Source organism: Kitasatospora terrestris, assembly GCF_039542905.1.
In the GTDB taxonomy this organism is placed as follows: Bacteria; Actinomycetota; Actinomycetes; order Streptomycetales; family Streptomycetaceae; genus Kitasatospora; species Kitasatospora terrestris.
In genome coordinates this window covers 2,253,647-2,367,790 of record NZ_BAABIS010000001.1, presented here as the reverse complement: position 1 = coordinate 2,367,790, position 114,144 = coordinate 2,253,647, and the positions used below count along the sequence as shown (strand labels likewise).

Annotated in this window: 104 protein-coding genes, 1 tRNA gene and 1 pseudogene (2 of these 106 only partly in view); 76 read left to right on the top strand and 30 right to left on the bottom strand. The window is 73.2% G+C overall.

Annotated elements, in window-relative coordinates; all coding sequences use genetic code 11:
* Positions 1-205 carry the end of a methyltransferase domain-containing protein gene (locus ABEB06_RS10900; protein ID WP_345696629.1) on the top strand. 548 nt of this gene lie to the left of the window's left edge, so only the last 205 of its 753 coding nucleotides appear in the window; its start codon lies beyond the left edge, outside the window; its stop codon occupies positions 203-205.
* 222 nt (positions 206-427) lie between these two features.
* Positions 428-811, top strand: a complete 384-nt coding sequence (locus ABEB06_RS10895; protein WP_345696628.1) for a DUF3040 domain-containing protein — start codon at positions 428-430, stop codon at positions 809-811.
* An 80-nt stretch (positions 812-891) separates the two neighbouring features.
* Here ABEB06_RS10895 and ABEB06_RS10890 read toward each other — a convergent pair whose 3' ends face one another.
* The 4 genes from ABEB06_RS10890 to ABEB06_RS10875 form a co-directional block, all read right to left on the bottom strand.
* On the bottom strand, positions 892-3,327 hold the full coding sequence (locus ABEB06_RS10890; RefSeq protein ID WP_345696627.1) for a transglutaminase TgpA family protein: 2,436 nt from the start codon (positions 3,325-3,327) through the stop codon (positions 892-894).
* Positions 3,324-4,646: a DUF58 domain-containing protein gene (locus ABEB06_RS10885; RefSeq protein ID WP_345696626.1), complete on the bottom strand. Its 1,323-nt coding sequence runs from the start codon at positions 4,644-4,646 to the stop codon at positions 3,324-3,326. Before ABEB06_RS10885 ends, ABEB06_RS10890 begins: the two co-directional genes overlap by 4 nt.
* A 1-nt stretch (position 4,647) precedes the next feature.
* Positions 4,648-5,655: an AAA family ATPase gene (locus tag ABEB06_RS10880; protein ID WP_425559606.1), complete on the bottom strand. Its 1,008-nt coding sequence runs from the start codon at positions 5,653-5,655 to the stop codon at positions 4,648-4,650.
* Positions 5,656-5,808: 153 nt separating this feature from the next.
* On the bottom strand, positions 5,809-6,348 hold the full coding sequence (locus ABEB06_RS10875) for a beta-class carbonic anhydrase (RefSeq protein WP_345696625.1): 540 nt from the start codon (positions 6,346-6,348) through the stop codon (positions 5,809-5,811).
* 364 nt (positions 6,349-6,712) lie between these two features.
* Here ABEB06_RS10875 and rsmH point away from each other — a divergent pair, with 364 nt between their 5' ends.
* The 16 genes from rsmH to ABEB06_RS10795 all read left to right on the top strand — a co-directional run bounded on the left by rsmH (position 6,713) and on the right by ABEB06_RS10795 (position 24,698).
* On the top strand, positions 6,713-7,681 hold the full coding sequence (gene rsmH, locus ABEB06_RS10870; protein ID WP_345696624.1) for a 16S rRNA (cytosine(1402)-N(4))-methyltransferase RsmH: 969 nt from the start codon (positions 6,713-6,715) through the stop codon (positions 7,679-7,681).
* Between the two features lie 38 nt (positions 7,682-7,719).
* Entirely contained in the window at positions 7,720-8,310 is a 591-nt protein-coding gene (gene ftsL / locus ABEB06_RS10865; RefSeq protein WP_345696623.1) for a cell division protein FtsL, read from the top strand.
* Positions 8,307-10,424 carry a peptidoglycan D,D-transpeptidase FtsI family protein gene (locus tag ABEB06_RS10860; protein ID WP_345696622.1) on the top strand — a complete coding sequence of 706 codons (2,118 nt, stop codon included), beginning with the start codon at positions 8,307-8,309 and terminating at the stop codon, positions 10,422-10,424. The genes ftsL and ABEB06_RS10860 overlap by 4 nt, the downstream gene beginning before the upstream one ends.
* 11 nt (positions 10,425-10,435) lie before the next feature.
* Positions 10,436-12,106, top strand: coding sequence for a UDP-N-acetylmuramoyl-L-alanyl-D-glutamate--2,6-diaminopimelate ligase (locus tag ABEB06_RS10855; protein ID WP_345696621.1), 1,671 nt, complete (start codon positions 10,436-10,438; stop codon positions 12,104-12,106).
* A complete protein-coding gene (locus ABEB06_RS10850) occupies positions 12,103-13,506 on the top strand; it encodes a UDP-N-acetylmuramoyl-tripeptide--D-alanyl-D-alanine ligase (RefSeq protein ID WP_345696620.1) in 1,404 nt (467 codons plus the stop codon). Before ABEB06_RS10855 ends, ABEB06_RS10850 begins: the two co-directional genes overlap by 4 nt.
* A complete protein-coding gene (mraY, locus tag ABEB06_RS10845; protein WP_345696619.1) occupies positions 13,503-14,564 on the top strand; it encodes a phospho-N-acetylmuramoyl-pentapeptide-transferase in 1,062 nt (353 codons plus the stop codon). Before ABEB06_RS10850 ends, mraY begins: the two co-directional genes overlap by 4 nt.
* Entirely contained in the window at positions 14,561-15,991 is a 1,431-nt protein-coding gene (murD, locus tag ABEB06_RS10840; protein WP_345696618.1) for a UDP-N-acetylmuramoyl-L-alanine--D-glutamate ligase, read from the top strand. The genes mraY and murD overlap by 4 nt, the downstream gene beginning before the upstream one ends.
* 55 nt (positions 15,992-16,046) lie before the next feature.
* Complete coding sequence (gene ftsW / locus ABEB06_RS10835) at positions 16,047-17,384, top strand: putative lipid II flippase FtsW (protein WP_425559605.1); 1,338 nt, start codon at positions 16,047-16,049, stop codon at positions 17,382-17,384.
* A 5-nt stretch (positions 17,385-17,389) separates the two neighbouring features.
* Complete coding sequence (gene murG, locus ABEB06_RS10830; RefSeq protein ID WP_345696617.1) at positions 17,390-18,496, top strand: undecaprenyldiphospho-muramoylpentapeptide beta-N-acetylglucosaminyltransferase; 1,107 nt, start codon at positions 17,390-17,392, stop codon at positions 18,494-18,496.
* The gene (locus ABEB06_RS10825) at positions 18,489-19,259 is read left to right on the top strand and encodes a cell division protein FtsQ/DivIB (RefSeq protein WP_345696616.1); all 771 of its coding nucleotides are present in this window, start codon (positions 18,489-18,491) and stop codon (positions 19,257-19,259) included. Before murG ends, ABEB06_RS10825 begins: the two co-directional genes overlap by 8 nt.
* Positions 19,260-19,493: 234 nt before the next feature.
* Positions 19,494-20,702 (top strand): cell division protein FtsZ, encoded by a 1,209-nt coding sequence (gene ftsZ / locus ABEB06_RS10820; protein WP_345696615.1) that lies wholly within the window; start codon positions 19,494-19,496, stop codon positions 20,700-20,702.
* A 12-nt stretch (positions 20,703-20,714) separates the two neighbouring features.
* On the top strand, positions 20,715-21,449 hold the full coding sequence (gene pgeF, locus ABEB06_RS10815) for a peptidoglycan editing factor PgeF (RefSeq protein WP_345696614.1): 735 nt from the start codon (positions 20,715-20,717) through the stop codon (positions 21,447-21,449).
* Positions 21,446-22,234, top strand: coding sequence for a YggS family pyridoxal phosphate-dependent enzyme (locus ABEB06_RS10810; protein ID WP_345696613.1), 789 nt, complete (start codon positions 21,446-21,448; stop codon positions 22,232-22,234). Before pgeF ends, ABEB06_RS10810 begins: the two co-directional genes overlap by 4 nt.
* A gap of 142 nt (positions 22,235-22,376) precedes the next feature.
* Positions 22,377-22,997 carry a cell division protein SepF gene (locus ABEB06_RS10805; RefSeq protein ID WP_345696612.1) on the top strand — a complete coding sequence of 207 codons (621 nt, stop codon included), beginning with the start codon at positions 22,377-22,379 and terminating at the stop codon, positions 22,995-22,997.
* Between the two features lie 76 nt (positions 22,998-23,073).
* A complete protein-coding gene (locus tag ABEB06_RS10800) occupies positions 23,074-23,364 on the top strand; it encodes a YggT family protein (RefSeq protein ID WP_253799182.1) in 291 nt (96 codons plus the stop codon).
* Positions 23,365-23,414: 50 nt separating this feature from the next.
* Positions 23,415-24,698 carry a DivIVA domain-containing protein gene (locus ABEB06_RS10795; RefSeq protein ID WP_345696611.1) on the top strand — a complete coding sequence of 428 codons (1,284 nt, stop codon included), beginning with the start codon at positions 23,415-23,417 and terminating at the stop codon, positions 24,696-24,698.
* A gap of 113 nt (positions 24,699-24,811) precedes the next feature.
* On the opposite strand, the gene ileS is transcribed toward ABEB06_RS10795, so the two are convergent.
* Positions 24,812-27,940 (bottom strand): isoleucine--tRNA ligase, encoded by a 3,129-nt coding sequence (gene ileS, locus ABEB06_RS10790; protein ID WP_345696610.1) that lies wholly within the window; start codon positions 27,938-27,940, stop codon positions 24,812-24,814.
* A 551-nt stretch (positions 27,941-28,491) separates the two neighbouring features.
* On the opposite strand from ileS, the gene ABEB06_RS10785 reads away from it, so the two are divergent.
* From ABEB06_RS10785 to ABEB06_RS10770, 4 genes are all read left to right on the top strand, one after another.
* Entirely contained in the window at positions 28,492-28,998 is a 507-nt protein-coding gene (locus tag ABEB06_RS10785) for a TraR/DksA family transcriptional regulator (RefSeq protein ID WP_345696609.1), read from the top strand.
* 95 nt (positions 28,999-29,093) lie between these two features.
* Positions 29,094-29,810, top strand: coding sequence for a signal peptidase II (gene lspA / locus ABEB06_RS10780; RefSeq protein ID WP_345696608.1), 717 nt, complete (start codon positions 29,094-29,096; stop codon positions 29,808-29,810).
* A gap of 35 nt (positions 29,811-29,845) precedes the next feature.
* Complete coding sequence (locus ABEB06_RS10775; protein ID WP_345696607.1) at positions 29,846-30,784, top strand: RluA family pseudouridine synthase; 939 nt, start codon at positions 29,846-29,848, stop codon at positions 30,782-30,784.
* A gap of 3 nt (positions 30,785-30,787) precedes the next feature.
* A complete protein-coding gene (locus tag ABEB06_RS10770) occupies positions 30,788-31,249 on the top strand; it encodes a GNAT family N-acetyltransferase (protein ID WP_345696606.1) in 462 nt (153 codons plus the stop codon).
* A 60-nt stretch (positions 31,250-31,309) separates the two neighbouring features.
* Here ABEB06_RS10770 and ABEB06_RS10765 read toward each other — a convergent pair whose 3' ends face one another.
* Entirely contained in the window at positions 31,310-32,326 is a 1,017-nt protein-coding gene (locus ABEB06_RS10765) for a mechanosensitive ion channel family protein (protein WP_345696605.1), read from the bottom strand.
* Positions 32,327-32,483: 157 nt separating this feature from the next.
* Between ABEB06_RS10765 and ABEB06_RS10760 the strand changes: the two genes are divergently transcribed.
* The 5 genes from ABEB06_RS10760 (at position 32,484) to ABEB06_RS10740 (ending at position 37,450) form a co-directional block, all read left to right on the top strand.
* Positions 32,484-32,861, top strand: a complete 378-nt coding sequence (locus ABEB06_RS10760; RefSeq protein ID WP_345696604.1) for a hypothetical protein — start codon at positions 32,484-32,486, stop codon at positions 32,859-32,861.
* Between the two features lie 83 nt (positions 32,862-32,944).
* Positions 32,945-35,737, top strand: coding sequence for an alpha/beta fold hydrolase (locus ABEB06_RS10755; RefSeq protein WP_345696603.1), 2,793 nt, complete (start codon positions 32,945-32,947; stop codon positions 35,735-35,737).
* Positions 35,734-36,600 (top strand): ABC transporter permease, encoded by an 867-nt coding sequence (locus ABEB06_RS10750; RefSeq protein WP_345696602.1) that lies wholly within the window; start codon positions 35,734-35,736, stop codon positions 36,598-36,600. Before ABEB06_RS10755 ends, ABEB06_RS10750 begins: the two co-directional genes overlap by 4 nt.
* Positions 36,601-36,665: 65 nt before the next feature.
* Positions 36,666-37,082: a helix-turn-helix domain-containing protein gene (locus ABEB06_RS10745; protein ID WP_345696601.1), complete on the top strand. Its 417-nt coding sequence runs from the start codon at positions 36,666-36,668 to the stop codon at positions 37,080-37,082.
* Positions 37,079-37,450: a DUF4180 domain-containing protein gene (locus ABEB06_RS10740; RefSeq protein WP_345696600.1), complete on the top strand. Its 372-nt coding sequence runs from the start codon at positions 37,079-37,081 to the stop codon at positions 37,448-37,450. Before ABEB06_RS10745 ends, ABEB06_RS10740 begins: the two co-directional genes overlap by 4 nt.
* A 105-nt stretch (positions 37,451-37,555) precedes the next feature.
* On the opposite strand, the pseudogene ABEB06_RS10735 reads toward ABEB06_RS10740, so the two are convergent.
* Positions 37,556-39,215: pseudogene (locus ABEB06_RS10735) on the bottom strand (alkaline phosphatase D family protein).
* A gap of 209 nt (positions 39,216-39,424) precedes the next feature.
* Here ABEB06_RS10735 and ABEB06_RS10730 point away from each other — a divergent pair.
* Both ABEB06_RS10730 and ABEB06_RS10725 read left to right on the top strand, forming a co-directional pair.
* Positions 39,425-41,641, top strand: coding sequence for a M9 family metallopeptidase (locus tag ABEB06_RS10730; protein WP_345696599.1), 2,217 nt, complete (start codon positions 39,425-39,427; stop codon positions 41,639-41,641).
* Positions 41,642-41,759: 118 nt separating this feature from the next.
* Complete coding sequence (locus tag ABEB06_RS10725) at positions 41,760-42,386, top strand: dienelactone hydrolase family protein (RefSeq protein WP_345696598.1); 627 nt, start codon at positions 41,760-41,762, stop codon at positions 42,384-42,386.
* A gap of 99 nt (positions 42,387-42,485) precedes the next feature.
* Here ABEB06_RS10725 and ABEB06_RS10720 read toward each other — a convergent pair whose 3' ends face one another.
* The 4 genes from ABEB06_RS10720 to ABEB06_RS10705 form a co-directional block, all read right to left on the bottom strand.
* Positions 42,486-43,067 carry a phosphatase PAP2 family protein gene (locus ABEB06_RS10720; RefSeq protein ID WP_345701802.1) on the bottom strand — a complete coding sequence of 194 codons (582 nt, stop codon included), beginning with the start codon at positions 43,065-43,067 and terminating at the stop codon, positions 42,486-42,488.
* Positions 43,060-44,370 carry a diacylglycerol/lipid kinase family protein gene (locus ABEB06_RS10715; protein ID WP_345696597.1) on the bottom strand — a complete coding sequence of 437 codons (1,311 nt, stop codon included), beginning with the start codon at positions 44,368-44,370 and terminating at the stop codon, positions 43,060-43,062. The genes ABEB06_RS10720 and ABEB06_RS10715 overlap by 8 nt, the downstream gene beginning before the upstream one ends.
* Positions 44,371-44,454: 84 nt before the next feature.
* Positions 44,455-45,771, bottom strand: a complete 1,317-nt coding sequence (locus tag ABEB06_RS10710; protein WP_345696596.1) for a DUF2252 domain-containing protein — start codon at positions 45,769-45,771, stop codon at positions 44,455-44,457.
* A 72-nt stretch (positions 45,772-45,843) separates the two neighbouring features.
* On the bottom strand, positions 45,844-46,470 hold the full coding sequence (locus ABEB06_RS10705) for a hypothetical protein (protein ID WP_345696595.1): 627 nt from the start codon (positions 46,468-46,470) through the stop codon (positions 45,844-45,846).
* A 190-nt stretch (positions 46,471-46,660) separates the two neighbouring features.
* Between ABEB06_RS10705 and dnaE the strand changes: the two genes are divergently transcribed.
* The 3 genes from dnaE to ABEB06_RS10690 all read left to right on the top strand — a co-directional run bounded on the left by dnaE (position 46,661) and on the right by ABEB06_RS10690 (position 53,222).
* Entirely contained in the window at positions 46,661-50,194 is a 3,534-nt protein-coding gene (dnaE, locus tag ABEB06_RS10700) for a DNA polymerase III subunit alpha (RefSeq protein WP_345696594.1), read from the top strand.
* Positions 50,195-50,389: 195 nt separating this feature from the next.
* A complete protein-coding gene (locus tag ABEB06_RS10695; RefSeq protein WP_345696593.1) occupies positions 50,390-52,531 on the top strand; it encodes an RICIN domain-containing protein in 2,142 nt (713 codons plus the stop codon).
* A gap of 88 nt (positions 52,532-52,619) precedes the next feature.
* A complete protein-coding gene (locus tag ABEB06_RS10690) occupies positions 52,620-53,222 on the top strand; it encodes a hypothetical protein (protein ID WP_345696592.1) in 603 nt (200 codons plus the stop codon).
* On the opposite strand, the gene ABEB06_RS10685 is transcribed toward ABEB06_RS10690, so the two are convergent.
* Positions 53,207-53,650 (bottom strand): type II toxin-antitoxin system PemK/MazF family toxin, encoded by a 444-nt coding sequence (locus ABEB06_RS10685; RefSeq protein ID WP_425559768.1) that lies wholly within the window; start codon positions 53,648-53,650, stop codon positions 53,207-53,209. The two genes, ABEB06_RS10690 and ABEB06_RS10685, sit on opposite strands and share 16 nt — an antisense overlap.
* A 119-nt stretch (positions 53,651-53,769) precedes the next feature.
* On the opposite strand from ABEB06_RS10685, the gene ABEB06_RS10680 reads away from it, so the two are divergent.
* Complete coding sequence (locus ABEB06_RS10680) at positions 53,770-54,447, top strand: hypothetical protein (RefSeq protein ID WP_345696590.1); 678 nt, start codon at positions 53,770-53,772, stop codon at positions 54,445-54,447.
* Between the two features lie 7 nt (positions 54,448-54,454).
* Here the strand turns inward: ABEB06_RS10680 and ABEB06_RS10675 are convergent, their stop codons facing one another.
* Complete coding sequence (locus ABEB06_RS10675; RefSeq protein WP_345696589.1) at positions 54,455-55,342, bottom strand: LysR family transcriptional regulator; 888 nt, start codon at positions 55,340-55,342, stop codon at positions 54,455-54,457.
* A 72-nt stretch (positions 55,343-55,414) separates the two neighbouring features.
* Between ABEB06_RS10675 and ABEB06_RS10670 the strand changes: the two genes are divergently transcribed.
* On the top strand, positions 55,415-56,278 hold the full coding sequence (locus tag ABEB06_RS10670) for a dihydrodipicolinate synthase family protein (protein ID WP_345696588.1): 864 nt from the start codon (positions 55,415-55,417) through the stop codon (positions 56,276-56,278).
* Positions 56,279-56,421: 143 nt separating this feature from the next.
* Complete coding sequence (locus tag ABEB06_RS10665; protein WP_345696587.1) at positions 56,422-57,450, top strand: aspartate-semialdehyde dehydrogenase; 1,029 nt, start codon at positions 56,422-56,424, stop codon at positions 57,448-57,450.
* A 41-nt stretch (positions 57,451-57,491) separates the two neighbouring features.
* On the opposite strand, the gene ABEB06_RS10660 is transcribed toward ABEB06_RS10665, so the two are convergent.
* On the bottom strand, positions 57,492-58,292 hold the full coding sequence (locus tag ABEB06_RS10660) for a hypothetical protein (RefSeq protein ID WP_345696586.1): 801 nt from the start codon (positions 58,290-58,292) through the stop codon (positions 57,492-57,494).
* Between the two features lie 167 nt (positions 58,293-58,459).
* On the opposite strand from ABEB06_RS10660, the gene ABEB06_RS10655 reads away from it, so the two are divergent.
* The 4 genes from ABEB06_RS10655 (at position 58,460) to ABEB06_RS10640 (ending at position 62,668) form a co-directional block, all read left to right on the top strand.
* Positions 58,460-59,698: an NYN domain-containing protein gene (locus tag ABEB06_RS10655; protein WP_345696585.1), complete on the top strand. Its 1,239-nt coding sequence runs from the start codon at positions 58,460-58,462 to the stop codon at positions 59,696-59,698.
* A gap of 344 nt (positions 59,699-60,042) precedes the next feature.
* Positions 60,043-61,020: an ABC transporter ATP-binding protein gene (locus tag ABEB06_RS10650; protein ID WP_345696584.1), complete on the top strand. Its 978-nt coding sequence runs from the start codon at positions 60,043-60,045 to the stop codon at positions 61,018-61,020.
* Positions 61,017-61,814, top strand: coding sequence for an ABC transporter permease (locus ABEB06_RS10645; RefSeq protein ID WP_345696583.1), 798 nt, complete (start codon positions 61,017-61,019; stop codon positions 61,812-61,814). Before ABEB06_RS10650 ends, ABEB06_RS10645 begins: the two co-directional genes overlap by 4 nt.
* A 116-nt stretch (positions 61,815-61,930) precedes the next feature.
* The gene (locus ABEB06_RS10640; protein WP_345696582.1) at positions 61,931-62,668 is read left to right on the top strand and encodes a hypothetical protein; all 738 of its coding nucleotides are present in this window, start codon (positions 61,931-61,933) and stop codon (positions 62,666-62,668) included.
* A gap of 9 nt (positions 62,669-62,677) precedes the next feature.
* On the opposite strand, the gene ybaK is transcribed toward ABEB06_RS10640, so the two are convergent.
* The 3 genes from ybaK to ABEB06_RS10625 form a co-directional block, all read right to left on the bottom strand.
* Positions 62,678-63,172, bottom strand: a complete 495-nt coding sequence (ybaK, locus tag ABEB06_RS10635) for a Cys-tRNA(Pro) deacylase (RefSeq protein WP_345696581.1) — start codon at positions 63,170-63,172, stop codon at positions 62,678-62,680.
* A 41-nt stretch (positions 63,173-63,213) separates the two neighbouring features.
* The gene (locus ABEB06_RS10630) at positions 63,214-63,942 is read right to left on the bottom strand and encodes an LON peptidase substrate-binding domain-containing protein (protein WP_345696580.1); all 729 of its coding nucleotides are present in this window, start codon (positions 63,940-63,942) and stop codon (positions 63,214-63,216) included.
* Between the two features lie 65 nt (positions 63,943-64,007).
* Entirely contained in the window at positions 64,008-65,585 is a 1,578-nt protein-coding gene (locus ABEB06_RS10625; RefSeq protein ID WP_345696579.1) for an oxidoreductase, read from the bottom strand.
* Between the two features lie 98 nt (positions 65,586-65,683).
* Between ABEB06_RS10625 and hisD the strand changes: the two genes are divergently transcribed.
* Genes hisD through hisF form a run of 8 tightly spaced genes read left to right on the top strand, consistent with a single transcriptional unit; the run spans position 65,684 to position 71,476 of the window.
* Positions 65,684-66,991, top strand: a complete 1,308-nt coding sequence (gene hisD / locus ABEB06_RS10620) for a histidinol dehydrogenase (RefSeq protein ID WP_345696578.1) — start codon at positions 65,684-65,686, stop codon at positions 66,989-66,991.
* Positions 66,988-68,088 (top strand): histidinol-phosphate transaminase, encoded by a 1,101-nt coding sequence (locus ABEB06_RS10615; RefSeq protein ID WP_345696577.1) that lies wholly within the window; start codon positions 66,988-66,990, stop codon positions 68,086-68,088. The genes hisD and ABEB06_RS10615 overlap by 4 nt, the downstream gene beginning before the upstream one ends.
* Before the next feature lie 6 nt (positions 68,089-68,094).
* Complete coding sequence (gene hisB / locus ABEB06_RS10610) at positions 68,095-68,688, top strand: imidazoleglycerol-phosphate dehydratase HisB (RefSeq protein ID WP_345696576.1); 594 nt, start codon at positions 68,095-68,097, stop codon at positions 68,686-68,688.
* Positions 68,685-68,837 (top strand): hypothetical protein, encoded by a 153-nt coding sequence (locus tag ABEB06_RS10605; protein WP_345696575.1) that lies wholly within the window; start codon positions 68,685-68,687, stop codon positions 68,835-68,837. The genes hisB and ABEB06_RS10605 overlap by 4 nt, the downstream gene beginning before the upstream one ends.
* A 23-nt stretch (positions 68,838-68,860) precedes the next feature.
* A complete protein-coding gene (hisH, locus tag ABEB06_RS10600) occupies positions 68,861-69,496 on the top strand; it encodes an imidazole glycerol phosphate synthase subunit HisH (protein WP_345696574.1) in 636 nt (211 codons plus the stop codon).
* 18 nt (positions 69,497-69,514) lie between these two features.
* Positions 69,515-70,255 (top strand): bifunctional 1-(5-phosphoribosyl)-5-((5-phosphoribosylamino)methylideneamino)imidazole-4-carboxamide isomerase/phosphoribosylanthranilate isomerase PriA, encoded by a 741-nt coding sequence (gene priA, locus ABEB06_RS10595; protein ID WP_345696573.1) that lies wholly within the window; start codon positions 69,515-69,517, stop codon positions 70,253-70,255.
* A complete protein-coding gene (locus tag ABEB06_RS10590; RefSeq protein WP_345696572.1) occupies positions 70,236-70,709 on the top strand; it encodes a RidA family protein in 474 nt (157 codons plus the stop codon). Before priA ends, ABEB06_RS10590 begins: the two co-directional genes overlap by 20 nt.
* Complete coding sequence (gene hisF, locus ABEB06_RS10585) at positions 70,706-71,476, top strand: imidazole glycerol phosphate synthase subunit HisF (protein WP_345696571.1); 771 nt, start codon at positions 70,706-70,708, stop codon at positions 71,474-71,476. The genes ABEB06_RS10590 and hisF overlap by 4 nt, the downstream gene beginning before the upstream one ends.
* A 68-nt stretch (positions 71,477-71,544) precedes the next feature.
* Here hisF and ABEB06_RS10580 read toward each other — a convergent pair whose 3' ends face one another.
* Positions 71,545-71,856, bottom strand: a complete 312-nt coding sequence (locus ABEB06_RS10580; RefSeq protein WP_345696570.1) for a VOC family protein — start codon at positions 71,854-71,856, stop codon at positions 71,545-71,547.
* Between the two features lie 59 nt (positions 71,857-71,915).
* Complete coding sequence (locus ABEB06_RS10575; protein WP_345696569.1) at positions 71,916-72,551, bottom strand: TIGR03085 family metal-binding protein; 636 nt, start codon at positions 72,549-72,551, stop codon at positions 71,916-71,918.
* Positions 72,552-72,677: 126 nt separating this feature from the next.
* Between ABEB06_RS10575 and ABEB06_RS10570 the strand changes: the two genes are divergently transcribed.
* On the top strand, positions 72,678-73,370 hold the full coding sequence (locus ABEB06_RS10570; RefSeq protein WP_345696568.1) for an ester cyclase: 693 nt from the start codon (positions 72,678-72,680) through the stop codon (positions 73,368-73,370).
* 3 nt (positions 73,371-73,373) lie between these two features.
* On the opposite strand, the gene ABEB06_RS10565 is transcribed toward ABEB06_RS10570, so the two are convergent.
* On the bottom strand, positions 73,374-73,880 hold the full coding sequence (locus ABEB06_RS10565; protein ID WP_345696567.1) for a hypothetical protein: 507 nt from the start codon (positions 73,878-73,880) through the stop codon (positions 73,374-73,376).
* A gap of 69 nt (positions 73,881-73,949) precedes the next feature.
* Positions 73,950-74,258 carry an MTH1187 family thiamine-binding protein gene (locus ABEB06_RS10560; protein ID WP_345696566.1) on the bottom strand — a complete coding sequence of 103 codons (309 nt, stop codon included), beginning with the start codon at positions 74,256-74,258 and terminating at the stop codon, positions 73,950-73,952.
* Positions 74,259-74,356: 98 nt separating this feature from the next.
* Here ABEB06_RS10560 and ABEB06_RS10555 point away from each other — a divergent pair, with 98 nt between their 5' ends.
* From ABEB06_RS10555 to ABEB06_RS10460, 21 genes are all read left to right on the top strand, one after another.
* Positions 74,357-74,839: a hypothetical protein gene (locus ABEB06_RS10555; protein ID WP_345696565.1), complete on the top strand. Its 483-nt coding sequence runs from the start codon at positions 74,357-74,359 to the stop codon at positions 74,837-74,839.
* Positions 74,840-74,899: 60 nt separating this feature from the next.
* The gene (gene hisI / locus ABEB06_RS10550) at positions 74,900-75,274 is read left to right on the top strand and encodes a phosphoribosyl-AMP cyclohydrolase (protein ID WP_345696564.1); all 375 of its coding nucleotides are present in this window, start codon (positions 74,900-74,902) and stop codon (positions 75,272-75,274) included.
* A 56-nt stretch (positions 75,275-75,330) separates the two neighbouring features.
* A complete protein-coding gene (locus ABEB06_RS10545; protein ID WP_345696563.1) occupies positions 75,331-76,836 on the top strand; it encodes an anthranilate synthase component I in 1,506 nt (501 codons plus the stop codon).
* 63 nt (positions 76,837-76,899) lie between these two features.
* Positions 76,900-77,814, top strand: a complete 915-nt coding sequence (locus ABEB06_RS10540) for an IS982 family transposase (protein ID WP_345694694.1) — start codon at positions 76,900-76,902, stop codon at positions 77,812-77,814.
* A 68-nt stretch (positions 77,815-77,882) separates the two neighbouring features.
* On the top strand, positions 77,883-78,458 hold the full coding sequence (locus ABEB06_RS10535) for a TIGR02234 family membrane protein (protein ID WP_345696562.1): 576 nt from the start codon (positions 77,883-77,885) through the stop codon (positions 78,456-78,458).
* Positions 78,459-78,614: 156 nt separating this feature from the next.
* Positions 78,615-78,860: an HGxxPAAW family protein gene (locus ABEB06_RS10530; protein WP_345696561.1), complete on the top strand. Its 246-nt coding sequence runs from the start codon at positions 78,615-78,617 to the stop codon at positions 78,858-78,860.
* Between the two features lie 89 nt (positions 78,861-78,949).
* Complete coding sequence (locus ABEB06_RS10525) at positions 78,950-79,396, top strand: DUF2752 domain-containing protein (protein ID WP_345696560.1); 447 nt, start codon at positions 78,950-78,952, stop codon at positions 79,394-79,396.
* Between the two features lie 215 nt (positions 79,397-79,611).
* A complete protein-coding gene (gene trpC / locus ABEB06_RS10520) occupies positions 79,612-80,424 on the top strand; it encodes an indole-3-glycerol phosphate synthase TrpC (RefSeq protein ID WP_345696559.1) in 813 nt (270 codons plus the stop codon).
* A 9-nt stretch (positions 80,425-80,433) separates the two neighbouring features.
* On the top strand, positions 80,434-80,583 hold the full coding sequence (gene trpM, locus ABEB06_RS39345; RefSeq protein WP_393075025.1) for a tryptophan biosynthesis modulator TrpM: 150 nt from the start codon (positions 80,434-80,436) through the stop codon (positions 80,581-80,583).
* A 52-nt stretch (positions 80,584-80,635) separates the two neighbouring features.
* Positions 80,636-81,868, top strand: coding sequence for a tryptophan synthase subunit beta (gene trpB / locus ABEB06_RS10515; RefSeq protein WP_345696558.1), 1,233 nt, complete (start codon positions 80,636-80,638; stop codon positions 81,866-81,868).
* A gap of 2 nt (positions 81,869-81,870) precedes the next feature.
* Entirely contained in the window at positions 81,871-82,680 is an 810-nt protein-coding gene (trpA, locus tag ABEB06_RS10510; protein WP_345696557.1) for a tryptophan synthase subunit alpha, read from the top strand.
* Between the two features lie 156 nt (positions 82,681-82,836).
* On the top strand, positions 82,837-83,958 hold the full coding sequence (locus tag ABEB06_RS10505; RefSeq protein WP_345696556.1) for a baeRF3 domain-containing protein: 1,122 nt from the start codon (positions 82,837-82,839) through the stop codon (positions 83,956-83,958).
* 75 nt (positions 83,959-84,033) lie between these two features.
* Entirely contained in the window at positions 84,034-84,327 is a 294-nt protein-coding gene (locus ABEB06_RS10500) for a hypothetical protein (protein WP_345696555.1), read from the top strand.
* 126 nt (positions 84,328-84,453) lie between these two features.
* Positions 84,454-84,969: a MauE/DoxX family redox-associated membrane protein gene (locus tag ABEB06_RS10495; protein ID WP_345696554.1), complete on the top strand. Its 516-nt coding sequence runs from the start codon at positions 84,454-84,456 to the stop codon at positions 84,967-84,969.
* A gap of 39 nt (positions 84,970-85,008) precedes the next feature.
* Positions 85,009-85,866, top strand: a complete 858-nt coding sequence (locus tag ABEB06_RS10490) for a DsbA family protein (RefSeq protein WP_345696553.1) — start codon at positions 85,009-85,011, stop codon at positions 85,864-85,866.
* Between the two features lie 78 nt (positions 85,867-85,944).
* Entirely contained in the window at positions 85,945-86,832 is an 888-nt protein-coding gene (gene lgt, locus ABEB06_RS10485; RefSeq protein WP_345696552.1) for a prolipoprotein diacylglyceryl transferase, read from the top strand.
* Positions 86,833-87,008: 176 nt separating this feature from the next.
* The gene (locus tag ABEB06_RS10480) at positions 87,009-87,749 is read left to right on the top strand and encodes a VIT1/CCC1 transporter family protein (protein WP_345696551.1); all 741 of its coding nucleotides are present in this window, start codon (positions 87,009-87,011) and stop codon (positions 87,747-87,749) included.
* Positions 87,750-88,165: 416 nt separating this feature from the next.
* Positions 88,166-92,761: a glutamate synthase large subunit gene (gltB, locus tag ABEB06_RS10475; protein ID WP_345696550.1), complete on the top strand. Its 4,596-nt coding sequence runs from the start codon at positions 88,166-88,168 to the stop codon at positions 92,759-92,761.
* Positions 92,754-94,214, top strand: coding sequence for a glutamate synthase subunit beta (locus ABEB06_RS10470; protein ID WP_345696549.1), 1,461 nt, complete (start codon positions 92,754-92,756; stop codon positions 94,212-94,214). The genes gltB and ABEB06_RS10470 overlap by 8 nt, the downstream gene beginning before the upstream one ends.
* A gap of 316 nt (positions 94,215-94,530) precedes the next feature.
* Positions 94,531-95,400 carry a helix-turn-helix domain-containing protein gene (locus ABEB06_RS10465; protein ID WP_345696548.1) on the top strand — a complete coding sequence of 290 codons (870 nt, stop codon included), beginning with the start codon at positions 94,531-94,533 and terminating at the stop codon, positions 95,398-95,400.
* Between the two features lie 59 nt (positions 95,401-95,459).
* A complete protein-coding gene (locus tag ABEB06_RS10460) occupies positions 95,460-96,917 on the top strand; it encodes an aldehyde dehydrogenase family protein (protein WP_345696547.1) in 1,458 nt (485 codons plus the stop codon).
* Positions 96,918-97,473: 556 nt separating this feature from the next.
* Here ABEB06_RS10460 and ABEB06_RS10455 read toward each other — a convergent pair.
* On the bottom strand, positions 97,474-98,175 hold the full coding sequence (locus tag ABEB06_RS10455; RefSeq protein ID WP_345696546.1) for a TetR/AcrR family transcriptional regulator: 702 nt from the start codon (positions 98,173-98,175) through the stop codon (positions 97,474-97,476).
* Positions 98,176-98,270: 95 nt separating this feature from the next.
* Between ABEB06_RS10455 and ABEB06_RS10450 the strand changes: the two genes are divergently transcribed.
* Entirely contained in the window at positions 98,271-99,194 is a 924-nt protein-coding gene (locus ABEB06_RS10450) for an NAD-dependent epimerase/dehydratase family protein (RefSeq protein WP_345696545.1), read from the top strand.
* Here the strand turns inward: ABEB06_RS10450 and ABEB06_RS10445 are convergent.
* The gene (locus ABEB06_RS10445; RefSeq protein WP_345696544.1) at positions 99,187-100,149 is read right to left on the bottom strand and encodes a DUF5937 family protein; all 963 of its coding nucleotides are present in this window, start codon (positions 100,147-100,149) and stop codon (positions 99,187-99,189) included. The two genes, ABEB06_RS10450 and ABEB06_RS10445, sit on opposite strands and share 8 nt — an antisense overlap.
* A gap of 73 nt (positions 100,150-100,222) precedes the next feature.
* On the opposite strand from ABEB06_RS10445, the gene ABEB06_RS10440 reads away from it, so the two are divergent.
* Complete coding sequence (locus ABEB06_RS10440; protein WP_345696543.1) at positions 100,223-101,440, top strand: MFS transporter; 1,218 nt, start codon at positions 100,223-100,225, stop codon at positions 101,438-101,440.
* Here the strand turns inward: ABEB06_RS10440 and ABEB06_RS10435 are convergent.
* Positions 101,424-101,933 carry a GNAT family N-acetyltransferase gene (locus ABEB06_RS10435; protein WP_345696542.1) on the bottom strand — a complete coding sequence of 170 codons (510 nt, stop codon included), beginning with the start codon at positions 101,931-101,933 and terminating at the stop codon, positions 101,424-101,426. The genes ABEB06_RS10440 and ABEB06_RS10435 overlap by 17 nt on opposite strands.
* A gap of 136 nt (positions 101,934-102,069) precedes the next feature.
* Positions 102,070-103,896 carry a bifunctional metallophosphatase/5'-nucleotidase gene (locus ABEB06_RS10430; RefSeq protein ID WP_345696541.1) on the bottom strand — a complete coding sequence of 609 codons (1,827 nt, stop codon included), beginning with the start codon at positions 103,894-103,896 and terminating at the stop codon, positions 102,070-102,072.
* Between the two features lie 301 nt (positions 103,897-104,197).
* Between ABEB06_RS10430 and pyk the strand changes: the two genes are divergently transcribed.
* Together pyk and ABEB06_RS10420 are read left to right on the top strand one after the other, a co-directional pair.
* A complete protein-coding gene (gene pyk, locus ABEB06_RS10425; protein WP_345696540.1) occupies positions 104,198-105,625 on the top strand; it encodes a pyruvate kinase in 1,428 nt (475 codons plus the stop codon).
* Positions 105,626-105,773: 148 nt separating this feature from the next.
* Positions 105,774-106,742 carry a hypothetical protein gene (locus ABEB06_RS10420; protein WP_345696539.1) on the top strand — a complete coding sequence of 323 codons (969 nt, stop codon included), beginning with the start codon at positions 105,774-105,776 and terminating at the stop codon, positions 106,740-106,742.
* Positions 106,743-106,765: 23 nt separating this feature from the next.
* Here the strand turns inward: ABEB06_RS10420 and ABEB06_RS10415 are convergent, their stop codons facing one another.
* Both ABEB06_RS10415 and ABEB06_RS10410 read right to left on the bottom strand, forming a co-directional pair.
* On the bottom strand, positions 106,766-107,461 hold the full coding sequence (locus ABEB06_RS10415) for a response regulator (RefSeq protein WP_345696538.1): 696 nt from the start codon (positions 107,459-107,461) through the stop codon (positions 106,766-106,768).
* Positions 107,458-108,738 (bottom strand): sensor histidine kinase, encoded by a 1,281-nt coding sequence (locus ABEB06_RS10410; RefSeq protein ID WP_345696537.1) that lies wholly within the window; start codon positions 108,736-108,738, stop codon positions 107,458-107,460. The genes ABEB06_RS10415 and ABEB06_RS10410 overlap by 4 nt, the downstream gene beginning before the upstream one ends.
* 265 nt (positions 108,739-109,003) lie before the next feature.
* Between ABEB06_RS10410 and ABEB06_RS10405 the strand changes: the two genes are divergently transcribed.
* The gene (locus ABEB06_RS10405) at positions 109,004-111,205 is read left to right on the top strand and encodes an MMPL family transporter (protein WP_345696536.1); all 2,202 of its coding nucleotides are present in this window, start codon (positions 109,004-109,006) and stop codon (positions 111,203-111,205) included.
* On the opposite strand, the gene ABEB06_RS10400 is transcribed toward ABEB06_RS10405, so the two are convergent.
* Both ABEB06_RS10400 and ABEB06_RS10395 read right to left on the bottom strand, forming a co-directional pair.
* On the bottom strand, positions 111,173-111,946 hold the full coding sequence (locus tag ABEB06_RS10400; protein WP_345696535.1) for a transcriptional regulator: 774 nt from the start codon (positions 111,944-111,946) through the stop codon (positions 111,173-111,175). The genes ABEB06_RS10405 and ABEB06_RS10400 overlap by 33 nt on opposite strands.
* A 108-nt stretch (positions 111,947-112,054) precedes the next feature.
* Positions 112,055-112,127 (bottom strand) — tRNA-Leu (locus ABEB06_RS10395).
* Positions 112,128-112,227: 100 nt separating this feature from the next.
* Here ABEB06_RS10395 and ABEB06_RS10390 point away from each other — a divergent pair.
* Complete coding sequence (locus ABEB06_RS10390) at positions 112,228-112,878, top strand: ANTAR domain-containing response regulator (protein WP_345696534.1); 651 nt, start codon at positions 112,228-112,230, stop codon at positions 112,876-112,878.
* Positions 112,879-113,036: 158 nt separating this feature from the next.
* Entirely contained in the window at positions 113,037-114,005 is a 969-nt protein-coding gene (locus ABEB06_RS10385) for a hypothetical protein (RefSeq protein ID WP_345696533.1), read from the top strand.
* 84 nt (positions 114,006-114,089) lie between these two features.
* Here ABEB06_RS10385 and ABEB06_RS10380 read toward each other — a convergent pair whose 3' ends face one another.
* Positions 114,090-114,144, bottom strand: the final stretch of a protein-coding gene (locus tag ABEB06_RS10380; RefSeq protein ID WP_345696532.1) for an ABC transporter ATP-binding protein. It continues 662 nt past the right edge of the window; 55 of the gene's 717 nt are visible here — the last part of the coding sequence; its start codon lies off the right edge, out of view; it ends in the stop codon at positions 114,090-114,092.

The window sequence follows — 114,144 nt, the reverse complement described above, 5'->3', positions numbered from 1 at the left end:
GCTCGCCGAGCTGGCCTCCGGCGCCGGACTGCGGGTGGTCTCGGTGCACGGCGTGCGGGTCTTCGCCGACCTGGTGCCCGGGGTGCTGGTGGACACCGAGCCGGGCGCGACCGACGCGCTGCTGCGGCTGGAACTGGCGGCGGCCGAGCTGCCCGCGTTCCACGCGGTCGCGACGCAGCTGCACGTGCTCGCGGAACTCGCGTAGTCGGGCACTAGTTCCGCTCCTGCGGCGTTGGGATGCGTGCGGGCCGCGGTGGACGCGGCCCGAGCCACGCTGGATTGACCACGCCGAACTCGCGCGCTGGACCGTATGATCTGGGTAAAGCCGGTAAGCATGACACCCAGACCCATGGGGCATATGGACCACACAGGGCCGAGCCAGGGGTGGCGGACCGGTCGCCCCGCGACCGACGAGTAGGAGGACTCCGTGCCGCTCTCGGAGCACGAGCAGCGACTGCTCGAGCAGATGGAGCGAGCGCTGTACGCCGAAGATCCCAAGTTCGCGTCAGCGCTTGAGGGAACCGGCCTGCGCACCTACACCCGTCGGCGGGTCTACCTGGCCGTCGCGGGGTTCGTCGCGGGCATCGCTCTCCTGATGGGGGGCATGGTCGCCCAGATCATCTGGGTGAGCGTGGTCGGGTTCCTGGTGATGCTGGGTTGCGCGGTCCTCGCCGTCGCCTCGTGGCGGCGCGGCCCGGCCGGGTCGGGAGCGGGTCCGAGGCCAGCCTCGGCACCGCGCCGCAAGGCCGGAGTGATGGACCGAATGGAACAGCGGTGGCAGCGCCGTCGCGACGAGCACGACGGTCTCTAGGAGCCGCGGAGGCAAGGCGCAGAGCAAGAGGAAGACGCGAGAGGGCGGGCAGTCGGTCGACTGCCCGCCCTCTCGCTGCGCTACGCGTCCTTCCTCCGGCGGCGCAGGCGCCGCAGCGGCCGGGCGACCGTGCCGGTCACCGCGGCGAGGACCCGGCCGAGGGCGCCGGTGACCCGGTCGCGGACGGCGGCGACCCGGTCGGTGATCGTCCACCGGAGGCGGACGGCGGAGGCCGGCAGCAGCACGGCGCGGATCCGCCCGGCCCGGCCGACCCGGGCCCGCAGACCGTCCCGGGCGGTGCGGACGTCGGTGGCGAGCTGCGTCGGGGCCTCGGCCGAGCGGGCGTACATCACCCGTTCGGTCGCAAGGGCCACGCGTCCTGCCGCGGCGGCGGCCTCGGGGCCGAGCTCGGCCTGCTCGGTGAGCCGGCGGACGGTGTGCCGCGGGGTGCGGGCGTCGTCCGGCGGGATGCCGAGGTCCCAGGCGGAGTCGATCAGCTCGGCCCAGGCGGCGAGCACCTGTGCGTCGCTGAGCTCGCTCCGTCCGCCGCCGGGTCCGTGCCGGCCGGCGCCCAGCCGGCGTCTGCGCTGCCGGGCCCGCCACAGCATCGGCGTGGCGAGCAGGGCGAGCACCACCAGGCCGCCCAGGACGGCGACCAGCACCGTCCAGTTCTGCCACCAGGCCGGGGCGGTCTTCTTCTCCTCGGCGACCTGGCCCGGGTCCTCGCAGCCGCCGGCCTTGCGCTGCTCGGCCGTGCACTTGCTGCTGGCGGACGGCGCGGGGGCGGCGGAGTCAGTGGGCGCGGCGGTGGGCTGCTGGGTGGTGGCGCTGGGCGCCGGGGCGACCTGCTCGCGGGTGTAGTCCGGCAGCACGCCCCGGTTCGGGGTGGGCTCGAAGCGCAGCCAGCCGATGCCCTGGAAGTACAGCTCGGGCCAGGCATGGAAGTTCGAGCTGCGGACGATCCGGCTGGTGTCGTTGCCGGTGCCGGCGGTGAAGCCGATCGCGACCCGGGCCGGGATCTTCAGCGAGCGGGCCATCGCCGCCATGGTGGCGGCGTAGTGCACGCAGAAGCCGTCCTTCTCCTGGAGGAACTTGGCGATCGCCTCCGGGCCGGTGCGCGGCTCCACCTTGGTGCTGTACGTGAAGGCGCCGCTGGTGAAGTACTGCTGCAGCGCCACGGCCTGGTCGTACGCCGTGCGCTTGCCGCGGGTGACCTCGGCGGCGGTGGCGGCGACCACCGGCGGGAGGTTGGGCGGCAGCGACAGGTACCGGTTGGTGATCGCGGTCGGGGCCGTTCCGGCGGCGCGCAGCTGGGCGGCGGTCGGCTGGACGGAGGTCGAGCCGACCGCGTACTGCAGGTTGTTGAGCTTCTGGCTGCCGACCGTGGACAGCGTCCGGGCGCCCCGGTCGAAGCGCCAGTTGGTGGTCGGGCCGACCTCGACCCAGGCGGCCGGGTACGGCATCGGCAGCCAGGTGGTGGAGAGCTTGTCGGAGATCTTCACGGTGGTGCGCACCGAGCCGGTGGCGATGGACGAGGAGAGGCCCTCCGGCGCCGGGAGGGCGCCGGGAGGCACGTTCTCCAGGTTCTGGTCGCCGATCTTCCACTCCTCGCCGTTGAAGTCGCCGAGTGCGGCGACCCGCAGGTACATCTGCTCGGCGGCGCCCGGGTCGGTGATGTACCGCAGCAGCTCGGTGTCGTCGGAGCTGCGCAGGTTGGCGGTGAGCGCGACCACCAGGTTGAGCGAGCGCTCGCCGCCGGTGCCGGGGCCCGTGCCGGTGCCGGTGCCGTTGCCGAAGCCGCCGATCAGGCCGGTGCCGGCGTTCGGCAGGAAGGCGGGCAGCAGCATCGCGGCGAGCAGCGCGATCACGCCGACCCGCTGGCCGCTGTGCGACAGGCCGCCGCCGGTGCGGCCGGCGCCGGTGAAGACCCGGCCCCAGCGGGAGAGCCGGTCCTGGCCCTCGACGAAGAGCAGCACCAGGTAGCCGATCGAGGCGGTGGTGAACCACAGCCAGGCGGCGCCGGCGCTGCCGGCCAGGCCGGTGCCGACCGAGTACAGGGCGAGCAGCGGCAGGCCGGCGGCCGCGGCCCGGCGGTAGGTCACCGCGAGGCCGTCCACCGCGACGGCGACCAGCGACACCGCGCCGATCACGATCAGCCGCAGGCCGTCGGTGGCGGGTGCCGGGATGGCGTACTCGCGGATGTCGTTGCCGCCGGAGTTCAGCAGCGCGCCGACCGCGTCCAGGGCCTTCGGGCCGGGCAGCACGCCGTAGGCCATCGAGGGCTGCACGAAGGTCAGCAGCAGCAGGTACAGCACGGCGAGCAGCTGGAGCGGGACCACCAGCATCCGCGGCAGCGGCAGCACCCGCAGGGCCGCGCCGACGCCGGCGGTGGCGACGATCATCAGCAGCCCGTGCGGGATCAGCCGGATCGACTCGTTGAAGAGCGGCATCAGGCTGAGCGCGGCCAGCGCCGTGGCCAGCGCCGCGCAGAAGGTCAGCTTGGCCCTGGTCGTCACGCCCCCACCTCGTTTCCGTAGGCCGTCGAGTTCTGGGTGCGGTCGGCGGCCCGCCACAGCCGGGGCAGCGAGTCGCCGGCCTTGACCGGGAGCACCGTCCAGCCGGCCTGGCGCAGCCGGGCCACGTTGTCCTCGTGGGCGGTGTCCTCGCCGAAGCCGGGCAGCAGCGTGCCGAGGCCGGTCCAGCTGGCGGTGTCCAGCAGCAGGGCGACCGCGCCGCCGGCCCGGCGGCGCAGCCGGCCGAGACGGACCGCCTGCTCCTCGTCGAGCGAGCCGAGGACCGCCACCAGCAGGCCCTCGCCGTGCGCCCGGAGCGCGTCCTCGGCGCGGGCCAGGCCGCCGCCGTCGGAGTGCTCGACCACCGCGAGGGTGTCCAGCAGCAGGCCGGCGGCCTCGGCGATGCTCGGGGCACCGGTGCCCGGCTCGGGCACCGAGACGCCGGTGTCGGTGAGCAGCCGGGTCTGGTAGCCGCGCTCGACCAGGTGGACGCCGATCGAGGCGGCGCAGGAGACCGCCCACTCGAAGGAGGAGGCCGGTCCGCTGCCGCGGTGGGCGATCTCCCGGGTGTCCAGCAGCACGGTGGCGCGGGCCTTCAGCGGCTGCTCCTCGCGGCGCACCATCAGCTCGCCGTACCGCGCGGTGGACTTCCAGTGCACCCGGCGCAGGTCGTCGCCGTGCCGGTACTCGCGCGGGATCACGTCGTCGTCGCCGGCCAGGGCCAGCGCGTGGGTGTTGGAGTCGCCCTGGCCGCCCCACTCGCCGGGCAGGGCGACCGCCGGCAGGTCCTGGACCTGCGGCACCACGGTGAGCAGGTCGGAGGCGGCGAAGGAACGGGTCAGCTCGCACATCCCGAACGGGTCGGAGAGCCGCAGCTGCAGCGGGCCGAGCTGGTAGCGGCCGCGCAGGTCGGAGCGGACCCGGTAGGAGACCTCGCGGTAGCCGTGCTGCTCGACCCGGTCCAGCACGAAGCGCGGGCGCGGACCGAGCACGTACGGCACCCGGTCCTCCAGCAGCAGCAGGCCGGTGGGCACCCGGGAGACGTTGTCCAGGCGCAGGTGGACCCGGGCCTCCTGGCCGGCCGCCGCGCGGTGCGGGGAGAGCCGGCGCCCGCCGGCCACCCGGTAGCGGGTGCGCATCAGCAGCAGCGAGGAGGCCAGCGGCAGGGTGGCCAGCAGCACGCCGACCCGGAACAGCGCGTCCTGGCCGAAGACGTACGCGCAGAGCGCCGCGGTCAGGCCGGCGGCCAGGAAGGAACGGCCCCGGGTGGTCAGCCCGCGCAGCCCCGCCCGGAAACCGGCGGGGTTGTCGGAGCGCGCCATGTCAGCGGCCCTGCGGACGCGGGATCGGCAGTCGGGCCACCAGGTCGAGCACCACCTGCTCGGAGGTGCGGCGGCTCAGTTGGGTCTCGGAGGTCGGCAGCAGGCGGTGCGCGAGGACCGGCACGGCCAGCGCCTGGATGTCGTCCGGCAGCACGTAGTCGCGGCCGTCCAGGGCGGCGTGCGCTCTCGCGGCGCGGACCAGGTGCAGGGTGGCGCGCGGCGAGGCGCCCAGGCGCAGCTCCGGCGAGGTGCGGGTGGCGCCCACCAGGTCGACCGCGTAGCGGCGCACCGGGTCGGACACGTACACCGTCTTGACCAGGTCGATCAGCTTCAGCAGGTCGTGCGCGTGGGCGACCGGCTGGAGGTCCTCCAGCGGGTTGGCCGCCGAGTGCAGGTCGAGCATCGCGTACTCGGCCTCGGGGCTGGGGTAGCCGATCGAGACCCGGGCCATGAAGCGGTCCCGCTGGGCCTCCGGGAGGGAGTAGGTGCCCTCCATCTCGACCGGGTTCTGGGTGGCGATCACCATGAACGGCGACGGCAGCTCGTAGCTGGTGCCGTCGATGGTGACCTGGCGCTCCTCCATCGACTCCAGGAGGGCGGACTGGGTCTTCGGCGAGGCCCGGTTGATCTCGTCGCCGACCACGATCTGCGCGAAGATCGCGCCCGGCCGGAACTCGAAGTCGCGCTGGTGCTGGTCGAAGACGTTGGTGCCGGTCACGTCGGACGGCAGCAGGTCCGGGGTGAACTGGATCCGGCGGACGCTGCAGTCCAGCGAGCGGGCCAGGGCCTTGGCGAGCATCGTCTTGCCGACGCCGGGGACGTCCTCCAGCAGCAGGTGGCCCTCGGCCAGCAGCACGGTCAGCGCGATCCGCACCGCCTCGGGCTTGCCCTCGATGACGCTCTCGACCGAAGCCCGGACCCGGTCGACGACCGCCGCCAGCTCCGCCAGATCGACCGGCTCCCGCTGCGCGGCCCCCGCCGTTGCGCCCTGCCCGTTGTAGGTCGTCACCCGTCCGCTCCCAATGCGTGTTTCCCCGAAGAACCAGGCGCATTCTTCCCTGTCAGGAGGCCAGAAGTCACTCAGGTGGGCGACAATGCGTGCACTGTCCCAATTTGGGCGGCTCCGGGGGCGCGACAGCGGGCTCCCCGGAGCCGCCGGGGGTCAGACGATCTCGCGGAGCAGCCCGGTGTGGACGTCGAAGACGAAGCCGCGGACGTCGTCCTTGTGGAGCAGGAACGGCGAGGTGCGCACGCGCGTCATGGACTGGCGGACGTCGCCGTCCAGGTCCACGAAGGACTCCACCGCCCACTGCGGGCGCTGGCCGACCTCGAGCTCCAGCTCGCGGCGGAAGTCCTCGGTCAGACCGAGCAGGCCGCAGCCGGTGTGGTGGATCAGCACGACCGAGCGGGTGCCCAGGGCGCGCTGGCTGATGGTGAGCGAGCGGATCGTGTCGTCGGTGACGACACCGCCCGCGTTGCGGATGATGTGGGCGTCGCCGAGGTCCAGGCCGAGTGCGGCGAACAGGTCGAGCCGGGCGTCCATGCAGGCCACCACGGTGACCTTCTGCACCGGGCGGGCGTCCATGCCGCCGTCGCGGAAGGTCTGCGCGTAGACCCGGTTGGCTTCGACGAACCGGTCGGTGATCGTGGGCTCGGAGCTGGCAGCGGCGGACGGCGCGGGCCGGTCGGGGGTCACTGTCATGGGGACGACGGTAATCGGATTTCCGCTGCCGTGAAGGGGGCGCCGCCGCCTGGCCGCCGGCGGTGAGCGGGCCCGTGGCGAGGCTCCGGCGTACTGACCGGTTTGCCCCGGTACCTCCGCCCGGGTGGTGCGCCGACGAGGTGCGTTGACTGGTCCGGGGTGCGCGATAGGCTGGCCGCCCCGGTCCGTACGCGGCCCGCGGCCTCCTCCCGCTCCAGTGCCCACCTGGCGCACCTTCCCCGGTGCCGGGCGGTCACCCCTTCCCCAGGCGAGCGGGCGGGGACCACGGGAGGCGTCCGGACCTGCGGGCCCGGTGCGGGAGAATGGGCCCGCCACAACTGCACCGAGGAAGGGCCGACAACCCATGAGCAGCGACATTCCGGCCCCCAAGCACGTCCCGGTGATGCTGCAGCGCTGTATGGACGCGCTCGCCCCGGCGCTCGCGGAGCCCGGCGCGGTGGTCGTCGACGCCACCCTCGGCCTCGGCGGGCACAGCGAGGCGATCCTCACCCAGTTCCCCGGAGCCCGGCTGGTCGCCGTCGACCGCGACCCGGCCGCCCTGAAGCTCTCCGGCGAGCGGCTGGCCCGCTTCGGCGACCGGGCCACCCTGGTGCACGCCGTCTACGACGAGATCCCGCAGGTGCTGGACGACCTGGGCATCGCCCGGGTCCAGGGCGTGCTCTTCGACCTCGGCGTCTCCTCGATGCAGCTGGACGAGGCCGACCGCGGCTTCGCCTACGCCCAGGACGCGCCGCTGGACATGCGGATGGACCAGACCCGCGGCCTGAGCGCCGCCGAGGTGCTGAACACCTACAGCCACGGCGACCTGGCCCGGATCCTCAAGGTCTACGGCGAGGAGCGGTTCGCCGGCAAGATCGCCTCGGTGATCCTGCGGGAACGCGAGAAGGAACCGTTCACCAACAGCGCGCGTCTGGTCGAGTTGGTACGCAACGCCATCCCGGCCGCCACCCGGCGCACCGGAGGGAACCCGGCCAAGCGCACCTTCCAGGCGCTGCGGATCGAGGTCAACGGCGAGCTGGAGGTGCTCGACCGGGCCATCCCCGGGGCACTGGAGCGGCTCGCGCTCGGCGGGCGGATCGTGGTGATGTCCTACCAGTCGCTGGAGGACCGCCTGGTCAAGCAGTACTTCCAGGCCGGTGCCACCAACACCGCCCCGCCCGGGCTGCCGATCGTCCCGGAGGAGCACCAGCCCTGGTTGAAGCTGCTCACCCGAGGTGCCGAGCTGGCCACCGAGGAGGAGATCGAGGAGAACCGGCGCGCCGCGCCCGTGCGGTTGCGTGTGGCGGAGAGGATCAGGGAGACCCGGGGCTGAACCGGCCTGGGGGAGGGCGAGCCAGAGGGAGAAGCGCGGTGGCGGGCGGGGTGCGGGGCAGCGGAGTGCTCCCCGGGCAGGCGGGCAGGGCACGCATCACGGTACGGCCGGGCGCCCGGCAGGCGCGGGGGCGGACGCCCTTCGCGGTCCTGGTGGTGGTGCTGCTCTCGGCCGGACTGCTCGGCCTGCTGATGCTCAACACCGCGATCAACGAAGGCTCCTTCACCCTCTCCAAGCTGCGCAAGCAGACCACCGAGGCGACCGACCAGCTGCAGACCCTGCAGCACCAGATCGACCAGCAGTCCGCGCCGGACGCGCTGGAGCGCCGGGCCCGCGAGCTCGGCATGGTGCCGGGCGGCGACCCGGCCTTCCTGAAGGACGACGGCAGCGTGCTCGGCACCCCCAAGGAGGCGCAGGACAGCCCGCCGGTCAAGCGCACCGGCAACGACCTGTGGCAGTCCGGGGCGAGCCCCTCGCCCACCCCCTCCTCCGGCGACCTCGGGGTGGAGCTGGCCCCGCTCCCGCCCGCCACCCCCTCCCCGGCGCCGGGCAGCCCGGCCGCCGCGAACCCCGCGGGCCGCAGCCCCGGCGCGGCCGACCCGGCGGCCCCGGCGGGAGGCGGCCGATGAGCACCCCGCGCCGACCCGCGGGCGGCTCCGGCGACCGCCGCCCGCCCCGGCCCGCCCGCCCGCGGGGCGAGGAGCCGAGGCCCCGCGCCCCGCGTCCGCGCACGCCCGACCCGCGCCGTGCGGCCGAGGCCCGGCGCGCCGCCGAGCCGCGCCGCACCGCCGACCCCCGCCGCCCGGCCGCCCGCCGCCCGCAGCGCCCGGCGGCCCGTCCGCAGCAGCGCGCCATCCGGCTGGCCGACCCGCGCCGCCGGCTGCGGCTGGTCACCGGCTCGCTGGCGCTGGTCTTCGCGGTCTTCGCCGGCCGGCTGGTCCAGCTCCAGCTGCTGGACTCCGACGCGCTGGCCGCCGCGGCCGGGGCCAACAAGTACGTCCAGGCGGTGCTCCCCGCCGAGCGCGGCTCGATAACGGCCGCCGACGGCACCGTGCTGGCCACCAGCGTGGACGCCTACGACGTCACCGCCGACCCGACCATGCTCACCCCCGAGGCGGCCCACCTGCCGGACGCCCCCGAGCAGGCGGCGGCGCTGCTCGCGCCCATCCTCGGCCAGCCCAAGGAGAAGCTCGCCGCCGCGCTGCACCTCAACCCGAAGAACCCGAAGAGCCAGTACGCGCTGCTCGCCCCCCGGCAGACCCCGGAGGTCAAGGGGCAGATCGCCGACCTGCGCTCCACGCTGACCAAGCAGGCCGACTCCGCGGCCTGCCGCGGGCAGAAGGCGATGCTCGGCAAGCCCGCCGAGCAGGGCGGCCGGCAGTTCCTCGACGGCACCTGCGCCAATCCGCTGGCCGGGATCTTCTGGGACGAGTCCACCCGGCGCAGCTACCCGGCCGGCGGGCTGGCCGCCAACCTGGTCGGCTTCGTCAACTCCGAGGGCGTCGGCACCGGCGGCCTTGAGCTGCAGTACCAGCAGCAGCTGGCCGGCGTGGCGGGCAAGTCCACCTACGCCTCGGCCGGCGGGCGCCGGGTGGCCACCGCCGGCGGCAGCCGGCAGGACCCGGTGCCCGGAACCGACCTGCGGCTGACCATCGATCCGGACATCCAGTGGGCGGCCCAACGGGCCATCACCGACCAGGTCTCCAACGCCGGGGCGGAGAAGGGGTACGTGATCGTCCAGGACGTGAGGACCGGTCAGGTCCTGGCGATGGCCACCTCGCCCGGCTTCAACCCCAACCAGCTCTCCTCGGCCCGGCCCGAGCAGCTCGGCAACGCCGCTCTGCAGGACGCCTACGAGCCGGGCTCCACCGCCAAGCTGATGACCATGGCCGCGGTGCTGGACACCGGCAAGGCCACCTGGGACACCCACGTCACGGTGCCGAACACGCTGCAGCGCTCGGACCGGGTCTTCCACGACGACGTCGACCACGAGACCTGGTACCTGACCCTGGCGGGCGTGCTCGCCAAGTCCTCCAACATCGGCACCATCGAGGCCGCCGAGACCCTGGGCAACACCCAGGCGGAGTCCAACCAGGTGCTCGGCGGCTACCTGCAGAAGTTCGGCATCGGCCAGCCGACCGGCCTCGGCTTCCCCGGCGAGACCCGGGGCATCCTGGCCAAGCCGGAGAGCTGGAGCGGCTCGCAGCAGTTCACCATCCCGTTCGGCCAGGGCCTGTCGGTCAACGCCCTGCAGGCCACCTCGGTCTTCTCCACCATCGCCAACGGCGGGGTGCGGGTGGCGCCCGGCCTGCTGGCCGGCACCACCGGCCCGGACGGGAAGTACACCCCGGCGCCGGCCGGCGCGCAGACCCGGGTGGTGACGGAAGCGACCGCGAAGACGCTGACCGAGATGCTGGAGTCCGTCGTCACCGACGAGCAGGGCACCGGCACCAAGGCGCAGATCCCCGGCTACCGGGTGGCCGGAAAGACCGGCACCGCCAACCGGGTGGACCCGAAGACCGGCAAGTACTCCGGGTACACCGCCTCCTTCATCGGCTTCGCCCCGGCGGACCAGCCCCGGGTGACGGTCTCGTGCGTCATCCAGGACCCGGTCAACGGGCACTTCGGCGGCCAGCTGTGCGGCCCCGTGTTCAAGCAGGTGATGGAGTTCGCCCTGAAGTCCCTGCGGGTCCAGCCGAGCGGCAGCGAGGCGCCCAACCTGCCCGTCGAGTGGAAACCCTGAAAGAAGCGGCCATGAGCACGTCCCCCGAACACCCCGAGCAGGCCGGAACGCCGTCCGGTGTGAGCAGCGTCACGTCCGCTTCCGGTCGGTTTGGCTCTGGGGGGCCCGGGGCCGATAGCCTTCCGGCCGTGCCGAAACCCGATCAAATCTCCGCGAGTCCGCCCCGCCCCGAGCGGGCGCCGGCGCTGCCGTTCGCCGAGGTGGTGCGCCTGCTGGGGCTGCCCGCCGCGGAGGGCCCGCAGGTCACCGGTGTCACCCACGACTCCCGGGCGGTCCGCCCGGGCGACGTCTACGTGGCCTTCCCCGGTGCCAACGTGCACGGCGCCAGGTTCGCCGCCCAGGCCGCCGCGGCCGGGGCGGTCGCCGTGCTGACCGACGCGGCCGGCGCCGAGCAGGCCGCCGACTGCGGCGCCCCGCTGCTGGTGGTGCCCAGCCCGCGCGCCGTGATGGGCACCCTCGCCGCCGCCGTGTACGGAGCGCCGAGCGAGCAGCTGCTGATGATCGGCCTGACCGGCACCAACGGCAAGACCACCACCTCGTACCTGGTCGAGGGCGGCCTGCGCGGCCACGACCTGGTGCCCGGGGTGATCGGCACGGTCGAGATGCGGGTCGGCGACGAGCGGATCAAGAGCGAGCGGACCACCCCCGAGTCCACCGACCTGCACGGCGTCCTCGCGGTGATGCGCGAGCGCGGCGCGGACGCGGTGGTCATGGAAGTCTCCAGCCACGCCCTGGTCTACGGCCGGGTCGACGGCGTGGTGTACGACGTGGCGCTGTTCAACAACCTGACGCCCGAGCACCTGGACTTCCACCCGGACATGGAGGACTACTTCCGGGCCAAGGCCAGGCTCTTCCAGACCGACAAGGCCCGCCGGGGCGTCACCAACCGGGACGACGCGTACGGCCGGCGCCTCGCCGCCGAGGCGCCGATCCCGATGACCACCTTCTCGGCGGCCGGCGACCCGGAGGCCGACTGGCGCGCGGTGGACGTGCAGCTCGGCCCGGCCGGCTCGACCTTCCGCGTGGTCGGCCCGGACGGCGCCGAGGCCGACGCCGCGGTGCCGCTGCCCGGCCCGTTCAACGTCTCCAACGCGCTCGGCGCGATCACCGCGCTGGTCACCGCGGGCGTCCCGCTGGCGGCCGCGGTCGCCGGGGTCGCCTCGGTGCCGGGCGTCCCGGGCCGGCTGGAGAAGGTCGACGCCGGGCAGCCGTACGTCGCCGTGGTCGACTACGCGCACAAGCCGGACGCGCTGGCCGCGGTCTGCGAGTCGCTGCGCGAGGTCACCAAGGGCCGGCTGCACGTGGTGGTCGGCTGCGGCGGCGACCGCGACCCGTACAAGCGCGGGCCGATGGGCGCCATCGCCGCCCGGCTCGCCGACACCGCGGTGCTGACCAGCGACAACCCGCGCTCGGAGGACCCGCTGGCGATCCTCGCCACCATGCTGGCCGGCGCCGCCGGGGTGCCCGAGGAGGAGCGCGGCGAGGTGCTCGCGGTGCCCGACCGGGCCGAGGCGATCGCCCTGGCGGTGGCCCGCGCGCACGCCGGGGACACCGTGCTGGTGGCCGGCAAGGGCCACGAGCTGGGCCAGTACGTGAAGGGCGAGGTCCGCCCGTTCGACGACCGCGAGGTCCTGCGCGAGGCGATCGCGCACGCGCCGAGCACCGGAGAGGTGGAACAGTGATCGCACTGACCCTGGCCGAGGCCGCCGCCGCCGTCGGCGGCACGCTGGACGGCGCCGAGCCGGACGCGGTGATCACCGGCGCGGTCGTCGCCGACAACCGGCAGCTGGAACCCGGCGGCCTGTTCGTGTGCATCCGCGGCGAGCGGGTGGACGGGCACGACTTCGCCGCCGCCGCGGTCGCCGCCGGTGCCGTCGCGGTGCTCGCCACCCGGCCGGTCGGCGTGCCCGCGGTCCTGGTCGACGACGTGGTCGTCGCGCTCGGCCGGCTCGCCCGCGCGGTGGTCGCCAGGGCCGAGGGCGTCGAGGTGGTCGCGATGACCGGCTCGGCCGGCAAGACCTCCACCAAGGACCTGGTCGCCCAGCTGCTGACGCGCCGCGGCGAGACCGTCTTCCCGCCCGGCTCGCTCAACAACGAGATCGGCCACCCGCTGACCGCGCTCAAGGTCGCCCCGACCACCCGTCACCTGGTGATGGAGATGGGCGCCCGGCACAAGGGCGACATCGAGTACCTCAGCGGCATCACCCCGCCCACCGTCGGCCTGGTGCTGAACGTCGGCACCGCGCACGTCGGCGAGTTCGGCTCCAAGGAGGCGATTGCCGAGGCCAAGGGCGAACTGGTCGAGGCGCTGCCCGCCGACGGCATCGCCGTGCTCAACGCCGACGACCCGCTGGTGCGGGCGATGGCGTCCCGCACCAAGGCCCGCGTGGTGCTGTTCGGGGAGAGCCCGGACGCCCGGATCCGGGCCACCGGAGTTCGCCTGGACGACACCGGACGGCCATCGTTCACGCTCACCACCCCAGCCGGTTCCGCGACCGTACAGCTGCGCCTGTACGGTGAGCACCACGTCTCGAACGCCCTCGCCGCCGCCGCGGTGGCGGTGGAGCTCGGGATGCCCGTCGACGACGTCGCCGAAGCCCTCAGCGAGGCGGGTGCGCTGTCCCGCTGGCGCATGGAGGTCGTCGAACGGGCCGACGGTGTCACCGTCGTCAACGACGCCTACAACGCGAACCCGGACTCGATGCGGGCCGCGCTGCGGGCGCTCGCGACGATGGCCGGCCGCGGCCCGGAGCGCCGCCGCACCTGGGCGGTGCTCGGCGAGATGCGGGAGCTCGGCGAGGACAGCTTCGACGAGCACGACGCCATCGGGCGGCTCGCGGTGCGGCTGGACGTCACCAAGCTGGTGGCGGTCGGCGGACGCGAGGCGGCCTGCATGGAACTGGGCGCGAGGAACGAAGGTTCGTGGGGTGAGGAGTCGGTGCTGGTGTCCGACGCGGACGCGGCGATCGAGCTGCTGCGCAGTCAGGTGCGGCCGGGGGACGTGGTGCTGGTGAAGGCCTCCCGTTCGGTGGGTCTCGAGAGGGTCGCCGAGGCCCTGCTCGCGGACGGTGCTGCCTCGTGAAGCAGATCCTGTTCGCCGGCATGATCGGCCTGGTGCTCTCCCTCCTGGGCACCCCCGCGCTCATCAAGCTGCTCGCCCGGCACGGCTACGGCCAGTACATCCGGGACGACGGCCCCAAGGCGCACCACAGCAAGAAGGGCACGCCCACCATGGGCGGCATCGCCTTCATCCTGGCGACGCTGATCGCCTACTTCACCACCAAGGCGATAACGGGCGAGTCGCCCACGGCCTCGGGCCTGCTCGTGCTCTTCCTGACGGTGGGCCTGGGCCTGGTCGGCTTCCTGGACGACTACATCAAGGTGGTCAAGCGGCGCTCCCTCGGCCTGCGGGCCAAGGCCAAGCTGTTCGGCCAGTCCTTCGTGGCGCTCGCCTTCGCGGTGCTCGCCCTGCAGTTCGAGGACAGCCGGGGCCGCACCCCGGCCTCCGACCACCTGTCCTTCGTCCGCGACTTCAAGTGGGCGATCGGGCCGGTGCTGTTCGTCCTCTTCGCGTACTTCATGATCGCCGCGATGTCGAACGGCGTGAACCTCACGGACGGCCTGGACGGCCTCGCCACCGGCGCCTCGGTGATGGTCTTCGGCGCCTACACCTTCATCGGCGTGTGGGAGTACGGCCAGTCCTGCGCCTACACCATCAGCGCCACCGCCGGCTGCTACGACGTCCGGGACCCATTGGACCTGGCCGTGGTGGCCGCCGCCCTGATGGGCTCCTGCTTCGGCTTCCTGTGGTGGAACACCTCGCCCGCCAAGATCTTCATGGGTGACACCGGTTCGCTCGCCCTCGGCGGCGCCCTGGCCGGTCTCGCCATCTGCTCCCAGACCGAGCTGCTGCTGGCCCTGCTCGGCGGCCTGTACGTGATCATCACCCTTTCGGTGATCATCCAGGTCGGATCGTTCCGGATGACCGGCAAGCGCGTTTTCAAGATGGCGCCGCTGCAGCACCACTTCGAGCTCAAGGGCTGGACCGAGGTACTGATCGTGGTCCGCTTCTGGATCATCCAGGGCCTGTGCGTCGCCGTCGGACTCGGACTCTTCTACGCGGGATGGGTGACCGGATGACCGAGAACCCCGACTGGACCGGCCTGCCGGTCGTGGTGGCCGGCCTCGGCCTGTCGGGCGTCAGCGCCGCGCGCGTGCTGCGCGACCTCGGCGCCGAGGTGACCGTGGTCGACGGCGGCGACGGCCCCGGGCTGCGCGCCAAGGCCGCCGAACTGGAGGCAGTCGGGGTGCGGGTGCGGCTCGGCGACGGCGAGACCCTCCCCGAGGGCACCCGACTGGTCGTCACCTCGCCCGGCTGGGCGCCCGAGAGCCCGCTCTTCACCGAGGCCTCGCTCGCCGACGTGCCGATCTGGGGCGACGTCGAGCTCGCCTGGCGGCTGCGCCGGCCGCTCGCCGCCACCGGCGAACCGGCGCCCTGGCTGGCGGTGACCGGCACCAACGGCAAGACCACCACCGTGCGGATGCTGGCGTCGATCCTCACCGCGGCGGGCAAGCGCACCGCCGCCGTCGGCAACGTCGGCGTCTCCGTGCTCGACGCGGTGCTCGCCGAGGAGCCGTACGACGTCCTCGCGGTGGAGCTCTCCAGCTACCAGCTGCACTGGGCGCCCTCGCTGCGGCCGCACTCCGGCGCGGTCCTCAACCTGGCGCCCGACCACCTGGACTGGCACGGCTCGATGGAGGCGTACGCCGCCGACAAGGGCCGGATCTTCCAGGGCAACCAGGTCGCCTGCGTCTACAACCTCGCCGACCCGATGACCGAGGAACTGGTCCGCGGCGCGGACGTCGAGGAGGGCTGCCGGGCGATCGGCTTCGGGCTCGGCGCGCCCAGCGTCTCCAACCTCGGCGTGGTCGACGGGATCCTGGTCGACCGGGCGTTCGTCGCCGACCGGGCCAAGAACGCCGCCGAGATCGGCGCGGTCGCCGACGTCGACCCGCCCGCCCCGCACAACATCGCCAACGCGCTGGCCGCGGCCGCCCTCGCCCGGGCGTACGGCGTCGACGCCAAGGCCGTCCGGGACGGTCTGCGGGCCTTCCGGCCGGACGCCCACCGGATCGCCGAGGTCGCCGTCGTCGACGGCGTCACCTGGATCGACGACTCCAAGGCCACCAACACGCACGCCGCGGCCGCCTCGCTGGCCGCGTACGAACCGGTGGTGTGGATCGCGGGCGGGCTGGCGAAGGGCGCGACCTTCGACGAGCTGGTCGCCGGGGCGGCCGGGCGGTTGCGCGCCGCCGTGCTGATCGGGCAGGACCGGGAGCTGATCAAGGACGCGCTGGCACGACACGCGCCGGATGTGCCGGTGGTCGAGGCCGCCACCGGCCAGACTGGCGCGGTGGCGATGGCCGAGGTGGTCCGCGAGGCCGCCGCGCTGGCGGAGCCCGGCGACACGGTGCTGCTGGCACCGGCCTGCGCGTCGATGGACATGTTCACCAACTACGGCGAGCGCGGAGACCTCTTCGCCGCCGCGGTGAACGAGCTGAAGTAGGCGCACCACCGCGCAGTTCCTCGCGCCCCTGGTGGTTGACGTTCAGGGAGGAAAGGTGCCGGCTCCGCCGGGGGAGAAGTTGCGGCTGATCTCCGCGACCACGACCACGTTCAAGTCGGCGGGGCCGGTCGCGCGGGTCCGGGCGTTCCGGGAGCGGGTCGGCTTCCTGCTGGACCGGCCGCTGACCCCGTACTACCTGATCCTCGGCTCCACCCTGCTGCTGGTGGTGCTGGGCCTGGTGATGGTGTTCTCGGCCTCGCAGAGCGTGGTGAACGACTTCGGGCTGTCGATCACGTTCTTCTTCCGCAAGCAGCTGGTGGCGTTCCTGCTCGGCGCGGCGATCGCCGTGGTGCTGGCCCGGATGCCGGTGAGAGTGCTGCGCACCGCCGTCTACCCGCTGCTCTTCGGCGTGGTGGCGGCGCTGGTGCTGGTGGCGATCCCGGGGATCGGGCACAAGGTCAACGGCAACCGGAACTGGCTGAGCCTGGGCTTCTTCCAACTGCAGCCGTCCGAGTTCGCCAAGCTCGCGCTGCTGCTGTGGGGCGCCGACCTGCTGGCCCGCAAGCAGAAGAACCACATGCTCGACCAGTGGAAGCACCTGCTGGTGCCGCTGGTGCCGGGCACGGTGGTGCTGATGATGCTGATCATGGTCGGCGGCGACATGGGCACCACCATGGTGCTGATCGCGATGCTGTTCGCCCTGCTCTGGATGGTCGGCGCACCGCTGCGGCTGTTCGGCGCGACGCTGGGCATCGCGGTGGTGGCGTGCACCGCGCTGATCATCACCGTGCCGCACCGGCTCGACCGGCTGGGCTGCGTCGGCGTCACCAAACCCGATCCGAACCTGAACTGCTTCCAGGCGCTGCACGGCCTGTACGCCTTCGCCGCGGGCGGCCCGTTCGGCTCCGGCCTGGGCGCCGGGGTGGAGAAGTGGGGCCAGCTGCCGGAGGCGCACACCGACTTCATCTTCGCCGCGACGGGCGAGGAACTCGGTCTGGTGGGGACGCTGTCGGTGCTCGGCCTCTTCGCGGCACTAGGCTACGCGGGTATCCGTGTGGCCCTCGGTACGAAGGACCCCTTCGTCAGGTACGCAGCGGGCGCCGCCACCGCGTGGATCATGGCCCAGGCCGTGGTCAACCTGGGGTCGGCGCTCGGGCTCCTCCCCATCGCGGGGGTGCCCCTGCCGCTGTTCTCCTACGGCGGGTCCGCCATGCTGTCGGCCATGTGCGCCGTCGGTGTGCTGCTCTGCTTCGCGCGCAGTTCCCCGGGGGCCAAGGCAGCGCTCGCTGCCCGGAGCTCGACCTCCCGGCTCAGGCCCGTCCTGGCCCGGGTGCTGCCACGACGTAAAACCACAGTGCGCAAGGCCGCCCGGCCGACGCGCAGGGAGCGGTGAATTCGGTGCATGTCGTACTCGCCGGCGGCGGGACCGCCGGTCACATCGAGCCGGCCATGGCCCTCGCGGACGCGCTCCGCAGGCACGATCCGACCTGCGGGATCACCGCCCTCGGTACCGAGCGCGGCCTGGAGACCCGGCTGGTGCCCGAGCGCGGCTACGAACTGGCCCTGATCCCGGCCGTTCCGCTGCCCCGCAAGCCGACCCCCGAGCTGATCACCGTTCCGGGCCGGCTGCGCGGCACGGTCCGCGCGGCGCAGGACATCATCGAGCGGGTCAAGGCCGACGTGGTGGTCGGCTTCGGCGGCTACGTGGCGATGCCGGCCTACCTGGCGGCCAAGCGGGCCGGCGTCCCGATCGTGGTGCACGAGGCGAACGCCCGCCCGGGCCTGGCCAACAAGATCGGCGCCCGCTACACCGACTTCGTCGCGGTCTCCACGCCCGACTCCAAGCTGCGCGACTCGCAGTACATCGGCATCCCGCTGCGGCGCACCATCGCGACCCTGGACCGCGGCGGCGTCCGCCCGGAGGCCCGGCACTACTTCGGCCTCGACCAGCGGCTGCCCACCCTGCTGGTGTCCGGTGGCTCGCAGGGCGCCCGGCGGCTGAACGAGACCGTGCAGGCGATCGCGCCGCGGCTGCAGCAGTACGGCGTGCAGATCCTGCACGCGGTCGGCCCGAAGAACGAGCTGCCGCAGATCGACGACATCCCGGGGATGCCGCCGTACCGCGCGCTGCCGTACCTGGACCGGATGGACCTGGCGTACGCCGCCGCCGACATGATGCTCTGCCGGGCCGGCGCGATGACCGTCGCCGAGCTGGCGGCGGTCGGCCTGCCGGCCGCGTTCGTGCCGCTGCCGATCGGCAACGGCGAGCAGCGGCTGAACGCCCAGCCGATGGTGAAGGCGGGCGGCGGCCTGCTGGTGGACGATGCCGAGCTGACCCCGGACTGGGTGCTGAAGAACGTCCTCCCGGTGCTGACCGACCCGGCCCGGCTGTGGGAGATGTCCCGCGCGGCCGCCGAGTTCGGCCGCCGGGACGCCGACGACCTGCTGGTGCGGATGGTGTACCAGGCCGTGGAGCAGTCCCGGGGCGGCCGCCGGCGTGACTGAGGCCCGGATGCCGGAGGACCGGCTGGAGGAGGAGTACGGGGAGGCCCCCCGGCTCCGCCTCTCCCGGCGCGGGGTGCTGGTGCTCGGCGGGTTCGCCGCGCTGGTGGTCGGCGTGCTCGGCTGGCTGGTCTTCTTCTCCTCGGCGCTCGACGTCCGCGGCGTCGCCGTCCAGGGCCTGGACAGCGGGCGGCTCGGGAAGGACGAGGTGAGCGCCGCACTCGGCGGCCTGCGCGAGGGGCCGCTCGCCCGGGTCGACCTGGAGGAGGCCGAGAAGCGGATCGCCGCCGTCCCCCGGGTCGCCGAGGTGGAGGTGTGGCGCGGCTGGCCGCACACCCTGCGGGTGAAGGTGGTCGAGCGCAAGCCGGTCGCGGCGATCCGCGGCGCCGACGGGAAATTCGTCCAGGTCGACGCCGGCGGGGTGGAGTTCGCCAATGAGGCGGAGCCGCCGCAGGGGGTTCCGGTGGTGGAACTGCAGCTCGGTCAGCCTGCGAACGACGCGCTGGCGGTGATCGACCGGCCGGTCCTGGTGCGGGCGGCGATCACGGTGGCGGCGGGCCTCCCGCCGGAGGTCGCCAAGCAGGCGGGATCGCTCAAGGTCCTGTCGTACGACGACATCCGGCTGCAGCTGGCGAACGGCGCGACGGTGCGCTGGGGGAGTGCCGACCGGACCGGGCGCAAGGCGGTGGTGCTGACCGCCCTGTTGGGGCGGAAGGCCGCCAATTATGACGTGAGTGCGCCGGATGCACCGGCTGTGTCGGGATGATCCGGTAAGTTCTGTGTGGTCGTCACCCCGGTTTTCCCGCGGGGGCGATGATCACATAGGCTCAAAAGAAAAAGGGAAGCTCGGCGTTGTTCATTGAACGCGCGCCGTTTGCGACCTACTGTCCTGTGTCACCAGGCTGTGTCCGACAGTGAAGTGACACACGTACAGCCCAAACCCTAAAGGTCAAGTTTAGGGTTCGGGTTTTCCGGAAATCCGAGGCGAGAGGCCTTCGACGTGGCAGCACCCCAGAACTACCTCGCGGTCATCAAGGTCGTCGGCATCGGCGGCGGTGGTGTCAACGCCATCAACCGGATGATCGAGGTCGGGCTCAAGGGCGTCGAGTTCATCGCGATCAACACCGATGCGCAGGCCCTCCTGATGAGCGACGCCGACGTGAAGCTGGACGTCGGCCGTGAGCTCACCCGCGGCCTCGGCGCCGGAGCCAACCCCGAGGTCGGCCGGAAGGCCGCCGAGGACCACCGCGAGGAGATCGAGGAGGTCCTCAAGGGGGCCGACATGGTCTTCGTCACCGCCGGCGAGGGCGGCGGCACCGGCACCGGCGGCGCGCCCGTCGTGGCCAACATCGCCCGTTCGCTCGGCGCGCTGACCATCGGCGTGGTCACCCGCCCGTTCACCTTCGAGGGCCGCCGCCGCGCCAACCAGGCCGAGGACGGCATCGCCGCGCTGCGCGAGCAGGTCGACACCCTGATCGTGATCCCCAACGACCGGCTGCTCTCCATCTCGGACCGCCAGGTCTCGGTGCTGGACGCGTTCCGCTCCGCCGACCAGGTGCTGCTCTCCGGTGTCCAGGGCATCACCGACCTGATCACCACCCCCGGCCTGATCAACCTGGACTTCGCCGACGTGAAGTCGGTCATGTCGGACGCCGGTTCCGCGCTGATGGGCATCGGCTCCGCGCGCGGCGAGGACCGCGCCAAGGCCGCGGCCGTGATGGCGATCTCCTCCCCGCTGCTGGAGGCGTCCATCGACGGCGCCCGCGGCGTGCTGCTCTCCATCTCCGGCGGCTCGGACCTCGGCCTGTTCGAGATCAACGAGGCGGCCCAGCTGGTCTCCGAGGCGGCCCACCCCGAGGCGAACATCATCTTCGGCGCGGTCATCGACGACGCCCTCGGCGACGAGGTCCGGGTCACCGTGATCGCGGCCGGCTTCGACGGCGGGCAGCCGCCGGCCATCGTCCGCGAGCCGGTGGTGAAGGCCAGCAGCACCCCGGCCGCCACCACCCCGGAGCGCCCGGCCGCCCGGCCCTCGTACGGCTCGATCGGCTCGGTGACCTCCCGCTCGGAGGAGCCGGCCCGCGCCTCCGACGCCCCGGCCCCGGTCGCCACCACCGCGCCGCCGGTGCCGCCGCAGGTGCAGCCGGTGCGCCAGCCGTTCGTGGAGAGCCCCGCCGAGGAGCTCGACGTCCCGGATTTCTTGAAGTAAGCACAGCCTGAAGTGACTGATCGCTTTTCTTCCCACGGTGCTCACTTCGCCTTCACCGACCGGTGGGGCGGGGTGAGCACCGTGCCGTACGGGGAACTCAACCTCGGCGGCGCCGTCGGCGACGACCCGGCGCACGTCCGGGAGAACCGGGCCCGCGCCGCCCGCTCGCTCGGGCTCGACCCGGCCGACGTGGTCTGGATGAACCAGGTGCACGGCGCGGACGTCGCGGTGGTGACGGCGCGGCAGCCCGACGGCGAGGCGCCGACCGTGGACGCCGCGGTCACCGACCGCCCGCTGGCGCTGGCCGTGCTGACCGCCGACTGCACCCCGGTGCTGCTGGCCGACCCGGTCGCCGGCGTCGTCGGCGCCGCGCACGCCGGCAGGCCCGGCCTCGCCGCCGGGGTCGTCCCGGCCGTGGTCCGGGCGATGGTCGGGCTCGGCGCCGAGCCGGGCCGGATCACCGCCGCCACCGGTCCCGCCGTCTGCGGCCGCTGCTACGAGGTGCCGGCCGAACTGCGCGCCGAGGTCGCCGCCGTCGTCCCGGCCGCGTACGCCGAGACCTCGTGGGGCACCCCCGCACTGGACGTGGCCGCCGGCGTCGCCGCGCAGCTCGCCGAAGCGGGCGTCACCGAGCTGGTGCGATCATCTGTCTGCACCCTTGAGTCGACCGACCACTTCTCCTATCGCCGCGAGCAGCGGACCGGGCGGCTCGCGAGCTACGTCTGGTTGGGCTCCGATAACTCATGACGAACGACATCTACGGTCCGTTCCCGGGCGGCCCCGACTGGCTGGCCGCCCTGACGGACCGGCAGCGCTCCCGGTACGAACAGCTCGGCACCAACCTGGAGGTGGTCGAGCGCCGGATCGCCGACGCCTGCGCCGCCGCCGGGCGGAAGCGGGAGGACGTGACCCTGGTCGTGGTCACCAAGACCTACCCGGCCGAGGACACCGCGCTGCTGGCCGGCCTCGGCGTCACCGACGTCGCCGAGAACCGCGACCAGGACGCCGCCCCCAAGGCCGAGACCTGCCTTGAACTCCCCTTGACCTGGCACTTCGTCGGTCAACTGCAGACCAACAAGGTGCGCTCGGTGGTCCGCTACGCCGACCTGGTGCACTCGGTGGACCGCGCGCGGCTGGTCGAGTCGCTCGCCGCCGCCGTCGCGAAGGCCGAACGCGCCCCGCTGGGCTGCCTGGTGCAGGTCGCGCTCGACAAGGCGGACGGGGAGGGCGAGCACCGCGCGGGCGTGGCGCCGTCCGGGGTCGCCGCGCTCACCGACCTGATCGCCGACACGCCCGGGCTGCGACTGGAGGGCGTGATGACGGTCGCTCCGCTGGCCGGCCCGCTGGCCGGCGACCCGGCCGCCGCCTTCGCCCGCCTCGCGGAAATCGCAAGCGCCGTACGCGCGTCGCATCCGGCTGCCACGATGGTCTCGGCAGGCATGAGCGGGGATCTGGAGCAGGCGATCGCCGCCGGAGCGACACACGTACGCGTCGGTACGGCGGTGCTCGGTGTGCGGTCACCGCTCGGGTAACGTCACCGAGTAGGTAGATCAGACTGCAAGACAAAATAGGACAGAACCTAGCAGCTTTCAGCTGACCGGTAAACCACCCTTCCGGCCTGACGGGCCGTCGGCCGATCGGCCGTGAGGGCGGCGGCGCAACGGAGGAGAAGGCATGGCCGGCGCAATGCGCAAGATGGCGGTCTACCTCGGCCTCGTGGAGGACGAGACGTACGACGGCCAGGGGTACGACCCCGACGACGACTACGACGCGGACCCCGAGCCGATCCGGACCGGTCGGACCGAGGACCTGCGAGGCGCCGCCGCGGCAGCCGCCCCCGCCCCGGCCCAGCCGGCGCCCGTCGCGCACATCGCGCCCCAGCCGGTGCCCGCCGCCGTGCCGATCCGGCAGGAGGCTCCGCGGATGGCCCCAGTGTCGTCCATCACACCCGACCGCCGTCACAACGTGGAGAAGAGCGCCCCGGTGATCATGCCCAAGGTAGTGAACGAACGAGAGCCCTACCGCATCACCACGCTGCACCCCAGGACCTACAACGAGGCCCGTACCATCGGGGAACAGTTCCGCGGCGGGACTCCCGTGATCATGAATTTGACCGAGATGGACGACACGGACGCCAAGCGGCTCGTAGACTTCGCCGCTGGACTCGTCTTCGGTCTGCACGGCAGTATCGAGCGCGTGACACAGAAGGTGTTCCTGCTGTCGCCTGCTAACGTCGATGTCACGGCGGAGGACAAGGCTCGGATCGCCGAGGGTGGGTTCTTCAACCAGAGCTGACCCGGCCACGACTTTACGTGTGGATCCATTGACAGCGTGTCACTGACGGGGCGTCGGCCAGGGAGAGGGAGACGGAATGGGGATCGTCGGATCGGTGCTCTACTGGGTGCTGACCGTGTTCCTGTTGATCCTGCTCTTCAGGCTCGTCATGGACTGGGTCTTCCAGTTCGCCCGCTCGTGGCGGCCCGGCAAGGCCATGGTCGTGGTGCTGGAGGCCACGTACACTGTCACGGATCCGCCGCTCAAGCTTCTTCGGCGTTTCATTCCGCCGTTGCGTCTCGGGGGCGTGGCGCTCGACCTGTCCTTTTTCGTCCTGATGATCATTGTGTATGTCCTGATCTCGCTCGTGCGGTCCCTGTCGTTCTGAGCGATACGACAGGATCCCCGGTGTGCCGACGATCACGTTGAGGTGAAGAGATGCCATTGACCCCCGAGGACGTTCGGAACAAGCAGTTCACGACCGTCCGGCTTCGCGAAGGCTATGACGAGGACGAGGTCGATGCCTTCCTCGACGAGGTCGAAGCCGAGCTGACCCGCCTGCTGCGCGAGAACGAGGACCTGCGGGCCAAGCTGGCCGCCGCCACCCGTGCCGCCGCGCAGAACCAGGCCAACATGCGCAAGGAGCAGCAGGCTCCGCAGGACCAGCAGCGCCCTGGCGCGCCGGTGCCCGCCGCCATATCCGGCCCCCCGGTGCCCGGCCAGCAGCAGGGCCCCGGTCCGCAGCAGATGGTCGGCCCGCAGCAGGGCATGGGCAACCAGCCGCTCGGCCTCCCGTCCGGTGCCCCGCAGCTCCCGGCCGGCCCGATGGGCCAGCCGCAGCAGATGGGCCAGCCGCAGCAGATGGGTCAGACCATGGGCGGCCAGCAGCAGCTGGTGCAGCCGATGGGCGGCCAGATGCTGCAGCCGATGGGCGGTCCGATGGGCCAGCCGCAGATGGGCCAGACCATGGGCGGCCAGCAGCAGCTGGCGCCGATGGGCGCCCCGATGCAGCAGATGGGCGGCCCGCTCGGCGGCCCGATGGGCCAGCCGCAGCAGCAGCCCGGCGGCGACAGCGCCGCCCGCGTGCTCGCGCTCGCCCAGCAGACCGCCGACCAGGCGATCTCCGAGGCCCGTTCCGAGGCCAACAAGATCGTCGGCGAGGCCCGCAGCCGCGCCGAGGGCCTGGAGCGCGACGCCCGTGCCAAGGCCGACGCCCTGGAGCGGGACGCGCAGGAGAAGCACCGCGTCGCGATGGGCTCCCTGGAGTCCGCCCGCGCCACGCTGGAGCGCAAGGTCGAGGACCTGCGCGCCTTCGAGCGCGAGTACCGCACGCGCCTGAAGTCGTACCTGGAGACCCAGCTGCGCCAGCTGGAGTCGCAGGCCGACGACTCGCTCGCCCCGCCGCGGATCCCCGCCACCGCTTCGCTGCCGCCGGCCGCGTCGTCGATGGCGCCCGCCGGTGCCGGCGCGATGTCGTCCGCGACCCCGAGCTTCGGCGGCCAGAACTCCTTCGGTTCCGGCGCCCCGAGCTTCGGCGGCCAGAACAACTTCGGTGGGGCGACCCCGAGCTTCGGCGGCCAGCCCGGCAACGGTGCCCCGCAGATGGCTCCGGCCGGGATGACCCAGCCGATGGCTGCGGTCCGTCCGCAGCCGCCGCAGCCGATGCAGCAGGCGCCCGCGCCGATGCGGGGCTTCCTCATCGACGAGGACGGCGACAACTAGGCTCCGCCAACGGCAGCGCCCCCGTCGTGACTTCGGTCACACGACGGGGGCGCTGCCGTTGGCGCGGAGGTCCGGGGGAAGGGGTCCGGGGCGCAGCCCCGGACCCCTTCCTGTCAGGCCTTCTTGAGCTGGAAGACGAGGCCGAGGGACTCGTCGGTGAAGGACTCCGACTCCCAGTCGGCGGCGCCGGCGGCGAAGTCGGTGGCGAGGACCTCGTCGGCGACGAGCCGGCCGTGCTCGGCGATGGCCTCGGCGGTCTCCTCGTTGGCGGCCCGCCAGCGCAGGACGATCCGGTCGGCGACGTCCAGGCCGGAGTTCTTCCGGGCCTCCTGGATGCCGCGGATCGCGTCACGGGCGATGCCGAGCCGCTTGAGCTCCGGGGTGATCGTCAGGTCGAGGGCGACGGTGGCACCGGACTCGTTGGCGACGGCCCAGCCCTCGCGCGGGGTCTCGGTGATGATCACCTCGTCCGGGGAGAGCTCCACGGTCTCGCCGTCCAGCTCGACCGAGGTGGTGCCGGTGGCCCGCAGCTCGGCGGCGAGCCGGGCGGCGTCCGCGGCGGCGACCACCTTGGCGACGTCCTGCACGCCCTTGCCGAACCGCTTGCCGAGCGCGCGGAAGTTGGCCTTGGCGGAGGTGTCGACCAGGGAGGCGCCGACCTCGGCGAGCGACTCCAGGGCGACGACGTTCAGCTCCTCGGCGATCTGCGCCCGCAGGTCGGTCGGCAGCTCCTCCCAGCCCTGGGCGGCGACCAGTGCGCGGAGCAGCGGCTGACGGGTCTTCACCCCGGACTCGGCCCGGGTGGCGCGGCCGAGCTCGACCAGCCGACGGACCAGCGCCATGTTGCGCGACAGCTCCGGGTCGACCAGCGCCTCGTCGGCGACCGGCCAGGAGGCGAGGTGCACGGAGACCGGCGCGTCCGGGGCGACCGGGACGACCAGGTCCTGCCAGACCCGCTCGGTGATGAACGGGGTGAGCGGGGCCATCAGGCGGGTGACGGTCTCCAGCGCCTCGTGCAGGGTGGCGAGCGCCGCGGCGTCGCCCTGCCAGAAGCGGCGGCGGCCGCGCCGCACGTACCAGTTGGAGAGGTCGTCGACGAAGGCGGAGAGCAGCTTGCCGGCCCGCTGGGTGTCGTAGGCCTCCAGTGAGAGGTCGACCTCGCGGACCAGGGCGTTGAGCTCGGAGAGCACCCAGCGGTCCAGCAGCGGTCGGTCGGCGGGCGCCGGGTCGGCCGCCGAGGGCGCCCAGCCGGCGGTGCGGGCGTAGAGGGCCTGGAAGGCGACGGTGTTCCAGTAGGTCAGCAGCGTCTTGCGGACGACCTCCTGGATGGTGCCGTGGCCGACGCGCCGCGCGGACCAGGGCGAGCCACCGGCGGCCATGAACCAGCGCACGGCGTCGGCGCCGTGCTGGTCCATCAGCGGGATCGGCTGCAGGATGTTGCCCAGGTGCTTGGACATCTTGCGGCCGTCCTCGGCGAGGATGTGGCCGAGGCAGACCACGTTCTCGTACGAGTTCCTGTCGAACACCAGCGTGCCGACGGCCATCAGCGTGTAGAACCAGCCGCGGGTCTGGTCGATCGCCTCGGAGATGAACTGCGCCGGGTAGCGCTTCTCGAACAGCTCCTTGTTCTGGTACGGGTAGCCGTACTGGGCGAACGGCATGGAGCCCGAGTCGTACCAGGCGTCGATCACCTCGGGGACGCGCACCGCGGTGCCGGCGCAGGTGGGGCAGGCGAAGGTGACGTCGTCGATGAACGGGCGGTGCGGGTCCAGCCCGGACTGGTCGGTGCCGGTGAGCTCGGAGAGCTCGGCGAGCGAGCCGACGCAGGTGAGGTGGTCGTCCTCGCAGCGCCAGATCGGCAGCGGGGTGCCCCAGTAGCGGTTGCGGCTGAGCGCCCAGTCGATGTTGTTGTTCAGCCAGTCGCCGAAGCGGCCGTGCTTGACGTTCTCCGGGTACCAGTTGGTGGCCTCGTTCTCCCGGATCAGGGCGTCCTTGACCGCGGTGGTGCGGATGTACCAGGACGGCTGCGCGTAGTAGAGCAGCGCGGTGTGGCAGCGCCAGCAGTGCGGGTAGCTGTGCTCGTACGGCAGGTGGCGGAAGAGCAGGCCGCGGGCCTGGAGGTCGGCGACCAGCGCCTCGTCGGCCTTCTTGAAGAAGACGCCGCCGACCAGCGGGACCTCCTCCTCGAAGGTGCCGTCGGCGCGGACCGGGTTGACCACCGGCAGGCCGTACTTGCGGCAGGTCGCGAGGTCGTCGGCGCCGAAGGCGGGCGACTGGTGGACGATGCCGGTGCCGTCCTCGGTGGTGACGTACTCGGCGTTGAGGACGTAGTGCGCGTCCTCGATCTCGACCAGGTCGAACGGGCGGCGGTAGACCCAGCGCTCCATCTCGGCGCCGGTGAAGGACTCGCCGGTGGTCTCCCAGCCCTCGCCGAGCGCCTTGCCGACCAGCGGCTCGGCGACGACCAGGCGCTCGGTGCCGTCGGTGGCGACCACGTAGGTGACGTCCGGGTGGACGGCGGCGGCGGTGTTGGAGACCAGGGTCCACGGGGTGGTCGTCCAGACCAGCAGCGCGGCGGTGCCGGCCAGCGGGCCGGAGGTCAGCGGGAAGCGGACGTAGACCGAGGGGTCGACCACGGTCTCGTAGCCCTGGGCCAGCTCGTGGTCGGACAGGCCGGTGCCGCAGCGCGGGCACCAGGGGGCGACCCGGTGGTCCTGGACCAGCAGGCCCTTGTCGAAGATCTGCTTGAGCGACCACCAGACCGACTGGATGTACGACGGGTCCATGGTCCGGTACGCCTCGTCGAGGTCGACCCAGTAGCCCATCCGCTCGGTGAGCTTCACGAACTCGTCGGTGTGGCGGGTCACCGACTCGCGGCACTTGGCGTTGAACTCGGCGATGCCGTACGCCTCGATGTCCTGCTTGCCGGAGAAGCCGAGCTCCTTCTCGACGGCGAGCTCGACCGGCAGGCCGTGGCAGTCCCAGCCGGCCTTGCGGGCGACGTGGTAGCCCTTCATGGTCCGGTAGCGCGGGAAGACGTCCTTGAAGACGCGGGCCTCGATGTGGTGGGCGCCCGGCATGCCGTTGGCGGTCGGCGGACCCTCGTAGAACACCCACTCGGGGCGGCCCTCGGACTGCTCCAGCGTGCGCTGGAAGACCTTGTTGTCCTGCCAGAAGCTGAGGATCTGGTGCTCGACCGCGGGCAGGTCGACCTGGGCGGGGACGGAGTTGTAGGTGGTCACTGGGCCTCCGACGGATGCGTGGACTGGCTTCCGACGGAGGGACGAGACGGCGTGCCGTCCCGCGGTACCACCCTCCTTGGCCGCGGACTGCTTCCCGCGACCCTCTCCTTGGGTTTTGCTGCCGGTTCTACTGGGCCCTGACCTGGGCCGTTCTTCCGGCGGCTCCGGGGTGATCTTCCCGCCGCGCACACCCCCGGGCTCACACCGTCCCCGGGTCGCTCCTGGCTGCGTACGTCGGTACTCGTCCCATCTGCGCCTCGCAGGCTCAGTGTATCGGGCATCGCAACCCGGATTAGCCGATGACGATCTGGGCACAACTTGGGAAGCACTCGTGCGGCGGCGGCTGCCCGGGTGGGTTCGACGAGCTGCATCGGTATGTCCCGTTGTGACCGGATTCGATGGGGATTATCGTTCCGGCACTGGCAAGATCGTCGGGAACCGACGGTTCGAATTATTCGTAAATGAGGTCGAAAGCCATGGCTGAGAAGGCAACAGGGACCGTGACCAAGAGGTCGCGAAAGGCTGTGGCGGGCGACCCAGGGGAGGGGACCGTGAGCACTGCACGGCGTAAGACCAGCACCGGCACCGGCCACGCGGCGGCGACCAGCCGCACCCACGTGGCGGCGGGCAGCGGCGCCCGGGGCGGCGCCGAGTCGGTCGACCCGGCCGAGCTGCCGGTCCGCCCTGGTGAGGAGCCCTGGACCTCCGCCGAGGTCGCCGAGCTGCACGCCGAGCTGGAGACCGACCTGCACCGGCTGCGGGCCGAGATCGAGGCCGCCGAGGCCGCCATCGCCGGCCTGATGCGCGACTCCAACGACGGCGCCGGGGACGACCAGGTCGACGCCGGCACCAAGAACATCAACCGGGAGAGCGAGCTCTCGCTCGCCAACAACGCCCGGGACAGCCTCGCCCAGACCGAGCGCGCCCTGAGCCGCCTGGAGGGCGTCGGCTTCGGCCTGTGCGAGTCCTGCGGCCAGCCGGTCGGCAAGGCCAGGCTCCAGGCCTTCCCGCGCGCCACGCTCTGCGTCAGCTGCAAGGCCAAGCAGGAGCGCCGGTAGCCGGGCGGCTCCGCGGACTCCGCCAACGGCGGGGTTCGGAGGGAGGCCACGGGGGCGGGCGGTGCCGTAGGCTCGTCCCCAGTACCTCGTCCACCTTGCACACGGCAGCGGAGCGGATCATCAGCACTCCAGGTTCCCCCCAGACCCAGGACGACGCCGTCCCCACCGCGCGCACCCCGCAGGACGGCCCGGAGGCCGGCGTGGACGAGACCGCGGGCGTTTCCCAGGACCCGCAGCCGGTCGGAGCCACCGCCGCCGGGGGCCGTGACCTGGCCCGCCGCAAGCGGGTCGGCGTGCTGCTGGTCGTCGCGCTGCTCGCCTACCTGATCGACCTCGGCTCCAAGCTGCTGGTGGTCGCCAGGCTGGAGGGCCACGCGGCCATCCGGGTCATCGGCGACCTGATGAACTTCCAGGTCATCCGCAACCCCGGCGCCGCGTTCGGGATGGGCCAGGCGATGACCGTGGTGTTCACCGCCATCGCCGCCGCCGTGATCGTGGTCATCTGGCGGATCGCCCGCAAGCTGTACAGCCTGCCCTGGGCAATCGCGCTGGGCCTGCTGCTGGGCGGCGCGCTCGGCAACCTCACCGACCGCCTCTTCCGCTCGCCCGGGGTGTTCCGCGGCCACGTGGTCGACTTCATCTCGGTGCAGCACTTCGCGGTCTTCAACCTCGCCGACTCGGCGATCGTCTGCGGCGGCATCCTGGTGGTGCTGCTGTCCTTCCGCGGCTCCAACCCGGACGGGACCACCCACCACGGCGCCAAGAAGGCCCCCGCCGAGGCCCCCGCGGCCTCCCCGGACGACCGGGCGTAGAACCCGGGTGTGCCGCTTGCGGCATACTCGTACGGATGAGTACCGCAGCGCAGACCCGCAGCCTCCCCGTTCCCGACGGCCTGGAGGGCGAGCGCCTCGACGCCGCCCTCGCCCGGATGTTCGGCTTCTCCCGCACCAAGGCGGCCGAGCTGGCCGCCGACGGCAAGGTGATGCTGGACGGCGCCGTCGCCGGCAAGTCCGACCGGGTCACCGCCGGCGCCTGGCTCGAGGTCGAGATCCCGGCGCCCGCCGCCCCCGTGCAGGTGGTCGCCGAGCACGTCGAGGGCATGCGGATCATCCACGACGACGAGCACGTCGTGGTCATCGACAAGCCGGTCGGCGTCGCCGCCCACCCCAGCCCCGGCTGGACCGGCCCGACCGTGATCGGCGGCCTCGCCGCCGCCGGCTACCGGATCTCCACCTCCGGCGCCGCCGAGCGCCAGGGCGTCGTCCACCGGCTCGACGTCGGCACCTCCGGGATCATGGTCGTGGCCAAGTCCGAGATCGCGTACACCGACCTCAAGCGGCAGTTCCACGACCGGGTCACCGAGAAGAAGTACAACGCCCTCGTCCAGGGCCACCCCGACCCGTTGTCCGGCACCGTCGACGCGCCGATCGGCCGCCACCCCTCCTCCGACTGGAAGTGGGCGGTCACCCGCGACGGGAAGCCGTCCGTCACCCACTACGACCTGATCGAGGCGTACCGGGCCGCGTCGCTGCTCGACATCAAGCTGGAGACCGGCCGCACCCACCAGATCCGGGTGCACATGTCCGCGCTGCGCCACCCCTGCGTCGGCGACCTCACCTACGGCGCCGACCCGACGCTCGCCAAGCGGCTCGGCCTCACCCGGCAGTGGCTGCACGCGGTGTCGCTCGGCTTCGAGCACCCCGGCGACGGGCAGTGGGTGCAGTTCAGCAGCGAGTACCCGGCCGACCTGCAGAAGGCGCTCGACGTGATCTCCTCGGAGAGCTGAGCCGTGGCCGAGACGATCCTGGTCGCGGACGGCGACGAGCGGCTGGAGCAGGTCCGGGCGGTCCGCCGCGAGGTGTTCGTCGAGGAGCAGGCCGTCCCCGAGGAGCTGGAGTACGACGCGTACGACGCCACCTCGGTGCACCTGCTGGCACTCGGCGAGGACGGCGCGCCGCTCGGCACCGGCCGGCTGATCCACGGTCCGCAGGCGCTGGAGCTGACCGGCGGCAAGGGCGGCCGGGTGCTGCTCGGCCGGCTCGCCGTGGTCAAGGCGGCCCGCGGGACCGGGCTCGGCGCGCGGCTGGTCCGGGCGATCGAGCAGGCCGGCCGCGAGCACGGCGGCACCGAGCTGGAGCTGCACGCCCAGGTCCAGGCGCTCGGCTTCTACGAACGCCTCGGCTACACCGCGGAGGGTCCGGTCTACGACGACGCCGGGATCCCGCACCGCACGATGACCCGGACGCTGTAGCGCGATCCCGGTGCCCTCGTGGGGCGCCCTCGTGAAGACCACCAGGGGCCCGTCGACCGCTCAGGGGTCGGAGCGGGCCCGGGGCAGCGCCTGCGGGTGGTGGTCGCGCAGGTGGGCGATCAGGTGCTCGCGGACGGCGAGGCGCAGGTCCGCGGTGTCGTCGGGGGAGCGGGCGGTCATGGCGGCGCGGACCACGATGGTGCTCGGCGTGGTGTCGGTGACCTGCAGCGACCACTCCTTGCCGTCCCAGAGCCCGCTGCCGCTCAGGTAGGCGTGGAGGGCGGTGCGCAGCTCCTCGACCGGGGCGGTGTGGTCGAGGTGGAGCAGCACCCAGCCGAGCAGCCCGGGGTCGCGGCGGGTCCAGTTCTCGAAGGGCTTGGAGACGAAGTACGAGGTCGGCACGGTCATCCGCCGGTAGTCCCAGAGCCGGAGCACCAGGTAGGAGAGGGTGATCTCCTCGACGGTGCCCTGCTGGCCGTCGACCACCACGGTGTCGCCGATCCGGACGGTGTCGCTGAAGGCGATCTGCAGGCCCGCGAAGAAGTTGCCGAGGGTGGACTGGGCGGCGATGCCGGCCACGATGCCGAGGACGCCGGCCGAGGCGAGCAGGCCGGCGCCGACGGTGCGCATGGTCTCGAAGGTGAGCAGCATCGACCCGGCGGTGACCACCCAGACCAGTGCGCCGGCGACCCGGCGCAGCAGGGAGAGCTGGGTCTGCACGCGCTGCACCCGGGAGGCGTCCTCGGTGACCGTCTCGTACCGGGTGCGGACGGCCTCCAGGGCGGCGGCGACCACCCGGACGGCGAGCCAGCCGCAGGCGGCGATCAGGACCAGCAGCAGCAGGTGGCGCAGGTCCTCGTCGTCCTCGATGCCGGAGATCCGCTGCAGCGGCTCGGCGGCGAGCAGGATCGAGGTGAGGACCACCAGCTGGAGCGGGGCCCGGCAGCGGCGCAGCTGCTCCCAGACGGGGGCCTCCGGGTGCCGGGCGGCGAGGCGTTGCAGGAGTCGGTCGACGACCCGGCCGATCAGCAGGGTCGCGAGGACGGCGGCGAGCAGGCTGACGAGTGGCCAGAGCACGGAACACCTCGCGGAGGACTTTTCCGTACCATATATTCCGTTTCGTCCGCCGGTGACGGTGTGTCGGTCGGACGGTGTGTCAGCGCGGTCGGGCCTGCGGCGTACGTGTCAGGCATATGATCGGACGGAGAGCGGATCGAGCCCGGGGGGTGGCGCGGTGGCGTCGGAGTACGAGGTCACGGACGGCGAGCTGATGGAGGTCGCCGCGGATCCGCAGCAGGCCGCCTCGCTGCACAAGGCACTGCGCACGCTGGCCGGGAACTCCTCGGTCGGCGAGGAGCTGCAGGCGCTGGCCCGGGACGCGCTCTCCGGGCGGATCGGCATCCGGGAGATGATCGAGTCCCCGCGCTACCTGGCGGCGGTCGGCGCCAAGCTGGACGAGATGCGCGAGGCCGCCGAGCGGATGTCCCCCGAGGAGCGGAAGGCCTCCGAGCAGCGCGCCGAGAAGATGCGCGAGGAGCTGCCGGAGGACCAGCGCGACAGCCTGGACGAGAGCCGTGAGGAGCGCCTGGAGGCGGAGCGCGACCGGTACTGAACCGGCCCCGACCCCTGGCGTTCGAGCCGTCTTCAAGTGGGCTTACGGGTTCCCTACTTCGGCCCCGCTTAGGATCGTGGTCCATGAGCTTCGGTGGGGCGTGGCGCGGACGGTTCAGGTGGCGCGGACGCCGGGTGGGCCGCGGGACGCTGGTGGTGGCGCTGGTCGCCGTGCTGGCACTGGCGGGGTTCGGGGCGGTCGCCGCCTCGGGCTCCTCGCAGCCGTCCGTCCGGCAGGAGGACCGGTTCCTGGAGCTTCCGGAGACCCCCGGCAGCGCCGAGCGGGTCCGGATCGACACCTCCTTCTTCACCACCGGCGACGGACGCCGCCCGGCGGTGCTGCTGGCGCACGGCTTCGGCGGCTCCAAGGAGGGCGAACGGGACCGGGCCCAGCAGCTGGCCCGCTCCGGGTACGCGGTGCTGACCTGGTCGGCGCGCGGCTTCGGGCACTCGGGCGGCCGGATCGGCCTGAACGCCCCCGACCGCGAGGTGCAGGACGTCAAGGCCCTGGTCGACTGGCTGGCCCAGCGCCCCGAGGTGCAGCTGGACGGCCCGGGAGACCCGCGGGTGGGCATCACCGGCGCCTCGTACGGCGGCGCGATCTCGCTGCTCGGCGCCGCGTACGACTCCCGGATCGACGCCGCCGCGCCCGGCATCACCTGGTGGAACCTCGGCGACGCGCTCTTCCCGCAGGGTGTGCGGGGCGGCGGCGCGGCGGACGGCGTGTTCAAGAAGCTGTGGGCCGGGCTGTTCTTCACCACCGGTTCGGCGAGCGGGCTGACCGACGGCCGGGGCCCCGGCGGTGCCCCGCAGGGCGGCGCGGGCGAGCAGCAGGGCCCGGTCGGCTGCGGCCGGTTCCTGGACGAGCTGTGCGCGATGTACGACCGGGTCGCGGTGAACGGGCGGGCGGACGCCGAGGCGCTGGCCGTGCTCGACCGCTCCAGCCCGTCCTCGGTCGGCGACCGGATCAAGGTCCCCACCCTGGTGGTGCAGGGCCAGGTCGACTCGCTCTTCCCGCTCGACCAGGGCGACCGGATCGCCCGGGCGGTCGCCGCCAACGGCGCGCCGGTCGCGGTGGACTGGTTCGCCGGCGGCCACGACGGCGGCCTGGAGACCAGCGACCGGGTGGACGCCCGGGTCACCGCCTGGTTCGACCACTACCTGGCCGGGAAGTCCACCGACACCGGCCCGCCCTTCCGGCTGACCCGCACCGGCGGCCTGGACTCCACCGGCTTCCAGGCCGTGCTGCGCGGCGCCGAGGCGCCGAGCTACCCCGGCCTGGACGGCACCGGCCGGCGGACCGTGGAGCTGGCCGGCCGGGAGCAGACCGCGGCCAACCCGCCCGGCGGCGCCCCGCCGAACCTCTCCACCCTGCCCGGCATCGGCGCGCTCGCCCAGCTCTCCTCGGCGGGCGCCGGCCTGGCCGTCGACTTCCCCGGCCAGTACGCCGCCTTCGACTCCGCCCCGCTGGACGGCCCGCTGCACCTGACCGGCGCCCCGAGCGTCCCCGTCCGCGTGCGGGCCGACCGGCCGGAGGCGGTGCTCTTCGCCAAGCTGTACGACGTCGGCCCGGACGGGCGGCAGAGCCTGCCGCAGCAGCTGGTCGCCCCGCTGCGGGTCACCGGCGCGGACGCGCCCGGCGGCCGGACCGTCGAGGTGGTCCTGCCCACCGTCGACCACGCCTTCGAGGCCGGGCACCGGCTGCGGCTGGTGCTCGCCGCCACCGACCTGGCGTACTGGTCGCCCACCGAGCCGGCGACCTACCGGATCGCCGCGGCCGGCCCGCTGACCGTGCCCACCGTCGACGGCCTGCACACCGAGGCCGCACCGCTGCCCGCCCGGACCTGGCTGCTGCCGCTGGTCGCGCTCGCCGTCGCCGCGCTGCTGCTCTTCGGTCACCGGCTGCGCGGCCGCCGCTTCCGCACCCCGGCGCCGGACCCGGCGCTGGCCGGGGTGCCGCTGCAGATCACCGGCCTGTCCAAGCGCTACAAGGGCTCGACCGACCGGTACGCGGTCCGCGAGCTGGGCTTCCGGGTGGAGCAGGGCCAGGTGCTCGGCCTGCTCGGCCCCAACGGCGCCGGCAAGACCACCACGCTGCGGATGCTGATGGGCCTGATCCGGCCCGACGAGGGCGAGATCCGGATCTTCGGCCACGCGATCCGGCCCGGCGCGCCGGTGCTCTCCCGGGTCGGCGCCTTCGTCGAGGGCGCCGGCTTCCTGCCGCACCTCACCGGCCGGGCCAACCTGCACCTGTACTGGCAGGCCACCGGCCGGCCCGAGGGCGACGCGCACTTCGAGGAGGCGCTGGAGATCGCCGGACTCGGCGAGGCGCTGGACCGCGCGGTGCGCACCTACTCGCAGGGCATGCGGCAGCGCCTGGCGATCGCCCAGGCCATGCTCGGCCTGCCGGACCTGCTGATCCTCGACGAACCCACCAACGGGCTCGACCCGCCGCAGATCCGCGAGATGCGCGAGGTGATGATCCGGTATGCCGCCGCCGGGCGCACCGTGATCGTCTCCAGCCACCTGCTGGCCGAGGTCGAGCAGTCCTGCACCCACCTGGTGGTGATGGACCGCGGCCGCCTGGTCACCGCCGGGCCGGTCGCCGAGATCGTCGGCGCGGGCGAGCTGCTGCTGGTCACGGTGGCGCGCGAGTACGAGGCGGACGAGCTGGCGGTGGCCGCCGACAAGCTGGCCGCGCTCGGCGGGGTCGGCGAGGTGCAGCCGGTCGACGGCGGGCTGCTGGTCCGGCTGGACGGGCTGCCCGCGAGCCGGCTGACCGCGGAGCTGGTGCGGCTGGGGGTGCCCGTCGAGGGCGTCGGGCCGCACCGGCGGCTGGAGGACGCGTTCCTGTCCCTGATCGGAGGTGCGGCATGAGTGCCACGGGTGTTGCGGACGGCCGGGTCGCGGCGGAGGGCTACCGGCCCGGGCGCACCCTGCCGCTGCGGGTGGAGGCGCTGCGCCAACTGCGGCGCCGGCGCACCATGGTGGTCGGCGGGGTGCTGTTCGCGATGCCGTTCGTGGTGCTCGGCGCGATCTGGATCGGTGGCTCGCCCGGCCGGGAGAACCGCACCTCGTTCATCGAGCTGGCCACCTCCTCGGGGCTGAACTTCGCCACCACCATGCTGTTCATGGGCACCGGGTTCCTGCTGGTGATCCCGGTCGCGCTGTTCTGCGGCGACACGGTCGCCTCCGAGGCCAGCTGGTCCTCGCTGCGCTACCTGCTGGCCGCCCCGGTGCCGCGGGCCCGGCTGCTGGCCCGCAAGCTGACCGTGGCGCTGGCCTTCTCGGCGGCCGCGGTGGTGCTGCTCCCGCTGGTCGGACTGGCGGTGGGCACCGCCGCGTACGGCTGGGGCGACCTGAAGCTGCCCACCGGGGTCAGCCTCCCCGCCGGGGAGGCGCTGCCGCGCCTGGCGGTCGCGGTGGCCTTCGTCTTCCTCAGCGAACTCGTGGTCGGGGCGCTGGCGTTCTGGCTCTCCACGGCCACCGACGCGCCGCTCGGCGCGGTCGGCGGCGCGGTCTTCGCCTCGATCGTCACCGGCGTGCTGGACGCGGTCACCGCGCTCGGCTCGCTGCGCGAGTGGCTGCCCGCGCACTGGCAGTACTCCTGGGCCGACGCGCTCCAGCCACAGGTGGAGTGGGGCGGCATGCTGCAGGGCGTCTCGCTGTCGGTGTCGTACGCGATCGTGCTGGTCGCACTGGCCTTCCGCGGCTTCGCCCGCAAGGACGTGGTCTCCTAGCCTTCCCTTTCCTTACTCATCACTCCCTTTCCGCTGCTATGGTTGATGCGGAAAGGGAGTGAAGCGTGCAGTACTACTCGGTGGAGCAGGTCGCGGAGCTGCTCGGTCTGCACGTCCGGACCGTGCGCGGATACATCCGCGAGGAGCGGCTGCGGGCCACCCGGATCGGCAAGCAGTACCGGATCGCCCGGGAGGACCTGGAGGCGTTCACCGGCGCCCCGGCCGAGGCGGCACCGGCCCACCGGCACGTCGAGGTCTCCTCGATCGTCCGGATCGAGGGCATCGACGCGGTCGCGGCCGGGCGGCTGAGCACCGCCGCGCTGGCCGGTGCCACCGGCCGGCGGCCGGACGGCACGCAGCTGCGGGTGCAGACCGTGCACGACGCGGAGCGCGCCACGCTGCAGGTGGTGGTGCTCGGGTCGCCGGGGGCGACCGCCGAACTCCTGCGCATCGTCGAGGTGCTGGCCGAGGAGATGGAATGACGCGACGGACGGACGAGCTGGAGCAGGTCGGCGCGGTGCCCGTGCTGTTCTGCGCGGCGGGCGGCGCGCCGATCGACGGCGACCGGGCGGCCGGCGACCTGGTCGGCGCCGCCTTCTCGCACGGCGCGCAGTGGATCGCGGTGCCGGTCGGGCGGCTGCCGGAGGAGTTCTTCCGGCTGCGCACCCGGCTGGCCGGTGACGTCGTCCAGAAGTTCGCCACTTACCGCCTGGGCCTGGCGGTCCTCGGCGACATCTCCGGCCACCTGGAGTCCGGTACGGCGCTGCGCGACTTCGTCCGCGAGTCCAACCGCGGCACCCAGCTCTGGTTCCTCCCCGACGAGGACGCGCTGCGCGCGAAGCTGCTCTAGCGGGCCGGTGCGCTTCGTCCCGATCTCCCCCGTGCCGTGGAACGGGCGTTCGGCCCGGACGCCGGGCGCGGGGGTGACGGGGCGTCAGTGGTACGGACCGGTTCCTCAGCGGATCGGGGACCAGGCGCGCTCGATCTGCTGGGTGCCGGAGCGGGTCCGGTAGGAGCGGGCCCACTTGGTGGTGGCGTCCTGGCGGGTGCGGTCGGAGAGCACGTAGTAGTCCATCTGCACCTGGTCGGGGGTGATGTCGAGGACGCCGTAGCCGTGCGAGTCGAGGTCGACCCACTTCACGTGGCGGTTGGCGGCCTGGATCGCCGCGGCGGCGACCAGCGACAGGGTCTGCGGGGCCACCTTGAGGAAGTCGTCGATGTTGTCCGAGGTCACCGACGTGACCACGAACTCGGTCGCGGCGCTGCCGGAGAACGGGTAGGTGGCCGCCTCGTACGGGACGTCGCCGGCCCAGGCGGAGTGGATGTCGCCGGTCAGGAAGACGGTGTTGCGGATGCCGTGGGACTTGAGGTGGCCGAGCAGTTCGCGCCGGTCGTGGGTGTAGCCGTCCCACTGGTCCGGGTTGACCGCGAGGCCCTCCGCGGGCAGGCCGAGCAGCTGGGCGAGTGGGCGCAGCAGGTAGTCGGGCAGCGAGAGGAAGGCGACCGGGGAGATCATCACCTCGTTGCCGATCAGCCGCCAGGTGGTGTCGGAGGAGGCCAGTCCGGCCTTCAGCCAGTCGAGTTGGGCGCGGCCGGTGATGCTGCGGTCGGCCGAGTCGACGCTGCCGCTGCCGGCGGCGGCCTGCTGGGAGCGGTAGGAGCGCAGGTCGAGCAGGTGCAGGTCGGCCAGCTTGCCGTAGCGCAGCCGGCGGTAGGTGGTGCCGGCGACCGAGGGCCGGACCGGCATCCACTCGAAGTAGGCCTGCTTGGCGGCGGCGACCCGGTCGGCCCAGGCGCCCTCGGTGCCGGGGGTGTGGTTCTGGGCGCCGCCGGACCAGGCGTCGTTGGCGAACTCGTGGTCGTCCCAGATCGCGATGGTGGGGACGGCGGCGTGCAGCGCCTGCAGGTCCGGGTCGGTCTTGTAACGGCCGTGCCGGGTGCGGTAGTCGGCGAGGCTCAGGATCTCGTGGGCGGGTGCGTGCGGGCGCACCACGCTGCCGCGGGCGCAGAACTCGCCGGACTTGTACTCGTAGATGTAGTCGCCGAGGAAGAGGAAGGCGTCCAGGTCGCCGCGGGCGGCCAGGTGGCGGTAGGCGGAGAAGTAGCCGGCCTCCCAGTTGGCGCACGAGGCGACGCCGAGGCGCAGGTGACCGAGGGCGGCGTCGGCGGCCGGGGTGGTGCGGGCGCGGCCGGTGGGCGAGGTGGTGCCGCCGGCGGTGAAGCGGTACCAGTACGCGGTGTCCGGGCGCAGGCCGCGGACGTCGGCCTTGACGGTGTGGTCGGTGGCGGCGGTGGTGGTGACGCTGCCGGTGGCGACGATCGTGGTGAAGGTGCGGTCGGCGGAGAGCTGCCAGGTGACCGGGGTGTCGGGGCCGAGGCCCGAGCCGGGGACGGCCTCCGGGACGGGGGGTGACCCGGGTCCACAGCAGGATGCCGTCGGGCAGCGGGTCGCCGCAGGCGACGCCGTGCAGGAACTGCGGGGCGGACGCGGCGGTGGCCGTGCCGCCCGCGGCGGTCAGGGGGAGGGCGGCCGCGCCGGCGGTGAGCGCGGCGGCCTGGATGACCCGGCGGCGGCGCGGCCGGGCGGGGGACAGGGAGTCGGTGGGCTCAGTCACAGGATCCGAGACTTACTGATCGGTAATCAGATGTCCAGAGTGTGGACAGATTGTTCGTCGGCTTTTCATCTCTCGACCAACTGTGCGATCAGTGGCCGGAATTGACCGTGCGTGGAGGGTTCCCGAAGCCATGTGACGTATGCAATTGTACATGTCACCCAAGCACGTTCCTCTCCCCACGGAGGCCCCACACCGTGCGCTCCTTCCGCATGTCCCGAACCCTGTTCACCCTGTTGCTGGCGTGCTGCCTGGCCGTCGGCGCCTTCTCCGCACGCGGCCACGCGGCCCCCCGGCCCGCCCCGCAGGCGGACCGCCAGGCTCCGCGGCCTGCCGCCGGCTCCGCCCCCACGGACGCCGTCGACGGCCGCACCGCGCTCAGCGAGCGGGCCCCGCGCACCACCGACTCGCTCCGGCCGCAGCCGTCGAAGCCGGCCCCGCGCGCCCTCGCCGCGGCGGCGGCCTGCAACGTCTCCGACTTCACCACCCGCACCGGCGGCGCCCTGGTCACGGCGGTCAAGGGGGCGAGCGTCGACTGCGTCAACTCGCTCTTCCCGCTGACCGGTTCGGACGCCTACGGCGCGTTCCGCGAGGCCCAGATGGTGGCCGTGGCCGGCGCCCTGCGGGACGTCTCCGCGAGCTACCCCGGCGACAACTCCGGCTCCGCCACCCAGCTGGTGCTCTACCTGCGGGCCGGCTACTTCGCGCAGTGGTACCACCCCGCCGACGTCGGCCCGTACGGCAGCGCGCTGCAGACCGCGATCCGCGGCGCGCTGGACGCCTTCTTCGGCTCCGCGCACTCCCGCGACGTGACCGACGCCAACGGGCAGACCCTCTCCGAGGCGGTCACCCTGATCGACAGCGCCGCCGAGAACGCCCGCTACCTGTCGGTCGTCAAGCGCCTGCTGAGCGGCTACAACTCCTCCTACAACGCGTCCTGGTACATGCTCGCCGCGGTCAACAACACCTACACCGTGCTGTGGCGCGGCCACCAGAACGCCGACTTCGTCACCGCGGTGCAGAACGACGGCAGCGTGCTCACCACCCTGGACGCCTTCGCCACCGCCAACAACGCGCTGCTCGGCGGCGGCCAGGGCTACCTGGTCTCCAACGCCGGCCGCGAACTCGCCCGCTTCCTGCAGCACCCGGCGCTCCAGCCGACCGTGCGGCCGCTGGTCAAGCACCTGCTCGACCAGTCCACGATGACCGGCCGCACCGCCGCGCTGTGGGTCGGCGCGGCCGAGATGACCGCCGAGTACGACGCCGCGAACTGCGCCTACTACGGCACCTGCGACCTGGCGAACCGGCTCAAGGCGGCCGTGCTCACCACCAGCTACACCTGCAGCCCGAGCATCCGGATCGTCGCCCAGCAGATGAGCGCCACCGAACTCGCCGACAGCTGCACCAGCCTGCTGGGCCAGGACGCGTACTTCCACGGCGTGGTCCGCGACGGCGGCCCGGTCGCCGGCGACACCAACACCACCATCGAGGTCGACGTCTTCGACTCCAGCGCCGACTACCAGACCTACGCCGGCGCGATCTTCGGCATCGACACCGACAACGGCGGCATGTACCTGGAGGGCAACCCGGCCGCCGCCGGCAACCAGCCGCGCTTCGTCGCCTACGAGGCGGAGTGGGTCCGGCCCGCCTTCCAGATCTGGAACCTCAACCACGAGTACACCCACTACCTCGACGGCCGCTTCGACATGTACGGCGACTTCAACGCCGGCCAGGCCCAGCCCGCCGTCTGGTGGATCGAGGGCTTCGCCGAGTACGTCTCCTACTCCTACCGGGGCGTCACCTACACCGACGCGCAGACCCAGGCCGGCCGGCACACCTACGCGCTGTCCACGCTCTTCGACACCACCTACGACAACGCCGACTCCACCCGGATCTACAACTGGGGCTACCTGGCGGTCCGCTACATGCTCCAGTCGCACCGGGCCGACGTCGACGCGGTGCTCGCCAAGTACCGCGCCGGTGACTGGACCGGCGCCCGCACCTACCTGAAGTCCACCGTCGGCACCCGCTACGACGCCGACTTCAACAGCTGGCTCACCGCCTGCTCGGCCGGCAACTGCGACTCCGCGCCGCAGGCCCCCGAGTGCACCGGCGCCGACACCCGGCAGCTCGGCAAGGACTGCCGCCGCTCCGGCCTGGCCGCCACCACCGGGAACTACAGCTACCTGTACCTCTACGTCCCGGCCGGCACCGCCCGGCTCACCGTCACCTCCGCCGGCGGCACCGGCAACGCCGACCTGTACTACAGCGGCTCCACCTGGGCCACCACCGGCGCCTACACCGCCCGGTCCACCGGCTCCGGCAACGGCGAGACGCTGACGATCACCAACCCGCCCGCGGGCTACCACTACATCAGCCTGTACGCCCAGGCCGGCTTCAGCGGGGTGTCGGTGACGACCTCCTTCTGACCGCCCTTTCCCGGGGCCCGGTCCGCCACGGCGGGCCGGGCCCCCCGGCGTCCGGCGGCCCGGGGCGGGCGATGGGGGAAAATGGGAGGAGCCCGCCGCCGACACGAAGGAACACCTCGTGGCCCAGATCGTCCTCTTCCACTCCGCGTACGGCCTGCGCCCGGCCGTCCACGCCGCCGCCGACCGGCTGCGCGCCGCGGGCCACCGGGTGCACACCCCCGACCTGTACGACGGACGCACCTTCGACGACGTCGAGGAGGGCATGGCGTACCGCGACGAGGTCACCAACGACGAGCTGCTGCGCCGCGCCGTCTCCGCCGCCGCCCCGCTGCTCACCGACCCCGCCGCACCGGGCCTGGTGTACGCCGGGCTCTCGCTCGGCGGCTCGCTCGCCCAGAACCTCGCGCTCGCCGACGAGCGCGCCCGCGGCCTGCTGCTCCTGCACGGCACCTCCGACATCCGCGAGGACGCCGCCACCGGGATCCCGGTGCAGCTGCACGTCGCCGAGCCCGACCCGTTCGAGTCCGAGGACTGGCTGAACGCCTGGTACCTCAACCTCACCAAGGCCGGCGCGGACGTCGAGGTGCACCGCTACCACGGCGCCGGGCACCTCTACACCGACCCCGAGCTGCCCGACTTCGACGCCGAGGCCGCCGAGCAGACCTGGCGGACCGCGCTCGCCTTCCTGGCCGAGATCGACGGGGCCGACGGCACCGGGACGGGCGACGGGGACGGCGAGGGCTGACGGCCGCCTCCGCCGGGTGCTCCGGGACGCCGCCGGAGCACCCGGCACCCGCCCGAAGAGCGGCCGCCGCCGGTGCTCCGGCGCGGGCCGCCCGTCCGGTCAGCCCGGCGGGTGCAGCAGCGGCCGGGCGAGGCCGGTGACCGCGGCGGCGCTGGCCATGCCGAGCAGGGCGCCGGCCGCCACGTCCCCCGGGTAGTGCACCCCGGTGTGGACCCGGGAGTACCCGACCGTCGCGGCCAGCAGGCCGAGCGGAACGGACGTCCACGGCAGGCAGGTGCCGACGGCGGTGGCGAAGGCGAACGCCGACGCCGTGTGCCCGGACGGGAAGGACGCCGAGACCGGCATCGGGACGTGCCGCACGAACGGCACCTGCGCCGCGTCCCGGTCCGGCCGGGGCCGGCGGGCCAGCTGCTTGCCGAGCAGGTTGGCACTGACCGAGGCGACCGCGACCGCCGCCACCCCGGCCGCCGCCGCCCGGCGGGCCGCACCCGGGCGGACGGCCAGCAGCGCGGCGATCGAGAACGAGATCTTGGAGTGGTTGGCGGCGGTCGACAGCTCCCGCAGCCAGGTGTCCAGGGTCGGGGTGGGGGTGGCGGCCACGGCGGCGTACACCGCCTGGTCGACGACGGTCAGTTCGCGGACCGTCTCGCGCAGGCGGACGGCGAGCGGGGAGCTAGTCAGCGTTCTCTCCGAGGGCGAGGTGGTAGAGCCGGCGCCAGTCGAGCGGCCCGGCGACCGGTGGTGCGCCGGGCCGGTCGCGCGGCACCCGGACGCGCAGCGCGCCCGGGCGGATCCGGCAGCGGACCGGGGTGGGGAAGTTCAGGGCCTCGCCGTCCACCGCGACCGGGATCGAGTCGGAGTCCGCGGAGACGGTGACCTCGGCGGCGGTCACCGAGGTGACCGCCTCGGCCCGCCCGCCGCGCAGCGCGACGTCCGCGGCCTGCGCGGCGCCGGTCACCTTGATGCCGAGCACGCCGAGCAGCCCGGAGTCCAGGCGGGGCCGGCGGCCGGCCTCCAACAGGTCGGCCGTGGTGTACGGGTTGTTGCTGACCAGGATCGCCTGCGGGGCGTCCATCCGGTGCCGGCCGGCCTGCGCGGTCAGCCGGGGGCCGGTGGCGCCGACCAGCAGGTCGGGCAGGTTGGCCAGCGCGGTGGCGGTCTTGGCGTCGCGGTACTCGGGGCTCTGCACGATCTCGGCGTAGGTGCCGAAGGAGACCGTGTTGACGAACGCGCGGCCGTCGATGTCGCCGAGGTCGACGCGCAGCTCCTCGCCCGCGTCGGTCAGCGCGTCCAGGCAGCGGGACGGGTCGGTGCGGTCCAGGCCGAGGTCCATCGCGAAGTGGTTGCGGGTGCCGGCCGAGACCACCAGGAACGGCAGGTCGTGCTCGGCGGCGACGGCCGCGACCAGCGCCTGGGTGCCGTCGCCGCCGGCGACGCCGAGCAGGTCGGCGCCGTCCTCGACGGCCTGCCGGGCGAGCGCGGCGACGTCCTGCTCGGCGGAGGGGTCGAGCAGGATCACCCGGGCGCCGAGCGCCTCGGCCCGCCGCAGCAGGTCGAACTTCTCGACCTTCCCGCCGCCGGACTTCGGGTTCATGATCAGGACGGCGCGGCGGGGCGGGGGAGTGGCGACGGCGGCGGACGTGTGGGTGTGCCGGTCACGGTGCAGCGCCTGGCGGGCGCAGCCGAGCGACAGGCCCCACAGCAGCAGCGCGGCGAGGACGTCGGGCCAGAGGTCGCCGCTGGCGTAGATCGCGATCACGGCGGCGGGCGCGCCGAGCGCGAGCAGCCCGCCGAGCAGCCGGACCGGGCCGCGGTGGGCCACCAGCCACCAGACGCCGGCCGCGGTGAGCAGCAGCCCGGCCAGGCCGGTGACGATCACCAGCGGGCTCCACAGCCCGGCGGCGAGCACCAGCACCACCACGGCCGCGGCCGCGCACAGCAGGGCGGCGCGGGCGTAGCGTCGGGTGCGCAGGGGACCGCTCACGGTGCTGCTCCTCTCTTGTGGGTGAACTGATGCCCCGGGTCGCCGGGGGCAATCCCTGGGGTCACTCGAACGGCTGAGCGATGGCTACAGGCCCGGGATCCGCGCGTTGCGGTACAGGTCGACGAAGAGCTGGTGGTCGGTGCGGGTGCGGGCCCCGTAGGTGTGGGCGAAGTCGACCAGCATCGCGGTGAATCCGGCCTCGTCCCGGCCGATCGCCTCGTCGATGGCGTGCTCGGTGGAGAACGGCACCAGGCTGTGGCCGCTGGAGGACTCGTCGGCGGCCGCGTGCATGGTGGCGGTGGCGCGGCCCAGGTACTCGGTGACGGCGAGCAGGTCGGCGGGCTCGTGCAGGTCGGTCCAGTCCAGGTCGGTGGCGTACGGCGAGACCTCGGCGACCAGCTGGCCGCGCCCGTGCAGGACGGTATGGCCGAGCCAGGGGTCGCTGTGGGCCTGCAGGGCGCGCTGGGAGATGACGGTGCGGTGGCCCTCGTGCCGGAAGTAGGAGCGGATCGCGGGATCGGTCACGTGCCGGGAGACGGCGGGCGTCTGACCCTGCTTCAGGTAGATGATCACGTCGTTCTCGAGGGCGTCGGTGGGCCCTTCGAGCAGCAGGTTGTACGAGGGCAGGCCGGCGCTGCCGATGCCGATGCCGCGGCGGCCGACCACGTCCTTGACCCGCAGGGCGTCGGGACGGGCGCGGGAGGCGGGCGGCAGGGTGTCCCGGTAGGCGTCGAAGGCGGCGAGCACCTCGGCGCGGGTCTCGGGGTCGAGCTCGATCGCGCCGTTGCCGAGCAGGAAGCGGCGGTCGTGGCCCTCGACCACGGTGTCGGTGTCGAGCATCGAGACCCGGGTCCGCACCCGGGCCCGGCGCAGCACTTCCAGGACCGGACCGGTGGAGGTGTCCAGGGTGTACGCCTCGGCGCGGCCGGTGGCGACGAGCCGGGAGATCTGGGCGCGGTAGGCCTCGGCGAAGCACCGGACCAGCTCGGTGATCGTCCCGTCGGAGAGCGCCTTGGCGTAGCCGATCAGGGCGAGCGAGGCGGCCAGGCGCTGGACGTCCCAGGTGAAGGCGCCGACGTAGGCCTCGTCGAAGTCGTTGACGTTGAAGACCAGCCGGCCCTCGGCGTTGAGGTAGGTGCCGAAGTTCTCGGCGTGCAGGTCGCCGTGGATCCACACCCGGCCGGTCCGCCCGTCCAGGAAGTCGCCGCCGTGCCCGGCGTACGCGCCGCCGTCGGCGACGTCCGCGTAGAAGAGGCAGGCGGTGCCGCGGTAGAAGGCGAAGGCGGAGGCGGCCATCTTGCGGAACTTCACCCGGAACGCCGCCGGGTCCTGGGCCAGCAGGTCACCGAAGGCCGTGTCGAAGACCCGCAGGACGGTCTCGGATCGCTCGGCGGTGGACATGGCGGCTCCTTCGGGGCGGTGCGGGGAGGTACACCTGAGCGACGAAGGAATCCCCGCCGTGGTTCCGGCCCGTCACACGGTCGGCGGGGTGCTCGGCGGCTGCGGCAGGACCGGGGGCGGCGGCAGCGGGTGCTGCTGCGGCTGCTGGTGCTGGTGGGGGAAGGCGGCCGGCTGCGGGTAGGGGGCGTAGCCGGCGTACGGGGGCGGGAAGTACCCGGGCTGCGCCGGGCCCACGGCCCGGGTGACGCCGGTGACCACGCCGACCGCGACGGCCAGCAGCAGGGTGAGCGCCGGGACGGCGAGCAGCGCGAGCTGCCCCGGGGTCTCGGCGGCCGCGGGGGTGCCGCCCCCGGTGAGCAGGCTGATCAGCGCGGTCGACGAGGCGTAGGCGTTGACCGCCAGCAGGACGGTGGCGGCGGGCTTGGCCCAGGCGCTGCCGCGGAAGGCGGCGACGGCCAGCACCACCAGCGCGACGCACAGCGCGGCGTCGTAGCCGAAGAAGCTCGTCGGGGCGACCACGTAGTGCTCGTAGCTGAAGCCCGCGGCGTCCAGCAGGTACGCCGGTCCGGCCTGGGTCACGTCGTACGCCAGCACGACCAGCTCCAGCAGCAGCTGGGCCAGCAGCAGCACGCCGACGGCGACCGCCCCGCCCTTGCCGGGCTGCCGCGGGCCGGGCGGTGGTACCTGTCCGTACACCATGGGTCCCCCTCCGTGTCGATGGTCGCGCCGAGGGTAGCGCGGGCCCGGGACGCGGGGCGAGTCCCGCGTCGGGAGCGGCCGGTGGGGGACTAGACTCGGTGCCGCGAACCCGGAAGCCGTGGTCCGAGCCCTGGTGGTGGCTCGGGCCTTACGTGTTTCAGCCCTCACCCAGGACCCCGGAGGCCCCGCCTTGAGCGACCAGCCGTACGCGCACCTGCACGTCCACACCGAGTACTCGATGCTGGACGGCGCCGCCCGGCTGAAGCAGCTGTTCAAGGAGGTCGAACGGCTCGGGCAGACCCACGTCGCGATGACCGACCACGGCAACATGTACGGCGCGGCGGAGTTCCACAAGCAGGCGACCGCGGCCGGCATCACCCCGGTGATCGGCATCGAGGCGTACGTGGCGCCGGAGAAGCGGTCCAACACCAAGCGCATCCTGTGGGGCCAGCCGCACCAGAAGAAGGACGACGTCTCGGCGTCCGGCGCCTACACCCACAAGACCATCTGGGCCCGGAACAAGGAGGGCCTGCACAACCTCTTCAAGCTGACCTCGCGCTCCTACGCCGAGGGCTGGCTGGTCAAGTGGCCCCGGATGGACAAGGAGATCATCGCCGAGCACGCGGCCGGCCTGATGGCCACCACCGGCTGCCCGTCCGGCGAGGTGCAGACCCGGCTGCGGCTGGGCCACTTCGACGAGGCGCTGAAGTCCGCCGCCGACTACCGGGACATCTTCGGCGCCGAGAACTACTTCCTCGAGCTGATGGACCACGGCCTCGACATCGAGAAGCGGGTCCGCGACGGCCTGCTGGAGATCAGCAAGAAGCTGAACATCCCTCCGGTGGTCACCAACGACTCGCACTACACCACCGAGGCCGACGCCGGCGCCCACGACCTGCTGCTCTGCGTGCAGACCGGCAAGAACCTCTCCGACCCGGACCGCTTCCGCTTTGACGGCACCGGTTACTACATCAAGTCGGCCGCCGAGATGTACGGCCTCGACTCCTCCGACGCCTGGCAGGAGGGCTGCCGCAACAGCCAGCTGCTGGTCGCCTCCCGCGTCGACACCGCCGGCATGTTCGAGTTCAAGAACCTGATGCCGCGCTTCCCCATCCCGGAGGGCTACGAGTCCGAGGCGGACTTCTTCAAGGCCCAGGTGTGGAAGGGCATGGACTGGCGCTTCCCGGGCGGCTACGACGAGGAGCACAAGAAGCTCGCCGAGTACGAGATGGACACCATCATCCAGATGGGGTTCCCGGCGTACTTCCTCGTGGTCGCCGACTTCATCATGTGGGCCAAGGAGCAGGGCATCGCGGTCGGCCCCGGCCGCGGCTCGGCGGCCGGCTCGCTGGTCGCGTACGCCATGGGCATCACCGACCTCGACCCGATCCCGCACGGCCTGATCTTCGAGCGCTTCCTCAACCCCGAGCGCATCTCCATGCCCGACGTCGACATCGACTTCGACGAGCGCCGGCGCGGTGACGTGATCCGGTACGTGACGGAGAAGTGGGGCTCCGACAAGGTCGCCATGATCGTCACGTACGGCACCATCAAGGCGAAGGCCGCCATCAAGGACTCCTCCCGGGTCCTCGGCTACCCGTACGCGATGGGCGACCGGATCACCAAGGCGATGCCGCCGGACGTGATGGGCAAGGGCATCCCGCTCTCCGGCATCACCGACCCCTCGCACCCGCGCTACAGCGAGGCGGGCGAGATCCGCGGCCTGTACGAGACCGACCCGGACGTCAAGAAGGTCATCGACACCGCGCGCGGCATCGAGGGCCTGATCCGCCAGCCCGGTGTGCACGCGGCCGGCGTCATCATGTCCGCCGAGCCGCTGACCGACCACATCCCGGTCTGGACCCGGCACACCGACGGCGTCACCATCACGCAGTTCGACTACCCCACCTGTGAAGGCCTCGGCCTGCTCAAGATGGACTTCCTCGGCCTGCGCAACCTGACGATCATGGACGACGCCGTCAAGGCGATCGAGAAGAACAAGGGCATCAAGATCAACCTGCTTGATCTGCCCCTGGACGACAAGCCCACCTACGAACTCCTCGCCCGCGGCGACACGCTCGGCGTCTTCCAGCTCGACGGCGGCCCGATGCGCTCGCTGCTGCGCCTGATGAAGCCCGACAACTTCGAGGACATCTCCGCCGTCCTCGCGCTGTACCGACCGGGCCCGATGGGCGTCAACTCGCACACCAACTACGCGCTGCGCAAGAACGGCCAGCAGGAGATCATCCCGATCCACCCGGAGCTGGAGGCCCCGCTCAAGGAGATCCTGGAGCCCACCTACGGCCTGATCGTCTACCAGGAGCAGGTGCAGAAGGCGGCGCAGATCCTGGCCGGCTACTCGCTCGGCCAGGCCGACCTGCTGCGCCGCGCGATGGGCAAGAAGAAGAAGGAGATCCTGGAGGCGGAGTTCGTCCCCTTCCAGAAGGGCTGCCGCGAGCACGGCTACTCCGACGCCGCGATCCAGGCGGTGTGGGACGTCCTGGTCCCCTTCTCCGGCTACGCCTTCAACAAGGCCCACACCGCCGGATACGGACTGGTCTCCTACTGGACCGCGTACCTCAAGGCCAACTACCCGGCCGAGTACATGTCCGGCCTGCTCACCTCGGTCAAGGACGACAAGGACAAGTCCGCGGTCTACCTCAACGAGGCCCGCAAGATGGGCATCAACGTCCTGCCACCGGACGTCAACGAGTCCGACGCCGACTTCACCCCGCACGGCAACGACACCGTCCGGTTCGGCCTCACCGCCATCCGCAACGTCGGCGGGCCGGTGGTCGAGTCGATGATCCGCACCCGCAAGGCCAAGGGGAAGTTCGCCTCCTTCCCGGACTTCCTGGAGAAGGTCGAGTCGGTGGTGTGCAACAAGCGCACCGTCGAATCCCTGATCAAGGCGGGCGCGTTCGACTCGCTCGGGCACACCCGCAAGGGCCTGACCGCGCAGTTCGAGCCGATGATCGACAACGTGGTCGGGGTCAAGCGCAAGGAGGCCGAGGGCCAGTTCGACCTGTTCGGCGGCGACGCCACCAGCGACGAGCCGAGCTTCGGCCTGGACGTGGTCTTCTCCGAGGAGGAGTGGGACAAGGCCTTCCTGCTCACCCAGGAGCGGGAGATGCTCGGCCTCTACGTCTCCTCGCACCCGCTGCACGGCATCGAGCACGTCCTCGCCGACAAGGCCGACTGCGCGGTGGCCGACCTGGCCGAACGGCCCGACGGCGCCATCGTCACCATCGGCGGCATCATCTCGGGCCTGCAGCGCAAGATGACCAAGCAGGGCAACGCCTGGGCGATCGCCACCGTCGAGGACCTGGCCGGCTCCATCGACTGCATGTTCTTCCCCGCCAGCTACCAGCTGGTCTCCTCCCAACTGGTCGAGGACGCCGTGGTGTTCGTCCGCGGCAAGCTCGACAAGCGGGAGGACGTGCCGCGCCTGATGGGCATGGAGCTGTCCGTCCCGGACCTCTCCAACGTCGGCGCGCAGCTGCCGATCGTGATCACCGTGCCCGACAACAAGCTGACCCCGCCGCTGGTCGCCCGGCTCGGCGAGGTGCTGGCCCACCACAAGGGCACCACCGAGGTCCACGTCCACCTGCGCGGGCGCACCAAGACCACGGTGCTGCGGCTGGACCGGCACCGGGTGAAGTCGGACCCGGCGCTGTTCGGCGACCTCAAGCAACTCCTCGGCCCGAGCTGCCTGGCGGGCTGATCAGGCCTTCTCCCGCGGTGCGGGCGGCGAGCGTCCCGCCCGCGCCCGCGCCGCGGGAGGCCGCCGCGCGGGCCCGGGGAATCGCACCGCAGAACCGATTCCGAACTTCCGCGCGAAAAGTTGTTATCTCCTGTGTCTCCTGGGATCTCCCAGGTGTCGGTCGCCCATCCCCTCATGGCCGACGAGGAGACACACATGGCACGCAGGAAGGCGGCGTCGTCGCACCGACGCCGGAGCAGCCGGAAGCTGCTGGTGACCGTCACCGGTCTGGTTGCCGGAGTGGCGGTCGCGGCCGTCGGGTTCGGTGCGGTGACGGACGGTTTGCTGCCGCGGACCACGACGGCGGCGGCGCAGGACGTGGTGCCCACCCCGGCGGCCGGTCCGGAGCACAAGCAGGCCCCGGTGCCGATCACCCGGATACCGGACAACGATCCGTCCAAGGGCCTGGTGTACACCGGACTGACCGCGGCGGCGAGCGGCGACCGCTGCGTCGGCGTCTTCAAGGTGTCCGAGGCGGGCCTGTGCACGCACGGGCCGGACGCGCCGCCCAAGGGCGTGGACATCCGCAAGAACACCGAGCCCGCCGTGGCCGCCGGTGACAAGGCGCCGGTGCTGCAGGGCGGTTCGACCGACCCGGCCGCCGCCGACCTGGTCAAGGACGTCCCGGTGGTGGTCGACGCGCAGAGCGGCACCGCGCTCGCCGCCGCGAGCCCGGCCGCGGCCGGCGCCGCCCAGGCCCCCGGTGCGGCGGCCGCCGCCGGCAGCACGGTGGTCTGCGACGGCGACGGCAGCACCGGCAACCGCGTCCAGGTGCTCTACGTCCACGGGCCGAACCAGGACCGCTTCGCGCAGTACCTGCCGTCCTTCCAGAAGTGGGCGGCGGACACCGACGTCATCTACAACGCCTCCGCGCAGGAGACCGGCGGCGTCCGGCACGTCCGCTTCGTCACCCAGCCCGACTGCACCGTCTCGGTGCTGAAGGTCGAGGTGTCGGCGTCCGCGCTGCAGGAGTTCGGCGCGATGAACGACGCGCTCGCGGCCCAGGGCTACAAGCGCAAGGACCGCAAGTACATGGTCTTCGCCGACGCGCAGGTCTACTGCGGCATCGGCACCTTCGCCGGCGACGAGCGTCCGACCCAGAACAACCTGAGCAACTTCGGCCCCTCGTACGGCCGTACCGACTCCGGCTGCTGGAGCGGCTCGACCGCCGCGCACGAGCTGGGCCACAACCTCGGCGCGGTCAACAACAGCGCGCCGAACACCAGCAAGGGCGGCCACTGCGTCGACGAGTGGGACATCATGTGCTACTCGGACAGCCCGTACTACCCGCAGATGCAGACCCACTGCCCCGACCGGGCGCACGACGACCGGCTGGACTGCAACCACGACGACTACTACAACACCGCGCCCAAGGCCGGTAGTTACCTGGCCACGCACTGGAACGTCGCGGACAACCAGTTCCTGATCAACGGCAACGGCAGCAACCCGAACCCCACGCCGACCCCGACGCCCACGCCCACGCCGACCCCCACGCCCACCCCGACCCGGACCGGCTCCACGCCGACCCCGACGCCCACCCACACCCCCACGCCCACGCCCACCCCGACGCCGACCCCGAGCCCGACCGCGACCGGCTCCACGCCGACCACCGGCCCGGACGTGACGGTCGGCCAGCTCACCCCCAACTCGGCGGTGGTCAGCTGGAAGCAGACCGCGGGCGCGACCGGCTACGAGCTGATCTTCAACGGCCGCTCGCTGGCCACCGTCCGCGCCACCGTGGTGCGGATCGTCGGGCTGCAGCCGGACGCCCAGTACAAGCTGGCGATCGTGGTGCACGGCGCCGACGGCAAGGCCTCCAAGCCGGGCCGCACCGCGACCTTCCGCACCCCGGCCTCGGCCGGCCCGACCAAGCCCGGCACCCCGTACCTGCTGACCAACACCCTGACCGGCCAGGCCGCCGACATGTGGGGCGGGTCCACCCGTGACGGCGCCGTGCTGATCGGCTACCAGCGCACCGGGTACGCCAACCAGCAGTGGCAGTTCGAGGACGCCGGCGACGGCTACCTGCGGATCAAGTCGGTCCGCTCCGGCAAGTGCCTGCAGCTCGGCGGCGCGCCGGTGCGCGGCCAGTACGTGATGCAGCAGGCCTGCGGCACCGCCGACGGCCAGCAGTGGAAGCTCGCCTCGGACGGCGCCGGCTACCGCCTCACCGCCAAGGGCTCCTCGCTGGTGCTCGGCAGCAGCAGCCGCTGGTACTACGGCGGTTGGCTGCTGGAGCTGCAGCAGCCCGGCACCGCGGGTGCCGGCCAGAACTGGACCGTCCAGCCGGCGTCCTGACCGGACCCCGGTAGCACCAGGACCGGCGCGGGGGCGGCCACGAGCCAGGCCGCCCCCGCGCCCCCGCCCATCTGAGGAGACCGCCGCGATGCGAACCCGACTCGCCGCCGCACTCGTCCTGTCCGCACTCGCCGTCCCGGCGCTGGCCACCCCCGCCGGCGCCCACGGCGACACCATCCACTTCACCGTCACCGCGCTGGTCGACGGCCACACCAAGGCCGTGGCCACCTGGGACAACGACGGCGACCCGGTCGAGGAGAAGGTGGCGGCCACGCTCAGCGCGACCGCCGCCGACGGCCGGACCGTCGGCCCCTGGCCGCTGGTCGCCGTCGACGCCGCCAAGGGCGACTACACCACCGCGCTGGCGCTGCCGCCGGGCAGCTGGAAGGTGACGGTGGAGTCCGGCTTCCCGGCCCTGGGACGCGGCGAGGCGGACCTCACCGTCACCGCCGTCCCCGGCACCGCCCCGTCGGCCGCGCAGAGCGCCACCGCCGGCCCGGCGAGCGCGTCCGCCCCGGCGCCGGACCGGACGGTACCGGGCTCGGCGGTGGCGAGCACCGGGCCCGCCGCCGCCCCCGCGAAGCGCGGCGGCCCGGGCGCGTGGGCCCTCGGCATCGGCGTCGCGCTCTGCGCGGTGCCGGCCGTGGCCGTCGCCCTGCTGCTGCGCCGGCGGGCTCAGCTCCAGCGGTAGCGGCGCTTCAGGCTGTCGACCACCAGGTTGAAGCGCGCCCGGTCCAGGGCGCACGCCTCGCGCCGCATGCCGCCGTCCCACACCCGCATCACGCGGTCCAGCGCGACCCAGGAGTCGCGCCCGGTGCGGTCCCAGGGGCCCGACCCGATCGGCACCCAGTCCCGGTCGTGGTCGTGGCCCTTGCTGGACAGCATCACGGTGAGCAGCGAACCGCCCTGCTCGCGGGCCACCACGAGCACCGGGCGGTCCTTGCCGCGCCCGTCGTTCTCCTCGTACGGCACCCAGGTCCAGACGATCTCGCCCGGGTCCGGGTCGCCGTCGTGGGCCGGCGCGTACTCGGTGCGCACCGGCCCCACCCGGGTCGGCTCGACCTCCACCGTCGCCTCGGGGCCGAAGCGGCCCGGCTGGTACTCGTCCTGATCGATCATCTCGGCCATGCCGGAAGCCTCCCGAACCCGCGGCGGGCCGGTCAAGTCGTTCCCGGCCCCCTGTTCGGCCCCGCGGGACGCCCCTATGGTCGGTGGTACGCCTACGGTTCGGGGGGATCGTGAACTTCACGCAACGCGTCGTCCGCCGCAGCGCCCTGCTGTCCCGCACCCTGCTCGGACTGGTCCTGCTCTCGGCGCTGCTGCTGGTGCACGCGGTGGTCGTGGAGAACATCGCCGCGCCGACGTCCTGGCTGTGGCGGCTGCGGCTGCTGGACCTGCAGAGCGCCACCGACCTGCTGGTGGCCACGGGTGCGGCCGCGCTGGCGCGTGCCCAGTACGCGCGGACGGTGCGCCCGGCGATCGGCGGCATCGGGCGCGTGGTTCCGGACCTGGCACCGGACCGGCTCGCCTGGAGCTTCCAGGTGACCAACGCGGCCCAGGACGTCGCCGTGGTCACCGACCTGTCCTACGGGCTCCTGCTTGCCCCGGCCGAGCCGGGCGGGCCGCCCGACACCCTGTCCTGGACGGACCGGGCGGAGATCGACCGCCGGCTGATCGAACGGGAGCTGGTGCGCCACGAGGACTTCTGGCTGTCGCTGATGGGTGTGGGCCGTCCGCTGCCGGCCCAGGGCACCGCCTTCGTGGGGTGGTTCACCGAGGAGGCGATGCGGGTGATCGTCGAGCTCTACGTCCGCATCCAGGTGGTCGACCGGGTCGGCGACGTGCACGAGCGGATCTTCCCCTGCCTGCGCGGCGCCGACCGTGCGCCGCGCAACCCCAGCCCGCTGCTGAACTGACATCCGGTCATGCGCCCCGCAGTTCGCGCGGCACCACGGCGTGCAGCGCGGCCGCGAAGGCCGCCACCGCCGGGTGCGCGGCGGCGCCCGCGCGGAAGGCGGTGCGGGTGCGGCGGTACATCGGCAGCCGGGTCAGTGCGACGCCGGACGGGCGCTGGCCGACCGTGCCGAGGTGGGGGACGAGGGCGACGCCCTGGCCGACCGCCACCAGGGCGAGCACGGTGGCGAAGTCGTCCACCTGGTGCCGGATCCGCGGGCTGAACCCGGCGGCCTGGCAGGCCCGCAGGGTCATCGCGTGGCAGAGGGTGCCCGGCCCGGCCATGATCCACGGCGAGTCGCGGTGCTCGGCGACGCCCCCCGCGGCGGGGGCCGCCAGGTACATCGGCTCGGTGAACACCGGCCCGGTGACGGCGATCCCGGGCTCGGTCTCGGTCGGCACCAGGTCGTACTCGTGCACCAGGGCGACGTCCAGCTCCCCGGCGCGCAGCGCGGCCGCGACGCCCGCCGGGTCGACCTCGCTGACCATCGCCTCCAGCGCGGGGTGCCGGGAGGCGAGTTCGGCGAGCGCCGCGGGCACCAGCGCGCGGGTCGCCGACGGGTAGGCGCCGATCCGCAGCGGCCCGGCCAGACCCTGCCGGGCGTGCGCGAGTTCGGCGCCCGCGCGCTCCAGGCGCTCCAGCACCGCCTCGGTGTGCCGGACCAGGTTGTGCCCGGCCGGGGTGAGCGCGACCCGGCGGCCGGTGCGCTCCAGCAGCGGCACGCCCGCCTCCCGCTCCAGCACCGACAGCTGCTGGGAGACGGCGGACGGGCTGAAGGCGAGCGCCTCGGCCACCGCGGCGATGGTGCCGTGGTGGGCGAGTTCCCGGAGCAGCCGCAGGCGGCGGACGTCGAGCATCGGATCAGCTTACGAGAACCATCGGAAATGTGAACTGGACCTGCACGGTCACCGCCCGGCAGGCTCGACGGCATGGAACTTCAGGGCATTCACGTCCCCCTGGTCACCCCCTTCGCCGCCGACGGCAGCGTTGCCCTCGACGCGCTGGAGCGCCTCGCCCACGACGCGCTGGCCGCCGGCGCGGCGGGCCTGGTCGCGCTCGGCACCACCGGCGAGCCCGCCGTCCTCGAACCCGAGGAGAAGGCCGCCGTGGTCGCCGTCTGCCGCCGGGCGTGCGACGCGTACGGCGCGCTGCTGACGGTCGGCACGGGCAGCGGCCCGACCGGAGCGGCCGGCCGCGCGCTGGCCGAGCTCGACGGCGTCGCGGACGCGGCGCTGGTCGCCGTCCCCGCCTTCCTGCGGCCCGGCCCGGCCGGGACGCTCGCGCACTTCGCCGAGCTCGCCGCGCGGAGCCCGGTGCCGCTGATGATCTACCACGTCCCCTACCGCACCGGGCAGCCGCTGGACGCCGCCACCCTGCTGGAGCTGCTGGCGCTGCCCGGCGTCGCCGGAACGAAGTACGCGGCCGGCGGGATCGACGAGGAGACCGTCGCCCTGCTCGCCGCGGGCCCGGCCGGGGTGCTGGTCGGCGACGACCCGTACCTGTCGCCGATGCTGGCGATGGGCGCCGCGGGCGGGGTGCTCGCCTCGGCGCACCTGGCCACCGGTGACTTCGTCGAGCTCGCCGAGGCCTGGCGCAAGGGCGACGCGGACCGCGCCCGCGCCCTCGGCCACCGGCTGTCCACGCTCTCCCGGGCGCTGTTCACCGAGCCCAACCCGACCGTGATCAAGGGCGTGCTGCACGCCCGGGGCCGGATCCCCACCCCGGACGTCCGGCTGCCGCTGCTGCCCGCCTCGCCCGGCGCGGTGGAGCGGGCGCTCGCGGCGCTCCGGTAGCACCGGAAGTTTTGCGGCTGCGAACGACCCGCGCCGCAGGCCTTCCAGCGCCGGACGGCCACCGTTCACCCTGTGGGACGGCGGCCCCGCGGACCGCCCTGACAAGGCATGATGACTGTGCACATTCCAGGAGGAGGAGTCGGATGAGGATCGGCATCGTAGGGGCCACCGGCCAGGTCGGCGGCGTCGTCCGCGAGATCCTGGCGGAGCGTAACTTCCCGGTCGAGCAGCTGCGGCTGTTCGCGTCGGCGCGCTCGGCGGGCCGGACGCTGCCGTGGAAGGACACCGAGATCACCGTGGAGGACGCGGCCACCGCCGACTACACGGGCCTCGACATCGTGATCTTCTCGGCCGGCGGATCCACCTCCAAGGCCCTCGCGCCGAAGGTCGCCGCGGCCGGCGCCGTGGTGATCGACAACTCCTCGGCCTGGCGCCGCGACCCCGAGGTCCCGCTGGTCGTCGCCGAGGTCAACCCGCAGGCCGTGGCCGAGCGCCCCAAGGGCATCATCGCCAACCCGAACTGCACCACCATGGCCGCCATGCCCGTGCTGCGCCCGCTGCACGAGGAGGCCGAGCTGGTCGCCCTGGTCGTCTCCACCTACCAGGCGGTCTCCGGCTCCGGCCTGGCCGGCGTCGCCGAGCTGCACGACCAGGCGAGCAAGGTGGTGGACGGCGCCACCGCGCTGGCCCACGACGGCTCCGCGGTCGAGTTCCCCGCGCCGAACGTGTACCGGCGGCCGATCGCGTTCAACGTCGTCCCGCTGGCCGGCTCGCTCGTCGACGACGGCTCCAACGAGACCGACGAGGAGCAGAAGCTCCGCCACGAGAGCCGCAAGATCCTCGGCATCCCCGAGCTGAAGGTCGCCGGCACCTGCGTGCGCGTCCCGGTCTTCTCCGGCCACTCGCTGCAGATCAACGCCCGCTTCGCCCGCCCGCTCAGCCCCGAGCGCGCCACCGAGCTGCTCACCGGCGCGCCCGGCGTCGAGCTGTCCGAGATCCCCACCCCGCTGCAGGCCGCCGGCCGCGACCCGAGCTACGTCGGCCGGATCCGCGCCGACGAGACCGTCGACCACGGCCTGTCGCTGTTCCTGTCCAACGACAACCTGCGCAAGGGCGCCGCGCTCAACGCCGTCCAGCTCGCCGAGCTGGTCGCCGCCGAGCTGCGCGACTGACACCCGCCCGGCCCGTGCCGAGAGCCGACCGGCCCCGCTGCTCAGGCAGCGGGGCCGTCGTCGTGCACCGGCACCGGGGCGACCGCGATCGGCTGCGGCGGCGACAGCGCCGGGCCCGTCCACTGGTCGCCCGGCGCCCACCACTGGAACTCGCCGGTCCCGGTCGCCGGCACCTCGGCCCGCAGCAGCCCGTCCCGGTCGGCACCCGCCGACGCCACGGTGGTCCACACCGAGGACCCCGACGGCCGGAACTGCAGCAGCGCCACACTGCCGTACCGCGGCCGGAAACCGTTCCGGTCCCAGTCCGCCTGCTGCAGCCGCGCCGCCACCGTCACCCGCTCGCCGAGCGCCGCCCGCTCCGGCGCGGTCGCGTCGACCAGCCGGGCCGCGCGCTTCAACGAGAAGCCCGCCGCCGCCTTCGCCACGTACCGGTCGCCGTCCTTCGCCCGCACCCGCAGGTCCACGAACCAGGTGCCCGCCTGGTCGTCGTACAGCTGCCGCGACGGCGCCGTGACGGTCGCCGTCCCCCGGCAGCTCGCCGCCCTGCCCGCCGGGTCGAGCGGCGTGCAGACCAGCGGCGCGACCTTCAGCGCACCGTAGCCCGGACCCCACAGGCCGATCGGGTCGACCGTCCGGATCCCGCTGTCGTCGGTCGCCACCACCTCCACCGGGAAGGTCAGCGACTCGCCCGGCCCCAGCTCCAGCGAACGGCCCCCGTTGATCCGCACCGCCGTCACCGCGGTGTCCCCGCTCGACGTCTCCGGCACCGTCGCGGGCACCAGCAGCAGGGCGACCGCACCCACCGCCGCCACCCCGCACAGGACCACCGCACTCTTCCGCACGGTGACCCAGTATCGCGGCCACCGCCGCCCGGTCCGAATCCGGCCGTTGCCGGACGGGAGGGGTAGCCGCCGTTCCGAGGGGTAAGGGAAGGCGCAACACGACCGCCGGACCACCGGGTGAGCCCCCACGACCCCGCCGGCGGGCGCCGGAGGAGAGGTGGTGCCGGATGGACCGCTGCGTGGTACTGGTCGACGCGGGATACCTGCTGGGCGCGGCCGCCAGCCTGCTCGCCGGGGAGTCCTCGCGCTCCCGGATCTCCGTCGACCAGCAGGTCCTGATCAACGCCCTGCGGGAACGCGCCGAGGCCGAGACCGGGCTCCCCCTGCTGCGGATCTACTGGTTCGACGCCGCCGTCGACCGGCGGCCCGCCCCCGAGCACCGGCGGCTGCGCGTCCTGCCCCGGGTCACCGTCCGGCTCGGCGCCCTCACCCGGGCCGAGGGGCGGTGGGTGCAGAAGGGCGTCGACGCCGCGATGCACGCCGAACTCTCCGAACTCGCCCGCAACCACGCCTGCGCGGACGTGGTGCTGGTCACCGGCGACGGCGACCTGCTGCCCGGCGTCGTCTCCGCCAAGGAGCACGGCGTCGCCGTGCACCTGTGGGCCCTGCAGGCCGCCGACGGCGACTTCAACCAGTCCGAGGACCTGGTCGGCGAAGCCGACGAACGGCGCGTCCTCGACCGCGAGTGGATCGAGCGCTGGGTCCGGCCGCGCGAGGCGCCCAGCGTCTTCCCCGCCGCCGCGCCCGACCCGGAGATCGCCGAGATCCTCGCCGCGCCGCCCGTCGGCCCCGCGACCGTCCCCGCCCCCGCCCGGCGGCCCGTCGAACCGGCCGTCCCCGCGGTCGCCGCCGCCTCCGCGGCCTCAGCCGCCTCAGCCGCCTCCACCGGGGCCGCGGTCCGCCCCGCGGCGCTGCGGGTCATCCCCACCCCCAAGGACCTGGCCGACCGGGCCGCGCCGGTCGCCGCCGCGAGCGCCCCGCTCGGCGGGCCGGTGCTCCGCTGGTCCTCCGACCGCGGCTGGGTCGAACGGCCGCCCCGCGCCGACGGACCACCGGGCCCGGGTGCCGTCGCCCTCCCCACCCTCGCCGACCTCACCACCGCCGCCCAGCGCTGGACCGACCGGGAGGAGGACATCACCTCGATCGGCGGCGACCCGCAGGAAGTCGGACAGGTCTTCGCCCGGCGCTGGATCGAACGGATCGGGACGACCGACCGGCTCGGCCCGCTCTGGACCGACTACCCGCGGATCCCGCACCGGCTCGACGGCGAGCTGCTCCGCTACGCGGCCCGCTTCGGGCTGCTCGCCCACAAGGACGACCAGATCGACGAACACGACCGCTACGCCATCCGCGAGGGCTTCTGGAAGGAACTCGCCACCCGCGCCCCCGCCCCACCCGCCGGCTGACCGGCTGACCGGCGAGCCGGGCGGACCCCGGACCGCCTCCGGCGGGTCTTCGCGTCGGCGCTTCGCCCGCACAGCGGGGATGGCTTGCGGCGGGGCTGCCTCCGGCGGCCGGCCGTTGCTCCCGGCCGGCGGGGTCCGCCCGCGGCGGGCTGCCTTCGGCAGGTTCTCGCGTCGGCGCTTCGCTCGCGCTGGGGGATTCGTCTGCGGCGGGCTGCCTTCGAGGGCCGGCCGTTGCTCCCGCGCAGCGGGGGTCGCCTGCGGCAGGTCTTCGCGTCGGCGTTGCGTGGGGCCGGAACGGGGGGCCTTGTCCGGTTCTGGGCGGGGGGCGCGTAGAGTCTTCCGACGTGAGTGAGGCACCTCGGGACGGCGGCGGCGGGACGTGCTGCACGGTTCGCGGCGTGGTCAAGACCTATCGCGGTGCGGCCGGCGTCCGGGCCAATGACGGCATCGACCTGGACGTGCGGCGCGGCGAGATCTTCGGTCTGCTCGGCCCGAACGGGGCCGGGAAGTCCACGCTGGTCCGCCAGCTGACCGGCCTGTTGCGTCCCGACGAGGGCAGCATCGAGCTGCTCGGCCACGACATCGTCCGCCATCCCGACCGCGCCGCCCGGCTGCTCGCGTACCTGGGCCAGGAGTCGACCGCGCTGGACGAGCTGACGGTGGCGCTGGCCGCCGAGACGACGGGCCGGCTGCGCGGGCTGACCCGGGCCCGCGCGCGGGCGGAGGCGGCCGAGGTGATCGCGGAGCTGGGCCTGGAGCCGATCGCGACCCGGCCGCTCGCCAAGCTGTCGGGCGGCCAGCGCCGCCTGGCGTGCTTCGCCGCGGTGCTGGTGGGCGAGCGTCCGCTGCTGGTGCTGGACGAGCCGACCACCGGCATGGACCCGGTGGCGCGCCGCGCCGTGTGGTCGGCGGTGGACCGCCGCCGGGCGGAGCGCGGGACGACGGTCCTGCTGGTGACCCACAACGTGATCGAGGCGGAGACGGTGCTGGACCGGGTCGCGGTGGTCGACCGCGGCCGGGTGATCGCCTGCGACACCCCCGGTGGTCTGAAGGCGCTGGTCGGCGGCGACGTCCGGCTCGACCTGGTGTGGCGCGACGAGCCGCCGGTGGAGCTGCCCGCAGTCGCCGAGCTCGCCGGGCGGGCGGAGCGCACCGGCCGCCGTTGGACCGTCCGGACCACCCCCGAGCAGGCCCGCGAACTGGTCGCCGCCGTCACCTCCGGTCCCGCCCTCGCCGCCCTCGACGACTTCACCCTCGCCACCCCGAGCCTGGAGGACGCGTACCTCAAGCTCGGCGGCCGGTCCGGAGGCCTCGCCCGATGACGCTGCTCGACGCCCCCGCGGCCCCCGACACCGCCGCCGCGCCGCTCGCCGCGCGGGCCCGCCTGCTGCCCGCCCTGGACGCGGTGTACCGGGCGCAGCTGGCCCGGGCCCGGGTGTCGCGGATCCCGCTGCTGTTCGTGGCGACCTTCCAGTCGCTGGGCATCCTGGTGATGATGCGCGGCGTGGTCGACCCGGGCGACAACCCGTCCGCGCACGCCGTGGTGGCGGGTTCCAGCGTGCTGGTGGTGGCGTTCGTGGCGCTGAACCTGCTCGCGCAGTACTTCGGGCGGCTGCGGGCCACCGGCGGGCTCGACCACTACGCGACCCTGCCGGTGCCACCGGCCGCCGTGGTGCTGGGCGCCGCCGCCGCGTACGCCTCGTTCACCCTGCCGGGTGCGCTGGTCACCGCGGTCGCCGGCTGCTGGATGTTCGCGCTGCCGCCGGCCCACCTGTGGGTGCTGCTCGCGGTCGTTCCGCTGGCGGGCGCGGCGCTGTCCGGGCTGGGCGCGGCGTGCGGCCTGCTCGCCCCGCGGCAGGAGATCGCCACCCTGCTCGGGCAGCTCGGCATGTCCGCGGCGCTGCTGCTGGGCGTGCTGCCGGCCGGGCGGATGCCGGGCGCGGTGCAGTGGCTGCGCGACCTGCTGCCCTCGACGTACGGGGTGGAGGCCTTCGCCCGGACGTTCGCCGACCGGCCCGACTGGGCGGCGGTCGGCGGCGACCTGGGGGTCTGCGCGGCGGTCGGCCTGGTCTCGCTGGCCCTCGCCACCTGGGCGTACCGCCGCGCGGTGCGCTGACCCGCCGCCCGGGGGGACGGGTTGATCGGCGCCCGGCCGGGGTGTCGTGAAACGATGGGCCGGTGACCGTTCCGAACACACCTACGGGTTCCCCGGCGGGCCAGGATCCCCTCGCCGTGCCGCCGCCGTACCTGCCCCAGCCCGAGCGCAAGCCGCGCGAGGTGGGCCCCGAGCTGCGGACGGGCGCCCTGCTGACGGTCGCCGGCCTGATCCTCGGTCTGGCGCTCGGCCTGTGCTGGCTGTGGCTGGCGCCCCGGGTGATGTTCGACGTCAAGAACGACCGGATCCTGTACGTGGACCCGGAGGGCGAGCAGCGGATCGGCGCCGACGGCGTCTTCGCCCTGCTCGGCCTCGCCTGCGGCGTGCTCTCCGCGCTCGCCGCGTTCCTGTTCACCCGGGCCCGCGGCGGCGGCATCGGCATGGTGGTCGGCCTCGCGCTGGGCGGGATCGGCGGCTCGGTGGTCGGCTGGCAGCTGGGCATGAAGCTCGGCCCGACCAGCGACATCCGGGCGCACGCCCTGCAGGTCGGCAACGGGCACCGGATCAGCGGGGCGCTGGAGCTCGGCGCGCACGGCGCGCTGCTGGTGTGGCCGATGAGCGCGATGATCGTGGTCTTCGCGCTCACGGCGGCGTTCGGCAAGCGCGAGGAGGACCCGCCGCCGTACTGGGCCGGCCCGCAGTGGTCGCCGCCGCCGTACGGCCCGCCGTTCGCCGGTCCGCCGGAGGCCCCCGGCGCGGCGCCGGCACCCGCTCGGCCGGGAGACGCCCATCCCGCCCCTCCCGTGCCCCCCACGGACGCGCCCCCGGCCCCGCCCGCGCCGCCGAAGGACCCGTGGTCGGCGCCGCCGAACTGATCGGCCGGGTCAGCGGCCGATCGCGGCCGTCCGCGCCCCGGTGAGCCGCACCAGGTCGGCCGGGGCCAGCTCCACCTCCAGGCCGCGGCGGCCCGCCGAGACGAAGACCGTCGGGTGGTCGAGCGCGCTCGCGTCCACCACGGTGGGCAGCGCGCGGCGCTGGCCGAGCGGGGAGATGCCGCCGAGGACGTAGCCGCTGCTCCGCTCGGCGGCGGCCGGGTCCGCCATCGCGGCCCGCTTCCCGCCGACGGCGGCGGCCAGCGCCTTCAGGTCGAGCTGGCCGGAGACCGGCACCACGCCGACGGTCAGCGCCCCGTCGACGTCGGCGACCAGCGTCTTGAAGACCCGCTGTGCCGGGATCCCCAGCACCTCGGCGGCCTCGCCCCCGTACGACGCCGCCCCCGGGTCGTGGTCGTACGCGTGGACCGTGAACGCCACCCCGGCCGCATCCAGCGCCACCGTCGCGGGCGTCCCGCCCTTCTTCGCAGCAGATTTCTTGGGCACGACGGAGAAACTAGCAGGGCCCCGCGAGCCCGTGGCGGTGCTCAGTTCGGGCTGAAGGCCTGGCGGGTCAGGTCGATGGCCGGGAGCGAGGGCAGCCAGGCCAGCAGGGCGGTCTCCTTGCGCAGGAGCTCCAGTTCGCGGGTGAGGCGGGAGGCGGTGTCGGGGCAGGCGAGGAGCTCCTGTTTGACCGGGGTGGGCAGGACGGTCGCGGCGGCGACCAGGTAGGAGAGCACCTGCGGGTCGTCGGGGAGTTCGCGTTCGCCGCTGAGGCTGGCCTCCTTCGCGCCGGCCAGGCGCTTCTGGTAGGCCCGGAAGGCGCGGTCGACGCCGGAGGCGAGGGCGCCCGCTCCGGTGCCGGGCTGCTCGGGGAGGACGGAGACGTTCCCGACCAGGTAGGGGCCGCTGGTGTCGACGGAGCGCAGCCGGATCCGGGTGGTGCCGGTGACGATCAGCTCGTAGCGGCCCTCGGCCTGCTCCCGGACGGAGGTGACGTCGGCGACGCACCCGACCTGGTGGAGCGCCTCCATCGGGTCGCCGGTGATGGTGCCGAGCCCGTCGAGCGGGCCGGCGGGGTGTTCGTCGTCGCGGACGGGGGCGACCTCGCGGCCGTCCCTGATCGTGACGATGCCGAAGCGCCGCGGCTCGTCCTCCGGTTGCTCCAGCAGGTCGGCCACCAGGTGCCGGTACCGCTCCTCGAAGACGTGCAGGGGCAGCACCAGGCCCGGGAAGAGGACCGTGTTGAGCGGGAAGAGCGGGAGCCGTTCTGTCACGGCGGCAAGCGTAGTTGCCGCGGGCGTGCTCCTGCCGCCGGGTTTACCACCTGGGTGCGCGCCGGTCAGTTGCGCTGGAGGAGCCGGGTGACCCCGGCGACGGTGGTGGTGGCGAGCACCCAGCCGGTGAGGACGAGGGCGGCGGCGACCAGTTGGCCGGCGGTGCCGGGGTTCCAGCCGCCCTGGCCGAGGTCGACCAGCGGCAGCACCTTGCTGAGCGCGTACAGCGCGGGGACCCAGGTGGGGGCCTCGTCGGCCTTGAGCGGGGCGGGCGGGTGCCCGGTGAAGTACCAGGTGCCGGCGGCCCAGGCGAGGACCAGCCAGAGGGCGGCCCGGCCGGGCCGGTAGCCGTAGCCGATGGCGATGTCCTGGAGCCGGCCCCAGAGCCGGCCGGGCAGCGGCAGGGAGCGCCGGCGGCGGCGCTGCTTGGCGTACAGGACGGTGCGGGCGTCCTCGTCGGCGCCGTCGCGGCGCAGTGCGGCGGCCAGCTGCTCGTACGCCTCGGGCCGGTACTCGGGGGAGGAGCCGTCGAGCCAGGCGATCCGCCGCTCGACCGGGAAGGGCACGGTGGGCCGCAGCGACTCGTAGGTGAAGCCGGTGAGGCCGATCCGGTGGTGGCGCGGCCAGCTGGTGGGGGAGTCGACGAGGTTGCCGACCCGGGCGCGGCTGAGCGAGACGGCGCCGGTGGGCGGGGTGGGGCAGGCGAAGCGCAGTTCGGGGGTCTGGATCCGGCTGAGCGAGAGCTCCTCGCCGGCGCCGAGGTGGAACTCGGCGTCGGCGATCAGGCAGGCGTTGTCGAAGCGCCCGTCGGAGAGCCGGACCTTGCCCCAGGCCCGGAACGGGGTGCACGGACGGCCCTCGGAGTAGGGCTCGCCGTACCCGGAGCCGTACACCTCGGTGGAGCCGGCCCAGCCGCCGTCGTCCGAGCTGGAGAGGTAGAGGGTGTGGCCGACGGAGAGCCGGGCGGCGTTGATCGCGTTGGGGTTGTTCGGGACGGAGCGCAGCTGGGCGCCGCGCAGCGAGAGCCGGCCGCCGATCCGGGCGGAGCGCAGGCTGAGCTCGCCGGTGAGTTCGATCCGGTCGGCCTCGAAGTCCTGGCTGACGGTGAGGCCGTCGGCGGAGAGCGCCCGGCCGTACTTGTCGGGGCCGATGACCGACTGGTTGAGCAGCAGGTCGGTGCCGAGCCGGGCGTCGGTGAGGCGGACGCCGCCGGGTATCCGGCAGCGGGCCAGGTGCAGGTCGCCCTCGGTGACCAGCCGGGAGGCCTCCAGGCGGGGGAGGGCGCAGTCGACCAGGCGCAGGGTGCCGGCGGCGGCCTCGGACATCAGGACCTTGCGCTCGAAGCGGCAGGCGTGCAGCTCCACGTAGTGGCCGATGGCGCCGCCGGCCAGCCGCAGCGGGCCGGTGATCCGGGCGCCGGTGAGCTGCAGCGAGGCGACCCGCCCGGGGTGCGGTTCGGGCCCGGCCAGCAGCAGGTGGGCGAGGACCTCGGCGCGCACCGTCCGCTCCGCGCCCCACGCGTGACCGCCGAACGGGGCGTCCGCCGCGGCGTCGTCCGCCCGCAGGTCGTACGGCACTCCGCTGCGGAACGCCTCCCAGAGCCCCTGCTCGGCGGGCGTCCAGTCGCTCGGCGGCTGCTCCACCGCTTCCTCCCCCGTGATGATCTTCGGCTGTCTCAGCCTTCGTATCACGGACTGAAATGCCCCGAAGTCTGTTTCGACCACTCCTTACACTTGGCCCTGTGATCTCTCGAATCGATCTGCGCGGCTCCTCCACCGACCTGCGCACCGTGCTGCCCCGTGCCGAGTTCGACGTGGAAGCCGCCCTGGACAAGGTGCGGCCGATCGCGGAGGACGTACGCCATCGCGGTGTCGCGGCGCTGATCGAGATCACCGAGCGCTTCGACGGCGTGCGGCTGGCCTCCACCCGGGTCCCGGCCGAGCAGCTGGACGAGGCCCTGGAGACGCTGGACCCGAAGGTGCGCGCCGCACTGGAGGAGTCGATCCGCCGCGCCCGCATCGTCCACGCCGACCAGCGCCGCGAGGGGCACACCACCCAGGTGGTGCCCGGCGGCACGGTCAGCCAGCGCTGGATCCCGGTCGACCGGGTCGGCCTGTACGTGCCCGGCGGCCTGGCGGTCTACCCGTCCTCCGTGGTGATGAACGTGGTCCCCGCGCAGGAGGCGGGCGTCACCGGCATCGCGGTGTCCTCCCCGCCGCAGAAGGCCTTCGGCGGCCGGGTGCACCCGGCGATCCTGGCGGCGTGCAAGCTGCTCGGCGTGACCGAGGTGTACGCCGTCGGCGGCGCCCAGGCGGTCGCGATGTTCGCGCTCGGCACCGAGGAGTGCGAGCCGGTCAACCTGGTCACCGGCCCGGGCAACATCTACGTGACCGCCGCGAAGCGGCTGTTCGCCGGCAGGATCGGCATCGACTCCGAGGCCGGCCCGACCGAGATCATGGTCCTCGCCGACGACACCGCGGACGCCGCCGAGGTGGCCGCCGACCTGATCAGCCAGGCCGAGCACGGCCCGACCTCCGGCTCGGTGCTGGTCACCGACTCCGCCGCGCTGGCCGAGGCGGTCGAGGCCGAGCTGAAGACCCAGGTCGCCCGGACCAAGCACGGCGAGCGGGTGGCCGAGGCGCTGGGCGGCCCGCAGTCCGGGATCATCCTGGTCGACGACCTGGAGCAGGGCCTCGCGGTGGCCAACGCCTACGCCGCCGAGCACCTGGAGATCCAGACCCGCGACCCGCGCGCGGTCGCCGCGAAGGTCCGCAACGCCGGCGCGATCTTCCTGGGCCGCTTCAGCCCCGTGTCGCTCGGCGACTACGCGGCCGGCTCCAACCACGTGCTGCCCACCGGCGGCTGCGCCTGCCACTCCTCCGGGCTGTCGGTGCAGGCGTTCCTGCGCGGCGTCCAGGTCGTCGAGTACGACCGCGAGGCGCTGGCCGGGATCGCCGCCCACGTGGTCAACCTGTCCGCCGCCGAGGACCTGCCCGGTCACGGCGACGCCATCAAGGCCCGATTCGACTGGACGGTTCCGGACGCGTGACGAAGATCGACGACCTCCCCATCCGGGACGAGCTGCGCGGCCAGTCCCCCTACGGGGCGCCGCAGCTGGACGTCCCCGTCCAGCTGAACACCAACGAGAACCCGTACCAGCTGCCCGAGCCGCTGGTCGCCCGGATCGCCGAGCGGGTCGCCGAGGCCGCCCGCAACCTCAACCGGTACCCGGACCGCGACGCGGTCGAGCTGCGCACCGGCCTCGCCGCCTACCTGACCCGCACCACCGGCTTCCCGGTCACCCGCGGGCAGGTGTGGGCCGCCAACGGCTCCAACGAGGTCCTCCAGCAGCTGCTGCAGACCTTCGGCGGCCCCGGCCGCACCGCGATCGGCTTCGAGCCCTCGTACTCGATGCACGCGCTGATCGCCCGCGGCACCGGCACCGGCTGGATCTCCGGCCCGCGCAACGAGGACTTCACCGTCGACCTCGACGCGGCGGTCGCGGCGATCGCCGAGCACCGGCCGAACGTGGTCTTCGTCTGCTCGCCGAACAACCCGACCGGCACCGCCGTCGCCGCCGAGACCGTGCTCGCCCTCTACGAGGCCGCCCAGGCGGCCGGGCCGAGCATCGTGGTCGTCGACGAGGCGTACGTCGAGTTCTCGCACCGCGTCTCGCTGCTGCCGCTGCTGGAGGGCCGCCCCCACCTGGTGGTCAGCCGCACCATGTCCAAGGCCTTCGGCGCGGCCGGCCTGCGGCTCGGCTACCTGGCCGCCGACCCGGCCGTGGTCGACGCGGTGCAGCTGGTCCGCCTGCCGTACCACCTCTCGGCGGTCACCCAGGCCACCGCGCTGGCCTGCCTGGAGCACACCGACACCCTGCTCGGGTACGTCGCGCAGCTGAAGGACGAGCGCGACCGGCTGGTCGACGCGCTGCGCGGCCTCGGCCTCGCGGTCACCGACTCCGACGCCAACTTCATCCAGTTCGGCCGCTTCGCCGACACCCACGCCGTCTGGCAGGCGATCCTCGACCGCGGCGTCCTGGTCCGCGACAACGGCGTGCCCGGGTGGTTGCGGGTCACCGCCGGCACCCCCGCCGAGAACGACGCCTTCCTGGACGCCGTCCGTTTCGTGATCAAGGAGCTGTAATCCCGTATGTCCCGTACCGGACGCGTTGAGCGCACCACCAAGGAGACCGCGGTCCTGGTCGAGATCGACCTCGACGGCACCGGCAAGACCGACATCTCCACGGGCGTCGGCTTCTACGACCACATGCTCGACCAGCTCGGCCGCCACGGCCTGTTCGACCTCACCGTCAAGACCGACGGCGACCTGCACATCGACACCCACCACACCATCGAGGACACCGCCCTCGCGCTCGGCGCCGCCTTCAAGCAGGCGCTCGGCGACAAGGTGGGCATCTACCGCTTCGGCAACTGCACCGTCCCGCTGGACGAGTCGCTCGCCCAGGTGACCGTCGACCTCTCCGGCCGCCCGTACCTGGTGCACACCGAGCCCGAGAACATGGCCCCCATGATCGGCTCGTACGACACCACCATGACCCGGCACATCCTGGAGTCGTTCGTGGCCCAGGCGCAGATCGCCCTGCACGTCCACGTGCCGTACGGCCGCAACGCCCACCACATCGTCGAGTGCCAGTTCAAGGCGCTCGCCCGGGCGCTGCGCTACGCCTCCGAGCGCGACCCGCGCGCGGCCGGCATCCTCCCCTCGACCAAGGGTGCACTGTGAGCAAGACCGCGATCGCCCTGATCACCGTGGGGCTGTTCCTGGCCGGCGGCTGCTACTCGTTCTGGAAGCAGAAGCTGCCCAAGGGCGTCATCGGCGTGCTCGCCATCGGCGCGGTCATGTGCCTCGCCGCCGGCGTCATGCGGCTCTAGAGACCGACGGAGACAGGAAACCGATGGGCAAGAACGTCGTGGTGCTGGACTACGGGTCCGGCAACCTCCGATCGGCGCAGCGCGCGGTGGAACGCACCGGCGCCGACGTCACCGTCACCTCCGACTTCGACGCCGCGATGAACGCCGACGGGCTGCTCGTCCCCGGCGTCGGCGCCTTCGAGGCCTGCATGCGCGGCCTCAAGGAGGTCCGCGGAGACTGGATCATCGGCCGCCGGCTCTCCGGCGGCCGCCCCGTGATGGGCATCTGCGTCGGCATGCAGATCCTCTTCGAGAAGGGCGTCGAGCACGGCGTCGAGACCGCCGGCTGCGACGAGTGGCCCGGCACCGTCGAGCCGCTGGACGCCCCGATCGTCCCGCACATGGGCTGGAACACCGTGGACGCCCCCGAGGGCAGCCGGATGTTCGCCGGGATGGACGCCGACACCCGGTTCTACTTCGTCCACTCCTACGGCGTGCGCACCTGGGAGCTGGAGGTGCACAGCGCGCGGATCAACGCGCCGCTGGTCACCTGGGCCACCCACGGGCAGCCGTTCGTCGCCGCCGTGGAGAACGGCCCGCTCTGGGCCACCCAGTTCCACCCCGAGAAGTCCGGCGACGCCGGCGCCGCCCTGCTGACCAACTGGGTCAACACCCTCTGACGCCTGGAGCACCTGATCGTGTCCCGCCTCGAACTCCTCCCCGCCGTCGACGTCCGCGACGGCCAGGCCGTCCGCCTGGTCAAGGGCGCCTCCGGCACCGAGACCTCCTTCGGCGAGCCGCTGGCCGCCGCCCTCGCCTGGCAGAACGCCGGCGCCGAGTGGCTCCACCTGGTCGACCTGGACGCCGCCTTCGGCACCGGCTCCAACCGCGAGCTGCTCGCCGAGGTCACCGGCCGCCTCGACATCAAGGTCGAGCTGTCCGGCGGCATCCGCGACGACGCCTCGCTGGCCGCCGCCCTCGCCACCGGCTGCACCCGGGTCAACCTCGGCACCGCCGCCCTGGAGACCCCCGAGTGGGTCGCCAAGGTCATCGCCGAGCACGGCGACAAGATCGCCGTCGGCCTCGACGTGGTCGGCACCACCCTGCGCGGCCGCGGCTGGACCCGTGACGGCGGCGACCTCTACGAGGTCCTCGCCCGCCTGGACTCCGAGGGCTGCGCCCGCTACGTCGTCACCGACGTCAACCGCGACGGCACGCTGACCGGCCCCAACCTGGAGCTGCTGCGCAACGTCTGCGCCGCCACCGACAAGCCCGTCGTCGCCTCCGGCGGCGTGTCGTCCCTGGACGACCTGCGGGCCATCGCCACCCTGGTTCCGGAGGGTGTCGAGGGCTCGATCGTGGGCAAGGCCCTCTACGAGCAGAAGTTCACTCTCGAAGAGGCCCTGGAGGCTGTGTCCGATGACCGAAGGATCGACTAGCGGCTCCGCCGCGGGCCCCGCTGTCACCGCCCGCGTCTCCGGTTTCTCCCCCTGGGAGGACGTGTACGGGTTCTCCCGGGCGGTGGCAGCCGGGGACTTCGTCCTCGTCTCGGGCTGCACCGCGTTCGACAACGGCCTGATCCACGGCGAGGGCGACCCGTACGAGCAGACCGTCGCCGCCTTCGGCCTGGCCCTCAAGGCCCTCGCCCACTACGGGCTGACCGAGGCGGACGTGGTCCGCACCCGGATGTACATCACCCACGTCCGCGACTCCGACGAGGTCGGCCGGGCGCACAAGAAACTCTTCGACGCGGTCCGGCCGGCCACCACCCTGGTCGTGGTCGAAGGCCTGATCGACTCCCGGATGATGGTGGAGGTCGAGGTCGACGCCCACCGCCCCGGTCTCGGCCGCACCGTCGAACACAGCAGCCTGGAAGGCAGCAACCAGCCGTGACTCTTGCCGTACGTGTCATCCCCTGCCTGGACGTCGACGCCGGGCGGGTCGTCAAGGGCGTCAACTTCCAGAACCTCCGCGACGCCGGCGACCCCGTCGAGCTCGCCAAGCTCTACGACGCCCAGGGCGCCGACGAGTTGACCTTCCTCGACATCACCGCCTCGTCCGGCGACCGGGAGACCACCTACGACGTGGTCCGGCGGACCGCCGAGCAGGTCTTCATCCCGCTCACCGTCGGCGGCGGCGTGCGGACCGTCGACGACGTCGACAAGCTGCTGCGGGCCGGCGCCGACAAGGTCGGCGTCAACACCGCCGCGATCACCCGGCCCGACCTCATCCGGGAGATCGCGGAGCGGTTCGGCCGGCAGGTGCTGGTGCTCTCCGTCGACGCCCGCCGCTGCCCCGAGGGCACCGTCACGCCGTCCGGCTTCGAGGTCACCACGCACGGCGGGCGGCAGGGCACCGGGCTCGACGCGATCGAGTGGGCCGCGCGGGCCGCGGAGCTCGGCGCCGGCGAGATCCTGCTCAACTCGATGGACGCCGACGGCACCAAGGACGGCTACGACCTGGAGATGATCCGGGCCGCCCGCAAGGCCGTCTCCATCCCCGTCATCGCCTCCGGCGGCGCCGGCAAGCTCGCCGACTTCGCCCCCGCGGTCGACGCCGGCGCGGACGCGGTGCTGGCCGCCAGCGTCTTCCACTTCGGCGACCTCACCATCGGCCAGGTCAAGGACGAACTGAAGGCCACCGGGCACCCCGTACGGTGATGCGACAGGGGCTCGCGGTGCTCCCCCGGCCTTCGGCCGGGAGGCACGCCCAACGAGCCCCTGTCGGTTCAGCTTCGCGGTTCGGGCCTCAGGAGCGCGAACCGGGCGCCGAAGGGGTCGGCCAGGACCGCGATCCGACCGACCGCCGGGTCGTCGCCGCCGCTCTCCGTCATCAGCACCGTGTACTCGACACCCGGGATCCCCGGGTCGCCGGCCCGCCGGCCGAACAGCGACCGGTGGAAGCCGACGGTCGCCTCCTGGTCGTCGGTGTGCAGCTCCGCCCGGACGAAGGTGTTGTGTCCTCGCCCACCGCGTCGAGCCCTCGGTCCCGCCCGGCTGCCAGACGGCGAACCGCCCGCCGGTGTTGTGGCGTGCGGCACGTTCCCGAGCCGTCGTCAGGCCGGCGCACCCCACCGACAACTCGGCGGGACCGGGCGGATCAGGGGAGCGGGAGCACCCGGGCGAGCGCCGCCACCGCCTCCGGCGCGCCGTCCGCGACCACCGCCGCGCGGGCTCCGCGCCCGTACGCGAACAGCACCAGCTCGCCCGGCTCGCCGGTGACGGTGACCGTCGGGCCGTCCTTCGGGCCCACCGTGGCGGTGCGGCCGTCCGGGCGGGCCAGCGTCAGCCGGACCGGCGGCTTGGCGCCGGCGCCGAACCGGACCACCATCGGCAGCCTCTTCCAGAGCGCGTCCGCGAGCCGCGGGTCCGGCTCCGCGGGTGACGGGTCGTCGCCCGCCCGGCGGACGTCCTCGGCGTGGACGAAGTACTCGATCAGGTTGGCCGCCTCGTCCGCGCCCGGAAGGGCGAACAGCGACACCGTCGGCGGCCCCGACCGGAAGGTCCGCACCAGTTCCTCGTACGGGCGGGCGGCGTAGCCGTCCTGCACCCGCTGCGTCCACCCGGCCAGCGCCTTCACCTGGATCCCGGCGGCGGCGTCCATCCGCCGCTCCCGCAGCACCAGGTGGGCCGCCATGTCCCTGGTCGTCCACCCCGCACACAGCGTCCCGGCGTCCGGCCCCGCCGCCTCCAGCAGCCCGGCCAGTCGCTCCCGCTCACCCCGCGCAAATGTCATGGCGCCAACCATAGAACCGCCCCCGGACGCGCGGTCTTGAAGGTCCGCCGTCGGCGGAGGATCGTGGAGGCACGGCCGGGCACGGGCCGGCGGGCGGTCGAGTCCGAGGGGGGCCGGGAGACTGCCATGACGTTCGTGCAGATCGTCGAGTGCAAGACCGACCAGGTCGACGCCCTCAACAACCTGATGGACACCTGGGTGGAGCGGACCCGGGGCCGGCGGACCGCCACCCACTCGATCGTCGGCACGGACCGCGACGACATGCGGCACGTGGTCGAGATCGTCGAGTTCCCCTCCTACGAAGAGGCGATGCGCAACTCGGACCTGCCGGAGACCGACCGGATCTTCCGCGAGATGGTCGCGCTCTGCGACGAACCGCCCACCTTCACCAACCTCGACGTGGTCCGCGACGAGCAGCTCAACAAGGAGCTGGCGATGCGGTTCTTCGCCGTCGCCAGTGGCCCCGACGACGTGATGATCGACGACTTCGTCGCCGCCGACTACCGCGACAGCGACCCGGCCGCCCCGCAGCAGAACCGCAGCCGCGAGGACCTCGAGCAGACCATGCGGATGTGGCGCGGCGCCTTCGACCTCACCATGGACGTCGAGGACATGATGGCCGAGGGCGACAAGGTCTGCTGCCGGTGGTCGCTGCGCGGCAAGCACACCGGAGAGTTCATGGGCCTGCCGGCCACCGACAAGGTGGTCGAGGTGACCGGCACGACCATGATGCGCTTCGCCGACGGCCGGCTGGCGGAGTCCTGGTGGCAGTGGGACAACGCCGGCATGCTGCGGCAGCTCGGCCTGATCAAGATGTAGCGGCTACTTCAGGTGCCCGGTCAGCTTCCGGCCGTGCTGCTGGTTGCTGACGGTCATCGTGCAGGTGGCCTCGTGCATGCCCTGCTTGTAGAAGTCCAGGTACGGGCCGATCGGGAAGCCGTAGTAGGGGCCGCCGCCGCCCTGGCGCTGCTCCCACTCGGCCAGCAGGGCCTTGCACAGCTCGCGCAGGGTGCGGCCGATCAGGGCGTCGTTGGTGAGCCCGTCGGGCAGGACCACGTTGGCGATCGCCTCACCGTCGTGGGCCTGCTCGCACGGACGCGCCTCGGCGCGCGTGATCGCCTCGCTGAGCTGCGGGTGGTCGAAGCAGGTGCCCGGCGTGAAGTACGGGTACGGCAGCACCCGGGACGGGCTCGGCGAGGGGCTGGGGGAGGCGCTCGGCGGCGGGGGCAGGGCCTGCTTCCCCTTCCCGTCCGGCCACAGCAGGACGGCCACGCCGACCACCAGCACCAGCACGGCGGCCACCACGGCCCGGATCCGTCGCTCGCCCACCCCGACCCCCTCAGTTCCAGCGGCTGCCCATTGTGACCGCAGAGCCGGGGCGGCGTCAGGGGTTCGGCGCTACTGCCCGTCGTCGAGGGCGGCGAGGTGCCGCTCCACCGACGCGACCTTGGCGGTCAGGCCGCCGGTCACCCCCACCCGGTCGTCGATCTTGATCACGGTGGAGACCCGGTTGCTGTACGCCTTCACGGCCTCGATCGCGGCCCGCACCACCGGCATCACCTCGTCCCACTCGCCCTCGACGCTGGTGAACATGGCGTCCGTCCGGTTCGGCAGCCCACTCGCCCGCACCACCTTCACGGCGGCGGCCACCGCCTCACCGACGTCCTCCCCGATCCCCAGCGGCGTCACCGAGAACGCGACGATCATCCTGGTGCTCCTTCACTCCCGACGTCCGACTCCGGTCACCCTACAAACGCGGTAGTACGCTGTCGGGCGGCACGGCCCGGTTCGAAGGGTCGAATTTCATGCGGGTCGGAATCGTCGGGCACGAGGGGCTCTCCGAGATCTCCGAGATGCTCGTCCGGGGTGAGCTCTGGCGGCTCGTCACGTCGTACGGCGCGTACGACCTGGTCGGCGTCGGCTGCCTGGCCGAGGGGCCGGAGACGTGGTTCGCGCAGGCGGTGGTGGACCACGGCGGCAAGATCGAGGCGATCGTCTCGGCGAGTGCCGGGCGGGTCGGGGCGTTCGGCGGCGAGGGGTGTTCGCGCACCCGGCGGCGGCTGCTCAACGAGGCGAACGCGGTGCACCGGCTGGCGGCCGAGGAGGTCGGCGGGCTGGGGGACGACACCTGCCGGGCGCTGGTCGGCATGGTCGAGGAGCTGATCGCGGTGTGGGACGGCGAACCCGGCAGCGGACCGGCGCGGGTGGTCGAGGCGGCGCAGCGGGCCGGGCTGTACGTCCAGGTGGTGTGGCCGGACGGCTGCGAGAGCCCGCGTCCGCGTCCGTAGCGGTGTCCGCCGGTTGGGAAGGCGCGTCGTCGGGGGCGTGGGGCCTGCGAGAATGACGGCATGTCCAGTTCTCCCGCCGCCCCCGGTTCCACGTCCCTCGACCCGGCGATCGCGGCCCGCCTCAAGCGCACCGAGGACGGCCTGCTGCCCGCCGTCGCCCAGCAGTACGACACCGGCGAGGTGTTGATGCTCGGCTGGATGGACGACGAGGCGCTGCACCGCACCCTGACCACCGGCCGCTGCACGTACTGGAGCCGCAGCCGGAGCGAGTACTGGGTGAAGGGCGACACCTCGGGCCACGTCCAGCACGTGAAGAGCGTGGCGCTGGACTGCGACGGCGACACCCTGCTGGTCCAGGTCGACCAGGTCGGCGCCGCCTGCCACACCGGCGACCGGACGTGCTTCGACGCCGACGTCCTGACGGCCGCTCGCTAACCTTGCCCCACCTGTCCGATCCCCACTGTCCGATCGACCGAACGGTGCCGCCCGCCATGGACCTCGCCGCCTTCCGTACGCTCGCCGCAGACACCCGGGTCATCCCGGTGACCCGCCGCCTCCTCGCGGACGGCCTCACCCCGATCGGCGTCTACCGCTCGCTCGCCGCCGAGCGGCCCGGCACCTTCCTGCTGGAGTCCGCCGAGCAGGGCCGCAGCTGGTCCCGCTACTCCTTCGTCGGGGTGCGCAGCGGCGCCGTGCTGACCGTCGACGAGCAGGGCGGGGCCCGCTGGCTGGGCGAGCCGCCGGTCGGCATCCCGCGGGCCGGCGACCCGCTGGAGGTGCTGCGCGCGACGCTGGAGGCGCTGCACACGCCGCGGCACACCGACGACGGGCTGCCGCCGCTGACCGGCGGCCTGGTCGGCTACCTGGGCTACGACGTGGTGCGGCGGCTGGAGAAGCTGCCGCAGCTGACGCCCGACGACCTGAAGCTGCCGGAGCTGACGCTGCTGCTGGCGACCGACCTGGCGGTGCTGGACCACGTCGACGGGACGGTCACCCTGATCGCCAACGCGGTCAACCACAACGACCTGGCGACCGGCGTCGAGGACGCGTACGCCGACGCGGTGGCCCGGCTGGACACGATGGAGGCCGACCTGCGCAGGCCGGTCGACCCCGGGCTCGCCACCTTCACCCCGACCGGCGCGGACGCCCACTCGCCGTTCGGCGGGGAGCCGTACCGCAAGGCGGTCGAGGTGGTGAAGGAGCGGATCCGGGCCGGCGAGGCGTTCCAGGTGGTGCCCTCGCAGCGTTTCGAGGCGCCCTGCCCGGCCTCGGCCCTGGACGTGTACCGGGTGCTGCGCACCACCAACCCCAGCCCGTACATGTACCTGTTCCGCTTCCCCGGGCCGGACGGCGGCGCGGAGGGCGGCTTCGACGTGGTCGGGTCCAGCCCGGAGGCGCTGGTGAAGGTCGCCGAGGGCGAGGCGATGCTGCACCCGATCGCCGGCACCCGGCACCGCGGCGCCACCCCGCACGAGGACGCCGAGCTCGCGGCCGAGCTGCTCGCCGACCCCAAGGAGCGGGCGGAGCACCTGATGCTGGTCGACCTGGGCCGCAACGACCTCGGGCGGGTCTGCGAGCCCGGCTCGGTCGAGGTGGTGGAGTTCATGCAGGTCGAGCGGTACAGCCACGTGATGCACATCGTCTCCACGGTCACCGGGAAGGTCGCGCCGGGCCGCAGCGCGCTGGACGTGCTCACCGCGTGCTTCCCCGCCGGGACGCTCTCGGGGGCGCCCAAGCCGCGGGCCATGCAGATCATCGAGGAGCTGGAGCCGACCCGCCGCGGGCTGTACGGCGGCTGCGTCGGCTACCTGGACTTCGCGGGCGACTCGGACACCGCGATCGCGATCCGCACGGCCGTGATCCGCGACAGCACCGCCTACGTCCAGGCGGGCGCGGGCGTGGTCGCCGACTCCGACCCGCACGCGGAGGACACCGAGTGCCGCAACAAGGCCGCGGCGGTCCTCCGCGCGGTCGCCACCGCGGCGACCATCGCCTAGATGATTGATGCCAAGGGCTCGCTGGCACGCATGACATGAAGCGAGGGAGTCCAAAGGTCGGTTGTGACGCCTAACCTGGACTCCCTCGCGACCGCACTCTACGTGAAGACCGACGACCTGCTGAAGGAATCGCCGTACCTGGCGCCGTGGCGCCCCGCTGTCGGCATCGCACCCCGGCTCACGGACGCGGAACTGGTCACCCTCGCGGTGATGCAGGCACTCCTCGGCTTCACCTCCGAACGCCGCTGGATCCGCCACGCCTCGTCCCATCTGCGGCACCTGTTCCCCTACCTGCCCGGGCAGTCCGGCTACAACCGGCGGCTGCGCAAGGCCGCCGACCTGATCGCCCAGGTCAACCGCCTCCTCGCGACGGACACCTCCCTGTGGACCGACACCGTGTGGGTCGTCGACTCCACGCCGGTGGAGTGCGGGCGCTCCCGCGAGACCGCAAAGCGCTCGGACCTGGCCGGATGGGCCGAGTACGGCTACTGCGCCAGCCACTCCCGGTACTTCTGGGGCCTGCGCCTGCACCTGGTGTGCACCCTGCAGGGCCTGCCCGTCGCCTTCACTCTCACCGGAGCGAAGGCCGACGAGCGGCAGACCCTGCTCGGCATGCTCCACACCGAACCCGGCCTCGTCGCTGCCCGCCCGGGCCAGACCCTCATCGCCGACCGGCACTACTACGGCCGCGCCTTCGAACACGAACTGGCTGAGTGGGGCGTCCACCTGCTGCGGCCGGCCCGCAGGGGCGAACCCCCGCGAGCCGGATCCGCCCTGTTCAAACCGCTCCGACAGGTCATCGAGTCCGTCAACCAGACCTTCAAGGCCCAACTCGACCTCGAACGCCACCAAGGCCGCACCCCGGGCGGTGTCATGGCCCGCGTCCTACAACGCATCCTCGCCCTGACCTGCGCGATCTGGCACAACGACCGCACCGGCCAGCCCATCATGCGCTCGCTGACCGCCTATGACCACTAACCCTTCGCATCATTCATCTAGGGGCTGCCCCTGTCGGGGCCCGGCGTTCGCGGTGCGATAGTTGTCCGGTGACTCAGAACCGCCGTTCGCTCTCGTTGATGCTGCTGCTGACCGTCGCCGGTGCCGTGCTGGTGCTGACGGCGGTGGGGCGGACGTGGGCGGAAGGGGTGGTCACCGGGGTCGACGGCGGGCGGCTGGAGGTCGCCGCCCCGGGCAGCCGGCTGACCGGCCTGCCCGGCGGGCTGGCCCTGGTGGCGCTCGCCGCGGCGGTCGCGGTGTTCGCGGTGCGCGGCCGGGCGCGGGCCGCGGTCGGCGTGCTGACCGTGCTGGCCGGGCTGGGCGCGGCCGCGGGCGCGCTGATCGGCGCGCGGGACACCGCCGGCCTGGACGCCGTGGCGGCGGCCAAGCTGGCGCTGGCCGGTGCGCAGGCGGCCGAGGTGACCCGGACGGTGTGGCCGTGGGTGGCGCTGGCCGGCGGGCTGCTGCTGGCGCTGGCGGGCGCGGCCACGGTGCGGTTCGGCGCGCACTGGCCGGCCATGGGCAGCCGCTACGAGGCGCCCTCCCGGACGGCCCGGCCGAGCACCGACTCCCCGGCCGACCTGTGGAAGGCGCTGGACCGCGGCGAGGACCCGACCACCACCTGAGACCCCGCGGGCGGCGAAACCGAGACGCAGATCTCACCGCCCGGACCGGGGCCCCGCTTGGGCCTCCCGCAGGCGGACCGGCACAATGGATGCGTCAACCCGTCGAGCGCCTCACCGCCGCCCGGCAGGGCCCCGGAGAACAAGGAGCACCATCAGATGTCGAAGGCTGCGCACGGCCACACTCCCGCCGCCTGGACCGGCGTCACCATCGCCTTCGTCGGCTTCTGCGTCAGCGGCGTCGCGATGATCATTCCGAACATCCTGCTCTTCTGGGCCGGTATCGCGGTCATCGTGATCGCCGGTGTCGTGGGCAAGGCGATGTCGATCGCCGGCATGGGCAAGCAGCCCAGCAAGAACTTCGCCCCGGTCGCCGAGGAGCGCACCCCGGTCGCCGCGGGCTGACCACGCGACGCAGTCGGAACGGCGGGCCGCCACGCCCGCCGTTCGGCGTTCCGGGTGAAATGCGCGCGGGCGGGGGCACAATCGTCGGCGTGAACGCTCCCGCCACCCCGGCCCCGGGCCAGAAGAGTTCCGCGCTGCGCCGGCTGGTCCGCCCCGTCGCCGCGCTGACCGCGGTCGCGGTGCCCACCGCGTACGTGGCGCTGGTGGACCCGAACACCCCCGGCCACTACCCGGTCTGCCCGGTGCTGCAGGCGACCGGCTGGTGGTGCCCGGGCTGTGGCGGACTGCGCGCCGTGCACGCGCTGACCAGGGGGGACCTCACCGCGGCGGGCCACGACAATCTGCTGGTGCTGGTCCTGGCGATCGTGCTCGGGGTGCTGTGGGTGCGCTGGGCGTGGACGGCACTGACCGGCGGGACGGCGCCGGGCGCGCGGATCGGGCTGCGGCAGACGGTGCTGCTGACGGTGGTGCTGGGCCTGTTCACGGTGGTCCGCAACCTGCCGGTGGGGGCGGGGCTGGCGCCGCCGGCGGTGTGAACCGGCGCCCGGGGTGGTCCGCTCCGCGAGACGCGCGCCGGACGGATGCGCTTCGCGCCCCCTGTGACCGATACCATCGAAGGGCCAACGGGGGTGTCGGACGCATGATCCTCACCGGATCGTGCGAGTCACCCTCCTGGTCTTGACCGTCTGCCGGAACCGGGGAGAGCCCGTCTCGCCCCGGCCGCCGGCCAGCAACATGATGGGGGCCTCCTGTGAGTGTGCTCGACGAGATCATCGTCGGGGTCCGTGAGGACCTCGCCGAGCGACAGGCCCGGGTCCCGCTGGACGAGCTGAAGGAGCTCGCCGCGAAGGCGCCCGAGGCCAAGGACGGCGTGGCCGCCCTGCGTGGCGACGGCGTCCGGGTGATCTGTGAGGTCAAGCGTTCCAGCCCGTCCAAGGGCGCCCTCGCGGCGATCGCCGACCCGGCCGCCCTGGCCGCGGACTACGCGGCCGGCGGCGCCGCGGCGATCAGCGTGCTCACCGAGCAGCGCCGCTTCGGCGGCTCGCTCGCCGACCTCGACGCGGTCCGCGCCGCGGTGGACACCCCGCTCCTGCGCAAGGACTTCATCGTCACCGCGTACCAGCTGTGGGAGGCCCGCGCGCACGGCGCCGACCTCGCGCTGCTGATCGTCGCGGCGCTGGACCAGCCCGCGCTGGTCTCGCTGATCGAGCGGGCCGAGTCGATCGGGCTCACCCCGCTGGTGGAGGTCCACGACGAGGAGGAGATCGCCCGCGCGGTCGACGCCGGCGCGCGGATCATCGGGGTCAACGCCCGCAACCTGAAGACCCTCGAGGTCGACCGCAACACCTTCGGCAACGTGGTGGACGCCATCCCGGCGCACATCGTCAAGGTCGCCGAGTCCGGCATCCGCGGCCCGCACGACCTGATCACCTACGCCAACCAGGGCGCCGACGCGGTGCTGGTGGGCGAGTCGCTGGTGACCGGCAAGGACCCGAAGGCGGCCGTCGCCGACCTGGTCGCGGCCGGCGCCCACCCCGCGCTGCGCAACCCCGGGCGGAGCTGAAAGAAGGCCATGTCGCTCGCTTCCCGTCTCGCCCCCGGCTGCCGCCCGCGCGGCTGCCGCGCGCCCGCACGCCGGGTGCTGGGACGGCGGGTGCGGTACGTGATCGGCTGTGAGCCCGGTCAGGTGCCGGGCCGCCGATGGCGCAGGACGCGCGGCTGACGCCGCTGTTCGCCCTTTCCTGCCCAGCCATCACTTCAGCGAGGACTCCTCCATGTCCGAGAACTACCTTCCGGGTACCCAAGTCCCGGATGCCCGCGGCTACTTCGGCGCGTACGGCGGCCGCTTCATCCCGGAGGCGCTGGTCGCCGCCGTCGAGCAGGTCGCCGAGGAGTACGAGAAGGCCAAGGCCGACCCGGCCTTCGCCGCCGAGCTCGACGCCCTGCTCAAGGACTACACCGGCCGGCCCAGCCCGCTGACCGACGTCCACCGCTTCTCCGCCGAGGCGGGCGGCGCGCGGGTCCTGCTCAAGCGCGAGGACCTCAACCACACCGGCTCGCACAAGATCAACAACGTGCTGGGCCAGGCGCTGCTCACCAAGCGCATGGGCAAGACCCGGATCATCGCCGAGACCGGCGCCGGCCAGCACGGCGTGGCCACCGCCACCGCCTGCGCGCTGTTCGGCTTCGACTGCACCGTCTACATGGGCGAGGTCGACACCCAGCGCCAGGCGCTGAACGTCGCCCGGATGCGGATGCTGGGCGCCGAGGTCGTCGCGGTGAAGTCCGGCAGCCGCACGCTCAAGGACGCGATCAACGAGGCGTTCCGCGACTGGGTCGCCAACGTGGACTCCACGCACTACCTGTTCGGCACGGTGGCCGGCCCGCACCCGTTCCCGATGATGGTCCGCGACTTCCACCGGGTGATCGGCGTCGAGGCCCGCCGGCAGGTGCTGGACCGCACCGGCCGGCTCCCCGACGCGGTCGTCGCCTGCGTCGGCGGCGGCTCCAACGCGATGGGCATCTTCCACGAGTTCATCCCGGACGCCGGCGTGCGCCTGATCGGCTGCGAGGCGGCCGGCGAGGGCGCCGAGACCCCGAAGCACGCCGCCACCCTGACCAAGGGCGACCCGGGCGTGCTGCACGGCTCCCGCACCTACGTCCTGCAGGACGAGGACGGCCAGACCATCGAGTCGCACTCGATCTCGGCCGGTCTGGACTACCCGGGCGTCGGCCCGGAGCACGCGTGGCTGAAGGACAGCGGGCGGGCCGAGTACCGGCCGGTCACCGACGACCAGGCGATGCAGGCGCTGCGGCTGCTCTCCCGCACCGAGGGCATCATCCCGGCGATCGAGAGCGCCCACGCGCTGGCCGGCGCCCTGGAGCTCGGCCGCGAGCTCGGCCCGGAGGCCACGATCCTGGTGTCGCTCTCCGGCCGCGGGGACAAGGACATGCACACCGCCGCCGAGTACTTCGGCCTCTACGACGCCGCCAACGGGGGTAAGTGACCATGGCCTCGAAGCTCACCGAGACCCTCGCCGCGGCCAAGGCCGAGGACCGCGCCGCGCTGATCGGCTACCTGCCGGCCGGCTTCCCCACCGTGGACGGCGGCATCCGCGCGGTCGGCGCCCTGATCGAGGGCGGCTGCGACGTGGTCGAGATCGGCCTGCCGCACTCCGACCCGGTCCTCGACGGCGCCACCATCCAGACCGCCGACGACATCGCGCTCAAGGGCGGTGTCCGGATCAAGGACGTGCTGCGCACGGTCGCCGAGGTGGCCGCCGCGCACCCCGCCGCGCCGGTGCTGGTCATGACCTACTGGAACCCGGTCGACCGCTACGGGGTCGCCCGGTTCGCCGCCGACCTGGCCGCCGCGGGCGGCTCCGGCGTGATCCTGCCGGACCTGCCGGTCGAGGAGTCCGAGGAGTGGCGCAAGGCGGCGGGCGAGCACGGCCTCGACACCGTCTTCGTGGTCGCCCCCAGCAGCAAGGACCCCCGCCTGGCGGAGGTCACCGCGGCCGGCTCCGGCTTCGTGTACGCGGCCGCCGTCATGGGCGTCACCGGCACCCGGGCCCAGGTCGGCAACCTCGCCGAGGACCTGGTCGCCCGCACCCGGGCCACCACCGACCTGCCGGTCTGCGTCGGCCTCGGCGTCTCCAACGCCGCCCAGGCCGCGGAGGTCGCCGGCTTCGCCGACGGCGTGATCGTCGGCTCCGCCTTCGTCCAGCGCATCCTCGACGCCGACGGCGACGAGGAGGCCGGCCTGGCGGCGGTCCGCGAGCTCGCCGCGGACCTGGCGGCGGGCGTCCGGAAGAAGTAGTCCGCGAGGAAGCAGCCCCACCGGGCAGGAAGCAGTCCACCAGGGCCCGGGGCACCGACACGACGGTGTCCCGGGCCCTCGTGCTGCTCGAACTGCGGCGCCCCGGTGCCCGTGCGACGGTGAGAACTCCACCACCCCGAGCACGAAGGAGTGCCCATGCAGGCCGACGACCTCACCGACGACGTGCTGCGCCGACTGCGCGAGCCGAGGTCCTACCCGGCGGTCTCGCTCACCCTCCCGACCCACCGGCGCGAGCCCGACAACGCGCAGGACCCGGTCCGGCTGCGCAACGTCCTGGCCGAGGCCGGCAGCCGGGTCGACGCCGACCCGCAGATCTCCCGGCAGGACCGGATCGACCTGCTGGCCAACCTGGAGCGGGCGGCCGGCGAGGCGGACCTGCGGCACGCCAGGGACGGCCTGGTGGTCTTCGCCACCCCGTCGGAGTACCAGCTGTGGAGCCTGCCGCGGGAGGTCCCCGAGCGGGTGGTGCTCAGCGACACCTTCCTGACCCGCAACCTGGTCGCCGCCCGGGCCCAGGCCCGCCCGTACTGGGTGCTCGCGGTCGCCGCGGACCGGGCCACCCTGTGGAGCGGCGTCGAGCAGGAGCTGGAGCAGCACCGCGACGACGGCTTCCCGGCGGCACCGGAGCCGGTGCAGTGGGACGTCCAGCGCGAGGAGCGCACCGGCGGCAAGCCGAGCACCTTCATGGACGAGGAGACCCGGCAGTTCCTGCGGACCGTGGACGCCTCGCTGGCCGCCGTGCTGGAGGCCGACCCCCGGCCGCTGTACGTGGTGGGCCTGGCCCAGGCGGTGAGCCTGCTGGCCGAGCTCGGCGCCGCCTCCCGGAACCCGGCCGCGACGGTGCTCAAGGGCGGCCTGCAGGACGGCCCCGCGGCCGCGCTGCTGGAGGCGGTGGCCCCGGCGGTCAAGGAGGTCCGCGAGGAGCGGCGGCGCCGGATCGAGCAGGCGCTCGACGAGGCGCGCGGACGCAAGACCTTCGCGGCCGGGCTGGACGAGATCTGGGAGGCGGTGCGGGCGGGCCGGGTCGACATGCTCGCCGTCGAGGAGCACTACCAGCAGACCGTGAAGGTGGCGGACGGCCACCTGGCCCCGGTGAACGGGGAGGCCGCCTCGCCCACCGCCTGGGAGCAGGGCGTGCGCACCGACATCGTCGACGAGGTGGTGGAGACCGCCCTGGACGGCGGCGCCGAGGTGGTCTTCCTGCCCGACGACCGGCTCGCCGACCACGGGCGGATCGCCGCCGTGCTGCGGTTCTGACCGCCGGGCCCGGAACCGATCGGGTGAAAACCCGCGGGAGTTCGCATCACCGTGCGCGGGGGTGCAGTTGAGTCGGTGAAACGTTCGTCGGCGAAAGGGCTGGCCGTGCCGTACCTGCACCGTTCCGTGCTGGCCCGGGCGGCCGCCGCCGCGCTGGCGCTGGGGGCGGCGTTCGGCGTGGAGACCGCGGTGGAGGACGCGCTGGCCAGGCGGGGCGCGGAGCGTGCGCAGCACGACGAGTACGTCTGCCACCAGATGACCCGGCTGGCCGGCGAGGTGCGGGCCAGCCGTTCGGGGCCGGACGGCCGCCCGCCGCTGGGCGGGATGGTGCCGCCGTCCCGCTGCGCGGCCGCCGCGCGGGGTCGCTGAATTCGGACATCCGCTCGGTTTTGCTCCCTCAAACGGCTTAATTCGCCAATGCGGAGGAACCGTAAGTCTTCCCCTACGGTTCATCAGGCAGGAGTACGGCCCGATGAATTTCCGAGGGGGAGCCCGATGGCCAGTCAGCAGACCGTCCGGCCGCACGCGCAGGGCGCGTTGCGCCGGACGGTGGACGGCTCGGCGGGGGAGTGGATCGGCCTGGGGGTGCGGCTCGCGCTGGCCGTGGTGTGGGGCTGGGCCGGGCTGGCGAAGATCTCGGACCCCGCCGAGGCGGCCCAGGCGGTGCGGGCGTACGAGATCCTCCCCGAGTCCCTGGTGAAGCCGGTGGGCTGGGGGCTGCCCTTCCTGGAGCTCGCGCTCGCGCTGCTGCTGTTGCTGGGCCTGGGGACGCGGATCGTGGCGATCGTCTCGGCCGTGCTGCTGCTGGCGTTCATCGCCGGCATCGCGTCCGCGTGGGCGCGCGGCATCTCGATCGACTGCGGCTGCTTCGGCGGCGGCGGTGCGGTCGACGAGTCCAAGACCGAGTACCTGCAGGAGGTCCTGCGCGACACCGGGTTCCTGCTGCTCGCCGCCTGGCTGATCTACCGGCCCCGGACGAAGTTCTCGGCCGACGCCTGGCTCGCGTCCTGACCATCTCTCCGCCCTCGAACACCCCGGACACACGTACCCATGAGTGAGAAGAACCGAGAAGGCAAGCGCACCGCCCGCGAGCGGATGATGCAGGAGCGGGCGGCCGAGGAGGCCCGCTCCCGGCGCAACCGCAAGCTGGTCGTCGGCGGCGTGGTGGTCGCGGTGATCGCGGCCGCCGTGGTCACCGGCGTGGTGGTGCAGAACGAGCGCTCCAAGCCGGAGACCCCGGTCGCCGCCCCGCAGGGCGCGATCGGCGACAAGAGCCTGGTCCTCCCGGCCGGCCCGGCGAACGCGCCGTCCGTGCTGACCGTCTACGAGGACCCGCGCTGCCCCGCCTGCGGCACCTTCGAGCGGACCTTCTCGCCGACCATCGACCAGCTCCAGGACCAGGGCAAGCTGTACTCCAACGTCCACGTGGTCTCGTTCATCGACCGCTCGCTCGGCGGCAACGGCTCCAAGTACGGCGCCAACGCCCTGGCCTGCGCGCAGGACGCCGGGCACTTCCGCGACTACCACGACGTGCTGTACCGCAACCAGCCCGACGAGACCGACGACTCCTTCGGCGACAAGCAGACCCTGATCGCCCTGTCGAAGCAGGTGCCGGGGCTGGACACGCCCGCCTTCGAGGCCTGCGTCAACGACAACAAGTACGCCGGCTGGGTCTCGGCGGTGCAGCAGGACTTCGACAAGTCCAGCTACAAGTCGACGCCGACGGTGCTGCTCAACGGCACCCCGATCTACCCGAAGAAGGGCGACGAGCAGATCTCCCCGGAGAACCTGGTGAAGTGGGTGGACGAGGCCAACGCGGGCAAGCCGCTCGGCACCACGGGCCCGAACGGGCAGAGCCCGGCGCCGACCTCGACGGCCGCCGAGTCCAACACCCCGCCGTCCCCCTGATCCGGGGAGACCGACGTCAAGCTGTGACCCGCTCCGGTGCCGGTGCGCCGGGCGGGACACGGTAGCGTCGACCCTGCCATGGATCTCGCATACATCCCGAGCCCGTCGCGGGGCGTCCTCTACCTGGGGCCGATTCCGCTGCGCGCCTACGCCTTCTGCATCATCATCGGTGTCGTCGTGGCCGTGTGGCTCGGCAGCAAGCGCTGGGTCGCGCGCGGCGGCGGCAAGCACACGGTCGGCGACATCGCCGTCTGGGCGGTGCCGTTCGGCCTGGTCGGCGGCCGGCTCTACCACGTGATCACCGACAACCAGCTGTACTTCGGCCCGGGCAAGCACCCGCTCGACGCGCTGAAGATCTGGGAGGGCGGCCTCGGGATCTGGGGCGCCATCGCGTTCGGCGCGGTCGGCGCCTGGATCGGCTGCCGCCGCCGGGGGGTGCCGCTGCCCGCCTACGCCGACGCGATCGCGCCGGGCATCGCGCTGGCCCAGGCCTGCGGCCGCTGGGGCAACTGGTTCAACCAGGAGCTGTACGGCCGGCCGACCACCCTGCCGTGGGGCCTGGAGATCAACAAGACCCTGCCGGACGGCACCGTGGTGACCGGCACCTACCACCCGACCTTCCTGTACGAGTCGCTGTGGTGCGTCGGCGTGGCGCTGCTGGTGATCTGGGCGGACCGCCGCTTCACCCTCGGCCACGGCCGGGCGTTCGCGCTGTACGTGGCCGCGTACACGGTGGGCCGGTTCTGGACCGAGTGGCTGCGGATCGACGAGGCGCACCACTTCTTCGGGCTGCGCCTGAACGACTGGGTGGCGATCGCGGTCTTCCTCGGCGCGGTGGCGTACCTGGTGGTCTCGGCGCGGACCAAGCCGGGCCGCGAGGACCCGGATTCGATCGACCCGCGGGCCGCCGAGGAGGCCCGGCGGGAGGCGGAGAAGGCCGGGAGCGACCAGCGACAGGCCTCCTGACCTGGGCCGACAGCACTTCTGAGGCCGCCCTCACCCAGCGTGGTGAGGGCGGCCTTCCGCGTGTTCGGGCAGCCTTACTTTGCTGGAAAGTCGCAGGTCAACGGGCTACGTTCAAGGAGTGGAGCCCTGCCGGAGCGGTCAGGGGGGACGTCCGTACAGGAAGGTGCGTACACGACATGAGCGCGATCGTCGCGGAGCCGGAGACCGACAACACCCAGCCGCGGATACCCGCCGCGGGGCACCACCGGGACGTCAACGGGGGCTGGCTGCGGCCGGCCGTGTTCGGCGCGATGGACGGCCTGGTCTCCAACTTCGCGCTGATGACCGGCGTGGTCGGCGGCGCGGTCTCCAGCTCCACGGTGATCCTCACCGGGCTGGCCGGACTGGCGGCCGGCGCCTGCTCGATGGCGGCGGGCGAGTACACCTCGGTGGCCTCCCAGCGCGAGCTGGTGGAGGCGGAGATCGAGGCGGAGCGGATCGAGCTGCACCGCAACCCGCACGGCGAGCTGGCCGAGCTGGCGCAGCTCTACATCGACAAGGGCGTGGAGCCGGAGCTGGCCCACCAGGTGGCGAAGCAGCTCTCCTCCAGCCCGGAGCGGACCCTGGCGGTGCACGCCCGGGAGGAGCTCGGGGTCGACCCGGACGACCTGCCCTCGCCGCTGGTGGCGGCGGTCTCCTCGTTCGTCTGCTTCGCCGCGGGCGCGCTGCTGCCGCTGCTGCCGTACCTGCTGGGGGCCACGGCGCTGTGGCCGGCGCTGATCGTGTCGCTGCTCGGCCTGTTCCTGTGCGGCGCGGTGGTGGCCCGGGTGACGGCGCGCAGCTGGTGGTTCAGCGGCCTGCGGCAGCTGGTGCTGGGCGGGGCGGCGGCGGGGGTCACCTACCTGCTGGGCGTGCTGATCGGCGGTGCCGTCGGCTGACCCGCGCCGACTGTCGGAAGCCACATAACATTGCATGGTTATGCTGATGTATGCGTGATGTTCCGCACATGGGATAGGCTGGCGACCTGTTCTAGTCTCAGCATCCGGCCGTCGGACCCGCAGATTCGCATCCGCCGGTGCGGCTCCGGGATGGAATCGCAGGCAGCCCATGATCGCCTCGTGTGGCGGCAGCATTTCGCCCCTGTTTCACCCCGCCCGGCGCCGGGCACACTGGTGGGGATGCGCAAGGTGGCGCGTCCTCTCATCGCCCCCGTGACCTGCGGATCTGTCCGCCATATGGACCACGGATTCCAGTTCGCGGGATCTTGGGCATCATGTAACCTGCACGAAATCGCATCAGGGCCAACGTCGTCCCTCTGCACCTGCACTTGCCAAAGACGACGACGGGAGAGCCGATGCTGTCTGCATCCACGCACTCCGCCAACGAGAACGCCCAGGCCTCCGGCCCGTACGCGCTCGTTCCGGATGCACGCCCCACGGCCCAGGGTCTGTACGACCCGCGCAACGAGCACGACGCCTGCGGCGTGGGCTTCGTGGCCACGCTGACCGGCATCGCCGACCACAAGATCGTCGAGCAGGCGCTGACCGTCCTGCGCAACCTGGAGCACCGGGGCGCCACCGGCGCCGAGCCGGACTCCGGTGACGGCGCGGGCATCCTGACCCAGATCCCGGACGCGTTCCTGCGCTCCAAGGTCTCCTTCGAGCTCCCCGAGGTCGGCTCGTACGCGGTCGGCATCGCCTTCCTCCCCGACGAGGACGCGGCCGACGCCGCCGCCGTCGCCGCCATCGAGGCCATCGCGGCCGAGGAGGGCTTGACGGTCCTCGGCTGGCGCGACGTCCCGGTCACCCCCGACCTGCTGGGCGCCACCGCCCGCAGCGTGATGCCGCGCTTCCGCCAGGTCTTCGTCGCCGGCGGCGACAAGTCCGGCATCGAGCTGGACCGGGTCTCCTTCGTGGTCCGCAAGCGCGCCGAGCGCGAGGCGGGCGTCTACTTCCCGTCGCTGTCCGCGCGCACCATCGTCTACAAGGGCATGCTGACCACCGGCCAGCTGGAGCCCTTCTTCCCCGACCTGTCGGACCGGCTCTACGCCTCCGCCCTCGGCCTGGTGCACTCGCGGTTCTCCACCAACACCTTCCCGAGCTGGCCGCTCGCCCACCCGTACCGCTTCGTCGCGCACAACGGCGAGATCAACACGGTCAAGGGCAACCGGAACTGGATGACCGCCCGCGAGTCCCAGCTCGCCACCGACCTGATCCCGGGCGACCTGGACCGGATCTTCCCGATCTGCACCCCGGACCACTCCGACTCGGCCTCCTTCGACGAGGTCCTGGAGCTGCTCCACCTCGGCGGCCGCTCGCTGCCGCACGCGGTGCTGATGATGATCCCGGAGGCGTGGGAGAACCACGCCACCATGGACCCGGCCCGCCGCGCGTTCTACCAGTACCACTCCAACCTGATGGAGCCCTGGGACGGCCCGGCCTGCGTCACCTTCACCGACGGCACCCAGATCGGCGCGGTCCTGGACCGCAACGGCCTGCGCCCGGCCCGGTACTGGATCACCGAGGACGGCCTGGTCGTCCTCTCCTCCGAGGTCGGCGTCCTGGACATCGCCCAGGAGAACGTGGTCAAGAAGGGCCGCCTGCAGCCCGGCAAGGTCTTCCTGATCGACACCGCCGAGCACCGCATCGTCGAGGACGAGGAGCTCAAGGCCCAGCTGGCCGCCGAGCACCCGTACGAGGAGTGGGTGGCGGCCGGCCAGATCCAGCTCGCCAAGCTCCCCGAGCGCGAGCACATCGCGCACACCCACGCCTCGGTCACCCGCCGCCAGCAGACCTTCGGCTACACCGAGGAGGAGCTGCGCGTCATCCTCGCCCCGATGGCGAAGACCGGCGGCGAGGCGCTCGGCTCGATGGGCACCGACTCGCCGATCGCCGCGCTGAGCGAGAAGCCGCGCCTGCTGTTCGACTACTTCGTGCAGCTCTTCGCGCAGGTCACCAACCCGCCGCTGGACGCCATCCGCGAGGAGCTCGTCACCTCGCTGCTGTCCAACCTCGGCCCCGAGGGCAACCTGCTCGACGCCTCCCCGTCGCACTGCCGCTCGGTCGGCATCACCTTCCCGGTGATCGACAACGACGAGCTGGCCAAGCTGATCCACATCAACGCGGACGGCGACCAGCCCGGCCTCAAGGCCGTCACCCTGTCCGGCCTGTACAAGGTCGCCAGCGGCGGCGCCGGCCTGGCCGCGCGCCTCGCCGAGATCGCCGCCGAGGCGGACGCCGCGATCGCCGACGGCGCCCGGATCGTCGTGCTCTCCGACCGCCACTCGGACGCCGAGCACGCGCCGATCCCCTCGCTGCTGCTCACCTCCGCGGTCCACCACCACCTGATCCGCACCAAGCAGCGCACCCAGGTGTCGCTGGTGGTCGAGGCCGGCGACGTCCGCGAGGTGCACCACGTCGCGCTGCTGGTCGGCTACGGCGCCGGCGCGGTCAACCCGTACCTGGCGATGGAGTCGGTCGAGGACCTGGTCGCCCAGGGCGTCTTCGTCCAGGGCATCGAGCCCGAGAAGGCCATCAAGAACCTGATCAAGGCGCTCGGCAAGGGCGTCCTGAAGGTCATGTCGAAGATGGGCATCTCCACCGTGGCCTCGTACCGCGGCGCCCAGGTCTTCGAGGCCATCGGCCTGGCCCAGGAGCTGGTCGACAGCTACTTCGCCGGCACCACCACCAAGCTCGGCGGCATCGGCCTGGACCAGATCGCCAAGGAGGTGGCCGCCCGCCACGCCAAGGCGTACCCGGCCTCCGGCATCCCGGCCGCGCACCGCGCGCTGGAGATCGGCGGCGAGTACCAGTGGCGCCGCGAGGGCGAGCCGCACCTGTTCGACCCGGAGACGGTCTTCCGCCTGCAGCACTCGACCCGCAACAAGCGGTACGACATCTTCAAGCAGTACACCGACCGGGTGAACAGCCAGTCCGAGCGCCTGATGACGCTGCGCGGCCTGTTCAAGCTGGACGGCCTCGGCCGCACCCCGGTCCCGATCGACGAGGTCGAGCCGGTCAGCGAGATCGTCAAGCGCTTCTCCACCGGCGCCATGTCGTACGGCTCTATCTCGATGGAGGCGCACGAGACGCTCGCCATCGCGATGAACCAGCTGGGCGGCAAGTCCAACACCGGTGAGGGCGGCGAGGACCCGGAGCGCCTGTACGACCCGGCGCGCCGCTCGGCGATCAAGCAGGTCGCCTCCGGCCGCTTCGGCGTCACCTCCGAGTACCTGGTCAACGCGGACGACATCCAGATCAAGATGGCCCAGGGCGCCAAGCCCGGCGAGGGCGGCCAGCTGCCCGGCCACAAGGTCTACCCGTGGGTCGCCAGGACCCGGCACTCCACCCCGGGCGTCGGTCTGATCTCCCCGCCGCCGCACCACGACATCTACTCCATCGAGGACCTGGCTCAGCTGATCCACGACCTCAAGAACGCCAACCCCGCGGCCCGCATCCACGTGAAGCTGGTGTCGGAGGTCGGTGTCGGCACCGTCGCCGCGGGCGTCTCCAAGGCGCATGCCGACGTGGTGCTGATCTCGGGTCACGACGGCGGCACCGGTGCCTCCCCGCTGACCTCGCTGAAGCACGCGGGCGGCCCCTGGGAGCTCGGCCTGGCCGAGACCCAGCAGACCCTGCTGCTGAACGGCCTGCGCGACCGCATCGTGGTCCAGACGGACGGCCAGCTGAAGACCGGCCGCGACGTCGTCATCGCCGCCCTGCTGGGCGCCGAGGAGTTCGGCTTCGCGACCGCCCCGCTGGTGGTCTCCGGCTGCATCATGATGCGCGTCTGCCACCTGGACACCTGCCCGGTCGGCGTCGCCACCCAGAACCCGGTGCTGCGCGACCGCTTCTCCGGCAAGCCGGAGTTCGTGGTGAACTTCTTCGAGTTCATCGCGGAGGAGGTCCGCGAGATCCTCGCCGAGCTGGGCTTCCGCTCGATCGAGGAGGCCGTCGGCCACGCCGAGCACATCGACGCCGAGGCCGCGATCGACCACTGGAAGGCCGCCGGTCTCGACCTGGCCCCGCTCTTCCACGTGCCGGCGCTGCCCGAGGGCGCGGCCCTGCACAACACCACCGGCCAGGACCACTCGCTCGACAAGGCCCTCGACAACCAGCTCATCGAGCTGGCCGAGGACGCCCTGGAGCGCGGCGAGGCCGTCCGGATCCAGCTGCCGATCCGCAACGTCAACCGCACGGTCGGCACCATGCTCGGCCACGAGGTGACCAAGCGGTACCGCGGCGAGGGCCTGCCGGAGGGGACGATCGACGTCACCTTCACCGGCTCGGCCGGCCAGTCGTTCGGCGCCTTCGTGCCGCGCGGCGTGACCCTGCGGCTGGAGGGCGACGCCAACGACTACGTCGGCAAGGGCCTCTCCGGCGGTGTGGTGATCGTCCGCCCGGCGCGCGACGCGGCCGCGATCGGGGCCGACGCGCAGAACCACGTGATCGCCGGCAACACCATCGGCTACGGCGCCACCTCGGGCCGGATCCACCTGCGCGGCAAGGCCGGCGAGCGCTTCGCCGTCCGCAACTCGGGCGCTACCCTGGTCGTCGAGGGCGTGGGCGACCACGGCCTGGAGTACATGACCGGCGGCCGGGTCGTGGTCCTCGGCGAGACCGGCCGCAACCTCGCGGCGGGCATGTCCGGCGGCATCGCGTACGTCCTGGACCTGCGCCCGGCGAACGTCAACAGCGGCATGGTGGGCATCGAGGCCCCGAGCGCCGCGGACCGCGAGTGGCTGCGCGACACCGTGCAGCAGCACTACGAGGAGACCGGCTCCACCGTCGCCGCCGAACTCCTGGCTGACTGGGGCAGCGGCGTCTCCCGCTTCTCCAAGATCATGCCGACCGACTACAAGGCTGTGCTCGCCGCCAAGGACGCCGCTGAGCGCGATGGCCTCTCCGAGGCCGAGACCACTCGCAAGATGATGGAGGCGGCACATGGCTGACCCCAAGGGCTTCCTGACCACGCCCAAGCAGCTGGCGGAGCGCCGTCCGGTGGACGTCCGGCTCCGTGACTGGAACGAGGTCTACGTCGAGCGCAGCCTCCTTCCGATCATCACCAAGCAGGCCGGCCGCTGCATGGACTGCGGCATCCCGTTCTGCCACAACGGCTGCCCGCTCGGGAACCTCATCCCCGAGTGGAACGACCTGGCCTTCCGGGACGACTGGTCCGGTGCGATCGAGCGCCTCCACGCGACCAACAACTTCCCGGAGTTCACCGGTCGCCTGTGCCCCGCTCCCTGCGAGTCGGCCTGCGTGCTGGGGATCAACCAGGACGCGGTGACCATCAAGAACGTCGAGGTCACCATCATCGACAAGGCCTGGGACGGCGGCGGGGTCACCCCGCAGGTCCCGGAGCGGCTGTCCGGCAAGACCGTCGCCGTGGTCGGCTCCGGCCCGGCCGGTCTGGCCGCCGCCCAGCAGCTCACCCGGGCCGGCCACACCGTGGTGGTGTACGAGCGCGCCGACCGCATCGGCGGCCTGCTGCGCTACGGCATCCCCGAGTTCAAGATGGAGAAGCGCCACATCAACCGCCGCATCGAGCAGATGCGCGCGGAGGGCACCCGGTTCCGCACCGGCGTCCACGTGGGCGAGGACATCACCGGCCAGGACCTGCGCTCGCGCTTCGACGCGGTCGTCATCGCGGCGGGTGCGACCACCGCGCGCGACCTGCCCGCCCCGGGCCGCGAGCTCAAGGGCATCCACCAGGCCATGGAGTACCTGCCGCTGGCCAACAAGGTGCAGGAGGGCGACTACGTCGACTCCCCGATCAGCGCCAAGGGCAAGCACGTGGTGGTCATCGGCGGCGGCGACACCGGCGCGGACTGCGTCGGCACCGCCCACCGCCAGGGCGCGGCCTCGGTCACCCAGCTGGAGATCATGCCGCGGCCGAGCGACGAGCGCCCCGGCCACCAGCCCTGGCCGACCATGCCGATGACCTACAAGGTCACCTCGGCCCACGAGGAGGGCGGCGAGCGGATCTACTCCGTCAACACCACCCACTTCAGCGGCGACGAGGAGGGCAACGTCCAGGAGCTGCACCTGGTCGAGGTGGAGTTCAAGGACGGCCGCTTCGAGCCCGTCCCCGGCACCGAGCGCGCCATCCCGGCCCAGCTGGTCACCCTGGCCATGGGCTTCACCGGCACGGACGTCAAGAACGGCCTGGTGGAGCAGCTTGGCGTCGACCTGGACGCTCGGGGTAATGTGGCCCGCGACGGAAAGTTCGCCACCAACGTGGACGGCGTGTACGTCTGCGGCGACGCGGGCCGCGGACAGTCGCTGATCGTCTGGGCCATCGCGGAGGGCCGCTCGGCCGCCGCGGCGGTCGACAAGTTCCTGGGTGGCAAGACCCCGCTGCCCGCCCCGATCCGCCCGACGGACCGCCCCCTGGTGGTCTGACCCGCGGGTCACCCGCAGGACCCGCGGTACCGCGAACACTCGTGGTGCCGCGGCAGAAAAACCCTCACCCTGAACCGCCGGGCCCGCACTGCCCGCCCGGCCGCACGAAGCCGACCCGCCAGAGCCGCCGGGGACGGTCCCCGCGGCGCCTGTCCGCTCCCCGACCAGTTGGGGGCAGGCGCCGTTTCGTGTTTCCCGTGCGCGGTGACCGCCTCTCCATGGCATGCGCACGGCCACCATGGGAGACGGCCCTCCCCAATGTCGGTGGGAGATGGCAGACTTCACGCCGCGGGGACGGACCTGAGGGGAGGCGGGGATGACGGGCGTACAGACCGGTGGTGGTGCCACCGCGCGCCGGATGCTGCTCGGTTCGCACCTGCGGAGGCTGCGCGAGGCCCACGGCGTCAGCCGGGAGGACGCCGGGTACTCGATCCGCGCCTCCGAGTCGAAGATCAGCCGGATGGAGCTCGGCCGGGTCGCCTTCAAGGTCCGCGACGTCGCCGACCTGCTGACCCTCTACGGGCTCGCCGACGGCACCGAGCGCGAGGCGCTGCTCGCCCTGGTCGGCGAGGCCAACGCCCCCGCCTGGTGGCAGGGGCTGACGGACGCGGTGCCGTCCTGGTTCCAGCAGTACCTCGGCCTGGAGGAGGCCGCCGACCGGATCCGCGGGTACGAGGTCCAGTTCGTCCCCGGGCTGTTGCAGACCGAGGCGTACGCGCGCGCCGTGATGCGGGCCGGCAGCCCGTCCGCGAGCGAGGAGGAGCTGGACCGGCGGGTCGCCGTCCGGCTCGGCCGGCAGCGGCGCTTCCTCGCCGACGACGTCACCGCCCGGGTCGACCTGATCGTGGACGAGACCGCGCTGCGTCGCGCCTGCGGCGGCCCCGAGGTGATGAGCGCGCAGCTGGAGCACCTGCTGGCGCTGGCCGAACGGCCCTGGCTGACCCTGCGCGTGCTGCCGCTCGGCATGGGCGCGCTGGCCGCCGACAGCGGCGCCTTCACGGTGCTCGGCTTCCCCGAGGACGACCTGCCCGACGTGGTCTACCTGGAGCAGTTCACCACCGCCCTCTACCTGGACAAACCCGTCGAGGTCGCCGAGTACGCCGAGGCGCTCGACCGGCTGGCCGAGGCCGCCGTGGTCGGCGGGCCGGCCCGGGATCTTGTCCGGAGGGTGCTCCGGGAGAGCTGATCCGTCATTAGGATGATGATCCGTCAAGTTCGGTCGCTTGCAGCGCTGAAAGGGATCAGATGTCCTCCTTCGCGGACCTCGCACAGCAGTACATCGACGGCCAATGGCGCTCCGGCACCGGCTCCTGGGACATCGTCGACCTCAACCCGTACAGCGGGGAGAAGCTCGCCTCCATCACCGTCGCCACCGCCGAGGAGATCGACCTCGCCTACCGCGCCGCCGAACGCACCCAGCGCGGCTGGGCCCGGCTCAACCCGTACGCGCGGCGGCTGGTCTTCGAACGGGCCCTGCGCCTGATCGAGGAGCGCGAGGAGGAGATCACCCGCACCATCATCGCCGAGCTCGGCGGCACCCACCTGAAGGCCGGCTTCGAACTCGCCCTCACCAAGGACATGCTGCGCGAATGCATGCAGCTGTCGCTGCGGGCCGAGGGCCGGATCCTGCCCTCGCCCACGGACGGCAAGGAGAACCGGCTCTACCGGCTGCCGGTCGGCGTCGTCGGCGTGATCAGCCCGTTCAACTTCCCGCTGTTCCTGTCGATGAAGGCCGTCGCACCCGCGCTCGCCCTCGGCAACGGCGTGGTGCTCAAGCCCCACCAGGACGCCCCCGTCACCGGCGGCACCCTGATCGCCAGGATCTTCGAGGACGCCGGACTGCCGGCCGGCCTGCTGAACGTCGTCCTGACGGACATCGCGGAGATCGGCGACGCCTTCATCGAGCACCCCGTGCCCAAGGTGATCTCCTTCACCGGCTCCGACTCGGTCGGGCGGCACGTCGCGACCGTCGCCGCGAGCCACTTCAAGCGGACCGTGCTCGAACTCGGCGGCAACAGCGCGCTCGTCGTCCTCGACGACGCGGACGTCGACTACGCCGTCGACGCCGCCGTGTTCAGCCGCTTCGCCCACCAGGGACAGGTCTGCATGGCCGCCAACCGGGTGCTCGTCGACCGCTCGCTGATCGCCGAATTCACCGAGAAGTTCGTCGCCAAGGTCGCCGCGCTCAAGGTCGGCGACCCCCAGGACCCGGCCACGCAGCTCGGACCGCTGATCAACACCGCCCAGGCGGACGCGATCACCGCACAGGTCGACCGGGCGGTGGCGGACGGGGCGACCGTACTGCTGCGCGGCGCGACCGTGGGGGCGCTCGTCGACCCGGTCGTGCTCACCGACCTGCCGGCGGACGCCGAGATCCTGCGGCGGGAGATCTTCGGGCCGGTGGTGCTGCTGGTGCCGTTCGACGGCGAGGAGGAGGCGGTCCGGATCGCCAACGACACGCCGTTCGGGCTGTCGGGCGCGGTGCACACCGGGGACGTCGAGCGGGGGGTGCGATTCGCGCAGCGGATCGAGACCGGGATGATCCACATCAACGACGGGACCATCCACGACGAGCCGGTCGTCCCGTTCGGAGGCGAGAAGAACTCCGGCGTCGGACGGCTCAACGGCGAGGCGACGGTGGACGCCTTCACCACGCTGAAGTGGATATCCATCCAGCACGGGCGCTCCCGCTTCCCGTTCTGAGGGCGGTGCCGGACCCCGCAACCCGCCTCCGGCGGGGGCCCCGGCGGTGGGGTGGCGCCTCCGGCGGGGCCGCGGATTCGCCTTCGGCGGGGCCCCGGCGGCCGCCGGGGTGCCTGCGGCGCCCGGATCCGCCTCCGGCGTGGGTCTCCGTCGGTCCTCGGTGGCCTGCGGCGCTCGGATTCGCCTCTGGCGGTGGGGTGGCGCCTCCGGCGGAGCCGTTGGTTCGCCTCCGGCGAGGCCATGAATTCGCCTTCGTCGGGGCCCCGGCGGCCGCCGGGGTGCCTGCGGCGCCCGGATCCGCCTCCGGCGGTGGGGTGGTGCTTCCGGCAGGGGTGGCGCCCCCGGCGGGGTTTTCGGCGGAGCCGTTGGTTCGCCTCCGGCGGGGCCTCCACCGAGGCCGCGAATTCGCCTCCGGCGCGGTTCCGGCGGGGCCGTCGGTTCGCCTGCGGCGGTCCTCCGTGCCTGCGGTAACCGGATTCGCCTGCGGCGGGGGCGTTGGTCGGGCGGCCGTGGGTGGTGTGCCCCGGGCTCGGGTGGGTCCGGGGCTGTTGTGTGTTCAGGTGAGGCCGAGGACGGTGCCGAGGCGGCGGAGTTCGTGGTCGAAGTAGGTGCGGGGGTCGGCGATGATGCGGGTGCGGTGGCCGAAGAGTTCGAGGGAGAGGGTGCCGGTCAGGTAGGTCCAGGCGGAGAGGCCGGCGACGACGGCGTCGGCGGGGGTGTCGGGGGGCAGGCGGTCGAGCAGGGGGCGGAGCGCGTCGTGGACGGCTCCGTCGGCGGGCGGGTGGGCCGCGGGGCGGTAGCGGCCGGTCGCGGCGGCTTCGGAGAAGAGCCCGCCGATCAGGTAGGGCAGTCGGACGCCCGGGGCGACGGTGTCCTCCGGGGCGGCGTAGCCGGGGACGGGCGAGCCGTGGATCAGCGCGTACTCGTGCGGGTGGGCGAGTGCCCACTCGCGGACGGCGTGCCCGATCGCGACCCAGCGCTCCAGCAGGGGCGCGGGCCCGGTGGCGGCCTGCTCGGCGGCGTCGCCGAGGGCGTCGTAGGAGTCGGCGATCAGCGCGGTGAGCAGGGCGTCCCGGCCGGGGAAGTAGCGGTAGAGCGCGGAGGCGGAGACCAGGCCGAGGTCGCGGGCGACGGCGCGCAGGGAGAGTCCGGCGGGGCCGTGCTCGGCGAGTTGCCGGCGGGCGGATTCCTTGATGTCCCTGGTGAGTTCGATCCTGGCCCGTTCGCGGGCGGTGGGGGCCTTCGGCGAGGTGGACATACCGCACATCCTGGCAGCCGCCGGAGAACACCCGCAACATTCGAGTACAGTGTTCTCGATCGAGAACAGTGTTCTCCATTCGAGGGGAGTCCGTCATGAGCACCCACCTGGTCATCGGCGCCGGACCGGTCGGCAGCGCGGCCGCCCGGCTGCTCGCCGAGCGCGGCGAGCAGGTCACCGTCGCCACCCGCGGCGGCCGCACCGCGCTGCCGCTGCCCGAGGGCGTCCGCCGGATCCGGCTGGACGCGGCGGACCCGACCGCCCTCACCGAGGCGGCACGCGGCGCCGACGTGCTCTACAACTGCGCCAACCCCGCCTACCACCGCTGGGCGAGCGACTGGCCGCCGATCGCCGCCGCGCTGCTGGCCGCCGCCGAGAGCAGCGGCGCGGTGCTGGCGACGGTGGGCAACCTGTACGGCTACGGCGCCGTCGACGGGCCGATGACGGAGACCACCCCGCTGCGGCCGAACTCGGAGAAGGGCCGGATCCGGGCCCGGATGTGGCAGGACGCGGAGGAGCTCCACCGGGCGGGGCGGATCCGCGCGACCGAGGTGCGCTCGTCCGACTACCTGGGCGCCGGTGCGGTCGGCGTGCTCGACAGCCGGGCATTCAAGCGGGTGCTGGCCGGGAAGCCGGTCCAGGTGCTGGGCGACCCGGACGCGCCGCACACCTGGGCGTACACCGGGGACGCGGCCCGGCTGCTGGTCGCCGCCGCGGCCGACGAGCGGGCCTGGGGGCGGGCGTGGCACACCCCGAGCGGGCCGCCGCGCAGCCAGCGCCAGGTCCTCGCCGACCTGGCCGCGGCCGCCGGGCGCCCCGAGGTGAAGGTCGGCCGGATGCCGGGCCCGGTGCTGGCGCTGGCCGGCCTGTTCAACCCGGCGGCGCGGGCCGTCCGGGAGACGGTCTACCAGTTCGAGCGGCCGTTCGTCGCCGAGTCCGCGGCCACCGAGGCGCACTTCGGGTTCGGGCCGACCCCGTGGGACGAGGTGCTCGCCGACACCCTGAGGGGGGTCAGTTGAGGCTTCCGGCGGTGAGCCAGTGCTCGGCGACGGCGGTGCGCAGGTAGAGGACGGTGCGGCCGGTGCGGTGGCGGGCCAACAGGCCGGCGGCGGTCAGCGCGGTCAGGTGGTGGGAGGCGTTCGGCGCGGACAGGCCCAGGCGGGCGGCGAGTTCGGTGGTCGAGGCGGGGGAGCCGAGCGCGGCCAGCAGACGGGCGCGGGTCTCCCCGAGCACGCCGGCGAGCGCCGCCGGGGCGGCAGGGGCGCTCTCCCACAGGGTCGCCACCCCCGCGGGCGGGTAGACCAGGCCGGGCCGGTACGGCGGCTCGGCCTGCGACCAGACGCCGGGCCAGGCGAACACCGCCGGCACCAGGACCAGCCCCCGCCCGCCGTCCAGCCGCCGTTCGGCGCGGTACCAGCGGTGGGCGATCCGCAGCGTGCCGTCGGCCCAGGCCACCCGCGGGTGCAGGTCCGCGAAGAGCGCCGCCGGGCCGCCGGTGGACATCTGCCGGGCCCGGCGCAGCACTTCGCCCTCCACCAGCCGCCGGATCCGCGGCCAGGAGGGCTCCAGCGCCGCCGCGAAGTAGGCGCGGATCTCGGCCGCGAGCCGCTCCAGGCCGGCCGCCGGATCGGCGAGCAGCGCGGCGGGCGCGTCGAGGCCCGCCAGGTCGGCCCGCACCTGCTCCGGCGGGGTGGCCAGGAGCTGCGCCAACTCCTCGTCCAGGGTGGGGGCGTATCCGGCGGGCACCGGCGTGAGGAAGTCCGGCACCGCGACGCTCGGGACCGGCACCAGCGCCGACAGCAGCCCGAACTCGACGTCCGCCAGGGCCGCGCGGGCGGTCCGCACCCAGGGCAGGTGGACGGCGTGCGCCCCCGGCTCCTTGAGCACCTGGAGGCTGGTCACCACCTCCCACAGCGGCGAGTGGGCGAACCGGGTCAGCGCCAGGTCGGCCGCCGAGAACTCCCAGCTGAGCACCGCTCTCCTCCCCGAGGATTCGACCAGGACGAAATCTCTGGGCCACCCTAGCCGAGCGGCCGAGGATCGCCCCATGACCACCGCGATCCTCGGCCGGCGACCGCGCGTCCACGGCCGGCACCACCTGCTCGGCGCCCACCTGATCGACAGTCTGGGCAGCGGCCTGCTCCTGGCCTTCACCGTCGTCTGGTTCGCCCGCACCACCGACCTGACGCTGACCGCGGTCGGCGCCGCGATCAGCCTCGCCCGGCTGCTCGCCCTGCCCACCGCCGTCCTCACCGGCCCGCTGGTCGACCGGTACGGCGCCCGCCCGGTCGCCGCCTGGGCCAACGCCGGCTCCGCGCTCGCCTACACGGGCTTCCTCGGCGCCCGGCAGCTCTGGCAGATCGTCACCGTGGTGCTGCTCGCCCAGATCGGCACCGCCGCGTACTGGACCGCCTCCACCGGACTGGTCGTGCTCGCCGCCGAGCCCGGGCAGCGCCCCCGCTGGTTCGCCCTGATCGGCTCGCTGCGCAACGCGGGCCTCGCGGTCGGCGGAGCGCTCGGCGCCCTGCTGCTCGCCGTCGGCGGGACGGACGGCCTGCGGCTCACCGTGCTGCTGAACGCGCTCAGCTACGCCGTGGCGGCCGGCCTGCTGCTCGCCTGGCGCCCGGTCGCCACCCCGCCCGCCGCACGGGCCGCCGCCGCGGGCGGCTACCGGACCGTGCTGCGCGACCGCCGCTACCTGCTACTGGTCGCGGTCAACCTGGCATTCGTCTTCGCCTCGCTGGTGCTCGGCCTGCTGCTCGCCGTCTACCTCACCGAGGGCCTGCACCGCCCGGCGTGGCTGGCCGGCTCGCTGCTGGTGTTCAACAGCGCCCAGGTGGTGCTCACCCAGACCACCGTCGCCCGGCTGCTCAGGCGGTACCGGCCGACCCGGGTGGTGGCCGCCGGGTCGCTGCTCAACGTGCTGGCCTTCGCCGGCTTCGCCGCGGTCGCCGCCGCGCCCGGCTGGGCCGTGCTCGCCGGGGTGTTCGCCGCGATGCTGGTCTACAACCTCGCCGAGACGGTGGCCACCCCGTACACCGAGGAGCTCACCGTCCGGCTCGCCGAACCCGGGCTGCGCGGCCGCTACCTCGCCGTCAACCAGCTCGCCTGGACGCTCGGGCAGGCCCTCGCGCCGGGCCTGTTCACCCTGCTGCTCGGCCTGGGACCGGCGTGGCCGTGGGTCTTCCTCGGGGCGCTGGGCCTGGCCGCGGTGCCCGGACTGCTGCTGCTGGAACGCCTCGGCGTGCCTACTGAGGCCGCTTGAGCAGGAACTCCTCGAACTCCACGCCGTAGAAGCGGTCGGTGCGGCCCACCGGTGCCATGCCGAGCCGGCGGCAGACCGCGGCGGACGGCTCGTTGCCCGGCCGGACCACCGCGTGGATCGCCGGGAGGCCGTCCGCGAAGCCCTTGGCCACCACGGCCCGCGCCGCCTCGGTCGCGTAGCCGTGCCCCCACGAGTCCGGGTGCAGGTGCCAGCCGACCTCCACCTCGCCGTCCCCGCCCGGCAGCGGCATCAGCAGCACGGTGCCCGCGACCACGGCGGTCTCCCGGACCTCCACCGCCCACAGGCCGTACCGGGGGTCCGCCGAGCGGTCCCGGAACCGCCCGATCAGGGCGTCCGCCTCCGCCGGCTCCTGCAGCGCCCGCGGCTCGGCGCCGAGCCAGCGGGCCACCTCCCAGCGCGAGTAGATGTCGAACGCCCGCTCCCGCTCCGACGGCTCCCAGAGCCGGACGACCAGTCGCTCGGTCTCGATCACGGTCTTCCCCCAACGCTCGGTACTGGACTGGCGGTCAGCGTACGCCGCGGGCCGGGGCCCGTGCCCGCCGGTTCCGGGCGCGCCGCGGCGGCCGGCCCCCACCCTCCGGAGGGGACCGGCCGCCGCGGGGCCGGGATCAGGAGAACAGCGGGACGCCCGCGCGGACCAGGCGCCAGGTGACGCCGCCGAAGTCGGCCGGGTCGATGACCCCCTCGGCCTTCACCCAGGCGATCATGGTGTTGCGGATCTCGTCCGAGTTCGCCCACACCTTGGTCGCGCTCGCCACGTGCGGGAAGTTGCCGCCGCCGTTGGCCCGGTAGTTGTTGACCGCGAGCACGAACTGCGCGGCCGGGTCGACCGGCTTGCCGCCGTACGACAGGTTGACGATCCGCGAGCCGACCGGCTGGGTCAGGTCGATGTCGTACGAGACGCCGTACACCGCGTCGTAGTTGTAGTCGGGGGTGTTGCCGGCCTGGTTGGTGAGCGTGTCCAGGTTGACCGGGTCGCCCGGGGCCAGCTGGGCGAAGTACTTCGCCGAGTACTCCAGGTAGTCCTTGATCTGGGCACCCGTCAGGATCCGGGCCTCCAGGGTGTTCTCGTAGATGTACAGGCCGGCCGCGTCGCGCAGCTTGACCTCGCCGGCCGGGATGACCGCGGTGCGGTTGAACGGCGCGGCCTGGGCCAGCACCGGCAGGTCGGCGTACTGGCCGCCGGCCAGCGCCGCCTTCACCGTGTCGGCCTGCACCCGGCCGATCAGGTCGATGATCGGGACGTCCTTGAACCGGGCCTCGGCGATCGAGAGTTCGGCCTTGCAGGTGCCGATCACCTGGTTGACGTACGCGACGACCTTCTTGTGCTGGTCGGCGATCAGCTTGACGATCTTCGGGTCCTCCGGGACGGTGTTGGAGTTCAGCACCCGGGAGGTGACCGAGGTGACCGTCCAGTGGCCCTTGGCGAACTCCACCTCGAAGTCGAAGCAGGACAGGCGCTGGGCCCAGCACAGCGGCTCGGAGAGCACCACGTTCTTGCCGGTGGCGGTGTTGGCGACCAGGCGCTGCGCGACCTCCTTGTGGGTGTGGCCGACCAGGACCGCGTCGATGTCCGGCACGGTGGCCGCCATCTCCCCCGAGGCGTCCTCGGGCCAGGGCAGCTGGTCGCCGTAGGAGGAGGGCTCGTCGATGCCGGAGTGCGCCGACACGACGACCACGTCCGCGCCGGCGGCCTTCATCCGCGGCACGTACTTCTTCGCCATCTCCACGATGCCCGGGAAGACCATCTGGCCCTGGACGTTGGCCTTGTCCCAGATCGCGATGCCCGGGTTGGTCAGGCCCAGGATGCCGACCCGCAGCGGCCGGCCGTGGCCGAGGTGCAGCTCCTTGATCACGTACGGCGGGAAGGCCGGCTTCTCGTTCTTGGCGTACAGCGCGTTGGCGCCGAGCAGCGGGAAGTCCAGCTGCTCCTCGAAGGCGCGCACGACCGGGATGCCGTAGTTGAACTCGTGGTTGCCGAGGGCGGCGGCGTCGTAGCCGATGGCGTTCATCGCCGCGGCCATCGGGTGCTTCGGCGGGTTCTTCTCCGCGGTGATCGGCTCGACCCGGGCGAAGTAGTAGGTGAGCTGGGTGCCCTGGATGATGTCGCCGGCGTCGATCAGCAGGGTGCGCTCGCAGCCCTTCTCCTTGCGGATCTGCTGGACCAGGGTGGAGATCTTGGCCAGGCCGACGTCGTTGTGCGCCTTGTCGTCGTACTCGGCGTCGGTGAAGTAGTCCCAGTTGAGGACGCGGCCGTGCAGGTCGGTGGTGCCCATGACGGTGAAGGTCTGCTTGGCCTTCGCCTTGCCGGGCGCGGACTCGGCACCGGCCGCCGAAGCGGGGGCCGCGGCGGCGACCGACGCGCCGCCGGCCAGGGCGGCACCGGCCGCGGTGGCGGCGGAGCGGGTGACGAAGTCACGGCGGTTCAGGGGCATGGACTACTCCAACGTGGGCAGGTGAAGGCGCAGGTGACGCGCGTAGAGAAACGCGCGTAGAAGTCTGCCCGGAAAGGCGCCCCGGGGCCAGCCCCCGGACGTTTCCTGCGGGTGAGATCTTGGCGACGGGTTGCCGTACAGACGTCCGCCGGGGCCGCGTACGATGGTCGGACGTAACGACAACTCACAGGCCGTCGGCGGACGTTGTGTCAGTTTGTTAATGCAATCTTTCGCGAACGTCCATGGGTGGGCTTCGCGGAACGGCGCTGTTACGCACCGGTAATGCCTACGCTCTGAAGGCATGCGCCGAGCAAAAATCGTCTGTACCCTCGGGCCCGCCGCGGACTCGTACGACCAGATCAAGGCACTGGTCGACGCCGGCATGGACATCGCCCGACTCAATCTCAGCCACGGCTCCCACCTGGAGCACGAAGAGCGTTACCACCGGGTCCGCAAGGCCTCCGACGAGACCGGCCGGAGCGTCGGCGTCCTCGTCGACCTCCAAGGCCCGAAGATCCGGCTGTCCACTTTCGCGGACGGGCCGGTACTCCTTGAACGCGGTGACGAGTTCACCATCACCGTCGAGGACGTCCCCGGAGACCGCGAGACCTGCGGCACGACCTACCCCGGCCTCGCCGCCGACGTCTCCAGCGGCGAACGGATCCTGGTCGACGACGGCCGGGTCTGCCTGGAGGTCACCCGCGTCGACGGACCCCGGGTCCACTGCGTCGTCGTCGAAGGGGGCCTGGTCTCCGACCACAAGGGCCTCAACCTCCCCGGCGTCGCCGTCTCGGTGCCCGCGCTCAGCGACAAGGACGTCGCCGACCTGCGCTGGGCCCTGCGGACCGGCGCCGACCTGATCGCGCTGTCCTTCGTGCGCAGCGGCAAGGACGTCGACGAGGTCCTGCGGATCATGGCCGAGGAGGGCCGCCGGATCCCCGTCATCGCCAAGATCGAGAAGCCCCAGGCGGTCGAGAACCTCGACGAGATCGTCGACGCCTTCGACGGCATCATGGTCGCCCGCGGCGACCTCGGCGTCGAACTGCCCCTGGAGCAGGTGCCGATCGTGCAGAAGCGGGCCGTCAAGCTCGCCAAGCGCAACGCCAAGCCGGTCATCGTCGCCACCCAGATGCTCGACTCGATGATCAACACGTCCCGGCCCACCCGCGCCGAGGCCTCCGACGTCGCCAACGCCATCATCGACGGCACCGACGCCGTGATGCTCTCCGGCGAGACCTCGGTCGGCAAGTTCCCGGTCGAGACCGTCAGGACCATGGGCCGGATCATCGAGGCCGCCGAGGAGGACGTCCTCGCGGCCGGACTGCCCGAGCTCACCGAGGCCGGCAAGCCGCGCACCCAGGGCGGCGCCGTCGCCCGCGCCGCCGCCGAGATCGGCGACTTCCTCGGCGCCAAGTACCTGGTCGCCTTCACCCAGAGCGGCGACACCGCCCGTCGGCTCACCCGCTACCGCTCCCCGATCCCGGTGCTCGCCTTCACCTACGAGCCCGCCGTCCGCAGCCAACTCGCCCTCACCTGGGGCGTGGAGACCTTCCTCGGCCCGTTCGTCCCCACCACGGACGAACTGGTCGCGCAGGTCGACGCGGCGCTGATCGGGCTCGGCCGCTGCGAGCGCGGCGACATCGTGGTGATCACCGCGGGCTCCCCGCCCGGCCTGGCCGGCTCCACCAACCTGGTGCGCGTCCACCACGTCGGCGAGCTGGACAACTGACTTGTTGGTGTAGCGAGTTCACCACTGCGCGGCGGGTCCGTCCCGGTCCTGTCACGGGCCGGGACGGACCCGCCGCGCGCGGGTAGTTTCCACCGCAACGGCGCCCCGCACCCCGTCCAGGCGGCGCCCAGGGAGGGAGACACCCGTCATGCGTACCAGCCCCGCAGCCAGACCCGTCGCCGCGCTCGCGGCCACCGTGCTCGTCGCGGCCCTCGCCACCGCCTGCGACGACCTCGGGCAGGACCGGTCCGAGCCCGCCCCCGTCGCCTCCGCCACCGCCTCCGCCGCGGGTACGGCCGGCACGGCCGCCGGCAGGGCGAAGACCGTGCAGCTCGGCAGGACCGTCTACAAGGGCGGCCTGAAGTTCGACGTCGCGACCGCCAGCTACCAGCCCGGCGAGAACGGCGACTTCAAGGTCGTGGTCGACACCACCGTCACCAACACCTTCAAGACCAGCGCCGTCCGCGACTGGCCCGACTTCGCCCTCGACATCGCCGGCACCCCCGTCCGCGGCGACTACGGCACCGCCGTCCCGCCCACCCCCAGCGCCTCCAACCGGCTCCCGCTCACCTTCGCCGGCCACAGCGAGCCCGGACACCCCTTCGCGTTCGACGGCACCTCCCTCGTCCTCGGCGACGCCGCCGAGGCCCAGGCCGTCCTCCCGCTCGGCACCGGCGGACGCGAGGCGGCCGACCTCAAGCCCGTCGACCTCACCCTCCCCGGCACCGGCCTCACCTCCGGGCGCCTCACCCTCACCCTCAAGACCGCCCAGCTCCGCGCCGACTTCGGCGACGGCGCCCCCGGCGGCCTGCAGCGCGGCCAGCGCGCCCTGTTCGTCGTCTACGACATGAAGGGCAACGTCGGACCGGCCGGCATGGCCGTCGCCGGCGAGGTGCTGCGCCTCAAGCTCCCGAACGGCCAGGAGGTCGGCCCCAGCCGCGCCCCGATCGAGGCGATCTACCCCGACCACCCGCTCTACCAGGACCAGGCCGCCTGGTTCGTCTTCAGCGGTGCCGGCGACGGCGACTACACCCTCACCGTCACCGACGCCCCCTCCGCACCCGGCGCCGCCGTCTTCCACGCCACCGGTCTCAAGGCCTCCGGCCCGCTCGGCTGACCGCCGCACCCGCCGCCGACCGTTCAGCCGGCCTGGTTCCCCGTTCCCGAACGGGCCGTGACCAGGCCGGTCTCGTACGCCGCGATCACCGCCTGGGCCCGGTCCCGGACACCCAGCTTGTCGAAGATGCTGGTGATGTAGTTCTTCACCGTCGAGGCGCTGATCCCCAGCGCCTGCGCGATCCCGGCGTTGTCCGCCCCGGTGGCGATCAGCCGCCACACCTCGACCTCCCGGGGCGTCAGCTCACCGGCCTCCACCGAGGACGGCGGCGGGGCGGCCGGCACCCGCACGTACGCCGCGATCAGCCGGGTCAGTAGCCGCGGCGCGACCGCCGCCTCACCCCCGTGCACGGTGCGGATCGCCGCACCCAGCTCCTCCGGCGAGACGTCCTTCGGCAGGAACCCGTACGCACCCGCCCGCAGCGCCGACACCACGTACTCGTCCATGTCGAAGGTGGACAGCGCCAGCACCCGGCAGCCGGGCAGCGCACCGGCCAGCCGCTCCGTCGCGGCGACCCCGTCCAGCACCGGCATCCGGATGTCCATCACCACGACGTCCGGACGCAACCGCTCGGCCAGCAGCACGGCCTGCTCGCCGTCCCCGGCCTCGCCCACCACCTCCAACGACGGGTCGGGCGACAGGATCAGCGACAGACCACGCCGCACCAGCGGCTGGTCGTCCACGATCAGGACCTTGATCGGCGCCGTCTCCGCCGTCATCGCACCCGCTCCCCGCGCTCCACGGCCGCCTCCGCCACCTCGTCCGCCGACAGCGGCAGCTCGGCGAGCACCGCCCAACCGCCGCCCGGCCGCGGACCGGTCCGCAGCGTGCCGCCGTGCAGCGCCACCCGCTCCCGCATCCCGACCAGCCCGTACCCGGACCCGCCGCCGTGGCCGCCCCCGGACCCGGCCGCGAGCCTCTCGCGGCCCGGAGAGCCGTCACGACCCCGCCCGCCGTCGTCCCGCACCTCGACCGTGACCCGGTCCGGCTCGTGGACCAGCCGGACCAGCCCCCGGGCCGGCCCCGCGTACCGGCGCGCATTGGTCAGCGACTCCTGGACGATCCGGAACACCGTCAGCCCGACCGTGGGCGGCAGCGGCCGCGCCCGGCCCTCGACCACCAGCTCCGTCGGCAGACCGGCCGCGCACGCCTCGGCCACCAGCCGGTCCAGGTCGTCCACCCCCGGCTGCGGCGTCGGCGGCGCGGAATCCGGCTCGTCACCCGCCCGCAGGACGTCCAGCAGCTGCCGCATCTCGCGCAGCGCCATCCGCCCCGACGACTCCAGGGTCACCAGGGCGTCCCGGACCAGCTCCGGATTCCCGACGTTGGCCCGGGCACCGCCCGCCATCAACTGCATGCTCGTGATGTGGTGCGCCACGATGTCGTGCAACTCCCGGGCGATCCGCCGCCGTTCGTCCGCCACCGCACGGTCCGCCAGCAGCCTGCGGTTGGCCGCCACCTGGCGCTGCCAGCGCGACGCCGCGAACCCCGCGCCCGCCACCATCAGCACCGTCAACGGCGTCGCCACCGCCGCCTGCCACTCCGGCAGCCGCAGATGGCTCTGCGCCAGCCCCGTCACCACCGTCGTCGCCACCCCCGCCGCCACCGTCACCGGGACGGCGCAGCTCCACGCCACCGTGAACAGCGCCACCGCCAGGACCGCGCCGAAATGGCTGGTCGGCGGGGCGGCCAGGTCGGCCACCGCCTCCAGCGCCACCACGGCCCCCAGCACCGCCACCGGGTACCGGCGGCGGACCAGCAGCGGCAGCGCCGACAGCACCACCGCCACGAAGCCGGTCAGACCCGGCGCCTCGTGCCGTTCGACACCGCTGAAGAGCAGGTAAGTGAGCAGATCGAGCAGCCCGGCGCCGACCGCCACCGACGCGTCGGCCTGCGTCCACGGCGAGCCGTCGGCCGCCGTGCCGGAAGCCGCCGCCGGACCCGCCGTGCCGCCGGGGGCCGCCGCCCCGGCACCGGGGCGCTGACGCCCGCCCATGTTCCGCTCCTCCTCGTACCCGCGGCCGATCAGCCACGATGTCCGATTCTGGCACCCGCCCGCACCCGCGGGCATGCTCCCCCCGGCCGGCCCCGGGAGGTGGGACCAGGACCACGCTCCCGGTCCCCGGACCGCACCGGGGAGCCCGGCCCCCCGCACGGATCGTCCGCGGCCAGGACGCCCCGGCCCCACCCCGGGTGATGGTCTGGAGACCGGCCGCGAACCGCCGGCCGACCCCGCCACCAGCCATCAGCAGGAGGACGACGTGATCCGCGCACTGACCGGATTCGCCACCAGACACGCGTGGAAGGTCATCGCCCTCTGGGCCGTCGTCGGCATCGGACTCGGCATCCTCGGCCCGATGCTGCTCGGCCGCGTCACCCAGGCCCAGTCCGCCGACTTCCTGCCCAGCGGCTACGACTCCGCCGCCGCCCTGCGCATCGCCGAGGAACAGTTCGGCGTGAAGCCCGACGCCACCACCGCCACGATGCTCGTGGCCCGCGCCGACGGCACCCCCCTCACCGCCGCCGACCAGCAGCGGATCGAGCGCGCGGCAGCGGAACTCGGCCGGCACCGGGTGACCATGCCCCGCAAGGAGGACGAGCCCGCCTTCCTCGTCCCCGACCACTCCCAGACCCCCCGCGTCGCCCCCGCGATGCTCGCCCCCGACCGCAGCTTCGAACTGTTCGCCGTCGAGTTCACCGGCAACGCCGCCGAACCGGGCGTCCAGGACGTGTACCGGACCTTCCGCGACACCGCCCGCACCCAGTACACCGACGCCGGCATGCGCACCGGATTCACCGGCGGACTCGCCGCCGTCGCGGACACCGAGGACGCCAACCGCACCGCCGCCACCGTCGGCGGAGCCCTCGTCGTCGGCCTCATCGTCCTGCTCAACGTGCTGGTGTTCCGCAGCGTCCTGGCCGCCCTCGTCCCGCTCCTCGCCGTCACCATGATCAGCGGGGCCGCCACCGGCGCCGTCGCCGGCGCCGCCGCCCTCACCGGCCTCACCCTCGACTCGGGCACCCCCGGACTGATCTCCGTCGTCCTCCTCGGCATCGGCATCGACTACCTGCTGTTCCTGCTCTTCCGCTTCCGCGAGCACCTCCGCAACCGGCCCGACCAGCCCGCCCGCGAAGCCGCCGCCCAGGTGTCCGCCCGGGTCGGCACCGCCATCACCTCCGCCGCGCTCACCATCGTCGCCGCCTTCGCCACCCTCGGCACCGCCACCTTCGGCCAGTTCCGCTCCCTCGGACCCGCCATCGCCGTCGCCGTCCTCGTCATGCTCCTCGGCAGCCTCACCCTCATGCCCGCCCTGCTCGCCGCCTGCGGCCGCAAGCTCTACTGGCCCTCCCGCAGCCTCCGCCGACAGCCCCGCGAACGGACCGCCACCCGCTACGGCACCCTCCTCGCCCGACGGCCGCTGCCCCTGCTGCTCGCCGCCGTCGCCGTCCTCGCCGCACTCTCCGCCGGAACCCTCGGCATCCGCATGGACTACGGCCTCGGAGACCAGACCGACACCCCCGCCGCCGCCACCGCCACCGAGATCTCCCGAGCCCTCCCCGCCGGCGTCTCCGATCCCACCACCGTCTACCTCACCGCCGACGACGGCACCCCGCTCACCACCGCCCGGCTCGACGGCCTCACCCGGGCCCTCGGCGCCGTCGACGGCATCGGCCGCATCGCCCCCGCCGTCCTCAACGACACCCGCCACGCCGCCCGCATCGACCTCTACCTCACCGCCGACCCGCAGAGCCAGGACGCCCGCGACCTCGCCGCCGGCCCCGTCCGCGCCGCCGTCGCCGCCCACACACCCCCCGGCACCACCGCCCACGTCGGCGGCACCGCGGCCACCTTCGCCGACATCTCCACCGCCGTCGACCACGACCTCCGGATCGTCTTCCCGGTCGCCGCCGCCCTGATCGGACTGATCCTGCTCCTCCTGCTGCGCAGCCTGCTCGCCCCGGTGGTCCTGATGCTCTCCGTCGGCCTCGGCTTCGCCGCCACCCTCGGCGCCGCCACCCTCCTCTTCCAGCACCTCCTGGACGGACCCGGCGTCAGCTTCACCCTGCCGCTGGTCCTCTTCCTGTTCGTCGTCGCCCTCGGCACCGACTACAACATCCTCGTCACCGACCGGATCCGCGAAGAGATGCGACACCCCGGACCGCCCCGCGAGGCCGTCGCCCGCGCCGTCCGCCACAGCGCCCCCGCCGTCGCCACCGCCGGCCTCGTCCTCGCCGGCTCCTTCGCCACCCTCGCCACCACCCCCGGCACCGAACAGGTCGCCTTCGCCCTCACCCTCGGCATCCTGCTCTCCGCGCTCGTCCTCTCCCTCGTCCTCGTCCCCGCCCTCGCCGCCCTCCTCGGTCGCACCCTCTGGTGGCCCCTGCGCCCGACCCGGCGCAGCCCTGCGCCCGAGCCCGCGCCGGACCGCTCAGCCCTTCGGGCCGACGCGCGCGTCCAGTAGCGCCACCGAGGCCCGGCGGGCGATCGACACGTCCACCGCCCCGGACGCCCGCCGGGCCGTCCGCCACTCCACGCCGACGGCGTCGAGGGTGTCGGTGAACAGCCGCACGATGTCCGGGGAGGTGTTGGTGAAGAAGTACCGCGGGTACTCGTGCCGCCGGACCTCCCCACCCACCGTCCGCGTCGCCCGGTTGGTGATCCGGCACCCGTCCGAGTGGATCAGCCCGCGCAGCAACTCCCACGGATGACGGACCACCAGCTCCCGCTGCCAGGGCTCCAGGACGATCGGGCGCTCGTGCTTCTTCCCCGGCCCGTGCTGGGGGAGGAGGCACGGCCAGTGCTTGCTGCGGCTCACCACGTGGGTGCAGCCGGGCGCGCGGACCCGGTGGGTCGCGTTGTGGGGCATGACCGACCGGACGGTGCGCTCGCACGTGTCGATCAGCCCCGGCCACACGTTGCCGCAGGCGATGCGAAGGGCGTACACCCCGCGGCGCTCGGGGCTGATGCAGCCGTCGCCGAGGTAGAGGCCGAGGAGGTAGGTGTAGGCGCCGGACGGGACGGTGGGGCCGAGGCGCCCGGAGGGGGCGGGGCACTCCGCCGTCATTCGGGGGCTCGGATCGATCCGGGTGGTCCAGGCGCGGATCGCCGAGCGGGAGATCCCGGTGGAGCGGCTGACCTGGCTCAGCGACAGACCGGTGGTGTGGAGCGCCAGAGCCCGCTCGCGGGTCGCCATGTCGTACATGGTCGTGATGGTCCGTGGGCCGCGGCATTCTCGCGGAGGCCGGGCGTGGATGCCACCTGAAGTGGTGAAGATCGCCAACTCTCTGGCGTCCTGGGATTTGAAGGTAAGTGCCCCGAGTGGGATTCGAACCCACACTGAATGGTGTTTGAGACCATCGCCTCTGCCCTTGGGCTACCGGAGCTCCCAGCGAATCCAAGGTCACCCTTGGTGTGCTGTGTCTCAAACATACCGTGTCTAGGTAGGCTCATGCATGCAGTACCCCCGCCGGAACGAGGAGCCCCGTGAGTACCGCCGACGAGCAGCCCGAGCCGCTTGAGACCGAGTCGCCCCAGATCACCCGAATTGTGATCGCCGAGGACGAGGCGCTGATCCGTCTCGACCTGAAGGAGATGCTGGAGGAGGAGGGGTACACCGTCGTCGGTGAGGCCGGGGACGGGGAGACGGCGGTGAAGCTGGTCGAGGAGCTGCGGCCGGACCTGGCGATCCTCGATGTGAAGATGCCGGTGCTGGACGGTCTGTCGGCGGCGGAGCGGATCCACGAGCAGCACCTGGCGCCGGTGCTGATGCTGACGGCGTTCTCGCAGCGCGAGCTGGTGGACCGGGCCCGGGACGCGGGTGCGATGGCGTACATCGTGAAGCCGTTCTCGAAGAGCGACCTGGTGCCGGCGATCGAGATGGCGGTGTCGCGGTACACCGAGATGCGGACGCTGGAGCAGGAGATCGCGGATCTCTCGCAGCGGCTGGAGACCCGCAAGCTGGTGGACCGGGCGAAGAGCGTGCTGCAGACGAAGTTCGGGCTGACCGAGCCGGCGGCCTTCCGGTGGATCCAGAAGACGTCGATGGACCGTCGGATGACGATGGCGGCGGTGGCGGAGGCCGTGATCGAGGAGGGTGCGGCCCAGGACCGGAAGAAGGCCGAGTCCGAGGGCTGACCGGGGCTGACCGGGGTCGAGCGGGGGGAGCGCCCCGTCGTGCGAGCGCGCACGGCGGGGCGTTCGCGTGTCCGGACGGATTGGTGTGAGACCTCGGGGCGGGGTCGGAGCGTCTGGTACGGGTGAGGGCAACGACGGCGAGGACGAGGGATCCCGGCATGGGGCTTGAAGAGGATCTGGGCAGGCTCCTGGGGCAGAGCGTCGAGGACGTGGTGCCGCCGGTGGGGGACCTGGTGGCGGAGGGGATGCGGCTGGGGCGCCGTCGCCGGCGGTTGCGGAGGGGGTTGCAGGCGGCGGGTGCCGCGCTGGCGGTGGCCGGTGCGGTGGCCGCGGGGTCGCTGCTGGTGCCGGGCTTCGTGGGTTCGGAGCCGGTGCGGGCGGCGGGTGCGGCGGTGGGCCCCACGGGGGTGGGCCCGTCGCCGGCACGGCAGTCACCGTCCCAGCAGGCGCAGTCGTCCGCCCAGCCGGAGGTGTCGCCGACGCCGAGCGGTCCGCTGGTGGACATGACGTGGCAGGCGATGCTGAAGATCTTCGCGGACCAGTTGCCGCCGGGCGGGCGGCTGTTGAACCTGGATCCGTTCGCGGTGAAGTTCAACAACGTGGGGATGTCGCACTACATCGAGCTGCAGTACGACGACGGCGCGGGTCCGGCGACGGTGATGGTGACGCTCGGCCGGAGCGTGCGGATCCCGGGCGGCGGGTTCTCCTGTGCGACGTGGACCGGCAGCTCGGACGAGGGGCCGCGGCGGGCCGGGTCGGAGAAGCCGATGTGCCGGGAGACGACCCTGCCGGACGGCGCGGTGATGACGAGTTACATCACCGGGACGGACGTGGTGGGCCTGTACGACCAGGGCGTGAAGGTCGAGCGGTCGAACGGCGACTTCGTGCAGATCGTGGCGGCGAACGCGACGCTGGACCAGTACGCGGGGCAGTCGGGTCCGCCGATCACGGTGACCCGGGACCGGCCGCCGCTGGGGCTGTCGGGCTGGGAGGCGATCGCCCGCAGTGCGCTGTGGCAGCAGCAGGTGCCGCTGTCGACGGCGGTGGCGGGGGTGGAGTTCGCGAAGTCGGTGGGGCGGTTCCCGTGTCCGGAGGACGTGAAGGCGGCGGACTGCGTCATCGACTGACGCGGGGGGCAGCGGGGGACGGAGCGGGAGAGCCCCGCCGGTCCGGGGGGATCGGCGGGGCTCTCGCGTGTCACTGCGGGGGTGTCAGTCCTCGCCGAGGTAGGACTTGCGGACGGATTCGTCGCGCAGCAGGTCCGCA

What these genes read in the sequence shown, in the direction of transcription:
- ABEB06_RS10530 (WP_345696561.1), top strand. Translation starts at nt 78,615, where the DNA reads ATGTCGAAGGCTGCGCACGGCCACACTCCCGCCGCCTGGACCGGCGTC.
- ABEB06_RS10675 (WP_345696589.1), bottom strand. Translation starts at nt 55,342, where the DNA reads ATGCTCGACGTCCGCCGCCTGCGGCTGCTCCGGGAACTCGCCCACCAC.
- ABEB06_RS10415 (WP_345696538.1), bottom strand. Translation starts at nt 107,461, where the DNA reads ATGACGGCGGAGACGGCGCCGATCAAGGTCCTGATCGTGGACGACCAG.
- murD (WP_345696618.1), top strand. Translation starts at nt 14,561, where the DNA reads ATGACCGAGAACCCCGACTGGACCGGCCTGCCGGTCGTGGTGGCCGGC.
- trpM (WP_393075025.1), top strand. Translation starts at nt 80,434, where the DNA reads ATGTCGCTCGCTTCCCGTCTCGCCCCCGGCTGCCGCCCGCGCGGCTGC.
- rsmH (WP_345696624.1), top strand. Translation starts at nt 6,713, where the DNA reads ATGAGCAGCGACATTCCGGCCCCCAAGCACGTCCCGGTGATGCTGCAG.
- hisH (WP_345696574.1), top strand. Translation starts at nt 68,861, where the DNA reads ATGGGCAAGAACGTCGTGGTGCTGGACTACGGGTCCGGCAACCTCCGA.
- ABEB06_RS10590 (WP_345696572.1), top strand. Translation starts at nt 70,236, where the DNA reads ATGACCGAAGGATCGACTAGCGGCTCCGCCGCGGGCCCCGCTGTCACC.
- ABEB06_RS10455 (WP_345696546.1), bottom strand. Translation starts at nt 98,175, where the DNA reads ATGTCCACCTCGCCGAAGGCCCCCACCGCCCGCGAACGGGCCAGGATC.
- ABEB06_RS10560 (WP_345696566.1), bottom strand. Translation starts at nt 74,258, where the DNA reads ATGATCGTCGCGTTCTCGGTGACGCCGCTGGGGATCGGGGAGGACGTC.
- hisB (WP_345696576.1), top strand. Translation starts at nt 68,095, where the DNA reads ATGTCCCGTACCGGACGCGTTGAGCGCACCACCAAGGAGACCGCGGTC.
- ABEB06_RS10855 (WP_345696621.1), top strand. Translation starts at nt 10,436, where the DNA reads ATGAGCACGTCCCCCGAACACCCCGAGCAGGCCGGAACGCCGTCCGGT.
- ABEB06_RS10570 (WP_345696568.1), top strand. Translation starts at nt 72,678, where the DNA reads ATGACGTTCGTGCAGATCGTCGAGTGCAAGACCGACCAGGTCGACGCC.
- ABEB06_RS10875 (WP_345696625.1), bottom strand. Translation starts at nt 6,348, where the DNA reads ATGACAGTGACCCCCGACCGGCCCGCGCCGTCCGCCGCTGCCAGCTCC.
- ABEB06_RS10665 (WP_345696587.1), top strand. Translation starts at nt 56,422, where the DNA reads ATGAGGATCGGCATCGTAGGGGCCACCGGCCAGGTCGGCGGCGTCGTC.
- ABEB06_RS10750 (WP_345696602.1), top strand. Translation starts at nt 35,734, where the DNA reads ATGAGTGCCACGGGTGTTGCGGACGGCCGGGTCGCGGCGGAGGGCTAC.
- hisI (WP_345696564.1), top strand. Translation starts at nt 74,900, where the DNA reads ATGTCCAGTTCTCCCGCCGCCCCCGGTTCCACGTCCCTCGACCCGGCG.
- ABEB06_RS10410 (WP_345696537.1), bottom strand. Translation starts at nt 108,738, where the DNA reads ATGGGCGGGCGTCAGCGCCCCGGTGCCGGGGCGGCGGCCCCCGGCGGC.
- ABEB06_RS10805 (WP_345696612.1), top strand. Translation starts at nt 22,377, where the DNA reads ATGGCCGGCGCAATGCGCAAGATGGCGGTCTACCTCGGCCTCGTGGAG.
- ABEB06_RS10645 (WP_345696583.1), top strand. Translation starts at nt 61,017, where the DNA reads ATGACGCTGCTCGACGCCCCCGCGGCCCCCGACACCGCCGCCGCGCCG.
- ABEB06_RS10860 (WP_345696622.1), top strand. Translation starts at nt 8,307, where the DNA reads ATGAGCACCCCGCGCCGACCCGCGGGCGGCTCCGGCGACCGCCGCCCG.
- ABEB06_RS10710 (WP_345696596.1), bottom strand. Translation starts at nt 45,771, where the DNA reads ATGTCCACCGCCGAGCGATCCGAGACCGTCCTGCGGGTCTTCGACACG.
- ABEB06_RS10690 (WP_345696592.1), top strand. Translation starts at nt 52,620, where the DNA reads ATGCGAACCCGACTCGCCGCCGCACTCGTCCTGTCCGCACTCGCCGTC.
- ABEB06_RS10685 (WP_425559768.1), bottom strand. Translation starts at nt 53,650, where the DNA reads ATGATCGATCAGGACGAGTACCAGCCGGGCCGCTTCGGCCCCGAGGCG.
- ABEB06_RS10430 (WP_345696541.1), bottom strand. Translation starts at nt 103,896, where the DNA reads ATGCCCCTGAACCGCCGTGACTTCGTCACCCGCTCCGCCGCCACCGCG.
- ABEB06_RS10740 (WP_345696600.1), top strand. Translation starts at nt 37,079, where the DNA reads ATGACGCGACGGACGGACGAGCTGGAGCAGGTCGGCGCGGTGCCCGTG.
- ABEB06_RS10695 (WP_345696593.1), top strand. Translation starts at nt 50,390, where the DNA reads ATGGCACGCAGGAAGGCGGCGTCGTCGCACCGACGCCGGAGCAGCCGG.
- ABEB06_RS10885 (WP_345696626.1), bottom strand. Translation starts at nt 4,646, where the DNA reads ATGGCGCGCTCCGACAACCCCGCCGGTTTCCGGGCGGGGCTGCGCGGG.
- ABEB06_RS10470 (WP_345696549.1), top strand. Translation starts at nt 92,754, where the DNA reads ATGGCTGACCCCAAGGGCTTCCTGACCACGCCCAAGCAGCTGGCGGAG.
- ABEB06_RS10385 (WP_345696533.1), top strand. Translation starts at nt 113,037, where the DNA reads ATGGGGCTTGAAGAGGATCTGGGCAGGCTCCTGGGGCAGAGCGTCGAG.
- ABEB06_RS10460 (WP_345696547.1), top strand. Translation starts at nt 95,460, where the DNA reads ATGTCCTCCTTCGCGGACCTCGCACAGCAGTACATCGACGGCCAATGG.
- lgt (WP_345696552.1), top strand. Translation starts at nt 85,945, where the DNA reads ATGGATCTCGCATACATCCCGAGCCCGTCGCGGGGCGTCCTCTACCTG.
- ABEB06_RS10555 (WP_345696565.1), top strand. Translation starts at nt 74,357, where the DNA reads ATGCGGGTCGGAATCGTCGGGCACGAGGGGCTCTCCGAGATCTCCGAG.
- ABEB06_RS10575 (WP_345696569.1), bottom strand. Translation starts at nt 72,551, where the DNA reads ATGACATTTGCGCGGGGTGAGCGGGAGCGACTGGCCGGGCTGCTGGAG.
- ABEB06_RS10480 (WP_345696551.1), top strand. Translation starts at nt 87,009, where the DNA reads ATGAGCGCGATCGTCGCGGAGCCGGAGACCGACAACACCCAGCCGCGG.
- ABEB06_RS10495 (WP_345696554.1), top strand. Translation starts at nt 84,454, where the DNA reads ATGGCCAGTCAGCAGACCGTCCGGCCGCACGCGCAGGGCGCGTTGCGC.
- ABEB06_RS10775 (WP_345696607.1), top strand. Translation starts at nt 29,846, where the DNA reads ATGAGTACCGCAGCGCAGACCCGCAGCCTCCCCGTTCCCGACGGCCTG.
- ABEB06_RS10705 (WP_345696595.1), bottom strand. Translation starts at nt 46,470, where the DNA reads ATGGTGTACGGACAGGTACCACCGCCCGGCCCGCGGCAGCCCGGCAAG.
- trpA (WP_345696557.1), top strand. Translation starts at nt 81,871, where the DNA reads ATGGCCTCGAAGCTCACCGAGACCCTCGCCGCGGCCAAGGCCGAGGAC.
- ABEB06_RS10450 (WP_345696545.1), top strand. Translation starts at nt 98,271, where the DNA reads ATGAGCACCCACCTGGTCATCGGCGCCGGACCGGTCGGCAGCGCGGCC.
- ABEB06_RS10420 (WP_345696539.1), top strand. Translation starts at nt 105,774, where the DNA reads ATGCGTACCAGCCCCGCAGCCAGACCCGTCGCCGCGCTCGCGGCCACC.
- ABEB06_RS10655 (WP_345696585.1), top strand. Translation starts at nt 58,460, where the DNA reads ATGGACCGCTGCGTGGTACTGGTCGACGCGGGATACCTGCTGGGCGCG.
- gltB (WP_345696550.1), top strand. Translation starts at nt 88,166, where the DNA reads ATGCTGTCTGCATCCACGCACTCCGCCAACGAGAACGCCCAGGCCTCC.
- ABEB06_RS10670 (WP_345696588.1), top strand. Translation starts at nt 55,415, where the DNA reads ATGGAACTTCAGGGCATTCACGTCCCCCTGGTCACCCCCTTCGCCGCC.
- ABEB06_RS10490 (WP_345696553.1), top strand. Translation starts at nt 85,009, where the DNA reads ATGAGTGAGAAGAACCGAGAAGGCAAGCGCACCGCCCGCGAGCGGATG.
- ABEB06_RS10730 (WP_345696599.1), top strand. Translation starts at nt 39,425, where the DNA reads ATGTCCCGAACCCTGTTCACCCTGTTGCTGGCGTGCTGCCTGGCCGTC.
- ABEB06_RS10755 (WP_345696603.1), top strand. Translation starts at nt 32,945, where the DNA reads ATGAGCTTCGGTGGGGCGTGGCGCGGACGGTTCAGGTGGCGCGGACGC.
- ABEB06_RS10810 (WP_345696613.1), top strand. Translation starts at nt 21,446, where the DNA reads ATGACGAACGACATCTACGGTCCGTTCCCGGGCGGCCCCGACTGGCTG.
- ABEB06_RS10800 (WP_253799182.1), top strand. Translation starts at nt 23,074, where the DNA reads ATGGGGATCGTCGGATCGGTGCTCTACTGGGTGCTGACCGTGTTCCTG.
- trpB (WP_345696558.1), top strand. Translation starts at nt 80,636, where the DNA reads ATGTCCGAGAACTACCTTCCGGGTACCCAAGTCCCGGATGCCCGCGGC.
- ABEB06_RS10545 (WP_345696563.1), top strand. Translation starts at nt 75,331, where the DNA reads ATGGACCTCGCCGCCTTCCGTACGCTCGCCGCAGACACCCGGGTCATC.
- ABEB06_RS10505 (WP_345696556.1), top strand. Translation starts at nt 82,837, where the DNA reads ATGCAGGCCGACGACCTCACCGACGACGTGCTGCGCCGACTGCGCGAG.
- ABEB06_RS10440 (WP_345696543.1), top strand. Translation starts at nt 100,223, where the DNA reads ATGACCACCGCGATCCTCGGCCGGCGACCGCGCGTCCACGGCCGGCAC.
- ABEB06_RS10400 (WP_345696535.1), bottom strand. Translation starts at nt 111,946, where the DNA reads ATGTACGACATGGCGACCCGCGAGCGGGCTCTGGCGCTCCACACCACC.
- pyk (WP_345696540.1), top strand. Translation starts at nt 104,198, where the DNA reads ATGCGCCGAGCAAAAATCGTCTGTACCCTCGGGCCCGCCGCGGACTCG.
- ABEB06_RS10795 (WP_345696611.1), top strand. Translation starts at nt 23,415, where the DNA reads ATGCCATTGACCCCCGAGGACGTTCGGAACAAGCAGTTCACGACCGTC.
- ABEB06_RS10465 (WP_345696548.1), top strand. Translation starts at nt 94,531, where the DNA reads ATGACGGGCGTACAGACCGGTGGTGGTGCCACCGCGCGCCGGATGCTG.